Source organism: Micrococcus sp. UYEF5, from assembly GCF_040546065.1.
GTDB lineage: Bacteria > Actinomycetota > Actinomycetes > Actinomycetales > Micrococcaceae > Micrococcus > Micrococcus luteus.
The window spans coordinates 56,582-168,624 of the sequence record NZ_JBEPNB010000003.1; the positions used below are offsets into that span (position 1 = coordinate 56,582).

The 112,043-nt window shown below is 74.3% G+C and carries 101 protein-coding genes, 1 tRNA gene and 2 pseudogenes (2 of these 104 running past the window's edge); 66 read left to right on the forward strand and 38 right to left on the reverse strand.

The genetic code is table 11. The features are described 5' to 3' along the window. The 12 genes from rpsN to ABIB16_RS03970 form a co-directional block, all read left to right on the forward strand. Positions 1–144: the final stretch of a 30S ribosomal protein S14 gene (gene rpsN, locus ABIB16_RS03915; protein ID WP_002858338.1), read on the forward strand. It extends 162 nt beyond the left edge of the window; the window shows 144 of its 306 coding nt (coding positions 163–306); its start codon lies off the left edge, out of view; the stop codon is at positions 142–144. Between the two features lie 229 nt (positions 145–373). Next, entirely contained in the window at positions 374–655 is a 282-nt protein-coding gene (locus tag ABIB16_RS03920) for an HU family DNA-binding protein (protein WP_002858339.1), read from the forward strand. 157 nt (positions 656–812) lie between these two features. Further along, positions 813–1,508 (forward strand): hypothetical protein, encoded by a 696-nt coding sequence (locus ABIB16_RS03925; RefSeq protein ID WP_354436063.1) that lies wholly within the window; start codon positions 813–815, stop codon positions 1,506–1,508. Positions 1,509–1,618: 110 nt separating this feature from the next. Continuing rightward, complete coding sequence (locus tag ABIB16_RS03930) at positions 1,619–2,302, forward strand: copper resistance CopC family protein (protein WP_044658837.1); 684 nt, start codon at positions 1,619–1,621, stop codon at positions 2,300–2,302. A 103-nt stretch (positions 2,303–2,405) separates the two neighbouring features. Further along, positions 2,406–3,035, forward strand: a complete 630-nt coding sequence (locus tag ABIB16_RS03935; protein WP_044658838.1) for a copper chaperone PCu(A)C — start codon at positions 2,406–2,408, stop codon at positions 3,033–3,035. Continuing rightward, positions 3,022–4,434 carry a Dyp-type peroxidase gene (locus tag ABIB16_RS03940; RefSeq protein ID WP_095694942.1) on the forward strand — a complete coding sequence of 471 codons (1,413 nt, stop codon included), beginning with the start codon at positions 3,022–3,024 and terminating at the stop codon, positions 4,432–4,434. The genes ABIB16_RS03935 and ABIB16_RS03940 overlap by 14 nt, the downstream gene beginning before the upstream one ends. Positions 4,435–4,507: 73 nt before the next feature. Beyond that, on the forward strand, positions 4,508–6,766 hold the full coding sequence (locus tag ABIB16_RS03945; protein WP_044658530.1) for a bifunctional copper resistance protein CopD/cytochrome c oxidase assembly protein: 2,259 nt from the start codon (positions 4,508–4,510) through the stop codon (positions 6,764–6,766). Continuing rightward, positions 6,756–7,610, forward strand: coding sequence for a hypothetical protein (locus tag ABIB16_RS03950; RefSeq protein WP_178329097.1), 855 nt, complete (start codon positions 6,756–6,758; stop codon positions 7,608–7,610). Before ABIB16_RS03945 ends, ABIB16_RS03950 begins: the two co-directional genes overlap by 11 nt. A 95-nt stretch (positions 7,611–7,705) precedes the next feature. Then, positions 7,706–9,805, forward strand: a complete 2,100-nt coding sequence (locus ABIB16_RS03955) for an NHL domain-containing thioredoxin family protein (protein ID WP_044658531.1) — start codon at positions 7,706–7,708, stop codon at positions 9,803–9,805. A 40-nt stretch (positions 9,806–9,845) separates the two neighbouring features. Then, complete coding sequence (locus ABIB16_RS03960; protein ID WP_036384268.1) at positions 9,846–10,325, forward strand: flavodoxin domain-containing protein; 480 nt, start codon at positions 9,846–9,848, stop codon at positions 10,323–10,325. A 124-nt stretch (positions 10,326–10,449) separates the two neighbouring features. After that, the gene (locus ABIB16_RS03965) at positions 10,450–11,043 is read left to right on the forward strand and encodes a hypothetical protein (RefSeq protein ID WP_044658532.1); all 594 of its coding nucleotides are present in this window, start codon (positions 10,450–10,452) and stop codon (positions 11,041–11,043) included. Between the two features lie 44 nt (positions 11,044–11,087). Further along, positions 11,088–12,047, forward strand: a complete 960-nt coding sequence (locus ABIB16_RS03970; protein WP_036385002.1) for a diaminopimelate dehydrogenase — start codon at positions 11,088–11,090, stop codon at positions 12,045–12,047. Between the two features lie 55 nt (positions 12,048–12,102). Here the strand turns inward: ABIB16_RS03970 and ABIB16_RS03975 are convergent, their stop codons facing one another. After that, entirely contained in the window at positions 12,103–13,083 is a 981-nt protein-coding gene (locus ABIB16_RS03975; protein WP_036317140.1) for an AEC family transporter, read from the reverse strand. A gap of 260 nt (positions 13,084–13,343) precedes the next feature. Here ABIB16_RS03975 and ABIB16_RS03980 point away from each other — a divergent pair, with 260 nt between their 5' ends. Then, complete coding sequence (locus ABIB16_RS03980; RefSeq protein ID WP_036317141.1) at positions 13,344–13,790, forward strand: DUF2087 domain-containing protein; 447 nt, start codon at positions 13,344–13,346, stop codon at positions 13,788–13,790. Positions 13,791–13,957: 167 nt separating this feature from the next. Here ABIB16_RS03980 and ABIB16_RS03985 read toward each other — a convergent pair. Together ABIB16_RS03985 and ABIB16_RS03990 are read right to left on the reverse strand one after the other, a co-directional pair. Further along, a tRNA-Gly gene (locus ABIB16_RS03985) sits at positions 13,958–14,031 on the reverse strand. A 99-nt stretch (positions 14,032–14,130) separates the two neighbouring features. Next, a pseudogene (locus ABIB16_RS03990) lies at positions 14,131–14,319 on the reverse strand (cation:proton antiporter); the annotation flags it as partial. A 121-nt stretch (positions 14,320–14,440) separates the two neighbouring features. On the opposite strand from ABIB16_RS03990, the gene ABIB16_RS03995 reads away from it, so the two are divergent. The 9 genes and pseudogenes from ABIB16_RS03995 to mnhG all read left to right on the forward strand — a co-directional run bounded on the left by ABIB16_RS03995 (position 14,441) and on the right by mnhG (position 24,572). After that, positions 14,441–15,970: a hypothetical protein gene (locus ABIB16_RS03995; protein ID WP_041104513.1), complete on the forward strand. Its 1,530-nt coding sequence runs from the start codon at positions 14,441–14,443 to the stop codon at positions 15,968–15,970. A 3-nt stretch (positions 15,971–15,973) separates the two neighbouring features. Then, positions 15,974–16,555, forward strand: coding sequence for a dCTP deaminase (gene dcd, locus ABIB16_RS04000; RefSeq protein ID WP_041104515.1), 582 nt, complete (start codon positions 15,974–15,976; stop codon positions 16,553–16,555). Continuing rightward, a pseudogene (locus ABIB16_RS04010) lies at positions 16,507–17,874 on the forward strand (MFS transporter); the annotation flags it as partial. The gene dcd and the pseudogene ABIB16_RS04010, both read left to right, overlap by 49 nt. Before the next feature lie 68 nt (positions 17,875–17,942). Beyond that, complete coding sequence (locus tag ABIB16_RS04015) at positions 17,943–21,041, forward strand: Na+/H+ antiporter subunit A (RefSeq protein WP_354436064.1); 3,099 nt, start codon at positions 17,943–17,945, stop codon at positions 21,039–21,041. After that, the gene (locus ABIB16_RS04020; RefSeq protein WP_002858374.1) at positions 21,038–21,598 is read left to right on the forward strand and encodes an NADH-quinone oxidoreductase subunit K; all 561 of its coding nucleotides are present in this window, start codon (positions 21,038–21,040) and stop codon (positions 21,596–21,598) included. The genes ABIB16_RS04015 and ABIB16_RS04020 overlap by 4 nt, the downstream gene beginning before the upstream one ends. Then, entirely contained in the window at positions 21,595–23,226 is a 1,632-nt protein-coding gene (locus ABIB16_RS04025) for a Na+/H+ antiporter subunit D (RefSeq protein WP_044658842.1), read from the forward strand. The genes ABIB16_RS04020 and ABIB16_RS04025 overlap by 4 nt, the downstream gene beginning before the upstream one ends. Further along, entirely contained in the window at positions 23,213–23,830 is a 618-nt protein-coding gene (locus ABIB16_RS04030) for a Na+/H+ antiporter subunit E (RefSeq protein ID WP_036383643.1), read from the forward strand. Before ABIB16_RS04025 ends, ABIB16_RS04030 begins: the two co-directional genes overlap by 14 nt. Further along, on the forward strand, positions 23,830–24,168 hold the full coding sequence (locus ABIB16_RS04035) for an MrpF/PhaF family protein (protein ID WP_036383645.1): 339 nt from the start codon (positions 23,830–23,832) through the stop codon (positions 24,166–24,168). Before ABIB16_RS04030 ends, ABIB16_RS04035 begins: the two co-directional genes overlap by 1 nt. Then, positions 24,165–24,572, forward strand: coding sequence for a monovalent cation/H(+) antiporter subunit G (mnhG, locus tag ABIB16_RS04040; RefSeq protein WP_036383647.1), 408 nt, complete (start codon positions 24,165–24,167; stop codon positions 24,570–24,572). Before ABIB16_RS04035 ends, mnhG begins: the two co-directional genes overlap by 4 nt. A gap of 78 nt (positions 24,573–24,650) precedes the next feature. Here the strand turns inward: mnhG and ABIB16_RS04045 are convergent, their stop codons facing one another. From ABIB16_RS04045 to ABIB16_RS04065, 5 genes are all read right to left on the reverse strand, one after another. Then, on the reverse strand, positions 24,651–24,929 hold the full coding sequence (locus ABIB16_RS04045) for a DUF4235 domain-containing protein (RefSeq protein ID WP_036383649.1): 279 nt from the start codon (positions 24,927–24,929) through the stop codon (positions 24,651–24,653). Positions 24,930–25,006: 77 nt separating this feature from the next. Continuing rightward, positions 25,007–26,008: an aminotransferase class IV gene (locus tag ABIB16_RS04050; protein ID WP_036383651.1), complete on the reverse strand. Its 1,002-nt coding sequence runs from the start codon at positions 26,006–26,008 to the stop codon at positions 25,007–25,009. Between the two features lie 64 nt (positions 26,009–26,072). Then, on the reverse strand, positions 26,073–29,354 hold the full coding sequence (locus tag ABIB16_RS04055; protein ID WP_061867624.1) for an MMPL family transporter: 3,282 nt from the start codon (positions 29,352–29,354) through the stop codon (positions 26,073–26,075). A gap of 155 nt (positions 29,355–29,509) precedes the next feature. Continuing rightward, entirely contained in the window at positions 29,510–30,022 is a 513-nt protein-coding gene (locus ABIB16_RS04060; RefSeq protein ID WP_044658845.1) for a nucleoside/nucleotide kinase family protein, read from the reverse strand. Further along, the gene (locus tag ABIB16_RS04065; protein ID WP_044658846.1) at positions 30,019–30,495 is read right to left on the reverse strand and encodes a MarR family winged helix-turn-helix transcriptional regulator; all 477 of its coding nucleotides are present in this window, start codon (positions 30,493–30,495) and stop codon (positions 30,019–30,021) included. Before ABIB16_RS04065 ends, ABIB16_RS04060 begins: the two co-directional genes overlap by 4 nt. Positions 30,496–30,559: 64 nt before the next feature. Here ABIB16_RS04065 and ABIB16_RS04070 point away from each other — a divergent pair, with 64 nt between their 5' ends. Beyond that, positions 30,560–32,854, forward strand: a complete 2,295-nt coding sequence (locus tag ABIB16_RS04070) for an MMPL family transporter (RefSeq protein ID WP_354436065.1) — start codon at positions 30,560–30,562, stop codon at positions 32,852–32,854. Between the two features lie 76 nt (positions 32,855–32,930). Here the strand turns inward: ABIB16_RS04070 and ABIB16_RS04075 are convergent, their stop codons facing one another. Then, positions 32,931–33,557 carry a Dps family protein gene (locus ABIB16_RS04075; protein WP_044658848.1) on the reverse strand — a complete coding sequence of 209 codons (627 nt, stop codon included), beginning with the start codon at positions 33,555–33,557 and terminating at the stop codon, positions 32,931–32,933. Between the two features lie 325 nt (positions 33,558–33,882). Between ABIB16_RS04075 and dnaK the strand changes: the two genes are divergently transcribed. The 5 genes from dnaK (at position 33,883) to ABIB16_RS04100 (ending at position 39,224) form a co-directional block, all read left to right on the forward strand. Beyond that, positions 33,883–35,742, forward strand: coding sequence for a molecular chaperone DnaK (gene dnaK / locus ABIB16_RS04080; protein WP_123244405.1), 1,860 nt, complete (start codon positions 33,883–33,885; stop codon positions 35,740–35,742). Positions 35,743–35,905: 163 nt separating this feature from the next. Further along, positions 35,906–36,568, forward strand: a complete 663-nt coding sequence (locus ABIB16_RS04085; RefSeq protein WP_078026124.1) for a nucleotide exchange factor GrpE — start codon at positions 35,906–35,908, stop codon at positions 36,566–36,568. Between the two features lie 69 nt (positions 36,569–36,637). Continuing rightward, positions 36,638–37,630: a DnaJ C-terminal domain-containing protein gene (locus ABIB16_RS04090; RefSeq protein ID WP_078026125.1), complete on the forward strand. Its 993-nt coding sequence runs from the start codon at positions 36,638–36,640 to the stop codon at positions 37,628–37,630. After that, on the forward strand, positions 37,627–38,178 hold the full coding sequence (locus ABIB16_RS04095; protein ID WP_020626477.1) for a heat shock protein transcriptional repressor HspR: 552 nt from the start codon (positions 37,627–37,629) through the stop codon (positions 38,176–38,178). Before ABIB16_RS04090 ends, ABIB16_RS04095 begins: the two co-directional genes overlap by 4 nt. Then, positions 38,157–39,224: an alpha/beta hydrolase gene (locus ABIB16_RS04100; RefSeq protein WP_230259732.1), complete on the forward strand. Its 1,068-nt coding sequence runs from the start codon at positions 38,157–38,159 to the stop codon at positions 39,222–39,224. The genes ABIB16_RS04095 and ABIB16_RS04100 overlap by 22 nt, the downstream gene beginning before the upstream one ends. Positions 39,225–39,246: 22 nt before the next feature. Here the strand turns inward: ABIB16_RS04100 and trmB are convergent, their stop codons facing one another. From trmB to ABIB16_RS04115, 3 genes are all read right to left on the reverse strand, one after another. After that, complete coding sequence (trmB, locus tag ABIB16_RS04105; protein WP_020626479.1) at positions 39,247–40,242, reverse strand: tRNA (guanosine(46)-N7)-methyltransferase TrmB; 996 nt, start codon at positions 40,240–40,242, stop codon at positions 39,247–39,249. A gap of 70 nt (positions 40,243–40,312) precedes the next feature. Next, the gene (locus ABIB16_RS04110) at positions 40,313–41,656 is read right to left on the reverse strand and encodes a hypothetical protein (protein WP_043280891.1); all 1,344 of its coding nucleotides are present in this window, start codon (positions 41,654–41,656) and stop codon (positions 40,313–40,315) included. 5 nt (positions 41,657–41,661) lie between these two features. After that, positions 41,662–42,408 (reverse strand): DedA family protein, encoded by a 747-nt coding sequence (locus ABIB16_RS04115; RefSeq protein ID WP_036382290.1) that lies wholly within the window; start codon positions 42,406–42,408, stop codon positions 41,662–41,664. A gap of 200 nt (positions 42,409–42,608) precedes the next feature. Here ABIB16_RS04115 and ABIB16_RS04120 point away from each other — a divergent pair, with 200 nt between their 5' ends. Next, on the forward strand, positions 42,609–43,202 hold the full coding sequence (locus tag ABIB16_RS04120) for a hypothetical protein (RefSeq protein ID WP_113913835.1): 594 nt from the start codon (positions 42,609–42,611) through the stop codon (positions 43,200–43,202). Between the two features lie 89 nt (positions 43,203–43,291). Here ABIB16_RS04120 and ABIB16_RS04125 read toward each other — a convergent pair whose 3' ends face one another. From ABIB16_RS04125 to ABIB16_RS04135, 3 genes are read right to left on the reverse strand one after another with little or no spacing between them, the layout of a single operon-like run. Further along, positions 43,292–44,095, reverse strand: coding sequence for an amino acid ABC transporter ATP-binding protein (locus ABIB16_RS04125; protein ID WP_036339321.1), 804 nt, complete (start codon positions 44,093–44,095; stop codon positions 43,292–43,294). A gap of 1 nt (position 44,096) precedes the next feature. Next, a complete protein-coding gene (locus ABIB16_RS04130) occupies positions 44,097–44,927 on the reverse strand; it encodes an amino acid ABC transporter permease (protein WP_052006995.1) in 831 nt (276 codons plus the stop codon). Next, the gene (locus ABIB16_RS04135) at positions 44,924–45,745 is read right to left on the reverse strand and encodes an ABC transporter substrate-binding protein (protein WP_036382225.1); all 822 of its coding nucleotides are present in this window, start codon (positions 45,743–45,745) and stop codon (positions 44,924–44,926) included. Before ABIB16_RS04135 ends, ABIB16_RS04130 begins: the two co-directional genes overlap by 4 nt. 260 nt (positions 45,746–46,005) lie before the next feature. Between ABIB16_RS04135 and ABIB16_RS04140 the strand changes: the two genes are divergently transcribed. After that, on the forward strand, positions 46,006–46,758 hold the full coding sequence (locus tag ABIB16_RS04140) for a hypothetical protein (RefSeq protein WP_228062970.1): 753 nt from the start codon (positions 46,006–46,008) through the stop codon (positions 46,756–46,758). 4 nt (positions 46,759–46,762) lie between these two features. Here ABIB16_RS04140 and ABIB16_RS04145 read toward each other — a convergent pair whose 3' ends face one another. Then, complete coding sequence (locus ABIB16_RS04145) at positions 46,763–47,944, reverse strand: YihY/virulence factor BrkB family protein (protein WP_036382227.1); 1,182 nt, start codon at positions 47,942–47,944, stop codon at positions 46,763–46,765. Positions 47,945–48,090: 146 nt separating this feature from the next. Between ABIB16_RS04145 and clpB the strand changes: the two genes are divergently transcribed. Then, the gene (gene clpB, locus ABIB16_RS04150; RefSeq protein WP_052006996.1) at positions 48,091–50,685 is read left to right on the forward strand and encodes an ATP-dependent chaperone ClpB; all 2,595 of its coding nucleotides are present in this window, start codon (positions 48,091–48,093) and stop codon (positions 50,683–50,685) included. A 127-nt stretch (positions 50,686–50,812) separates the two neighbouring features. On the opposite strand, the gene ABIB16_RS04155 is transcribed toward clpB, so the two are convergent. Further along, complete coding sequence (locus ABIB16_RS04155; RefSeq protein WP_230259731.1) at positions 50,813–51,181, reverse strand: M28 family peptidase; 369 nt, start codon at positions 51,179–51,181, stop codon at positions 50,813–50,815. Between the two features lie 85 nt (positions 51,182–51,266). On the opposite strand from ABIB16_RS04155, the gene ABIB16_RS04160 reads away from it, so the two are divergent. From ABIB16_RS04160 to ABIB16_RS04170, 3 genes are all read left to right on the forward strand, one after another. Next, on the forward strand, positions 51,267–51,473 hold the full coding sequence (locus ABIB16_RS04160; RefSeq protein WP_036314242.1) for a DUF3073 domain-containing protein: 207 nt from the start codon (positions 51,267–51,269) through the stop codon (positions 51,471–51,473). After that, entirely contained in the window at positions 51,470–52,414 is a 945-nt protein-coding gene (locus ABIB16_RS04165; RefSeq protein WP_036382232.1) for a Sir2 family NAD-dependent protein deacetylase, read from the forward strand. Before ABIB16_RS04160 ends, ABIB16_RS04165 begins: the two co-directional genes overlap by 4 nt. Positions 52,415–52,612: 198 nt before the next feature. Beyond that, positions 52,613–53,602 (forward strand): hypothetical protein, encoded by a 990-nt coding sequence (locus tag ABIB16_RS04170; protein WP_041103965.1) that lies wholly within the window; start codon positions 52,613–52,615, stop codon positions 53,600–53,602. Between the two features lie 67 nt (positions 53,603–53,669). On the opposite strand, the gene purM is transcribed toward ABIB16_RS04170, so the two are convergent. The 5 genes from purM to ABIB16_RS04195 form a co-directional block, all read right to left on the reverse strand. After that, a complete protein-coding gene (gene purM / locus ABIB16_RS04175; protein ID WP_036382236.1) occupies positions 53,670–54,827 on the reverse strand; it encodes a phosphoribosylformylglycinamidine cyclo-ligase in 1,158 nt (385 codons plus the stop codon). Next, entirely contained in the window at positions 54,824–56,437 is a 1,614-nt protein-coding gene (purF, locus tag ABIB16_RS04180) for an amidophosphoribosyltransferase (RefSeq protein WP_036382238.1), read from the reverse strand. The genes purM and purF overlap by 4 nt, the downstream gene beginning before the upstream one ends. Then, positions 56,434–56,841, reverse strand: coding sequence for a hypothetical protein (locus tag ABIB16_RS04185; protein WP_036382241.1), 408 nt, complete (start codon positions 56,839–56,841; stop codon positions 56,434–56,436). The genes purF and ABIB16_RS04185 overlap by 4 nt, the downstream gene beginning before the upstream one ends. Positions 56,842–56,982: 141 nt before the next feature. Further along, a complete protein-coding gene (locus ABIB16_RS04190; RefSeq protein WP_041103967.1) occupies positions 56,983–57,384 on the reverse strand; it encodes a sterol carrier family protein in 402 nt (133 codons plus the stop codon). Beyond that, positions 57,381–58,451, reverse strand: a complete 1,071-nt coding sequence (locus ABIB16_RS04195; RefSeq protein WP_182488331.1) for an asparaginase — start codon at positions 58,449–58,451, stop codon at positions 57,381–57,383. The genes ABIB16_RS04190 and ABIB16_RS04195 overlap by 4 nt, the downstream gene beginning before the upstream one ends. A gap of 122 nt (positions 58,452–58,573) precedes the next feature. Here ABIB16_RS04195 and ABIB16_RS04200 point away from each other — a divergent pair, with 122 nt between their 5' ends. After that, entirely contained in the window at positions 58,574–60,292 is a 1,719-nt protein-coding gene (locus ABIB16_RS04200; protein ID WP_182488332.1) for a DUF262 domain-containing protein, read from the forward strand. Then, positions 60,289–62,655, forward strand: a complete 2,367-nt coding sequence (locus ABIB16_RS04205; protein ID WP_182488333.1) for a DUF262 domain-containing protein — start codon at positions 60,289–60,291, stop codon at positions 62,653–62,655. The genes ABIB16_RS04200 and ABIB16_RS04205 overlap by 4 nt, the downstream gene beginning before the upstream one ends. Before the next feature lie 20 nt (positions 62,656–62,675). On the opposite strand, the gene ABIB16_RS04210 is transcribed toward ABIB16_RS04205, so the two are convergent. Both ABIB16_RS04210 and ABIB16_RS04215 read right to left on the reverse strand, forming a co-directional pair. Further along, on the reverse strand, positions 62,676–63,473 hold the full coding sequence (locus ABIB16_RS04210; RefSeq protein WP_354436066.1) for an ABC transporter ATP-binding protein: 798 nt from the start codon (positions 63,471–63,473) through the stop codon (positions 62,676–62,678). A 79-nt stretch (positions 63,474–63,552) separates the two neighbouring features. Beyond that, positions 63,553–64,704: an ABC transporter permease gene (locus tag ABIB16_RS04215; protein WP_354403152.1), complete on the reverse strand. Its 1,152-nt coding sequence runs from the start codon at positions 64,702–64,704 to the stop codon at positions 63,553–63,555. Between the two features lie 186 nt (positions 64,705–64,890). Between ABIB16_RS04215 and ABIB16_RS04220 the strand changes: the two genes are divergently transcribed. Beyond that, positions 64,891–66,258: a sensor histidine kinase gene (locus ABIB16_RS04220; protein WP_354436067.1), complete on the forward strand. Its 1,368-nt coding sequence runs from the start codon at positions 64,891–64,893 to the stop codon at positions 66,256–66,258. Beyond that, on the forward strand, positions 66,255–66,884 hold the full coding sequence (locus ABIB16_RS04225) for a response regulator (RefSeq protein ID WP_020624423.1): 630 nt from the start codon (positions 66,255–66,257) through the stop codon (positions 66,882–66,884). The genes ABIB16_RS04220 and ABIB16_RS04225 overlap by 4 nt, the downstream gene beginning before the upstream one ends. A gap of 42 nt (positions 66,885–66,926) precedes the next feature. Here the strand turns inward: ABIB16_RS04225 and ABIB16_RS04230 are convergent, their stop codons facing one another. After that, the gene (locus tag ABIB16_RS04230; protein ID WP_095353865.1) at positions 66,927–67,196 is read right to left on the reverse strand and encodes a hypothetical protein; all 270 of its coding nucleotides are present in this window, start codon (positions 67,194–67,196) and stop codon (positions 66,927–66,929) included. A gap of 62 nt (positions 67,197–67,258) precedes the next feature. Between ABIB16_RS04230 and purD the strand changes: the two genes are divergently transcribed. From purD to ABIB16_RS04245, 3 genes are all read left to right on the forward strand, one after another. Continuing rightward, positions 67,259–68,548: a phosphoribosylamine--glycine ligase gene (purD, locus tag ABIB16_RS04235; protein ID WP_095353863.1), complete on the forward strand. Its 1,290-nt coding sequence runs from the start codon at positions 67,259–67,261 to the stop codon at positions 68,546–68,548. Continuing rightward, entirely contained in the window at positions 68,545–69,492 is a 948-nt protein-coding gene (locus ABIB16_RS04240; RefSeq protein ID WP_095353862.1) for a phosphoribosylaminoimidazolesuccinocarboxamide synthase, read from the forward strand. Before purD ends, ABIB16_RS04240 begins: the two co-directional genes overlap by 4 nt. 178 nt (positions 69,493–69,670) lie before the next feature. Next, complete coding sequence (locus ABIB16_RS04245; RefSeq protein ID WP_095353861.1) at positions 69,671–70,678, forward strand: hypothetical protein; 1,008 nt, start codon at positions 69,671–69,673, stop codon at positions 70,676–70,678. 76 nt (positions 70,679–70,754) lie between these two features. On the opposite strand, the gene ABIB16_RS04250 is transcribed toward ABIB16_RS04245, so the two are convergent. The 4 genes from ABIB16_RS04250 to ABIB16_RS04265 are packed head-to-tail and all read right to left on the reverse strand — an operon-like array spanning position 70,755 to position 77,654. Further along, positions 70,755–72,620 carry an ABC transporter ATP-binding protein gene (locus ABIB16_RS04250; protein ID WP_036314267.1) on the reverse strand — a complete coding sequence of 622 codons (1,866 nt, stop codon included), beginning with the start codon at positions 72,618–72,620 and terminating at the stop codon, positions 70,755–70,757. Next, positions 72,617–74,455: an ABC transporter ATP-binding protein gene (locus ABIB16_RS04255; protein ID WP_036314269.1), complete on the reverse strand. Its 1,839-nt coding sequence runs from the start codon at positions 74,453–74,455 to the stop codon at positions 72,617–72,619. The genes ABIB16_RS04250 and ABIB16_RS04255 overlap by 4 nt, the downstream gene beginning before the upstream one ends. Positions 74,456–74,496: 41 nt before the next feature. Further along, positions 74,497–75,465, reverse strand: coding sequence for a metallophosphoesterase (locus ABIB16_RS04260; protein WP_095353860.1), 969 nt, complete (start codon positions 75,463–75,465; stop codon positions 74,497–74,499). Positions 75,466–75,470: 5 nt separating this feature from the next. After that, positions 75,471–77,654: a transglycosylase domain-containing protein gene (locus ABIB16_RS04265; protein WP_020628328.1), complete on the reverse strand. Its 2,184-nt coding sequence runs from the start codon at positions 77,652–77,654 to the stop codon at positions 75,471–75,473. A gap of 68 nt (positions 77,655–77,722) precedes the next feature. On the opposite strand from ABIB16_RS04265, the gene sp36 reads away from it, so the two are divergent. The 3 genes from sp36 to ABIB16_RS04280 are packed head-to-tail and all read left to right on the forward strand — an operon-like array spanning position 77,723 to position 79,279. Next, positions 77,723–77,890: a Sp36 family protein gene (gene sp36 / locus ABIB16_RS04270; protein WP_020628329.1), complete on the forward strand. Its 168-nt coding sequence runs from the start codon at positions 77,723–77,725 to the stop codon at positions 77,888–77,890. After that, on the forward strand, positions 77,887–78,387 hold the full coding sequence (locus ABIB16_RS04275; protein ID WP_020628330.1) for a RidA family protein: 501 nt from the start codon (positions 77,887–77,889) through the stop codon (positions 78,385–78,387). Before sp36 ends, ABIB16_RS04275 begins: the two co-directional genes overlap by 4 nt. Beyond that, entirely contained in the window at positions 78,377–79,279 is a 903-nt protein-coding gene (locus ABIB16_RS04280; protein ID WP_095353858.1) for an NUDIX hydrolase, read from the forward strand. The genes ABIB16_RS04275 and ABIB16_RS04280 overlap by 11 nt, the downstream gene beginning before the upstream one ends. Before the next feature lie 34 nt (positions 79,280–79,313). On the opposite strand, the gene ABIB16_RS04285 is transcribed toward ABIB16_RS04280, so the two are convergent. Further along, positions 79,314–79,991, reverse strand: a complete 678-nt coding sequence (locus tag ABIB16_RS04285; RefSeq protein ID WP_002854021.1) for a Crp/Fnr family transcriptional regulator — start codon at positions 79,989–79,991, stop codon at positions 79,314–79,316. 174 nt (positions 79,992–80,165) lie between these two features. Here ABIB16_RS04285 and ABIB16_RS04290 point away from each other — a divergent pair, with 174 nt between their 5' ends. The 4 genes from ABIB16_RS04290 to ABIB16_RS04305 all read left to right on the forward strand — a co-directional run bounded on the left by ABIB16_RS04290 (position 80,166) and on the right by ABIB16_RS04305 (position 83,951). After that, entirely contained in the window at positions 80,166–81,545 is a 1,380-nt protein-coding gene (locus tag ABIB16_RS04290) for a CvpA family protein (protein WP_095353857.1), read from the forward strand. Positions 81,546–81,664: 119 nt separating this feature from the next. After that, entirely contained in the window at positions 81,665–83,308 is a 1,644-nt protein-coding gene (locus ABIB16_RS04295) for a sodium-dependent transporter (RefSeq protein WP_095353856.1), read from the forward strand. A 3-nt stretch (positions 83,309–83,311) separates the two neighbouring features. Beyond that, on the forward strand, positions 83,312–83,497 hold the full coding sequence (locus ABIB16_RS04300; protein WP_036338231.1) for a methionine/alanine import family NSS transporter small subunit: 186 nt from the start codon (positions 83,312–83,314) through the stop codon (positions 83,495–83,497). Beyond that, positions 83,469–83,951, forward strand: coding sequence for a GntR family transcriptional regulator (locus ABIB16_RS04305; protein ID WP_095353855.1), 483 nt, complete (start codon positions 83,469–83,471; stop codon positions 83,949–83,951). The genes ABIB16_RS04300 and ABIB16_RS04305 overlap by 29 nt, the downstream gene beginning before the upstream one ends. A gap of 75 nt (positions 83,952–84,026) precedes the next feature. Here ABIB16_RS04305 and acs read toward each other — a convergent pair whose 3' ends face one another. Next, the gene (gene acs, locus ABIB16_RS04310; RefSeq protein WP_095353854.1) at positions 84,027–85,967 is read right to left on the reverse strand and encodes an acetate--CoA ligase; all 1,941 of its coding nucleotides are present in this window, start codon (positions 85,965–85,967) and stop codon (positions 84,027–84,029) included. A 234-nt stretch (positions 85,968–86,201) separates the two neighbouring features. Between acs and nth the strand changes: the two genes are divergently transcribed. Next, a complete protein-coding gene (gene nth, locus ABIB16_RS04315; protein WP_095353853.1) occupies positions 86,202–87,008 on the forward strand; it encodes an endonuclease III in 807 nt (268 codons plus the stop codon). Between the two features lie 21 nt (positions 87,009–87,029). Here the strand turns inward: nth and ABIB16_RS04320 are convergent, their stop codons facing one another. Then, a complete protein-coding gene (locus ABIB16_RS04320; RefSeq protein ID WP_230259719.1) occupies positions 87,030–88,235 on the reverse strand; it encodes an NAD(P)-binding domain-containing protein in 1,206 nt (401 codons plus the stop codon). A gap of 36 nt (positions 88,236–88,271) precedes the next feature. Here ABIB16_RS04320 and ABIB16_RS04325 point away from each other — a divergent pair, with 36 nt between their 5' ends. The 6 genes from ABIB16_RS04325 to ABIB16_RS04350 all read left to right on the forward strand — a co-directional run bounded on the left by ABIB16_RS04325 (position 88,272) and on the right by ABIB16_RS04350 (position 92,984). Further along, positions 88,272–89,081 carry an NUDIX hydrolase gene (locus tag ABIB16_RS04325; protein ID WP_354436068.1) on the forward strand — a complete coding sequence of 270 codons (810 nt, stop codon included), beginning with the start codon at positions 88,272–88,274 and terminating at the stop codon, positions 89,079–89,081. A gap of 161 nt (positions 89,082–89,242) precedes the next feature. Beyond that, entirely contained in the window at positions 89,243–90,568 is a 1,326-nt protein-coding gene (locus tag ABIB16_RS04330) for a TadA family conjugal transfer-associated ATPase (protein WP_134377252.1), read from the forward strand. Then, the gene (locus ABIB16_RS04335; protein WP_230956258.1) at positions 90,565–91,692 is read left to right on the forward strand and encodes a type II secretion system F family protein; all 1,128 of its coding nucleotides are present in this window, start codon (positions 90,565–90,567) and stop codon (positions 91,690–91,692) included. The genes ABIB16_RS04330 and ABIB16_RS04335 overlap by 4 nt, the downstream gene beginning before the upstream one ends. Positions 91,693–91,868: 176 nt before the next feature. Next, a complete protein-coding gene (locus ABIB16_RS04340) occupies positions 91,869–92,102 on the forward strand; it encodes a DUF4244 domain-containing protein (protein WP_049161531.1) in 234 nt (77 codons plus the stop codon). After that, a complete protein-coding gene (locus ABIB16_RS04345; RefSeq protein ID WP_060973650.1) occupies positions 92,095–92,547 on the forward strand; it encodes a TadE family type IV pilus minor pilin in 453 nt (150 codons plus the stop codon). Before ABIB16_RS04340 ends, ABIB16_RS04345 begins: the two co-directional genes overlap by 8 nt. Beyond that, positions 92,544–92,984 (forward strand): Rv3654c family TadE-like protein, encoded by a 441-nt coding sequence (locus tag ABIB16_RS04350; protein ID WP_060973649.1) that lies wholly within the window; start codon positions 92,544–92,546, stop codon positions 92,982–92,984. Before ABIB16_RS04345 ends, ABIB16_RS04350 begins: the two co-directional genes overlap by 4 nt. Here ABIB16_RS04350 and ABIB16_RS04355 read toward each other — a convergent pair. Together ABIB16_RS04355 and ABIB16_RS04360 are read right to left on the reverse strand one after the other, a co-directional pair. Further along, entirely contained in the window at positions 92,903–95,500 is a 2,598-nt protein-coding gene (locus tag ABIB16_RS04355; protein WP_060973648.1) for a DEAD/DEAH box helicase, read from the reverse strand. The two genes, ABIB16_RS04350 and ABIB16_RS04355, sit on opposite strands and share 82 nt — an antisense overlap. Next, positions 95,497–96,270 carry a GNAT family N-acetyltransferase gene (locus ABIB16_RS04360; RefSeq protein WP_060973651.1) on the reverse strand — a complete coding sequence of 258 codons (774 nt, stop codon included), beginning with the start codon at positions 96,268–96,270 and terminating at the stop codon, positions 95,497–95,499. The genes ABIB16_RS04355 and ABIB16_RS04360 overlap by 4 nt, the downstream gene beginning before the upstream one ends. 93 nt (positions 96,271–96,363) lie before the next feature. Between ABIB16_RS04360 and trhO the strand changes: the two genes are divergently transcribed. After that, positions 96,364–97,293: an oxygen-dependent tRNA uridine(34) hydroxylase TrhO gene (gene trhO / locus ABIB16_RS04365; RefSeq protein ID WP_123244261.1), complete on the forward strand. Its 930-nt coding sequence runs from the start codon at positions 96,364–96,366 to the stop codon at positions 97,291–97,293. After that, positions 97,290–98,966: a DUF7059 domain-containing protein gene (locus ABIB16_RS04370; protein ID WP_060973652.1), complete on the forward strand. Its 1,677-nt coding sequence runs from the start codon at positions 97,290–97,292 to the stop codon at positions 98,964–98,966. Before trhO ends, ABIB16_RS04370 begins: the two co-directional genes overlap by 4 nt. Before the next feature lie 21 nt (positions 98,967–98,987). Here ABIB16_RS04370 and ABIB16_RS04375 read toward each other — a convergent pair whose 3' ends face one another. Continuing rightward, positions 98,988–99,635 (reverse strand): hypothetical protein, encoded by a 648-nt coding sequence (locus tag ABIB16_RS04375; RefSeq protein WP_230594486.1) that lies wholly within the window; start codon positions 99,633–99,635, stop codon positions 98,988–98,990. A 401-nt stretch (positions 99,636–100,036) separates the two neighbouring features. On the opposite strand from ABIB16_RS04375, the gene topA reads away from it, so the two are divergent. The 4 genes from topA to proC are packed head-to-tail and all read left to right on the forward strand — an operon-like array spanning position 100,037 to position 105,613. Beyond that, positions 100,037–102,871, forward strand: coding sequence for a type I DNA topoisomerase (topA, locus tag ABIB16_RS04380; RefSeq protein WP_250161710.1), 2,835 nt, complete (start codon positions 100,037–100,039; stop codon positions 102,869–102,871). Positions 102,872–102,876: 5 nt separating this feature from the next. Then, positions 102,877–103,899, forward strand: coding sequence for a Ppx/GppA family phosphatase (locus tag ABIB16_RS04385; RefSeq protein ID WP_036341216.1), 1,023 nt, complete (start codon positions 102,877–102,879; stop codon positions 103,897–103,899). Positions 103,900–103,901: 2 nt separating this feature from the next. Then, the gene (locus ABIB16_RS04390; RefSeq protein WP_144786256.1) at positions 103,902–104,786 is read left to right on the forward strand and encodes a sugar phosphate isomerase/epimerase family protein; all 885 of its coding nucleotides are present in this window, start codon (positions 103,902–103,904) and stop codon (positions 104,784–104,786) included. Continuing rightward, positions 104,783–105,613 (forward strand): pyrroline-5-carboxylate reductase, encoded by an 831-nt coding sequence (gene proC / locus ABIB16_RS04395; RefSeq protein ID WP_206496526.1) that lies wholly within the window; start codon positions 104,783–104,785, stop codon positions 105,611–105,613. Before ABIB16_RS04390 ends, proC begins: the two co-directional genes overlap by 4 nt. Before the next feature lie 15 nt (positions 105,614–105,628). On the opposite strand, the gene ABIB16_RS04400 is transcribed toward proC, so the two are convergent. Both ABIB16_RS04400 and ABIB16_RS04405 read right to left on the reverse strand, forming a co-directional pair. Next, positions 105,629–106,306 carry a potassium channel family protein gene (locus tag ABIB16_RS04400; protein ID WP_065572451.1) on the reverse strand — a complete coding sequence of 226 codons (678 nt, stop codon included), beginning with the start codon at positions 106,304–106,306 and terminating at the stop codon, positions 105,629–105,631. Further along, positions 106,299–107,774, reverse strand: a complete 1,476-nt coding sequence (locus tag ABIB16_RS04405) for a TrkH family potassium uptake protein (RefSeq protein WP_098470739.1) — start codon at positions 107,772–107,774, stop codon at positions 106,299–106,301. Before ABIB16_RS04405 ends, ABIB16_RS04400 begins: the two co-directional genes overlap by 8 nt. A gap of 136 nt (positions 107,775–107,910) precedes the next feature. On the opposite strand from ABIB16_RS04405, the gene ABIB16_RS04410 reads away from it, so the two are divergent. The 3 genes from ABIB16_RS04410 to ABIB16_RS04420 all read left to right on the forward strand — a co-directional run bounded on the left by ABIB16_RS04410 (position 107,911) and on the right by ABIB16_RS04420 (position 109,791). Next, entirely contained in the window at positions 107,911–109,164 is a 1,254-nt protein-coding gene (locus ABIB16_RS04410; protein ID WP_206496527.1) for an acetoin utilization protein AcuC, read from the forward strand. Positions 109,165–109,327: 163 nt separating this feature from the next. Then, a complete protein-coding gene (locus ABIB16_RS04415) occupies positions 109,328–109,426 on the forward strand; it encodes a 30S ribosomal protein bS22 (RefSeq protein ID WP_005504750.1) in 99 nt (32 codons plus the stop codon). 95 nt (positions 109,427–109,521) lie between these two features. Beyond that, positions 109,522–109,791, forward strand: coding sequence for a glutaredoxin family protein (locus tag ABIB16_RS04420; RefSeq protein WP_063189784.1), 270 nt, complete (start codon positions 109,522–109,524; stop codon positions 109,789–109,791). A gap of 6 nt (positions 109,792–109,797) precedes the next feature. Here ABIB16_RS04420 and ABIB16_RS04425 read toward each other — a convergent pair whose 3' ends face one another. Then, on the reverse strand, positions 109,798–110,538 hold the full coding sequence (locus ABIB16_RS04425) for a Bax inhibitor 1 family protein (protein WP_095353669.1): 741 nt from the start codon (positions 110,536–110,538) through the stop codon (positions 109,798–109,800). Positions 110,539–110,663: 125 nt separating this feature from the next. Here ABIB16_RS04425 and ABIB16_RS04430 point away from each other — a divergent pair, with 125 nt between their 5' ends. Together ABIB16_RS04430 and ABIB16_RS04435 are read left to right on the forward strand one after the other, a co-directional pair. After that, positions 110,664–111,338, forward strand: a complete 675-nt coding sequence (locus tag ABIB16_RS04430; RefSeq protein ID WP_036336891.1) for a histidine phosphatase family protein — start codon at positions 110,664–110,666, stop codon at positions 111,336–111,338. A gap of 144 nt (positions 111,339–111,482) precedes the next feature. Next, a protein-coding gene (locus ABIB16_RS04435) for a TlpA family protein disulfide reductase (protein ID WP_095353668.1) crosses the window boundary here: on the forward strand, positions 111,483–112,043 show its 5' portion. Its footprint extends 54 nt past the window's final position; the window shows 561 of its 615 coding nt (coding positions 1–561); the start codon lies at positions 111,483–111,485; its stop codon lies beyond the right edge, outside the window.

Below are 112,043 nucleotides of genomic sequence, written 5' to 3' on the forward strand. Positions count from 1 at the left end.
GCCTCCCCGGTCCGCGTGCGCAACCGCGACGCCATCGACGGTCGCCCCCGCGGCACCTTCCAGCGCTTCGGCATCTCCCGCGTGCGCTTCCGCGACATGGCGCACCGTGGCGAGCTGCCCGGCGTGACCAAGTCCTCCTGGTGACCTGAGGCCCGGTCTCCGGGCGCTCGGCACCACCGCGACGGCGGCGTCCCTCCTCAGGAGGGGCGCCGCCGTCGTCGTGCCCCGGGGATGAGGGCCACCCGGGTCACGGGAAATCGCGGATTCTCGCGGTTCAGGGGGCGATTCGCCCGCGGAGAGGTGGTACGTTCACAACTGGCAGCCCGGTCCGAACGGCCCGGGAACCGTAACCGACGTCCCATAGGGAGGACCCATGGCCATGAACCGCAAGGAACTCGTCGCCGCCGTCGCCGAGCGCTCCGGCAACACCCAGGCCGCCGTCAGCGATGTGCTGGACGCCCTCTTCGAGGTGTTCACCGCCCAGGTCAAGAAGGGCGAGAAGGTCTCGATCCCGGGCTGGCTGGCCGTGGAGCGCACCGAGCGCAAGGAGCGCACCGGCCGCAACCCGCGCACCGGCGAGGAGATCACCATCCCGGCCGGCCACTCCGTGAAGGTGACCGCCGGCTCCAAGCTCAAGGCCGCCGCCTCCGAGTGATCCCGGTCGCGGTGCGCGTCCCCGGACCCACGCCGCAGGCCGCAGGACGGGCGTCCCACCCTCGGGTGGGGCGCCCGTCGTCGTCTCCGGCCGCGTAGGATGGGCGGACGATCGTCCGGCCGACGTGGGCCGGGGCCGTCAGGAGAGGAGTCGTGGCATGCGCAGCGCCGTCGCCGCCGCTCCGTGGGCCCCGTCCGGCCTCGAGGACGCCCCTCCGCGCGTCGTGCGTGGGCCGGCCCGTCTGGCCCGGGGCTGGGCCGGGGCCCTGGCGATGACCGCCCTGGCCGCGCTGTTCCACACCGCCGCCGAGCCCGGTCACGGGTTCCCCGAGGTCGGCGTGGTCGCCTTCGCGGCCGTCCTCGCCGCCCCGCTCTGCACCGCCCTGGCGGGCCGCGCCCTCTCGCTGTGGCGCACCGCCGCGGCCGTCGCGATCGCCCAGGGGCTGTTCCACGTGCTCTACGGGCTCGCCGCCGGCGGGCACGCCGTGGCGCCGGCCGCCGGCGTCGACCCGGCCCACCTCGGCCACGCCCGTCCCGGCACCGGGGCCCTCCTGGCGTCGGGGGAGGCCCTGTCCGGCGCCCCCACCGGCCACCTGACCGACCTGCGCATGCTCGCGGCCCACGTGATCGCCGCGGTCCTCACCGTGCTGGCGCTGCGGCGCGGCGAGGCCCTCGTGCTCACCATCGCCGAACGCGTGGTGGCCGCCGTCTGCCCGCCGCCGGCCGCGCACGGCCCCCTGCCGACGCCGGCCCGCGTCCGTGTACCCGTCCCGCCGGCGCTCCGGCCGGCGACGTCCCTCGCCCTCCTCAGCTCTCCGGGGCGGCGCGGCCCGCCGTTCGCCCTCGCGGCCTGAGGACGCCGGCTCCGTCCGCGTCTCGAGGCCCGACCGCGCCCGACGACCCTTCGGAACGGTCCGCCCGCGACTCCCGTCCGGGACCGCGGCAGACCCGTGAGGACACCACCATGCATCACCAGACCACCCCTGTCCGCCGCGCCGCTCGCGCCGCCGCCGGACTCGCCCTGCTGCCCGCCCTCGTCGTCGCCGGGGCCGCCCCCGCGGCCGCACACGACGAGCTCATCCGCACCGCCCCCGCGGTCGACGAGACCGTCACGACGGCGCCGTCGGAGGTCTCGCTGACCTTCAGCGGCGACCTGATCGACGGCGAGGGCATCCAGAACCTCCTGCAGGTCCGCGACGCCGACCGCAACCAGTGGCAGTCCGCCGCCGGCACCGTGGACGGCCCCACCTTCTCCGCGCCGCTGTGCGAGGGGCTGCCCAACGGCGACTACGAGGTCGCCTACCGCGTCGTCTACTCGGACGGGCACTCCGAGGAGCGCTCGTTCGACTTCGCGGTGGACGACCCGGCCGCACCGGCCGCCGGCACCGCGCCCCAGGGCTGCGGCTCCGCCGTCTCCGGGGCCTCGATCGCCGCCTCCCCGGAGGCCGCGGCAGGCCAGGGCGACGCCGTCTCGGCCGAGGCGACCGCGCAGGCGGACGCCTCCGACGCCGCGCAGCCCGCGGACTCCGACGCGCTGCCCGCCTGGGTGTGGGTCGCCGGCATCGCCGGCCTGGCCGTGCTCGTGGTGGCCTTCCTCCTTATGGGCCGCCGCGCCCGCGCGCTCGGCCACCTCGACGACGGCCGCTGACCTCTGACCCCCGGCCGGCCCCACGAGGGGACCGGCCCCGCCCTCGCGCGCCCGCACGCCCCGCGCGTCGTCGCGCGCCCGCCTGACAAGGAACCCCACAGACATGACCACCTCCTCCCCCCGCGCCCCTCGCCGCCTCGGCGCCGCCGCCGTGCTCGCCGTTGCCGCCCTCGGCCTGACGGCCTGCGCCGGAGACGAGGCCGGCTCCGCCCCGAGCGCGTCGGATGCCTCGAGCGTCGCGCCGGCCACGGGCGCCGCCCCGGCCTCGGATTCCTCGTCGGCCGCGTCCACCGCGGACGGCCAGGCCGCCGGCCTCACGATCACCGACCCCTGGACGAAGGCCACCGAGGAGGGCATGACCGGCTCCTTCGGCATGCTCGAGAACTCCTCGGACCAGGACCTGCACGTCGTCGGCGTCCGCTCGGAGCTGGGTGAGACGGTCGAGCTCCACGAGATGGTCTCCGGCGAGGACGGCCAGATGGTGATGCAGCGGAGCCCCGACGGCTTCACCGTGCCCGCCGGAGGGAGCTTCGAGCTCGCCCCGGGCGGCAACCACGTGATGTTCCTGGGCCTGACCGACCCGATCGAGCCGGGTGAGGACGTGACCTACGACCTCGAGCTGGAGGACGGCTCCACCCTCGAGGTCACCTCCGTGGTCCGGCCCTTCACCGGCGCCAACGAGTCGTACCACGGTGGCGAGTCCCACGAATCGGAGGACCATGCCGACCACTGACCCCGCCGGCCGGCCGGACGACCACCACGGGTCGGGCGGGCGCGAGGGCGCCCGCCCGGCCCCGGGGGGCCCCTCCCGCCGCGGCCTGCTCCTCGGGGCGGGCGCGGTGGGCGGCGGCCTGCTGGGCACGGCACTCGGCTATGGCGCCGGCCACGCGTCGGCCTCGACCGCCCCGGGCGCGTCTACCGCGCCCGGGGCGGGGGCCTCGCCGTCCGAGGTCATGGGCGACACCGGCATCGAGGGCGACGTCGGCCGGGCCGGCTGGGCCGAGCCCGGCGGCCAGGCCGCCCGGGTGGCCGTCAGCTCGCCCGTGGGCACGGACACCGTGCCGTTCCACGGGCCGCGCCAGGCCGGCGTCGACACCCCCGCCCAGGCCCACGCCGTCTTCCTCGCCCTCGACCTGCGCGAGGACGCGGACCGGGTGCGCATCGAGCGGATGCTGCGCCTGCTCACCGACGACGCGGCGCGCCTGACCCAGGGCCGCGCCACGATCGCCGACACCGAGCCGGAGCTCGCCGCCGCCCCCGCGCGGCTCACCGTGACGTTCGGCTTCGGCCCGGAGCTCGTCCGCCGCGTGGCCCCGGACCGGGCCCCGGCCTGGCTGCGCCCGCTGCCGGCGTTCGAGCAGATCGACCGCCTGGACCCCGCGTTCAGCGACGGCGACCTCCTGCTGCAGATCTGCGGCGACGACCGGATGTCCGTGGCCCACGCCCGGCGCATGCTCCTCAAGGCGGCCCGGCCGTTCGCCACCGAGCGCTGGGTGCAGGAGGGCTTCCGCTCCGCCCGCGGCGCCCACCCCACCGGCACCACCATGCGCAACCTCTTCGGGCAGGTGGACGGCACCGGCAACCCGGCCGCGGACACCCCGCACCTCGATCGCGTGGTGTGGGGCGTGGGCGCCGAGCAGGTGGGCGTCACCCCGTGGATCGCGGACGGCACGTCCGTGGTGATCCGGCGCATCGAGATGCTCATGGACACGTGGGACGAGCTCGACCGCCCGGCCAAGGAGAAGGTCATCGGCCGTCGCCTCGGCACCGGCGCCCCCCTCACGGGGGAGCAGGAGCACGACGAGCCGGACTTCGACGCCGTCGGCCCCACGGGCTTCCCGGTCATCTCGGACATCGCGCACCTGCGGCGGGCCCGCGGGGAGGAGCCCGAGTACGGGATGCTGCGTCGCAGCTACAACTACGACGACCCGCGCGGGGCGCTGGAGGCGGGCTCCGGCCTGATCTTCGCCGCCTACCAGGCGGACGTGGACCGACAGTTCGTCCCCGTCCAGGCCCGGCTCGCCGAGTCGGACCACCTGAACCTGTGGACCGTGCCCGTCGGCTCGGCGGTCTTCGCGATCCCGCCCGGCTGCGCCGAGGGCGGGTTCGTGGGCGACGCCCTGTTCGCCTGACCCAGGGGCCCGACGACGGCGGGGCCGCTCCCGTCGTCGCCGGGCGTCCGCACGCTTTGAGAGGATGGACCCCATGTCCGCCGCCACCGCCCCCGCCCGGGGCAGCCACCCCGCCGAGAACGACGACGCCGCCCGCCCCGGTCCGTCGGGGCCGGTCGGTGTGCCCCGGTGGATCTGGGTGCTCGTGGCCGCCGCGGGAGCCGCCGGCCTCGCCGCCGCCGGCTGGCTGACCGGGGTCACCGCCGCACGCCAGCTCTCCGACCCGGGGTGGATCACCCGCTGGGGCGTGCCCGTGGGGGAGCTCGTCTCCAACCTGGCGATGTCCCTGACCATCGCGGCGCTGATCTTCGCGGCCGGGGTCCTGCCGCCGCACGCGGCGGGCACGGAACGGTGGCACCGCTCCGCCCGGCAGCGGCGCGAGGACGCGGACGCCGCACCGCTGCCCGAGCACCCCGCGTTCACCCGCGTGATGCGGATCGCCGCCGTCAGCGCCGGCGTGTGGACGGTGGCCGCGCTGGCCGTCGGCGTGCTGTCCTACTCGGATCTCGCCGGCATCCCCGTCACTGCGGGGCAGGGCTTCACGGACGGCCTGGCGGCCTACGTGGTCGGCATCTCGGTGGGCCAGGCGTGGTTCTGGGTCACCGTGATCGCCGCCGTCGTGACCACGTTGGCGATCGCCGTCCGCTCCCACAACGGCCTGTTCTGGACCGGCATCCTGGCGATGCTCGCCCTCGTGCCCCTGGCCCTGATCGGGCACGCGGCGGGCGGTGACGACCACACCGGCGCCGTGAACTCGATCGGCCTGCACCTGCTCGGCGTCGTCGTGTGGGTGGGCGGACTGCTCGTGCTCGTCGCGATCTCGGACACCCTCGTGGGGCCCAACGGGGCGCAGGGGCGGGGCCGCAGCCTGCGCCGGCAGGGCCCGGCGCCCCTGCTGCACACGGTCCTGACCCGCTACTCCGTGCTCGCCGGGCTGGGCCTGGTCACGGTGGCGCTGTCCGGCGTGGTCAACGCGTCGATCCGCATGGACGATCCGGCCCAGCTGCTGAGCCCCTACGGCATCCTCGTGTCGGCCAAGTTCCTGGCGGCCCTGGGCCTCGGCCTGATCGGCCTGCTGCACCGCCGGTGGGTGATCCCCCGCCTCGACGCCGGCCCGGACCGTCCCAGCCCCGCCCCCGCGCGTCGCCTGCTGTGGCAGCTCATCGCCGTGGAGGCCGTGATCATGGGCGCCGTCATGGGCGTCTCCTCCGTGCTCTCCCGGACGGCCCCGCCCGTGCCGGAGGAGCTCGCGCCGGACGCCTCCCCGGCCCGCATCCTCACCGGCTACGAGCTGCCGCCGGCCCTCGAGGGCGCCCGGTGGATCACGATGTGGCGGTTCGACTGGCTGTGGGTCGCGATCATCGCGTTCCTGACCCTCTGGTACCTGCGCTCCGTGTGGCAGCTGCGCCGCCGCGGCGACCGCTGGCCCGTGCTGCGCACCGTCGCGTGGCTCGCGGGCCTGGCCGTGCTGCTGTGGGCGACCTCCGGGTCCCCGGCCGTGTACGGCCGCGTCCTGTTCAGCGCGCACATGGTGGGCCACATGACGCTGACGATGCTCAGCCCCGTCTTCCTCGTCCTGGGCGCGCCGATCACCCTGGCGCTGCGGGCCCTGCCGTCCCGCACGGACGGGACGCGCGGCCCGCGCGAGTGGATCCTGTGGATCGTGCACTCCCCGTGGGGGCGGTTCATCACGAACCCGATCGTGGCGGGGGTCAACTTCGCCGGCTCGATCCTGGTGTTCTACTACACGGACTTCTTCCGGTTCTCGCTGGAGACCCACGTGGGCCACGAGTTCATGAACGTCCACTTCCTGCTGACCGGGTTCCTGTTCGCCCTGGTCATGATCGGCTCGGATCCGCTGCCGCGCCGGCCCCCGTACGCCCTGCGGCTCGTGCTGCTGATGGCCACGATGATCTTCCACGCCTTCATCGGCGTCGCCATGACCTCCTCCACCGGCCTGATGCAGGCGTCCTGGTTCGGCAACATGGGCCGCGACTGGGGCCCCACCGCCCTCGAGGACCAGCGCATCGGCGGCGCGGTGATGTGGGGCATCGGCGAGTTCCCCACCGTGATGATGGCGGTGATGGTGGCCGTGCTCTGGTATCGCAGCGACCGCAAGAACGCGGTCCGGCTGGACCGGCAGGCCGACCGCGACGGCGACGCGGAGCTGCGCCGCTGGAACGAGATGTACGCCCGCATGCACGGCACCCCGGTCACCGACGCCCCGAGCGGCGCCGAGCCCGTGGCCCGTGACTCCTCCACCGGCCCCGAGGAGGCCCGTGATGTCCGCTGACCTCCTCCCTCCCCTCGGCCGCCCGGCCGCGCCCCGGCGTGGTCGGCTGCGCCTCGCGGCCGCCGTCGCCGCCGGCCTGCTGGCCCTGACGGGCTGCAGGGCCGGGGACGGCGATCCGGCCGCCGCGTCCGCGCCCGCGGACGGAGTCCACGGCGACGCCGGCACCGCGGCGCCCACGGAGTCGGCGGCCCCGGAGGGGCTCGGCCTGGGCGACCGTCAGGACGAGCGCATGGCGCAGGCCGCGGCCGAGCGTGCGGCCACGTTCGGCTTCGTCCGGCAGCGGGCCGCCACGGCGGAGGAGATCGACGCGGCCCGCGAGGACTCCCGGGACCGGCGCGCGGACGCGGACCGGACCACCGTGCAGCCGGCGCAGTGCAAGGCGCCGCTGACCGCCCTGGACTTCTCCCCGATCGCCCTCGACGAGGCCGAGGCCACGCGCGTGGACGTCGGCGCCGACACCTTCACGGGCACGGGCACCGTGGAGGTCGCCCGGCTCACGGGCCAGGGCCGCCAGGACGTCGAGCGCCACATCCAGACCGTCAACGCCCTGCGCGCCGACTGCCGCGAGATGACCATGACCGTGCAGGAGGGGGACGCGACCGTCGACTACCGCCTCGAGGTCTCCGACGCGCCGCTGTCCGACGGCACGCCGGCGCAGTCCGCCCTCGTGTGGGAGCGGACCGTGGCCTCGGAGTCCGAGCCCCAGCTCACGGCCCAGGTGCTCACCGCCGTCACCTCCGACGCCGTGGTGATGGTCTCCTTCGTGGGCCGGCCCGAGGCCGGGCGCAAGGAGTTCACCCTCATCGCCGAGGAGATGCTGGCCGCCGCCCTGGCCGCCGACTGAGCCGGACCCGCCCGGCGGCGTCGTCTTTCCCCCTGTGACGCCGCCGGCGTCCGCTCACGGCTGACGCGTCCGGGGCGTGCGTCATGATGGTGGACATGACCGCACCGCAGACCCCGAACCCCGCCCCGACCGCTGACGCCCCCGCCGCCGTGCCGCGCGCGGCCACCCGGGTGCGCGCGTCCGAGCTCGTGGGCCGCGGCTGGCTGAACACCGGCGGCGAGCAGGTGAGCCTCGAGGACCTGCGCGGCAAGGTCGTCCTCCTCGACTTCTGGACGTTCTGCTGCATCAACTGCCTGCACGTCCTGGACGAGCTGCGCCCGCTCGAGGAGGAGTTCGCGGACGTGCTCGTCACGGTGGGCGTGCACTCGCCCAAGTTCGAGCACGAGGCGGACCCGGACGCGCTCGCGGCCGCCGTCGAGCGCTACGCCATCGAGCACCCCGTGCTGGACGACCCCGAGCTGACCACGTGGCAGGCGTACTCGGCGCGCGCGTGGCCCACCCTCGTGGTGGTGGACCCGGAGGGCTACATCGCCGCGCACCTGTCCGGAGAGGGGCACGTGGCCGGGCTCTACGGGCTCGTGCGCGAGCTCGTGGCCGAGCACGAGGCCAAGGGCACGCTGCACCGCGGCTCGGGCCCCTACGTCCCGCCCGCCCCCGTGGCCCGGGACCTGTCGTTCCCCGGCAAGGCCGTGTCGCTCGGCGGCCGCGGCTCCCGCCCGGGCACGTTCCTCGTCTCGGACACCGGCCACCACCGCCTCCTGGAGGTCGCCGAGGACCTGACCACGGTGCTCCGCGCGTTCGGCGGCGGGGACCCCGCCACGGCGGACGCGGGCCAGGCCGAGCTCGCATTCCCCACGCCCGGGGAGAAGGGCCACGCGGACGGCGGGCCGGACCAGGCGCTGTTCAACGAGCCGCAGGGCCTGGCGCTGCTGCCCGAGGACGTCGCCCAGCGCGTCGGCTACGACGTCGTCGTGGCGGACTCCGTCAACCACCGGCTGCGGGGCCTGCGCCTGTCGGACGGGCACGTCAGCACCCTCGCCGGCAACGGCGTGCAGAAGCTCATCGACTCCGAGCGCGCCAAGGAGGCCGCCGCCGTCGACGACGAGGGGGACGTCGCCGTCGACCTCGCGGACCTGCCCGGGGAGCCGACCGCGATCTCGCTGTCCTCCCCGTGGGACGTCGTGTGGCACCCCGCCCTGGGGCGTGTGGTGATCGCGATGGCCGGCACGCACCAGCTCTTCGACTTCGACCCCGTCACAGACGCGCTCGCGGTGCACGCGGGCACGGCGCTCGAGGGCCTGCTGGACGGCGACGCCGGACGGGCCTGGTTTGCGCAGCCCTCGGGGCTGTCCGTGGGCGCGGACGGCACGCTGTGGGTCGCGGACTCGGAGACCTCCGCGGTGCGCTGGGTGCGGACCGGGGAGGACGGGCGCCGCGAGGTCGGGACCGCCGTCGGGGCGGGCCTGTTCGACTTCGGCCACGTGGACGGGGAGGCGGACCGCGCGCGCCTGCAGCACGCGCTGGGCGTCACGGCCCTGCCGGACGGCTCCGTGCTGATCGCCGACACGTACAACGGCGCGATCCGCCGGTACGCGCCGGCCGGCGAGGACGCCGCGGGCCGGGCGGTCCCGGCCACGGTGACCACGGTGGCGCGCGGGCTGCTCGAGCCCTCGGACGTGCTCGTGGAGCACGACGCGGACGGGAACGACACCGCGATCGTGGTGGTCGAGTCCAACGCCCACCGGCTCACGCGGCTGGCGGTGCCGGAGGAGTTCCTCACCGTGGACGAGGGCGCGCGGCAGACGCAGCGTCCCCGCACCCCGGTGGTGGCCGGCGACCTGGACCTGACGATCGGCTTCGCCGCGCCCACGGGGCAGAAGCTGGACGACCGCTGGGGCGATCCCACGCAGCTGAAGGTCTCCTCGTCCCCGGAGGAGCTGCTGCTCGAGGGCGCCGGCACGTCCACGGGGCTGCACCGGACGCTGCGGCTGAACCCCGAGGTCGAGGAGGGCGTCCTGCACATCACCGCCCGGGCCGCCGCGTGTGACGGGGAGAAGGGGCAGCCCATCCCGGACCACGCCGCCTGCCACCTGTACCAGCAGGACTGGGGCATCCCGGTCACGGTGCACACCCCGGACCGGGCCCCGGAGGGCGCCGAGACCCGCCTGGACCTGGACCTGCGCGGGATACACTGAGCGCGTCGTCCGCCCCCGACCCCGAAGGCTGCGCCCCACCATGACCACGCTCATCGTCACCTCGTCCGCCCACGGATCCACGCGAGAGATCGCCGAGCGGGTCGCGGAGGTGCTGCGCACGTCGCAGGCCGTCCCGACCGTGGTGGAGGACGTCAAGGGCGCCGCTGCGTGGCTGGCCACGGCGGACGCGGTGATCGTCGCGGCCCCGGTCTACACGGGCTCGCTCGCCGCCGACGCCCGGGCGTTCCTCGACACCCGTCGGGCCGAGCTGGCGGACCTGCCGCTCGTGATCCTGGCCTCCGGCGGCGCGCCCGAGCTGGCCCGGCCGGTGCGGGAGAAGCTCGAGTCCTACGGCCCGCGCGAGGTGGCGTACTTCCGCGGGGCGCTCGTCGAGGAGCGCCTGGGCCGGCTGGAGAAGCTCAAGCTCAAGCTCTCCCGCAACGAGCACTACGGCGACTTCCGCGACTGGGACGCCATCGAGGCCTGGGCCAAGACCCTCTCCGGCGCCGGCGTGCGCTGACCTCACCCGCCGCGCTCGTCGACGAGACGGCGGGGGCGCAGGAGCCTCCACAGCCGCTGTCGTTGACGAAATGGCGCCGGAGGCTCTCGTGTCTGCAGCGGAGGCGAGCGGTTAGCCTGGCCGCATGTCCCCTTCCGCCCGTCGCCCCGCCGCGTCCTCCCGCCCCGCCCGGCCCCGCCCGACGACGGCGCCCTTCGCCCTGCCCGACCGGCCCGGCTGGGTGCGGCTCGCCGCGGGCGCGGTGGTCCCGGGCGTCATCGCCGCCGCCGCGGCGCTCGCGGCCCTGCAGGTGTTCGTCCTCAACCCGTTGGCCGCCGCGCCCGGCGACCGCGGCCTCGGGAGGATCTACGCGGACCTGAGCGCGGCGGGCCAGCTCGGCGTCCCCTTCGTCCTCCCGGCCGTGATCCTGGCGGCCGGGCTCGGTGTGGCCGCGATCCTGTGGTTCCTCACGTGGCGTCGCGAGGAGGTCGACCCGCTGGCGGTCCTCGCCCTGGGCCTCGCCTCGCTCGTCGCCGCGTCTCCGGCCTACTTCATGGCCTCGTTCGGGCCGGGCATGGCGCTCGCGGACACCTACGGCATCGGCGGGGGCGACCACAGCCCGTGGGCCTGGCCGATCTACGTGGTCAGCATGCTGGCGTTGGCGGGGCTGGTCGCCGTCGTCGTGCTCCTGCTGCGCGGTCCGGCGGGCGGACTCGGCGCCCCGCGGCGCCGGGCCTAGGCTGGCGGGACCGACCTGACCACGACCCCACCAGGAGGACGCACATGACCATCCGCGCCGGCATCGTCGGATACGGGAACCTCGGCCGCAGTGTGGAGAAGCTCGTGAAGCTCCAGCCGGACATGGAGCTGGTGGGCATCTTCTCGCGCCGCACCGGCCTGGACACGGACACGCCCGTGCTCCCGGCGGAGCGGGCCGCCGAGCACGCCGGGGAGATCGACGTGCTGTTCCTCTGCCTCGGCAGCGCCACGGACATCCCCGAGCAGGCGGCCGGCTACGCGCGGCACTTCACCACCGTGGACACCTACGACAACCACCAGCTCATCCCGCGGCACCGCGCCGAGATGGACGCCGCGGCCCGGGAGGGCGGGCACGTGGCGATGATCTCCACCGGCTGGGACCCGGGCCTGTTCTCGGTGAACCGGGTGCTGGGCGCGGCGCTGTTCCCGCAGCCGCAGCAGAACACGTTCTGGGGCAAGGGCCTCTCGCAGGGCCATTCCGACGCCGTCCGGCGGGTCCCCGGCGTCCGGCGCGGCGTGCAGTACACGATCCCCAGCGAGGAGGCGATCGCCGAGGCCCGCGCCGGACGGGGCGCCGAGATCACCGGCGCCTCCGCGCACGTGCGTGAGTGCTACGTGGTGGCCGACGAGGCCGACCACGCGGCCATCACCGAGGCCATCACCACGATGCCCGACTACTTCGCCCCGTACGAGACCACCGTGCACTTCATCTCCGAGGAGGAGTTCGAGCGCGACCACCAGGGCATGCCGCACGGCGGCCACGTCGTCACCTCGGGCGACCTCGGCGGCTCGCGCAGCGCTGTCGAGTTCGTGCTGGAGCTGGAGTCCAACCCCGACTTCACCGCCGCCGCGCAGGTCGCCTACGGCCGTGCCGCCGCGCGTCTGAAGGCCCAGGGGGAGACGGGGGCGCGCACCGTGCTCGAGGTCGCCCCGTACCTGCTCTCGCCCACGGGGCTGGACGAGCTGATCCGCCGGGACGTCTGAGCCGCGGCGAGGCGTCCGGCGCGTGACACCGGGCCGGGCGCCGCCGTCGTCGGCCTCAGGCCAGCAGCAGGGCGACGGCGATCATCGCCGGGATCGCGACGATCGTGGTGACCAGGATCGTGTCCTTCGAGACGCGCAGCCCCGCGTCGTAGCGCACGGCGGTGACGAACACGTTCTGTGCGGTCGGCAGGGAGGCCAGGACGACGGCGACGAACACGTGCCGCGCATCCAGGCCGAACACGAACTGCGCGAGCAGCCAGGCCAGCAGCGGATGCACCACCAGCTTCACCGCCGAGGCGAGCAGCACGTCCGCGCGTCGCCCGCCGGCCCGCTCGAGCGGCCGCGAGCCGACCAGCGACATGCCGAACGCCAGGAGCATCGCCGGGATGGACAGCCCGCCGATGAGCTCCACGGACTCCATGAGGGGGCCCGGCAACGACCAGCCGGTGAGGGAGAAGACCAGGCCGGCCACCGAGCCCAGGATCAGGGGGTTGGTGACCGTGTGGCGGACCTGGTCGGCCACGGCGCGCCCGGGGGAGCGGCGCACCGCCCGGCGCCGGCCCGCCGTCGTGCGTCGCCGGACCTCGCGCGCGGTGGCGGCGTCCATCGCGGCCACGTAGAGCGGCGTGTAGATCGCCAGCTGGAAGATGAGCGCCGGGGCGGCCAGGGCGGCGTCGCCGAGGACGTAGGCCGCGATGGGGATGCCGAGGTTCGCCGAGTTCACGAGCGAGGCGCTGAGCGCGGACATGATCCGCTCCGAGGCCGACCTGCCCTTCAGCAGCGGGACCGTCACCGCGAGGTACAGTGCGGCCGCGGTGAACGCGGACAGCGTGGCCACCCACAGCTGGGGGCCCAGCACGGCGCCCACGTCCGCGCGGGAGAGCGTGACGAACAGCAGCGCCGGGTTGCCGATGAAGAACGCCGCGCGGGAGAGCACGGTGCGGCCGTGCTCGCCGAGCACCCCCGTGCGCCCCACCAGGACGCCCACGAGGATGATCACCCACACGACCGCGAAGCCGGAGAGCACCTGGGTCACGGACGGGCCTCCACAGGTCGGGGTGGGGCGGTCCGCGGCGGGGTCAGGGGCATGGCGCGATCCTACGTCGCGGGCGTCGGCTAGCCTGGATCACGACGGCGGCGCCCACCGCCGAGCGCGCCACGCGGCCCGGTCCCGCGCGGCAGGGCCCTGCAGCCCGGCGCGAAGGGGAGCGGATCCTCGGGCCCACCCGCACGCGACGGACGTCGTCCCCGACCCGCGGCGCGGCATGGCCGGGAGCGCGCCGGCGAGGATGCACCATGACCCGTCAGTCCGACCTCAAGACCCTGATCCGTGCCCGCATGGCCGTCACCGGTGAGCGGTACACCGCCGCGGCGGCGGCCCTCGCTGACGAGTGGCAGTCCGCCGAGCGCTACCACGCGACCGTGCTTGCCCGCTTCTTCGACGGGGACCGGCTGCGCTCCATCCCTGCGCGTCGCAAGCCGCGGGTGGCCGTCCTTCTCGAGCTGTTGCGTCGCTTCAGAGCGGGCCGCGCCTACGCGGAGGCCGAGGTCAACGACCTGCTGCGCCCCGCCCACGAGGACGTGGCCACGCTGCGTCGCGAACTCGTGGACTACGGGTTCCTCGCCCGCGCCGACGGCGTCTACCGACTGGCGGACGCCGGGCCCGACCTCGACCCGCGCTTCGCCGCGGACCTGCCGGTCGACCTGGAACGCCGGCTGCGCGAGATCCGCGCGGGCCGTTGAGGGGAGCGGGACCCCGCACGTCGACCTGGAACGCCAGCGGTCGCCATGACGCCGGAATGTGGCCGTATTCCGACGTCTTGCGTTCCCGGTGCGGCCGTGGCGGGGCGACGTGGACCGACACGGCCCCGGGTCCCTCGCGTGAGGGGCCCGGGGCCGTCGTCGTGGTGTGGAGCGGGCGACGGGAATCGAACCCGCGTATCTTGCTTGGGAAGCAAGCGCTCTACCATTGAGCTACGCCCGCGCAACCGCTCAGCTTCCGCCTGCGGCGCGGGCACCACCATACACCAGCCCGGCCGGTGCACCGGCCCCGCGTCGTCATCGAGCCCCGCGGACCCGTACGTCAGTGCACCGGGTCCGCTGCGGCGACCTCGCGCGCCCGCACCCGCCGCGTCGCCGCCCGGGCGCGCGAGCGACCGAACGCGTCCGCGTACCGCGTGAGCACCGGCCCGGCGATCACGATGGAGAACTCCCCGCGGATGGTCAGGGCCGCACCCGCGCGCCAGCGGCCGGCCACGCCGTTTCCCGAACGAAAGCGCACCAGGGGCCGCCGTTTCCCGAACGAAAGCGCGCCGGGGGCCGCTGGTAGAGTCCGAACCGCGCCCGGCCGCGGCCGGACGCGTCCGGCAGCCCCTGTCCCGGAAGGACGTCCCATGCGCGACACCACGGCCGACGCGGCCCAGGTCCCCGCCCGCCCCGACGACGCGGCGGTGTACCGCTACCTCGCGTTCGGGGAGGCGGACCGCCCCTTCCTCGTCGGCGGTCCCCGGCCCGCACCGCTGGCCCCCGCCGCGACGCCGTCCCCGGTCGCCGACCTCGAGTCGGTCCGCGCCGCGATCCGCGCCCACGGCGGCCCCCTGGCCTCGACCGCGCACGTGTGCGGCCGCCCCGCCCCGACGCCTTCGGCCGCCGACGCGCCCCGCGGCCTGCGCGGTGCCGCGCGCACCCTGACCGCGACCCGCCGCGACGTCGCCGCACGCCTGGCCGACTCCCGCGAGCGCGCCGACGTGCCCGTCGAGGCGCTGCTGAACTCGGCCTTCGTCGACGCCCACGCGGACGAGCGCCCCGCCGATCGCGGCGTGCCGCGCGGGCGGCTCGCCGGCCTGGTGGACGCCGTCCTCCCGCCGGCCCGCCACGCGGACGACGACGCCGCGGCCGGCCTGCTGCTCGCCCTGCGCGAGCCGGTCCGCGAGGTGTTCGCCTCCGACTCGTTCGCCGCCCGCCCGTACGCCGACGCGCCCACCGTCCGCGCGCTCTTCGAGGACTTCCTCGCCCACCCGCGCCGGCACGACCCCGAGCGCTTCTGGCGCCTGCTCAACCTCGAGCTCTGGCTGCGCGACGCGGTGGACGCGGACGCCGCCCCGGCCGGCCCCGCCACCGCGGTCGACGAGGCCCCCACCGCCCCGGCACCGGCCAAACCGGACCACGAGCCGAACCCGGGCAAGGAGCTCGACCTGGTCTCCGCCGAGGACGGCCGCCGCTACCGCCGCTTCCCGGTGCAGACCGGCCTGGTGGACCGGGACACGGACCTGCAGGCCTACCTGCGCGGCGAGATCGAGGACTTCTTCCGCGACCTGCCCGCGGACGCGATGCCGCAGGACGCCCCGTGGCACTTCTCCGTGTCCGAGAAGATCGTGGCCATCACCCAGGGTCGCTCCTACTACACGTGGGAGGTCCGCCCCTCCGTGGCCGCCCGCGTCCTCTCCCGCCTGGTCACCCGCACGCCCGCGGGCATCGGCCTGGGCGATCCCACCACCATGCAGCTGGCCATCCAGGAGGCGGGCCTGCCGCGCATCGTGCTCTCCGCGGCGGCCGGCGCCGCCGGCAAGGTCGCCGGCAAGCGCGGTGTGTTCTACAACGTGGTGGGCGGCAACGTCCGCGCGATCGACGGGCCCACCACCTACTCCACGTTCCCGGCCAACGTCTCGGCCAAGCTGCCGCCGGCCGAGCCGGACCGGGTGGCCGCCGAGGTCTCGGCGATGATCCGGGCGGCGGACATCCCGGCCTGGGCGAAGGCCTCCTTCGCCGGCACCGTCGTGATGGACGCCAACGACATCGGCCGCAACGCCCTCGGCAAGGACACCGCCGCGTCGGCCGCCGTCCTCGAAGCCGCCTTCGCGGACAACCCGCTGGGCCAGGGCCGCGAGCGCACCCCGCTGGCCGTCGTCGTGCGAATGGACTGAGCCGTGCTGCTCTCCGACCGCGACATCCGCGCCGAGCTCGACTCCGGGCGCGTCGGCCTGGACCCCCTCGACCCGGCGATGGTCCAGCCCGCGTCCGTGGACGTGCGCCTGGACCGGTTCTTCCGGCTCTTCGACAACCACCGGTACGCGCACATCGACCCGCGCCAGAAGCAGGACGAGCTGACCCGGCTGGTGGAGGTGGACCCGGACGAGGCGTTCATCCTGCACCCGGGGGAGTTCGTGCTCGGCTCCACCTATGAGCAGGTCACCCTGCCGGACGACCTCGCCGCCCGCCTCGAGGGCAAGTCCTCGCTGGGGCGGCTGGGCCTGCTGACGCACTCGACCGCCGGGTTCATCGACCCCGGGTTCTCCGGGCACGTCACGCTCGAGCTGTCCAACGTGGCCACGCTGCCCATCACGCTGTGGCCGGGGATGAAGATCGGCCAGCTGTGCTTCTTCCGGCTCTCCTCGTCGGCCCAGTCGCCGTACGGCACCGGGGCCAACCAGAACCGGTACCAGGGTCAGCGCGGGCCCACGGCCTCCCGGGCGCACCGGGACTTCCACCTCACCCGCATCGAGCGATGACCGACGTCGCGCTCCCGCCGGTCGCCTCCGCCGCCCCGCGCCGCCAGGTGGCCGCGTGGGCGCTGTGGGACTGGGGCTCGGCCGCGTTCAACGCGGTCATGGTCACCTTCGTGTTCGGCACCTACCTGGCCTCGGACGCGTTCGGGCCGGACGAGCGGGGCACGGCCTGGCTCTCGACGGCGATGGCGGTGGCCGGCGTCGTCATCGCGGTCACCGCGCCCGTGCTGGGGCGTCGGGTGGACGGCGCGGGACGGCGCCGCCTCTGGCTGGCGCTGACCACGGGCGCCGTGATCGCGTGCACCGCAGCTTGCTTCTGGGTCACCCCGGAGGAGTCCTCCCTGCTGCTGGGCGTCACCCTGATCGCCCTGGGCACGGTGTTCTTCGAGTTCGCGGAGGTGCAGGTCAACGCGATCCTCGTGCACATCTCGACGCCGGCCACGATCGGCCGGATCTCGGGCATCGGCTGGGGCGCGGGGTATCTCGGCGGCATCCTGCTGCTGCTGATCGTGTTCGTGGGCTTCGTCTCGGGGGACGCGCACTGGTTCGGCGTCACGGAGGACGCGGCGCTGAACATCCGGGTGGTCGCGCTCGTGGCCGCCGCGTGGTTCCTCGTGTTCGCGATCCCCGTGCTGGTGGCCGTGCCGGACCCGGCCCCCGCCCCGGCGGCGGACGGCGGGCCGCGCCGTGAGTCGGTGCTGGGCTCCTACCGCGAGCTGGGGGCCACGCTGGCCCGGATGTGGCGCGAGGACCGGAACACGCTGTGGTTCCTCGTGGCCTCGGCGGTGTTCCGCGACGGCGTGGGCGCGGTGTTCGTCTACGGCGCCATCCTGGGCACCACGGTCTACGGGCTGGCGGCCTCGGACGTGATCCTGTTCGCGATCGCGGCCAACGTGGTGGCCGCCCTGGGCGCCTTCGTGGGCGGGCGGCTCGACGACGCGGTCGGTCCGCGCCGGGTGATCCTCGGTTCGCTGGCCGCCATGGTCCTCGTGGCCGGGGCGCTCTTCTTCGCCTCGGGCACCCTCGCGTTCTGGGTCGGCGGGCTGGCGCTGTGCCTGTTCGTGGGCCCGGTGCAGTCGGCCTCGCGCGCGTTCCTGGGCCGGCTCACCACGCCGCGGACGGCTGGCGAGGTGTTCGGGCTGTACGCCACCACGGGCCGCGCGGTCGGGTTCATCACGCCCGCGCTCGTCACGCTCGCGCTCGCCCTGCACCCGGACAACCGGGTGGTCATCCCCGTGATCGCCGTCGTGCTCGTGGCCGGTGGGCTGCTGTTCGCCCGGGTCACGGAGCCGATCACGCGGAGCGCGGAATCGGTCCGCTGACCCCGGGTGGGGCGCATCCCTCCGTTAGGCTGGACCGGACCCTCGCCCGTGCCTGACGAAGGGACCGCATGCTCGTCATCCTGACCGCGCTCTTCGTCGTCGCGCTCGCCGCCCCGGTGCTCTTCCGGTGGACGGGACGTCAGGGGTTCTATCTGCTCGCCGCCGCTCCCGCGGCGGGCTTCGTTTGGCTGCTCACTCAGCTGCCGCACGTGTTCGCGCTGCAGGAGGCGCTCGACGCCGGCCGGCCGGTCCCGGCCTCGGCGGCGCGCCTGGACCGCGCCGTGCCGTGGGTGCCGTACCTCGAGACCGAGCTCGCGTTCCGCATGGACGTGCTGGCCGCGTTCATGTCCCTGATCGTGCTGGGAGTCGGCGCGCTGGTCCTGGCCTACTGCGCCCGCTACTTCCGGGAGCACGAGCCGCGCAACGCGGTGTTCGGCGGGCAGCTGCTGGCGTTCGCCGGCGCGATGTTCGGGCTCGTCACCACGGACGACCTGATGGTGCTCTACACCTTCTGGGAGATCACGTCCGTCCTGTCCTTCCTGCTGATCGGCTACTCGGGCCACCGCATCTTCGCCCGCCGCTCCGCCATCACCGCCCTGATCGTCACCACGTTCGGCGGCCTGGCCATGCTCGCGGGCCTGATCATGCTGGCCCACTTCGCCGGGTCCTGGCGGATCTCCGGGGTCCTCGAGGCCGCCCCCGCCCTCATGGCCGACGCCGGGCTGCGCGGGCTGCTCGAGGTCGCCGTCGCCCTGGTGCTGATCGGCGCCCTCACGAAGTCCGCCCAGGCCCCCTTCCACTTCTGGCTGCCGGCCGCCATGGCCGCGCCCACCCCCGTGTCCGCGTACCTGCACGCGGCGGCCATGGTGAAGGCCGGCGTGTTCCTCGTGGCCCGCCTGGCCCCGGAGTTCCACGACCTCACGTCCTGGCAGGTCCTGGTGCTCGGCGTCGGCCTGTGGACCCTGGTGCTCGGCGGCTGGCGCGCCCTGCGGCAGACGGACGTCAAGCTCGTGCTCGCCTACGGCACGGTCTCCCAGCTCGGCTTCCTCATGGTGGCCAACGGCCTGGGCACCCGGGACGCGGCGATGGCCGGGCTCGCCATGCTCCTGGCCCACGCGGTGTTCAAGGCGCCGCTGTTCATGATCGTCGGCATCATCGACCATGAGACCGGCACCCGCGACCTGCGCCAGCTCTCCGGCATCGGGCGCCGCCATCCGGTCCTGGCCGCCGTCGCCGTGGCGGCGGGGCTGTCCATGGCCGGGCTGCCCCCGCTGTTCGGCTTCGTGGCCAAGGAGTCCGTGCTCGAGTCGCTGGCCGCCCACGGGGCCGCCCACGGCGGCGTGTGGGGCTGGACGCCGCTCGTGCTCATGACCGTGGGCTCGGTGCTCACCTTCGCCTACACGTGGCGGTTCCTGTGGGGCTCGTTCGCCGCCAAGCGGGACGAGGAGGGGGCCGCGGTCCCCGTCACGCGCTTCCACACCCGCGTCACCACCCTCGAGCTGGCCCCGGCCGCGCTGCTCGCGCTCGCCGGCCTGGTGCTCGCCTTCCTGCCCGGCCCGGTGGAGGGGATCATCACCGCCCACACGGGCTCCCTGCCGCCGCTGGACCCGGAGGAGGCGCCGGCCTACCTGGCCCTGTGGCACGGCTGGACGCCCATCCTCGCCCTCTCCGCGGGGGTCTGGGTGCTCGGCGCGCTGCTCGCCCTCGGCCGGCCGGGAGTCGAGGCGTTCCAGCGCCGCGTCGAGTTCCCGGTCGACGCCCTGCGCACGTACCGGAAGATCACCGGCGCCCTCGACGAGGTCGCCATCTGGGTCACGGGGCGCACCCAGACCGGCTCCCTGCGCCGCTACCTGGGCATCATCCTGGCCACCGCGTTCCTGCTGCCGGCCGCGTTCCTGCTCTTCCCCGTGGGGCGCAGCGAGCGCACGCTGGCCACCTCGTTCCTCTCCGCGGACGTCGCCTGGTTCCAGACCCCGGCGCAGCTGGTCGTGGTGCTGATGATCGCCGTCGCCACCGTGTTCGCCGTCCGCGCGCGCCGCCGCTTCAAGGCGATCATGCTGGTGTCCGTGACCGGCTACGGCGCCGCCGCCCTGTTCGCGATGCGCGGCGCCCCGGACCTCGCGATCACCCAGGTGCTCGTGGAGACCATCATCCTGGTCACCCTCATCCTGGGCCTGCGCGTGCTGCCGCCGGACTGGTACGACCGCCGCACCGGCTCGCGGCGGCTGGGCCGCCTGGCCGTGGCCGTCGGGTTCGCGCTGACCATGATGTGGATCGCCGCCACCGCGCTGGCCGCCCGCACGGCGGAGCGGATCTCGCTGCCCATGCCGGAGCTCGCCTACACGGACGGCTACGGCACGAACGCCGTGAACGTCACCCTCGTGGACATCCGCGCGTGGGACACGTGGGGCGAGATCACGGTGCTGGCCGCCGCGGCCACCGGCGTGGCCTCCCTGATCTTCCTGCAGCACCGCGACGGGCGCACCCGCAGCATCGACGACGTCGCCCCCGGCTCCGTCGGCGACTTCGGCGCCGACTCCTCGCTCGGGGCCCGCGAGCTGTCCGTCGTGCGCAGCTTCGCTGTGGACGATCGCAAGGGCCAGTGGCTCGTGGCCGGCCACACGATGGCCCCCGAGCGGCGCTCGATCATCCTCGAGGTCGTCACCCGCTTCATGTTCCCGATCATGATGCTGCTCTCCGTCTACCTGCTGCTGGCCGGGCACAACACCCCCGGCGGCGGCTTCGCCGGCGGCCTGCTCGCAGGCCTGGCCCTCACGCTGCGCTTCCTCGCCGGCGGCCGGTACGAGCTGCAGGAGGCCTCCGTGATCCCGGCCGGGCCCATGATCGGCCTGGGCCTGGCGATCGCCACGCTCACCGGGATCGCCCCGCTCTTCTTCGGCGGGCAGATCCTGCAGTCCTATGTGGTGGAGTTCACCGACCTGCCGCTGTTCGGCGACGCCCTCAAGCTGGTCTCGGCCACGGCGTTCGACATCGGCGTGTACCTCGTGGTGGTCGGGCTCGTGATCGACGTGCTGCGCTCGCTCGGCGGTGAGGTGGACCGCCGGGGCGAGGAGGCCCGCCGCGCCCGCCTGCGCGCCGCGGCCCGCCGTCGTCATCCGCGCATGCCCACCCCGTCCACCCCCGACGCCCCGGAGGCCGCCCGATGATGACCGTCGACCTGGCCCTGCTCCTGGCGATGGGCGTGATGTTCGCCGGGGGGATCTACCTGGTGCTCGAGCGCAGCCTGACGCGCATCCTGCTCGGCATCGTGCTGATCAACAACGGCGCCATCATGCTGCTGTTCCTCTCCTCGGGCGGCACGGGCCTGGCCCCGCTGTTCGTGCGCGGACGGGACCCGCACGAGTACGCGGACACGCTGCCGCAGGCGCTGATCCTCACCGCGATCGTGATCGGCTTCGCCGTGGTCGCGTTCCTGACCGCCATGATCTACCGCTCGTGGCTGCTCGTCCGCGAGGACGAGGTCGAGGTGGACGCGGAGGACGTCAAGATCGCCCGGATGCCCGCCTGGGACGCGGAGGACGACGCGGAGCTCGTGGAGGAGTCCTCCGAGTTCCTGGACGACGCCGCGGACCCCAACGCCCACTACGAGCACGCGACGGAGGCACGGCCCCAGGTGCAGCACGCCACGCCCGCCCCCCAGGCGCCCACCGGATCCGGGGCAGCGTCCCGCGGCCGCCGTCCCGAGGGCGGGGAGCGCGCATGAGCATCGGTTCCGTCCCCCTGACCGACCTGGCCCCGCTGGCCGTCATGCTGCCCGTGCTGGGCGCGGCCGTGACCTTCATGCTCGTGCGCCGCCCCCGCGCGCAGATCACCGTCACGGTCTCCGCGCTCGTGCTCACCCTCGTGCTGGACGCGCTGCTGCTGGCCGCGGTCTGGGACACCGGGGTCGCGGCCGTCCACCTCGGCGGCTGGCCGGCCCCGCTGGGCATCAGCCTCGTGGTGGATCGGCTCTCGGCCCTCATGCTCGTGGTGTCGGCGCTGATCACCCTGGCGGTGCTGCTGTACGCCTCGGCGCAGGGGCTGATCAACCGGGACGAGGGTGGGCCGGTCTCGATCTTCCACCCCACGTTCCTGATCCTCGTGGCGGGCGTGTCCAACGCGTTCCTCGCCGGCGACCTGTTCAACCTCTACGTGGGCTTCGAGATCCTCCTGACGTCCTCCTACGTGCTGCTGACCATGGGGGGCACCGCCCAGCGCATCCGCGCGGGCGTCACCTACGTGGTGGTCTCCGTGCTCTCCTCGGTGGTGTTCCTGATCGCGATCGCGATGATCTACGCGGCCACCGGCACCGTGAACATGGCGGACCTGGCCGTGAAGCTGGGCGAGCTGCCCACCGACGTGCAGATGGTCCTGCACGTGCTGCTCCTGGTGGGCTTCGGCATCAAGGCGGCCGTGTTCCCGCTGTCCTTCTGGCTGCCGGACTCGTACCCCACCGCGCCCGCCCCGGTGACCGCGGTGTTCGCGGGCCTGCTCACCAAGGTGGGCGTGTACGCGATGATCCGCACCGAGACGCTGCTCTTCCCGGGGGAGCACGTCAACGCGCTCCTGCTCGTGGTGGCCGCGCTGACCATGGTGGTGGGCATCCTCGGCGCGCTGGCCCAGACGGACATCAAGCGCATCCTGTCCTTCATCCTCGTCTCCCACATCGGCTACATGATCTTCGGCCTGGGCCTGGCCACGGAGGCGGGGCTGGCGGCCACCGTGTACTACGTGGCCCATCACATCACCGTGCAGACCGCGCTCTTCCTCGTCACGGGCCTGATCGAGAACCGCGCCGGCACCGCGAACATCGACCGCCTCGGGTCCCTGGCGAAGGTCTCCCCGTTCGTGAGCGTCCTGTTCCTCGTGCCCGCGCTCAACCTCGGCGGCATCCCGCCGTTCTCCGGCTTCCTCGGCAAGGTCGGCCTGCTGCGCGGCGGCGTCGAGCAGGCCACGCCCCTGGCCTACACGCTGGTGGGCGTGTCCCTGCTCGTGTCCCTGCTGACCCTGCTCGTGGTGGTGCGCGTGTGGACCCGCGCGTTCTGGCGCCGCGTCGAGGACGTGGAGCACCCGCCCGCCCAGCTCGTGGCCGCCTACGAGCGGGCCGTCGCCCGTGGCGAGCGCCCCCGCCCGCTCGAGCCGGGCCTCGTGCTGCCCACCACGGCGCTCGTGGGCCTGACGCTGGTGTTCACGGTGGCCGCCGGTCCGCTGTTCGCGCTGGCCGACGAGGCCGCCACGGACATGCTCGACCGCTCGCCCTACATCGCGGCGGTGCTCGACGACGCCGCGGCCGAGCGGGCCGCGGCCACCCTCAGCGTCGACCCGACGGAGGTGCACGATGCCCGGAAGTGACTCCGCCCGCCGCGGCGTGGTGCGCCCCGACCGGATCCGGGGCATCGTGGCCCAGTGGCCGCTGATCCTCGTGATGGTGGCCGTGTGGTGCGCCCTGTGGCAGGACTTCGCTCCGCACGTGGCCCTGACCGGCCTCGCCTTCGCGCTGCTGATCATCGGGCTCTTCCCGATGCCGAGCATCCCGTTCAGCGGCCGTCTGAACCCCTGGTGGTCCCTCGTGTTCACGGTGCGGTTCCTCGTCGACGTCGTGCGCGCCTCAGTCAACGTGGCCGGGACGGTGCTGCTGCGTGGCCGCCGCGCCCGCGGCTCGATCGTGGGCGTCCCGCTGCGCAGCCACGACGACCTCATCATCACGCTCGTCAGCCACGCCCTGGCCCTGGTGCCGGGCTCGATCGTGCTGGACGTGGACCGGGTCCGCTCCGTCCTGTACCTGCACGTGCTCGACGCGACCACGGACGAGGACGTGGCGGGCTTCCGCGCCAAGGCCCTCGACGTGGAGGCGGGCATCATCCGCGCCGTCGGCACGCGTGAGGACCTCGAGCTGGTCCGCCGCTTCCCGAGTTCGGCGCCCCCCGCCGCCCGCCCCCCGAAGGAGGAGGCCTGATGGACCCCATGGACCTGGCCACGTGGGCCGGCGGGGCGCTGCTCGTGGTCGGCGCCGTCGGTGCGCTCTACCGGATCGTGCGCGGCCCCTCGCTGCTGGACCGGGCGGTCGCCACGGACGTGCTGCTCGTGGTGTTCTCCGGGATGCTCGTCCTGGAGATGGCCGTGCACCGCCACACCCACCACGTGGTCCTCGTGGTGCTGGCCGCCACCGTCGGCTTCGTCGGCTCGGTGACGGTGGCGCGCTTCGCGGAGGACCGGCGCCCGGACCACTCGCTCGAGGACCAGGCGCGCGTGCCCGGCACCACGGACGTGCCGGGCGGGGAGGAGGGCCGATGACCGACACCGCCACGCTCCTGGACTGGCTGGCCGCGTTCCTGCTCGTCAGCGGTGCCTTCTTCTCCCTGGTGGCCGGCGTGGGCCTGTTCGTGCTCCCGGACCTGCTGGCCCGCATGCACGCCGCCGCCAAGCCGCAGGTCCTCGGCCTGCTGCTCATGCTCGCCGGGCTGGCGATCGAGTGGCGGTCGTGGGTGTGGCTGCCCGTGCTGTTGCTGGCGTGGGTCACCCAGATGGTCACGGCCCCGGTGGCCTCCCACCTGGTGGGCCGTACGGGCTACCGCACCAAGCACGCCCGCCGTGAGCTGTTGCACCGGGACGAGCTGGCCGCCGTCGTCCGTCGCGCCGAGCCCCCGGCGGACCCCGGGCCGCGCCGCGCCGGCGCCCGGCCGCGCGGGCGCCGCTGACACCACCCCGCATAGCACGACGGCCGCCGTCCGGATCCCTCCGGGCGGCGGCCGTCGTCGTGGTGGTGGCGGGGCGGCTCAGACCTCGTGGTCCACGCGGTGCGCGGTGGACTCGGACACCTTGCGGATCGCGGCGCCGGCGCCGCGCTGGCCGGCGACCTTCAGCAGCGCCGCGACGCCCGCGGAGATGAACGCGAAGGACAGGGCCTCGATGAGGGGCAGCGTCTCGTCGGCCGCGTCGTTCGGGGCGCTGTGGCCGGTGACGAGCCGCCAGCCGCCCGCCACCACGCGGGAGCCGACGATGCCGCCGACCAGCGTGATGCCGGCGGACAGGGCCTTCTGGGCGAGCGTGTTCATGGTGCGCCTTCCGTGGTCGGGGATCTCACGTGCGGTTGCGGCCGCGGCCGACGACGCCGGACGGGCCGGTCCCCAGCCTAGCCCGCGGTGGGCACCGGGTCGCCGCTGACGTGCCGGCCGGGGTCGCCGTCGGCGTCCAGATGGGCCTGCAGCATGCCGGTGAGCTCGTGGTCCACGGGGATCTCGACGCCGTCGACGGCGCGCACCGGCAGGACGCCGCGCACCGAGGAGACGAGCCAGACGCCCTCGGCGCCCTGGAGGTCCGCCGGGACGAGCGGGCCGTAGCCGAGCTCCCAGCCGTCCGCGTGGGCGGCCGCGAAGATCACGGCCTGCGACGTGCCGGCGAGGATGCCCTTCTGGCGCAGCGGGGTGAGGAGGCGGCGGACGCCGTCCTCCCCGGTGCGCACGATCAGCACCGTGGAGGTGGGGCCCTCGAGCAGGTAGCCGTCCGCGCTGGTGAAGACGACGTCGTCGGCGCCGTGCGCGCGGGCGTAGCGCAGGGCGGCCATGTTCACGGCGTAGGAGAGGGTCTTCGCGCCGGTGAGCAGCCACGGGGAGCGCTCGGGGGCCTGCGAGTCGATGCCGCGGTCCAGCAGCAGCACCCGCAGCCCCCGCTGCCGCTCCTCGTCCTGGATCGCCGGGGCCGGGCTCAGCAGCGCCCACGCGGTGGGCGTGGGCACCGCGCCGGGAGCCGCGTCCGGGCCGCGGGTGACGGTCAGGCGCACGGCGAGACGGTCCCCGGGCGCGACGTCGTTGGCCTCGGTGAACGCCCGCAGGCCGAGCGCGACGGCGGCCTCCCACGCCGCCGCCTCGGGGGCGGCCAGCTGCAGGGCGGCGGCGGACGCGGCCAGCCGGCCGAGGTGGGCTCCGAGCTTGCGCATGCGCAGGGTCCCGAGCCCGTCGGCGACGGCGAGCGCCGTCTCGAAGATGCCGTCGCCGCGCGTGACCCCCTGGTCCGTGACGCTCAGGTGCGGGACGGCCGGGTCCGCGAGCCGCGGGGCGGGGGCGCCGTCCGCGTCCGTCTCGAGCAGGACGAGGACGGGCGAGCCGGCGGCGGGGGAGAAGGCGGTGGGACGCATCCGCCCAGGATAGACGCCCGCCCCCGGCCGATCGGGGCCGGGGGCGGGCATCAGTCGGGGGCGGTCAGGCCCGGTGGGCGCCGCCGTCCGGGGCGGGGACGGAGGGCTGCGCCGGGGCGTGGGCGCGCTCGAGCTGGGCGCCCTCCACGTCCACGTCCGGCATGATCCGGTCGAGCCAGCGCGGCAGCCACCACGCCTTCTCGCCGAGCAGGTGCATCAGCGCCGGCATCAGGAGCAGGCGCACCACGAACGCGTCCAGCAGCACGCCGAAGGCCAGGCCGAAGCCCATCGGGCGGATCATCGCGTCGTGGGCGAAGATGAACCCGCCGAACACGGAGATCATGATGATCGCCGCGGCGATCACGACGGCCCGGCCCGAGCGCAGGCCGGTCAGCACGGCCTGGCGGGCGGGCAGGCCGTGGGCGTAGGCCTCGCGCATGCCGGAGGCGATGAACAGCTGGTAGTCCATGGCCAGGCCGAACAGCACGCCGATCATGATGGTCGGCAGGAAGCTGAGCACGGGGCCGGGGTTGTGGACCCCGAACACCGAGCCGAGCCAGCCCCACTGGTAGATGGCCACCACGCCGCCCATGGCGGCGAACATGGAGAGCACGAACCCGCCGGTGGCGATCAGCGGCACCAGGATCGAGCGGAACACCAGCACCATGATCAGCAGGGACAGGCCCACCACCACGCCCAGGTAGAGGGGCAGGGCGTCGGAGAGCTTCTCCGAGACGTCGATGAACCCGCTGGTCATGCCGGCCACGCCGAGGTTGGAGGCCTCGCCGGCCGGCTCGGTGGCGCGCAGGTCGCGCACCAGCTCCTCGGTGGAGACGGCGTTCGGGCCCTCCTCGGGCAGCACCTGGAACATGGTGACGGTGCGGTCCTCGTTGAAGCCCGCGGGCACCACGGCGTGCGCGTGCTCGAGGCCGGCGAGCTGCTCGCCCACCGCCAGGCGGGCGTCCTCGGCCGCGTCCTCGTCCAGGCCGGCGGGCAGGTCCACGGTCACCACGAGCGGGCCGTTGTAGCCCTCGCCGAACTTCTCGGCGGTGAGCTCGTACGCAACCTGCGAGTCGGAGCCCTCCGGCTCGGACCCGCCGTCCGGCAGGCCCAGGCGCATCGAGCCGACCGGCAGGGCCACGAGCACCAGCAGGGCGACGGCCGCCAGGGCCGAGGCGATCGCGGCCGGGGTGGACATGGTCGAGCGGCGCCCGGCGCGGCGCACGGCGGCGGAGCCCTCGGCGACGGAGGCGGGACCCTCGTCGGCGAGGCGGGCCCGCTCCTTCTTCGAGAGGATCCGCATCCCGGCCAGGGAGAGCAGGGCCGGGGTCAGGGTGACGGCCACCAGCACGGCCACGGCCACGCAGACCGCGCCCACGGTGCCCATCAGGCCCAGGAACGGGATGCCGGTGACGTTCAGGCCCACGAGGGCGACGATCACGGTGATGCCGGCAAACACCACGGCGTTGCCGGAGGTGCCGTTGGCCAGCGCGATCGACTCGTGCAGGCCCGTGCCGCGACGCAGCTCCTGGCGGTGCCGGTTGACGATGAACAGCGCGTAGTCGATGCCCACGGCCAGGCCCAGCATCACCCCGAGCACCGGGGTCACGGAGATCATCTCCACGGCGGAGGAGAACGCGAGCGCCCCGGCGGCGCCCACGCCCACGCCCACCAGCGCGTTGACCAGCGGCAGACCCGCGCCCACGAGGGTGCCGAGCATGACCACCAGCACGATCGCGGCGACCACGAGGCCCACGACCTCGCCCGGGCCGAGCAGGGAGGACACGGTGGCGTTGAGCTCCTGGGAGGGATGCACGGCGACGCCGTCGATGTCCGCGCCGGTGAGGGCGCCGGTGACCGCCTCCTTGTCCTCGGCGGTGACGTCCGGGGTCGGCGTGGTGAAGGTGACGATCCCGACGGCGGTGCTGCCGTCCTCGGACACGGTGCGGAAGTCCTCCGCGAGGGCCAGGGTGCGCTCGCCGCGCTCGGCCTCGACGCGGCCGTCGTCCAGCTCGGCGCGGCCGTCGGCGAGGTCGGCCTCGGCCTGGTCCAGGCGCTCCGCGCCGGCGGCCAGCTGGGCCCGGCCGTCCTCGAGCTCGGCGACGCCGCGCTCGTACTCGGCCCGGCCCTCGTCGATCTTCTGCTGCTGCGCGTCGAGCTCGGCCTCGGCCGCGTCCAGGGCCTGCTGCCGTCCCGCGGCCACCTGCTCGCGGCCGGCCTCGAGCTCGGCCTCGGACTCCTGCAGCTGCTGCCGGCCGGCGGCGAGTCGGGCGGCGCCGTCGTCGGCCTCCGCCTGGGCGGCCGCGAGCTGTTCGGCGCCCGCGTCGGCCTCGGCCTGGGCGGCCTCCAGCTGCGCGCGGGCGGCGTCGGCCTGGTCCTGACCGGCCGCCAGCTGTGCCTCGCCGGCGGCGAGCTGCGCCTCCTGGTCGGCGAACTGCGCGGCGACCTGCTCCGCCGGGATGCCGGCGGCCTCGGCCTCGGCCAGCGCGGCGTCCCGGGCCTGCTCGAGCTCGGCGCGGCCCGCGGCCAGCTGCTCGGCCTGGGCGTCGAGCTCGGCCTGCCCGGCCTCGAGCTCGGTCCACCGGTCGCCGAGCTCGGCCTGCCCGGCCTCGAGCTCCTGCCGCTGTGCGTCGATCTCGGCCTGGCCGGCCTCGAGACGCTCCGCCTGCTCCTCGAGCTCGGCGCGGCCGGCGTCGAGTTGCTCCTGGCCGTCGGCCACCTTCTGCTCGGCCTCCCGGAGCGGGGCCAGGGCGTCGGCCGGCAGGGCCTCCAGGCCACGCTCCTCGAGGTCGGCGCGCGCGGCGTCGAGCGCGGCCTGCCCCTCGTCCAGCTGGGCGGCGGCCTCGGCGAGGCGCTGCTCGCCCGCGTCGGCCTCGGCCGTGCGCCGCTCGAGCTCGGCCCGGCCGTCCTCGATCTCCTGGCGTCCGTCCGCGAGGCGCTGCTCGCCGTCGGCCAGCTCGGCGCGGCCCTCGTCGAGCCGGGTGCGGGCGTCGTCCCGCTGGGCCTGGGCCTCGAACGGGTCCACGACGCCCTCCACGGCCGGCTGCTCGGCGACGTCGTCCAGCAGGGCGGTGATCTGCTCGCGCTGGGCGTCGGTCAGGGGGGAGCCGTCCTCGGTGGTGAACACGACCTGGCCCCTACCGCGGGAGGCCTCCGGGAACTCCTCCTTGAGGCGGTCCGTGACCTGGGCGGTGGGCGTGCCGGGGATGGTGACGGTGGAGGAGAGCGTGCCGCCGAAGGCGAGGAACCCGCCGACGGCGAGGGCCAGGGCGAGCACCCAGGCGAGGATCACGAGGAGGGGGCGGCGGGCGGCGCCGAGGCCGAGACGGTAGAGCAGTGTCGCCATGGGAAGGGGAGGTCTCCTTGCGCTGGGGTGGGACGCGGCCGGACGCGGCACGCCGCCTCCGATGCTACACCTAAGCGGAGCGTACCGCTCCGGTCCCGGCGCCCGGCCGGCCCGCACGCAGACCCCCGACGCCCCGACCCCGGGCGGCGCCCCCGTCAGGCGGAGGGCAGGCGCAGGACCAGGTCCGCCGCGGCGCGCGGGGCGTGCCGGGCCAGGTAGTCCTCCTCCTGTGCGGCCCAGCGGTCCCAGTGCGGGGCGAAGGTCTCACCGTCCCGGGCCAGCGCCCGCGTGCGCCGCGCGGGGGTCTCGAGCTCGAGCCACACCGCCAGGTCGAGCAGCGGTCGGGCGGCGGTGCTGAGCGCACCCACGCCCTCGCACACCACGACGTCGGCCGGCGCGGTCCGCCGCGGCGGACCGGGGGCGGCGCGGTGCCAGTCCCACGTGGTCCAGGTCGCCGTGCCCCGCTCCCGCAGCGCGCGCACGACGGCCGGGTAGGGGCCGTCGTCGCCCACCGCGGCGGCCAGCCCGTCCCAGCCCTGGTACATGGACTCGATCTCGATCACCTCGACGCGCGCGAACGGCGCGATCCGGGCCGCGAGCGCGGCGGCGAGGACGGTCTTGCCCGACCCCGAGCGGCCGTCCAGGCCGATGAGCGCCGGTCGGGTCACGGGTCCTCCGGGGTGGGGTCCGTCAGCGCGGCGGTGGCCGCCTCGAGCACCCGCACCGCGGCCCGCAGCTCCGCGACGGAGAACCCCTCGAGGGCGGCGCTCAGCCGCTGGGACATCGGTTGGAACGCGCGCTGCCCGTCGCGGCGGGCCGTGTCCGTGTGCTCCACCAGCACGCGCCGCCGGTCGCCCTCGTCCCGGCGGCGGCGGACGTGGCCCGCGGCGGCCAGGCGGTCCACGAGGGCGGTGGCCGAGGCCCGGGTGAGGTGCAGGTGGGCGCCGAGGTCCGAGGCGGTGACGGGCTCACCGGCCGCCGCGCGGGCCATCAGGTACGCGAGGGCTCTGAGGTCCGTGCGATGCAGGCCGACGCCGCGGCCGGCCTCGTCGACGGCGTGCTCCGCGCTCTCGCTGAAGACGCGCAGCGCGTGGACCACGGCGAGATGCTCCGCGGGGGCGGAGGGGGGCTGCGTGGTCATGGCCGGGAGTCTAGCCAGCCCCCATGGTTGTTTGATCATCGAACCATCCCCTACGCTCGGGGGCATGCCCACCGCGCCCGACCTGTCCGCCTTCCGCACCCCCGCCGCGCCGGGGCGTCCCCCTCGGGGGCTGCGGCTGGGCCTGGCCGCGGCGCTCGCCGTGGTCTGGTTCGCCGTGCTCGGCCTGGGCGGCCCCGTGTTCGGCGCGATCGGCGACGTCTCCTCGAACGACCAGGCCACCTTCCTGCCGGCGTCGGCCGAGTCCACCCGCGCGGGGGAGGAGGCGGCGGCGTTCCAGGACGGTGAGGCCGTGCCCGCCGTCGTCGTGGGCCCGGCGAGCACCGCGGACCCCGCGGCCGCCTTCCCCGCGCTCGCGGACCTCGCGGGCCTGTTGGGCGAGGTGCCGGGCGTGGTCGACGTCGCCGGTCCGATCCCCTCCGAAGACGGTGCGGCGGTGCAGTTCCTGGCCTTCGTCGACTCCTCGGCCGGGGCTGAGCGACCCGTGGCCGACGTGGTGGCCGACCTGCGGGAGGTCGTGGCGGACCCGGCGGCCGCCGCCCCCGCCCTCGCCGGGACCGTGGCCGCGGACACCGAGTGGCACGTGGGCGGTCCGGCGGGCCTGGTCGCGGAGCTGGGCGGCGCGTTCGCGGGGATCGACGGGCTGCTGCTGCTCGTGGCGCTCGCGGTGGTGTTCGTGATCCTCGTGGCGGTCTACCGCTCCGTCCTGCTGCCGGTCCTCGTGCTCCTGACGGCCGTGGCCGCGCTCTGCGGCGCGATCGTGGCCGTCTACGGGATGGCCCTGGCGGGCTGGATCCAGCTCAACGGCCAGGCCCAGGGCATCCTCTCGATCCTCGTGATCGGCGCGGCCACGGACTACTGCCTCCTGCTCGTGGCCCGGCACCGCGAGGAGCTGCTGGTCCGCGCGGAGGTCGGGGAGGCGCTGCGGGCCGCCGTGCGCGGGTCCTTCGGCGCGATCACCGCGTCCGCCTCCACCGTGGCCCTCGCCCTGCTGATCCTGATGGCCTCGGACCTCAACTCGACGCGCTCCCTCGGCCCCGTGGCCGCCACGGGTGTGGCCTTCGCGTGGCTCGCCGCCCTGACCCTGCTGCCGGCGCTGCTGCGGCTGACCGGGCGTGCCGCCTTCTGGCCCACGATCCCGTCCCCCGAGCGCGCGCGCCGTCGCACGGAGCGCCGCGCCGCCCGGGGCCGGGCCTTCACCCCGCCGCGCGACGGCGCGGGCCGGCCCATCGCCGGCCTCGAGGAGGACCACGGGGTGTGGACGCGGGTGGGCACCGTTGTCGCGCGCCGGCCCCGCCCCGTCTGGGTCGCCACGACAGTCGGGCTCCTCGCCCTCTGCGGCGGCCTGCTGCAGCTGCGCGCGGACGGCGTCGCCCAGGAGGACGTGCTGCTCGGCGACTCCGACGCCCGGCAGGCCCAGGCCCTGCTGAGCGAGCACTTCGACGCCGGCGCGGGCGCTCCCGCCCAGATCCTCGCGCCGGCCGGGGACGCCGAGGCGGTGCTCGCCGCCGTCGCGGAGGACCCCGGCGTGGCCGAGGCGGAGGTCACCGCGGACGCCCCCGGGACCGCCGCGGTCCCGCCCCCGAGCGCGCTCGAGGCGGAGGGCGGGACGGGCGCCGCGTCCGCGCCGGAGCCGCAGCCTCGCGTGGTGGACGGCCGCGTGCTGGTCTCGGCCACCCTGGCGGACCCGGGCGAGTCCCTCGCCGCGCAGCAGACCGTGGCCCGCCTGCGCGACCGGCTCGCGGATCTCCCCACCTCGGGCGAGATCCTCGTGGGCGGCCCGGCGGCCCAGGCGTTGGACACGAACGTCACCACGCAGCGCGACCTGCGGGTCGTCATCCCGCTGATCCTCGCGATGCTGCTGGTCATCCTCGCGGTGCTGCTGCGCTCGCTCCTGGCGCCCGTGCTGCTCGTGGCGGCCACCGTGGTCAGCTTCGGTGCGGCCCTGGGCGTCTCGGCCCTCGTGTTCCGGCACGTGTTCGGCTTCGAGGACGCCGACCCCACCGTGCCGCTGTACGGCTTCGTCTTCCTCGTGGCGCTCGGGATCGACTACACGATCTTCCTGATGACCCGGGCGCGGGAGGAGACCCCGCGGCACGGCACGCGGGCGGGCGTGCTGCGCGCCCTCACCGTCACGGGCGGGGTCATCACCTCGGCCGGCGTCGTGCTGGCGGCCACCTTCGCCGCGCTCGCGGTGATCCCGCTGATGTTCATGGTGCAGTTGGCGTTCATCGTGGCCTTCGGCGTGCTGCTGGACACGCTGATCGTGCGCTCCCTGCTGATCCCGGCGCTCGTGCGGGACATCGGCCCGAAGGTGTGGTGGCCGGCGAAGGTCGACTGAACCGCGCAGGAGGGAGGGGCCCGACCGTCAGTGCGGTCGGGCCCCTCCGGTGCACGGGCGCCTCAGGGGCGCGCGGTCACTTCTTCTTGGCCTTCTTCGCGTCCGACTTCTTCGTGCGCCCGGCCTTCGGGGCGGGCGCGGACTGGGCGCCCTTCACGCGGCCCGCGGCGGCGGCCTCGGTGGTGGTGCCTGCGCTGCTCAGCCGGCCGTCGTCGGTGGTCAGGAACGAGCGCATGAACCACTGGAACAGCTCGAGCTGGGCCACCTGGTCGATGAGGATGTCCTGCGTGACCGGGTCGAGGTCCTCGGTGGCGTCGATCGCGGCGCGGTGGTCCGTCACGACGCCGTCGTAGACGAGGTCCAGGGCGGCCAGGTGCTCCAGGGTCGACGCGCGGCCCAGCGTGTAGTCGTCCCACGTGCGGGCGGCCACGAGCGCGCCCGGGGTGCCCGCGGGGGAGACGCCCAGGGTGGCGATGCGCTCCGCGACGACGTCGACCATGCCGCGGACCAGCTCGATCTGGGGGTCGAGCATCTCGTGCACGCCGATGAAGCCGGGGCCCACCACGTTCCAGTGGGCGTGCTTCAGGGTGAGCTGCAGGTCGTTGAGGGCGTGCAGGCGGCCCTGGAGGATCTCGGCGGTGCGGCGGCCCGTGCTCAGGGACAGGCCCGGGACGGTGTACTCGGCGGCGTTCTTCTCGGCCATGGTGGCGCTCCTTCTCCGTCGGGACGGGCGCGCCGTCGGCGACGCCCCGTGATCCGCCATCCAACCGCGCGAGACCCCCGCGCTTCCAGGGCCGGGCGCCTGCACCGGAACGGAGCGCAGACGAATCCGGGGCCTCGGGAATGGATCGTGGACGGCCCGCGTTGACCCTCGCAGAAGCAGAAGTGAGTGAAGTCGACTCAGGTTCACTTGACAGTCCACCGCCCCGGTGGCAACCTGAGTCATGAAGGCTCAAGTCCCTGCGGCGCCGGTGCCCCGGCCCGCCGGTCCGGCCCCCGCTTCACCGTCAGACAGGAAGGACCCCATCATGTCCCGTGCAGTCGGCATCGACCTCGGCACCACCAACTCCGTCGTCGCCGCCCTCGAGGGTGGCGACCCGGTCGTCATCGCGAACGCCGAGGGCGCCCGCACCACCCCGTCCGTCGTCGCGTTCTCCAAGGGCGGGGACGTCCTGGTCGGCGAGGTCGCCAAGCGCCAGGCCGTCAACAACCCCGAGCGCACCTTCGCGTCCGTCAAGCGCCACATGGGCACCGACTGGACCGCCGAGGTGGACGGCAAGAAGTACACCCCGCAGGAGATCTCGGCCCGCACGCTGATGAAGCTCAAGCACGACGCCGAGGAGTACCTGGGTGAGAAGGTCACCGACGCGGTGATCACCGTGCCCGCCTACTTCAACGACGCCGAGCGCCAGGCCACCAAGGAGGCCGGCGAGATCGCGGGCCTGAACGTCACCCGTATCATCAACGAGCCCACCGCGGCCGCCCTGGCCTACGGCCTGGAGAAGGGCAAGGAGGACGAGCTCATCCTGGTCTTCGACCTGGGCGGCGGCACCTTCGACGTGTCCCTGCTCGAGGTCGCCAAGGACGAGGACGACTTCGCCACCATCCAGGTGCGCGCCACCGCCGGCGACAACCGCCTCGGCGGCGACGACTGGGACCAGCGGATCGTGGACTGGCTGCTCCAGCAGGCCAAGTCCAAGGGCGCGGACCTGTCCAAGGACAAGATCGCCCTGCAGCGTCTGAAGGAGGCAGCGGAGCAGGCCAAGAAGGAGCTCTCCTCGGCCACCTCCACCAACATCTCGCTGCAGTACCTGTCCGTGACCCCCGAGGGCCCGGTGCACCTGGACGAGCACCTCTCCCGCGCCAAGTTCCAGGACCTCACCAAGGACCTGCTCGAGCGCACCCGCAAGCCGTTCGAGGACGTCATCAAGGAGGCCGGCGTCAAGGTCTCCGACATCGACCACGTGATCCTCGTCGGCGGCTCCACCCGCATGCCCGCCGTCTCCGACCTGGTGAAGGAGCTGACCGGCGGCAAGGAGCCCAACAAGGGCGTGAACCCGGACGAGGTCGTCGCCATCGGCGCCGCGGTGCAGGCCGGCGTGCTCGCCGGCGAGCGCAAGGACGTGCTCCTGATCGACGTGACCCCGCTGTCGCTGGGCATCGAGACCAAGGGCGGCGTGATGGCCAAGCTCATCGAGCGCAACACGGCCATCCCGACCAAGCGCTCCGAGACGTTCACCACGGCCGAGGACAACCAGCCCTCCGTGTCCATCCAGGTCTTCCAGGGCGAGCGCGAGTTCACCCGGGACAACAAGGCGCTGGGCACCTTCGAGCTGACCGGCATCGCCCCGGCCCCGCGCGGCATGCCCCAGATCGAGGTCACCTTCGACATCGACGCGAACGGCATCGTGCACGTCTCCGCGAAGGACAAGGGCACCGGCACCGAGCAGTCGATGACCATCACGGGCGGCTCCTCGCTGTCCAAGGAGGACATCGACCGCATGGTCAAGGACGCCGAGGCCCACGCGGACGAGGACAGGAAGCGCCGCGAGGCCGCCGACCGCCGCAACCAGGCGGAGCAGTCCGCGTACTCCGTGGACAAGCTCCTGCAGGACAACGCGGACAAGCTGCCCGAGGACGTCAAGACCGAGGTGCAGGCCGACGTCGACGCCCTGAAGGCCGCCCTGGAGAAGCAGGACAACGACGACGAGGTCGCCGCCGCGTTCGAGAAGCTCCAGGCCTCCCAGGTCAAGATCGGCGAGGCCCTCTACGCCCAGCAGGGCGCGGAGTCGGCCGACGCCGGCGCCGAGTCCGCCGCCCCGCAGGGCGACGACGAGGACATCGTCGACGCCGAGGTGGTCGACGAGGACGACGAGAAGAAGGCCTGACACCCCGGGGCCGGGGCGGGCGTCCACGCCCGCCCCGTCCCGAGACCCACGACGCCGGCGGGCCGGCCCGGCAGCGCCCCTGCCGGGCCGGCCCGCCGGCCTTCCCGCACCACCCCCCGCGCGGCGGACCCGCCGCGCCCACCCAGCTTCGAAAGGACACACCATGAGCGCCGACCAGCAGCGTCCGCACGGCTCCTCCGACGCCGAGCGTGGCTCCGAGGAGGAGCCCATCGTGTTCAACGACCGTCGCCGCATCGACCCCGAGACCGGTGAGCCCCGGGTCTCGGCGGAGAGCGCGGCAGAGCAGGCCGAGGACGGCGACGCCCTCGCCCAGGCCGAGCGCATCCTCGACGAGGCCGGCGCGCAGGCCGGGACCGAGGCGCCGCAGCCCGAGGCCTCGGACCGCGAGGCCGAGCTCGAGGCCGACCTGCGCCGGCTGCAGGCCGAGTATGTGAACTACAAGCGCCGCGTGGACCGCGACCGCGACCTGGCCAGGGACGCCGGCGTGCTCAAGGCCGTCACCGCGCTGCTGCCGGTGCTCGACGACATCGACGCCGCCCGCGCCGCCGGCGACCTGACGGACGGTCCGTTCGCCGCCATCGCGACCAAGCTCGACACCGCCCTGGCCGGCCTGGGCCTCGAGCGCCATGACCAGGAGGCGCTGGCCGGCGTCGAGTTCGACCCGGCCGTGCACGAGGCCGTGATGCGCCAGCCGCACGCGGAGGTGCCCGCGGACCACGTGGTCCAGGTCTTCCGCAACGGCTACGTCCGGGACGGCCGCGTGCTGCGCGCCGCCCAGGTGATGGTCTCCGCCGGAGACGAGTGACCCCGTCGGCCGGCGGCCCACCCCGCCGCCGGCCGACCCCCCTGACCGATGCACACGAGAGGAGGCACCATGGCCTCGCAGGATTGGATGGACAAGGACTTCTACGCGACCCTGGGGGTGTCCAAGGACGCCTCCGACGCGGACGTGAAGAAGGCCTACCGCAAGCTCGCCCGCATGTACCACCCGGACCAGAACCCCGGGGACGAGGCGGCCGAGAAGAAGTTCAAGGAGATCTCGGAGGCGTACGCCGTCCTGAGCGACCCCCAGGAGCGGCAGGAATACGACGCGATCCGCGCGATGGGCGGCGGGGCCCGGTTCTCCGCCCCGGGCGGTGCCGGCGGCGGAGGCTTCGAGGACGTCTTCGGCGGCATGTTCGGCGGCGGGGGCGGCCCCCGCGCCACGCAGTCCGAGCCCGACCTGTCCGACCTGTTCAGCGGGATGTTCAGTGGCGCCGCCGGCCAGCCCGGCGGCTTCGGCCCCGGCGGCTTCGGCGACGCCGGCTACGCACGGCCGCGCCCCACGAAGGGCGCGGACCGCACCGCCACCACCACGATCTCCTTCCGCGGCTCGATCCAGGGCACCACGGTGTCCCTGCGCGGCCCGGACGGCGAGACGATCGAGGTGAAGATCCCGAAGGGCATCCGCGACGGCCAGAAGGTCCGTGCCCGCGGCAAGGGCTCGCCCGGCCCGGCCGGCCGCGGCGACCTGCTGGTCACCGTGCACGTGCGCGAGCACGAGTTCTTCCGCCGGGACGGGGACGACCTGCGGATCACCGTGCCGATCACCTTCCCCGAGGCCGCCCTCGGCGCCACGATCGAGGTGCCGACGCTGGAGCGCCCCGTGAAGGTGAAGGTGCCGGCGGGCTCCCAGTGTGGCCGCGTGCTGCGCCTGAAGGGCCGCGGTGTCGAGCGCGGGAAGACGACGGGTGACCTGCTCGTGGAGCTGCGCGTCACCGTGCCCACCACGCTCAACGACGACGCCCGCGCCGCCGTCGAGGCCCTGCAGTCCGCCACTGCCGGCGACGATCCGCGGCGGGAGCTGGCCCGGAAGGCAGCCTGGTGAGCGCCCGCGACGGCGCCGCCCGTGCGGACCGGGGCCGCGAGGGGGGTCCCGACCGGCACGCCCCGGTCTTCGTGATCTCCGTGGCCGCCGAGATGGCGGACATGCATCCGCAGACCCTGCGCCAGTACGACCGGCTCGGCCTCGTGGTCCCCGCCCGCCAGGACGGACGGCACCGCCGCTACTCCCTCGCCGACGTCGAGCGGCTGCAGACCGTGCAGACCCTGAGCCGTGAAGGCATCTCGCTGGAGGGCATCCGCCGCGTGATCGCGCTGCAGCGCGAGGTCGAGCAGCTGCAGGACACCGTGGTCGAGCTGGCTGCCCAGGTGGACCGCCTCCACCACGCCTCCCGCCTGGCCCGCGTCTTCACCGTGGGCTCCGGCGGTGACGTCTCGGCCCGCTACGCCGACCGGATGGCCGTCCGCCGTCACGCCGCGGCACGGGCCGGGGCGGACACCGCGGGCGAGGCCTGCCCGAGCGGCCTGCGGAGGCTGCCCTCCGGCGTCGCAGGCCTCCGACGGGTGCCCACGTGGCAGTCCGAGCAGGACTGAGCCGGGCGTCGTTCGGGGCAGCCGCGCGGTCCCGCGTGCAGGAGCGGCTGCGCGCCGACATGGCCCGGCGCGACGGCCTCGGCCGGCAGGCCCGGAGCGCCCTGGACGGGATCGTCCACGCCCTCAAGCCGGAGGGCATGGACCCGCACCTGCCCGCCCGGCATCTGCTGGACTACGTCCTCGAGGGCCCGGACGGGCCGCGCGCGGTGGTCGCCGCGGGGGACCCCGCGACCGCCACCCACCTGACCTGGCTCGTCTCCGGCATGGGCATCCGCCCCCAGACGGCCTTGTGGGGGACGGCCCGGGAGGCCGCCCACCTCGCCGCCGCCCAGCGCGCCGCCGGCGCACCCCGCCCCGTCGTCATCGGGTGGCTCGGCTACCCCGCACCCACGCCCTGGCGGGTGGTGCTCGACGGCCCCGGCCGGCGCGGCGGCGCGATGCTCGCCGCGGATGTGCGGGCCTGGTGGGAGTTCCTGCGCCACGGGCCGGGGGAGGACGACGATGTCGCCCCGGCCCTGCGCGCCCGCGGGACCGCCGTGCACGGGGCCGTGGAGGCCCACTCGTACGGCTCGCTCGTGGCCGCGCACGCCCTGCGCCTGCTCGCGGACCGGGGCCTGCAGCCCGACGACGCGGAGGCCCCGTGGCCGGCCGAGCGTCCCGTCGAGGCCCTCGTGGTCTCGGGCACGGTCGGCCTGCCCGCCGCCCTGGCGGCCCGTTCCGCGCACCTCGGCCTGCGGTCCGGGCGGACGTTCCGCGCCCTGGCCCCGGGCGATCTCCTCGCCCGGGTCGGCCGCGCGGTCGGCCGTCGTCGGGACTGGACGGACGCCGCCGTGCTGCCGGTGGCCCCGCGGCCCGGCCTGGCGGGGGCCGCCGTCCGCGGCCACCGCACGGCCCGCTGGTCGCCGACGGCCCCCGAGGACGCCCCGAGGGGCTACCGGGACGCCGGGTCCGTGACGCTCGCGGCGACCGCGCGGGTGACCGCCGGCCTGCCGCTGTCGCCCGTTCCGGACGGCGCCGACCCGGCCGGGCCGGTCGCCCCGGCCTGAGCGACCCCGTCGGGCCCCGTGCTCAGCGGCGGCGGTACGCCAGGTCGAACACGAGCCGCCCGGCCCGCTGGGACTTCGCCTCGAAGCTCGTGATCGGTCGGCCCTCGAACCGGGGCGCCCAGCCGCCGTCGTGGTCCACGGGGTCCGCGGCCGCCGCGCCGGCCCGCGCCTCGCCCAGGCCGGCGCGCAGGGGGCGCTCCTCCTCGGCCGCGCTCTCCCATCCCGCGGGCAGCGGCTGGGCACCCACCTCGGTCTCCCTGCCCTCGCGGCGCACCCGCGTGAGCGGGGAGTCCTCGCCCGCGGCGCGCCCGGGGAAGAGGTTCTCGAACTCCGGGTGCGCCTCGAGCACCTCGCGCATCTGCACGGCGTAGCCCGACCAGTCCGTCGCCAGCCGCAGCACCCCGCCGGGGGTGAGCACCCGCGCCACGCGGTCCGCGAAGGCGGGGGAGACCAGGCGGCGCTTGTGGTGCCGCTTCTTGTGCCACGGGTCCGGGAAGAACACCCACACCTCGGAGACGGAGCCGGGCGTGAGCAGGGCGTCCAGCAGCTCGGGGGCGTTGGCCTCCACGGCGCGGACGTTCTCCAGGCCCTGCTGCTCCACGCGCGTCATGAGCGCGGCCAGGCCGGGCACGTAGACCTCGACGGCGAGCACGTTCCAGTCCGGCCGGTCGGCGGCGGCCTGCGCCGTTGACTCGCCCAGCCCGGAGCCGATGTCGACCAGCAGGGGGGCCTCGCGCCCGAACACCCCCGCCCAGTCCAGTCGGGCCTGGCCGTCCACCGAGGTGGCGCCGCGGCCGCGAGGCACGTCCACGAGGACCCGCTCCGCCTGGCGGTCCCACACGGCCTGCCGCCCCGCGTTCAGGCGCGCACCACGTCGGACGAAGGAGACCGGCTCCCGTCGGACGAGGGCGGGGTCCTTGTCCCGATTGTGGTCGTGCGCGTGGACGCGCTCGGCGGGCGGCGGCACGGCGTCGGGGCCGGGTGCGTCCGGGCAGGGGCGGGGCAGGTGCTCAGTCATCGCCCCGATCCTGCCACGGCCGCGCGTCGACGGTGCAGACCGCGGCCGACGACGGCGCCCGGCGCCGGGGTCAGGGGGTGCTGCTGGAGCGGTCCCCCGACGTGGGCGACGCGGACGCGGAGGCCGTGGTGGCGGTCGGCTCGGGTGCGGACTCGGTCGGGTCCGGCGCAGGGTCCGTGGCCGGCGCGCTCGTGGACGGACCGGACGCGCTCGTGGACGGACCGGACGGGCTCGGGGACGTCGGGGTCGGGGACGTCGGGGTCGGCGTCGCGGAGGTCGGCGTCGGGTCGGGGGTGCTCGGCGTCGGACTGCCGGATCCCGTGCCCGACGGCGAGGACGAGGTGGGGGGAGACGACGGGGAGGACGGCGTGGCCGAGCGGGTGGGCGCGGGGGCCGAGGAGGACGGGGCCGTGCTGCTCGGCACCGGGGTGGTCACGCTGGGCGTCGGGGCCGCCGTGTCGGCGGGCGCGGACGGGGGCGGCACGGGTGCGCCGGTGGCCTCCTCCGTCCACGAGGACGTCTCGGGCTCCGGCTCGGGGGCGGGCTCCGGCTGCTGCTCCTCGGGGGTCGGGGTGGAGCGGTCCGGCAGACGCAGGTCGGCGGGGGCGGAGGCGGCGTCCGCGGCGACGTGGCCCAGGTCGGACAGCCAGGCGGTCGCCGTGTCCCGAGGGATCCGCACCGTCAGCACGCCCGCGGCGGCCGGCGCCATGGACGCCTGGTCCGCCTCGAGCATCAGGCTGCCGTCCGGCAGGAAGACCACCGCGTCCCAGACGCGACGGTTCTCCACCTGCTCCGGGGCGTCGACCGCCGAGTCCAGGCGCGAGCCGATCACGTCCGGGTCGTTGGCCATGCGCTGGCGCACCTCGGCGCGGAACGCGTCCCAGCCGTCGGGGGTGAAGAGATCGGCGGTCTCGAGCACGCGGTCCTCGCGGGCCGAGTACCAGATCACGTGCGAGGTGGACACGGAGTCCGTGCCGCGCCGCTCCGTGGCGAGCAGGCGGGCCGCGGCGATGTCCTCGGCCACGACGGCGAGCTGCGGCTGGATCTCCAGGCGCGGGTCCGCGCTCGGGTCGGTGTCCCGGCGGTACTGGTCGATCTGGTCGCGCACGGCCCCGGCCATGGCGTCCGTCCAGGCCGGCGCCCCGGACACCTGCAGCCACGCCCCGTGGTGGTCCGGGTCCTCGCCCTCGAGCACGGCGACGCTCGCCTCCGGCACCCGCTCGAGGTCGTGTGAGGGGACCTCGACCGTGAACGGGGCCATGTCCATGGACGGCAGGGCGGAGGCCGCCGTCGTGGCGGGCGCAGGCTCGGGCTGCGGCTCGGTGCGAGCACAGGCGCTCAGCGCCACCAGGGCGACGGCGGCCAGGCCGAGGGCCGCGCGGCCACGGCGGGGGGAGGGCAGGACGGGGTGCATGCGATTCACTTCCGGTGGTCGGAGGACTCCAGGATGGCCTCGACGCGGGCGGCCATCTCATCCGCGGTCGGCGGGCGCCAGTCCGGGTCGTTCCGGCGGCGGGCGTCACGGCGCAGGCGCAGGACCACCCAGATCGCGAGGAAGGCCAGGATCAGGACCAGGACGATGTTGGAGAAGACGTCCGCGTACTCGGAGACGACGTGGAACCGCTCCCCGAGCGCGTAGCCGCCGTAGACGAAGATCGCGTTCCAGATCAGGGAGCCCAGCGCCGTGAACAGGGTGAACTTCGCGAGGTTCATCCGCTCGATGCCCGCGGGGATGGAGATCAGGGAGCGGAACACGGGGACCATGCGGCCCAGGAACACGGTCCAGTAGCCGTATCGGATGAACCAGCGCTCGGTCTTGGCCACGTCCTCCATGTCCACCAGCGGCATGCGGTCCGCGAGGCGGTACATGCGGTGGCGGCCGAGCCACGCGCCGAGGCCGTAGAGGGCCAGCGCTCCGACGATCGAGCCGACCGTCGCCCAGACCAGCGCGGCATGCGGGCTGAAGGCGCCGCCGGCCGCGGTGAAGCCTGCCAGGGGCAGGATCACCTCGGACGGGATGGGCGGGAAGATGTTCTCCGCGAAGACGGCCAGGCCGACGCCGATCGGGCCGACCGCCTCCATGATGTCCACGACGATGTTGCCGAGCCAGCCGTAGTCGGTGGGCGCGGCGGCGGCCACGGTCAGGGGTGCGACGAGGGGGAGCATGCGCCCCATTGTCCATCATCGACCGCCTCCGCGACGTGGTGGAGGCGCCGACGTCGTCCGCTCTGCGCGCACAGCCGCGCCTCCGGGCGGGCGGGAGCGGGCTGCCGTTGGTACTGTCGGAGGTGCAGACCGCTCACCGACCGTTCGCGCCACACCCCACTCCACGTGCGTGCCGCGGGCCCTACTGGAAGGAAGACTCCATGAGCATCGTCCAGATTCCGCTGCGCCTGGCCTCCGGCGCGTTCATCCTGAACTCCGGCCTGAACAAGCGCGGCATCTCCGCGGAGCAGGCCCAGGGCCTGCGCGACATGGGCGCCCGCGGCCTGCCCGCGCTGGCCAACCTGTCGCCGGAGCAGTTCAAGAAGTTCCTCGTGACCACGGAGATCGGCGTGGGCTCGGCCCTGCTGGCCCCGTTCGTCCCGGGCTGGCTCGCCGGCTCCGCCCTGACCGCGTTCTCCGGCGGCCTGTTCTCGATGTACCTGAACACCCCGGAGATGACCGAGGCCGACGGTGTGCGTCCGTCCCAGGAGGGCACCGGCGTCGCCAAGGACATCTTCCTGGTCGGCTCCGGCCTGGCCATCACCGCCGACTCCGTGGCCAACCGCCCCGGCAAACGCCGCAAGGCCGCCAAGAAGCGCGCCGCCCGCATCGAGGGCGCCCGCGACGCCAAGGTGCAGGCCATCCGCGACGCCCAGGACGAGAAGGTCGCCGCGATCCACGCCGCCCGTGAGGAGCAGGTCGCCGCGCTGCGCGAGGCCCGTGACGAGCTGAAGAAGCTGCGCAAGAAGGCCTGACGCCTCCGCCGCACGCGTGAGGGGCCCCGCCCGGACCATGGTCCGGGCGGGGCCCCTCACGCATGTGCCCGCCCACCGGGCGGGCAGGCTCAGAGGTCGATCTCGGTGGGGTGCAGCACGCGGCGCAGGAAGTCCTGGGTGCGCGGCTGCTGGGGGTCGGAGATCACCGCGGCGGCCGGGCCGGCCTCCACCACGACGCCGCCGTCCATGAACACGACCCGGTCGGCCACCTCACGGGCGAAGCCCATCTCGTGGGTGACCACGAGCATGGTCATGCCGTCGCGGGCCAGCTGACGCATGATCGCCAGGACGTCGCCGACGGTCTCGGGGTCGAGGGCCGAGGTGGGCTCGTCGAAGAGCATCAGCTGCGGGTCCATGGCCAGCGCACGGGCGATCGCCACGCGCTGCTGCTGGCCGCCGGAGAGCTGGTCCGGGTAGCGGTCCTCGAGCTCGGCCAGGCCCACGCGGGCCAGCTGCCGACGGGCGATGTCCGCCGCCTCGGCCTTGCCCCGCTTGAGCACCTTGAGCTGGGCCACGGTGCAGTTCTCCAGCACGGACAGGTGCGGGAACAGGTTGAACTGCTGGAACACCATGCCCACGTGGCGGCGCAGCACGTCCAGGTCCACGTCCTCGTCCGTGACCGTGAACTCACCGACCGTGACGACGCCCGAGTCGGGCTTCTCCAGCAGGTTCACGCAGCGCAGGAGGGTGGACTTGCCCGAGCCGGACGGGCCGATCAGGCACACGACCTCGCCAGGGGCGACCTCGAGGTCGATGCCGCGCAGCACGTGGTTGGCGCCGAAGGACTTGTTGAGGCCGGCCACATGCACGCCGGCGGCGTCCGCGGCGGCCACCGCGCCGAAGGATCCGGTGATGGGGTTCTGCTGGGCCATCTCAGTGCCCCTTCTTGGTCGAACGGGCCTCGAACCGGCGGGCCAGCAGGGACAGCGGCACGGTGATCACGAGGTAGAACAGGCCGGCCACGAGGATCGGCGTCATGCCGGCGTCGAGGGCGGAGATGCCGTCGCGGCCGAACTTGGTGAGCTCGTACTCGTGCGCGGCCAGGCCGAGCACGTAGACCAGCGAGGAATCCTTGGTCAGGAGGATGACCTCATTGGTGAGCGGCGGCAGCACGATGCGGAACGCCTGGGGGATCACGATGGTGACCATGGCCCGCCACGTCGGCATGCCGAGGGACCGGGCCGCCTCCATCTGGCCGCGGGGCACGGCCTGCAGGCCGGCACGCAGGGTCTCGGCGATGTAGGCGGCCGAGACCATGCCCAGGGCCGCCATCACGACGACGGGGATCGGCCAGGACACCCCGAACGCGAAGGGCACCCCGTAGCCGAAGGCGAGGAACACCAGCAGCGCGGGGACGCCGCGGAAGAACTCCACGTAGGCGGTGGCCAGCCACCGGTACGGGCCGAACGAGCTCAAACGCATGAGCGCGAGCACGATGCCGCCCAGCAGGCCGACGACGAACGAGGTGACCGTGTAGAACAGCGTGTTGCCCAGCCCCACGAGGATCACGTTGGGGAACATCGGGGCCACGGCGGGGAAGTTCAGGACGTTCTCGGCGAGCGCGCCCCAGTCGATGAGGACGGCCAGGACGACGAGGGCGAGGACGAAGACGGCCGCCTGGATGATCAGGGACAGCCGACGACGGCGGCGCGCGCGGCCGGGCTTCAGGGCCGGTGCCGGCGAGACGGGGGCCTGCGTGCTCATCGGTAGTCCTCCTGTGCCTGACCGAACCAGCGCTCCTGGAGCTCGGCCACGGTGCCGTCGTTGCGCAGCTCCTGCAGCGCGCGGTTCACGGCGGAGCCGAGCTGCGCCTTCTGCGGGCCGACCGCCATGCCGAGCTGCTCGCCCGTGGGCAGCGACTCGACCACCTCGAAGCGATCGTCGTCCTTGAGGGAGTAGAGCAGCACGGACTGGTTGCCCAGGGCGGCGTCCACGGTGCCGGCCTGGAGGGCCTGGATCTGCATGCCGCCGTCCTCGAACTGCACGGGGCTCAGGCCGTTCTGCTGGGCGTACTCGTCGCCGGTGGTCGCGGCCTGCACGCCGATCCGACGGCCCTTCGCGGAGTCGACGTCGGTGATGCCGGAGCCCTTCTTCGCGACCAGGACGAGGTCGTCGTCGAGGTAGGGGAGGGTGAAGGCCATGACGCGCTGGCGGGCCTCGGTGATGGAGATCGACGAGGCGTTCACGTCGCAGCCGGTGAGCGAGGCACCCGACTCGATGGCCTCGAAGGAGGAGTCGATCACGTTCACCCCGAGACCCAGCTCCTCCGCCACCGCCTCGACCAGCTGGATGTCGTAGCCGGTCAGCTCACCGTTCTCCTCGAACTCGAAGGGCGGGTAGGGGATGTCGGAGCAGACCGTCAGGACGCCGGGCTGGACGAGGCCGTACGAGGTGCTCAGGTCGTCGTCGGACACGATGCCGGCGGATCCGGCGTCGCCGCCGAGGACGGCGCAGCCGGTGAGCAGCGCCGCCGACGCGGTGAGCCCCACGGCGCCGAGGAGGCGGGAGTGGATGCGGGTCATGGAGTGCCTTCTGGGCCGCCGTCGGGAGGACGGGCGTGCGGGTCGGAGGGAGCCGGCAGAGTGACGTGTTCCGCCGTGATTGGTGGTCATCGTAGTGCGTCGGGGGCCGTCGCGGGCGCCGGGAGACGACTCGTCCCCGCGGAGCGAGCCGATCGACCGGTGGCCCTGCCGCGGCCCGCCTCGGCAGACGAAGACTGGCCTTGCGCTGTGGAGATTGTCAGGCTGGTCACATCGTCGTCACCCGGTCTGAGAGGTCTCTCATGCTCCGCACCGCCGCCCCCGCTCGCCCCGCTGCCCCCCTGTCCCTGCTCGCCGTGGGCGCCCTCGCGCTCGTCGGCTGCGGTGGGGGAGGCGGCGAGGCCTCGTCCTCCTCGGCCGACGCGTCCGAGTCCGCCCCGACGGGGGCCGGCTCGGGCCTCACGGCCGAGCAGGAGGAGCGCGTGGAGGCGCTCGAGGACGTCCTGCTCACCCCCGAGACCGCGCCCGACGGCGTGTTCACGGACATGGAGACCCAGGCCGGCGGCGGCGGGGAGCCGATCAGCACCAGCCTGAGCCTGACGGGCGTCACCCCCACGGGCGCCTGCGCGGACCTCATCGAGCAGATCAACACGCAGCAGGCGCCCGGGCTCGGCGGTGCGCTGGCCCAGTACGAGGTGGACCCGGACGCCGTCACCGGCCTGGCCGGCTCCCAGGCCGGGGCGTTCGGCATGGTCGCGGTCACCGACGACGGCACCGATCTGCTGGCGCCCTTCGGCGAGCTGGCCGACACGTGCGGCACGTTCGGCGACCCGGACGGCGTCGAGGCGGCCTTCACGAAGGTGCCCGGCGTGCCGGACGCGGTCCACATCGCCCTGGGGAACTCGGGCATGGACACGGCCGTGTTCACCATGACCGTCGGCGGCGTCACGGACGGGGACGAGCTCGTGTACCTCGGCATGGTGGGCCTCGACGAGGAGATCGCGGCCGAGACGCTGCGTGCCCAGGTCGAGGCGTTCGAGAAGCGGGAGCGCTGACCTCTCAGTCGTCGGGCCGGGGCGTCGGCTCGAGGCGGGCGCCGTCGTCGGACACCGGGTCCGCGTGGAACGGGCTGCCCGAGCTGACGTCCTCCGGGCCTCGCCGTCCCGACTCGACCGCGAGGAGGCGCCCCTCCTCGGAGAGCAGGGGTGTGGCCTCGATCGTGAGGTCCTCGCCGGCGCGCACGGCGTCGGCTACGAGCCGGGCCAGGCGGCGGTTGCGGGCCTCGTACCGTTCGGAGTCCTCGAGCACCGCGGTGTGCCGCGTCGCCAGCTGGATCTCGACGGAGGCGTCGATGCCGACGGCCAGCTGGCGGGCACGCAGCACCTCCGCGTCGAAGGCGGCCCCGGCCAACAGCACGATGCACGCCACCCACGCGAGGGCGAGCACGCCGATCGCGGAGTTGATCCGCCCGACCACGGCGAACTGGCCGAACCGGTCCGTGATCCAGCCCAGGGCCACGGTGGCGCCGAAGAGCAGGACCACCACGGCCACGGCGCCGAGCGAGAGCGGGCGGTAGCGGGGCTGCCGGACGTTGGGACCCAGGCGGTAGGCGAGGGTCACGATCAGGGCGATCACCACGAGGATGACCGGCCACTTCACCACGTTCCACGTCTGGACCGTCTCCTCCGGCAGGCCGACGGCCTGGCCGAGGCGCTGGGAGAGGTCCCCGCCGACGACCACCAGGATCGTGATCAGCACGGCGCCGAGCATGAGGGCGAGGGTCTCGACGAAGACCACGAGGCGGAAGTGGAGGAAGGGCCGGCCCTCGCGGGTGTCGTGGATGCGGTGCATGGCCCGGTGGAACGCGGCGACGGCGCCCGAGGCGGACACCACGGTGCCGACGGCCCCCAGGACGACGGCGCCGGTGCCGGGCCCGGCCGAGCCGAGGGTCAGGATCCACTCGCGGACGACGTCGGGCGTCAGCGACGGCCAGATCTCGGCGGCCAGGTGCGCCGCGGCGTCCACGGTCTCCTCCTCGACGCCCAGCAGCGAGACCACGGAGAGCAGGGCGACCACGGTGGGCAGCAGGGACAGCGCCCCGAAGAAGGTCATGGCGGCGGCCACGTCCCAGACCTGCAGCTCGAGGAGCCGGTGCAGGGTGCGGCGCAGGACGTACAGCAGGGACACCCGCGGTCGGGTGTACGTGCGGAGGCGCCGGGGCGCCGCTCGGGAGCCGGCCATGGCACCAACGTACCGGCGCGAGGGGGAATAGCCCTGGTGCGTGGAGGGTTGAGCTATATAGACTCAACTTCGTCTGCGGCGGGAACGGCCCGCGGTCGACGGTTGTCCGACACCCCGGGACACGGGAGAGAAGGAGCCAGTAGCCCATGGATGCCAAGTTCACCACCAAGAGCCAGGAGGCGCTCTCGGCCGCGGCCATGAACGCCTCCACCGCCGGCAACCCCCAGGTCGAGCCGGCCCACCTGCTGAAGGCCCTGATGGACCAGCGGGAGTCCGTCGCCGTGGCCGTCCTCAAGGCCGCCGGGGCCGACCCCGACGCCGTCTCCACGGCGGCCTCCTCGGCCATCCGACGCCTGCCCTCCACCCAGGGCAGCACGGTGGCCCAGCCCCAGTTCTCGCGCGCCGCCCTGCAGGTCGTGCAGAACGCGCGCACCCAGGCCGAGCAGCGCTCGGACGAGTTCGTCTCCACCGAGCACCTGCTGCTCGGCGTGGCAGCGGACTCCGGCGAGGCCGGTGAGGCACTGCGCTCGAACGGGGCGAGCCTCGAGGCGCTCGCCGCCGCCCTGACCCAGGTGCGCGGCGACTCCCGCGTCACCACTCAGGACCCGGAGAACACCTTCCAGTCCCTGGAGAAGTACGGCACGGACCTCACCGAGCTCGCCCGCTCCGGCAAGCTCGACCCGGTGATCGGCCGCGACGCCGAGATCCGCCGCGTGGTCCAGGTGCTCTCGCGCCGCACCAAGAACAACCCCGTGCTCATCGGCGAGCCCGGCGTCGGCAAGACCGCCGTCGTCGAGGGCCTGGCCCAGCGGATGGTGGCCGGGGACGTCCCCGAGTCCCTGCGCGGCAAGACGCTGATCAGCCTGGACCTGGGCGCCATGGTCGCCGGCGCCAAGTACCGCGGCGAGTTCGAGGAGCGCCTGAAGGCCGTCCTCGAGGAGATCAAGGCCGCCGAGGGTCAGGTCGTCACGTTCATCGACGAGATCCACACCGTCGTGGGCGCGGGCGCGTCCGAGGGCGCCATGGACGCGGGCAACATGCTCAAGCCCATGCTGGCCCGCGGCGAGCTGCGCCTGATCGGCGCGACCACCCTGGACGAGTACCGCGAGAACATCGAGAAGGACCCCGCCCTGGAGCGCCGCTTCCAGCAGGTCTACGTGGGCGAGCCCAGCGTGGACGACACGATCGCCATCCTGCGCGGGCTCAAGGAGCGCTACGAGGCCCACCACAAGGTGGCCATCGCCGACTCCGCGCTCGTGGCCGCGGCCGCGCTGTCCGACCGGTACATCACCGGCCGCCAGCTGCCCGACAAGGCCATCGACCTCGTGGACGAGGCCGCCTCGCGCCTGCGCATGGAGATCGACTCCGCCCCCGAGGAGATCGACGTCCTGCGCCGCCAGGTGGACCGCCTGACCATGGAGGAGCTCGCCCTCGAGGGCGAGACGGACCCGGCATCCGTCGAGCGGCTCGAGGCCCTGCGTGCCGAGAAGGCGGACCGCGAGGAGGAGCTCACCGCCCTCACCGCCCGCTGGGACGCGGAGAAGGCCACCCTGAACGAGGCCGGTGACCTGCGCGCCAAGGTGGACGAGCTGCGCTCGCTGGCCGAGAAGGCCCAGCGCGACGGCGACCTCGCCGAGGCCTCCCGCCTGCTGTACGGCGAGATCCCCGCGCTGGAGAAGCAGCTCGAGGAGGCGGACCGCGCCGCCCGCGAGGCCGACCGCTCGGCCACCGAGCCGATGGTCTCCGAGGAGGTCACGGCGGACGACATCGCCGAAGTGGTCTCCGCGTGGACCGGCATCCCCGCGGGTCGCATGCTCACCGCCGAGTCCGAGAAGCTGCTCACCATGGAGGAGCACCTCGGCGAGCGGCTGATCGGGCAGCGGGACGCCGTCGTCGCCGTCGCGGACGCGGTGCGCCGCTCGCGGGCCGGCATCGCGGACCCGAATCGGCCCACCGGCTCGTTCCTGTTCCTGGGCCCCACGGGCGTGGGCAAGACCGAGCTCGCCAAGGCGCTCGCGGAGTTCCTCTTCGACGACGAGCGCGCCATGGTGCGGATCGACATGTCCGAGTACGCGGAGAAGCACTCCGTCTCCCGCCTGGTCGGCGCCCCTCCGGGCTACGTCGGCTACGACGAGGGCGGCCAGCTCACGGAGGCCGTGCGGCGCCGGCCGTACTCGGTGGTGCTGCTGGACGAGGTGGAGAAGGCCCATCCCGAGGTCTTCGACATCCTGCTCCAGGTGCTCGACGACGGCCGCCTCACCGACGGCCAGGGCCGCACCGTGGACTTCCGCAACGTGATCCTGATCCTCACCTCGAACCTGGGCTCGCAGTTCCTCGTGGACCCGACCCTGGATGAGGCCGCCAAGCGCGAGTCCGTGATGTCCGTGGTGCGCGGGGCGTTCAAGCCCGAGTTCCTCAACCGCCTGGACGAGATCGTGCTGTTCGACGCGCTCACCGTGGCCGAGCTGACGCGGATCGTGGACCTGCAGGTCGCCTCCCTGCAGGCGCGCCTGACGGACCGCCGCCTCACCCTCGAGGTGTCCGACGCCGCCAAGGCGTGGCTCGCCGAGACCGGGTTCGACCCGGCCTACGGCGCCCGCCCGCTGCGCCGCCTGGTGCAGCGCGAGATCGGCGACCAGCTGGCCCGCGCCCTGCTGGCCGGCGAGATCACGGAGGGGGACACCGTCGTCGTGGACCGCGCCGAGGGCGAGAACGGCCTCACCGTGGCCCGGAAGGGCTGACGCCGGGACCGACGGGCCGTGTTCCTCCTCCCTCTGGCACGTCGGGGCGGTTTCGGGTGGTATCCGGCCTGGATACCACCCGAAACCGCCCCCGACGGCATCTGTGAGACGGACGGAGCCGCTCGGGTCAGCGGGTGCCGAGGGCGTCGGCGTCCTGCTGGAGGGTGCCGATCAGGTTCGCCACCGCGCGGGCCGTGTGGGTCAGCGTGGTGATGGAGACGTTGTCGATGTCGTCCTGGGGCGTGTGGTAGTTGTCGTCGCGGATCGAGAGCAGGCCCGTCGAGGCGATGCCCGCGTCCACGAACGGCGCGTAGTCCGAGCGGCCGTTGCTGCCCTCGGGCTGGTGCGCGTGGCCGTCGCGGTCGAGCTGTGCGCCGAGCAGGGACTCAGCACCGATCGACCCGCGCCGCACCCGGCGCCACTGCACGCCCCGCCGGACCGGGCCGGCCGTCGTCGTCCACAGGCCGTCCAGCGGGTCATGTATCCTTGTCCGCACGAACCGTATTGACCAGTGAAGACCTCGGCGGGCCCCTGTGCGCCACAGATCCGAGGCGGCGAGAGATGCGAAGGGGGTCACGCTCATGGGGCGCGGCCGTCAGAAGGCGAAGGCCACGAAGCAGGCACGGGAGATGAAGTACTTCTCTCCCGGAACAGACCTCTCGGCACTGGAGCGAGAGCTCACGGGCGGACGCACGCGCGGCCCGGAGCAGGACCAGGAGCCCGAGTACGAGGATCCGTACGCGGACCTCTACGCGGAGGACGAGGACGACGACGCGCGGGCGCGATGACGCCCGCACGGCATCCGGCCCTGGACGGGCATCAGGCCGCCCTGCGGTCGATCGCCAGGGTGGTGGATGAGACAGCACCGCTGCAGGACCCCGAGACGGCGTCTCGGGGTCTGCTGCGTCTGATGGAGGAGTCCCGCCCGCTCGTGATCACCGGGGCCGGCGTGTCCACGGACTCCGGCATCCCGGACTACCGGGGGCCGAACGGGTCCCTGCACCGCCACCGGCCGATGACGTACCAGGAGTTCCGGGACGACCCGGCCGCCCGCCACCGCTACTGGGCGCGCTCGTTCGTGGGCTGGCGTCGCATGGACCAGGCCCGGCCGAACGAGGCGCACCGCATCCTCGCGCGCTGGGCGGACGAGGGGCGCATCGCCGGCGTCCTGACCCAGAACGTGGACGGGCTGCACGCCGAGGCTGGACGCGCGGCGGGCATGGCGGAGGACCGGCTGATCGAGCTCCACGGGGACCTGGCGCGCGTGGCCTGCCTGAACTGCGGGGCCACCGAATCCCGCCGTGACCTGGACCTGCGGCTCGAGGCCGCCAATCCGGGTTACCTCGAGCGCGTGGCGATCGACCCGGACGCCGTGAACCCCGACGGGGACGTCTCCCTCGACCAGCACTGGGTGGATGAGTTCACGATGGTCGGCTGCCGGGTGTGCGGGTCCGTGAAGCTCAAGCCGGACGTCGTGTACTTCGGCGAGTCCGTGCCCGCGGCGCGACGCGCGGCCGCGGAGGCGATGGCCGACGACGGCGGCACGGTGCTCGCCGTCGGCACCTCGCTGGCCGTGATGAGCGGCTACCGGTTCGTGCTGCGGGCCGAGCGGGCCGGGCATGCGACGGGGCTGATCAACCTCGGCCCCACCCGCGCCGACCCCAAGGCCCGCTGGCGCTGGCGCGCCCCGGTCGCCGACGCGCTGGCCTGGCTCGACGCCCGCCTCTGACCCCCGCCGGCGTTTTCGTTCGGGAAACGGCGGGCGCCGGGGTGCTTTCGTTCGGGAAATGGCGGGCGCCGGGGGTGTGGACACCGGGTGGCCCGGGGCCACGCACGACTCCTGCACAGGTGGCGCCGCCGACGTCGTCGTCCACGGTGGGTGCTCCTGAGCGGGCGGGGTCGGCCGGGTTGAGCCATCGTCACGGGCATGGCCACGTCATCTCAGCCTTTGTCGGACATCGTCGAGACCGGCCGGCCGTTCACCCGTGGCGACCTGCGCGCGGCCGGGGTCTCGGAGCGACTGGTCCGCGGCGGTGATGTGCGGCGCGTGACGCATGGGGTCCATCGGCTCCGGTCTGACCACCTCGGCTCGTGGGCGGAGCTCGGCTACGCCGAGGCCCCCGCTCCCTTCGCGCCGGAGGAGACGGCCGCGATCGTGGAGGCGAGCGGGGGAGTGGCCTCCCACCTCACGGCGCTGCTCCTGCACCGCGTGCCGCTGCCGCCGTTCCTGGCGGAGGACGGCACGGTGCACGTGTCACGGCCGCACCCGCGCGGGGCGAGCGTCCGACCGGAGATCACCTCGCATGCCCGCCTCGTCCCGGCCGCGGACGTCACCGTCCTTCACGGGATCCGCCTGACGAGCCTGGAGCGATCCTGGGCGGATCTGGCCGCACTGCTCCGTCCAGGCATGCTCGAGCCCGTCGTGGTGGCCGGGGACGCCCTCGTCCACCGGCCCTGGTCGCCGGAGGGGCGCCGCTCACCACGGACCACGACGGCGGCCCTGCGGTCCGCGCTCCTGCGTGCCGGGCGGTTCAAGGGAGTGCGCACCGCCCGTGCCGCCCTCGAGCTGGTGCGGGTGGGCGCGGACTCCCCGCAGGAGACAGCCCTGCGACTGGCCCTGCTCCACGCCGGCCTGCCCGAGCCGGAGCTCCAGCTGGTGCTGCACCCGGGCCGGGCCCGGTCGCCGGACGCGGATCTGGGGTGGCGGCAGTGGCGCTTGCTGGTCCACTACGACGGCGGCCACCACCTCGACCCGGCGCAGCTCGCCGTGGACGCGTGGAGGGACGAGGGGTGGGCGCGCGCGGGCTGGACGCAGGTCTGGGCCACGGTGGACGACGCGCGGGACGACTTCCGGCGCGTCGTCGCCGAGGTGCAGGCGCACCGGGCCCGGCTCGGCGGGCGGATCTTCGCGTCGTGAACCGCCGTTTCCCAAACGAAAACGCTCCGGAGGCCGCCGTTTCCCGAACGAAAACGCCCCGTGGGGGTCAGGCGGCGTACTGGCCGCGCATCAGCACGGCGCCGCCGTCGACGCCCTTGGCGCCCTGCACGAAGTCCAGGCCTGCGGCCGCCGCGTCGTCGGTGAGGGCGCCGATGGTGCCCATCTCCCACGCGTCGATGCCGGCGTCCACGAGCACGGAGGTCGACTTCGCGGCCACCTCCGGGTCCACCACGGCCACCATGCCCACGCCGAGGTTGAGGGTGCGCTCGAGGTCGGACTGCGGGACGCGGCCGAGCTCGCCCACCAGACGGAACACGGGCGGCAGGGACCAGGTGTCGCGCTCGACGGTCGCCATGAGGCCCTGCGGGAGCACGCGCGCCAGGTTCGCGGCCAGGCCGCCGCCGGTCACGTGGCTGAACGCGCGCACCGGCAGGTCCGAGCCGCCGTCGTGGCCGTTGAGGCGCTGCACCAGGTCGAGGCAGGCGCGGGAGTAGATGCGGGTCGGCTCGAGCAGCTCCTCGCCGAGGGTGCGGCCGAGCTCGGTGACCTCGCGGTCGAGGGACCAGCCCGCGGTGTTCACCACGCGGCGCACGAGCGAGTAGCCGTTCGAGTGGATGCCGGAGGAGGCCATGCCGATCACGACGTCGCCGGACTGCACCCGCTCCGCGCCCAGGACCATGTCCGCCTCGACCACGCCGGTGGCCGCGCCCGCCACGTCGTACTCGTCCGCGGCCAGCAGGCCCGGGTGCTCGGCGGTCTCGCCGCCCACGAGCGCGGTGTCGGCCAGGCGGCAGCCCTCGGCCACGCCGCGCACGATGTCCGCGATGCGCTCGGGCACGACCCTGCCGCATGCGATGTAGTCGGTCATGAACAGGGGCTGGGCGCCGACCACCACGATGTCGTCCACGACCATGCCCACGAGGTCCTGGCCGATGGTGTCGTGCTTGTCCATCGCCTGCGCGATCGCCACCTTCGTGCCGACGCCGTCCGTGGACGTGGTCAGCAGCGGCTTGCGGTACTGCAGCAGCGCGGAGGCGTCCCACATGCCGGCGAAGCCGCCGATGCCGCCCATGACCTCGGGGGTGTGGGTGGCCTTCACGGCGTCCTTCATCAGCTCGACGGCGCGGTCGCCGGCCTCCACGTCGACGCCGGCCGAGGCGTAGGTGATCGGGGCGGCGGAGGAGGGGGTCTGGTTCGGGGTCACAGCGGGATCCTGTCCGTCTCGGTGAGCAGCTTCTCGTCGTCGGCGTCCGGGCCGGGCTCGCAGCCCGTGGCGGTCACGGTGGTGGTCTCGCCGTCCTCGTCCAGCATCACGGTGGACGCGGGCGACACGGCGACCGGCTCCAGCAGGCCCTTGCCGCGTTCGCCCTCGTCGGCCAGTGGGATCGGGTAGTCGCCGGTGAAGCAGGCGGTGCACAGGCGCTCGCGCGGCTGCCCGGTGGCCTCGATCATGCCCTCCTCGCTGATGTAGGCCAGCGAGTCGGCGCCGATGGACGCGGCGATCTGGTCCACCGCGGCGCCGTTGGCGATGAGTTCGGCGCGGGTGGCGAAGTCGATGCCGTAGAAGCAGGGCCACTTCACGGGAGGGGAGGAGATCTTCACGTGCACCTCGGCGGCGCCGGCCTCTCTGAGCATCCGCACGACGGCGCGCTGGGTGTTGCCGCGCACGATCGAGTCGTCCACCACCACGACGCGCTTGCCGGCCACCACGGTGGACTGGACGTTGAGCTTGAGGCGGATGCCGAGCTGGCGCAGCGTCTGGGACGGCTGGATGAAGGTGCGGCCCACGTAGGCGTTCTTCACGAAGCCCTGGCGGAACGGCAGGCCCGAGGCGTCCGCGTAGCCCACGGCGGCGGGCGTGCCGGACTCGGGCACGGGGATCACGACGTCGGCCTCGACCGGCTGCTCGAGCGCGAGGCGGCGGCCCATCTCCACGCGGGACTCGTACACGGAGCGCCCGGCGATCGTGGCGTCCGGCCGGGCGAGGTAGACGTACTCGAACACGCAGCCGGCCGGCTTCGACTCGGCGAAGCGGGTGGAGCGGATGCCCTCGTCGTCGATCGCGATCATCTCACCGGGCTCGACCTCCCGGATGAACGAGGCGCCGACGGTGGCAAGGGCCGACTGCTCGGAGGCCACCACCCAGCCGCGCTCGAGGCGGCCGAGCACGAGCGGGCGCACGCCCTGCGGGTCGCGGGCGGCGTAGAGGGTGCGCTCGTCCATGAACACGAAGCAGTAGGCGCCGCGGATCTTCGGCAGCAGCTCGAGGGCGGTCTCCTCGAGGCGGTGCCCGGGGGCGCCGTGCAACAGGGCCGTGACCAGGGCGGTGTCCGTGGTGTTGCCCTGCTTCATCTCACCGTGGGTGTGGCGGCCCTCCTCGGCGTGCACCATGCGCAGCAGCTCGGCGGAGTTCACGAGGTTGCCGTTGTGCGCCAGGGCGACCGTGCCGTCGTCGGCGGTGGCGCCCAGGGTGGGCTGGGCGTTGGCCCACTTGTTCACGCCGGTGGTGGAGTAGCGGCAGTGGCCGACGGCGATGTGGCCGCTCAGCGCGGTGAGCGTGGCCTCGTCGAACACCTGGGAGACCAGGCCGATGTCCTTGTAGACGGCGATGCGCCCGCCGTCCGAGACGGCGATGCCCGCGGACTCCTGGCCGCGGTGCTGGAGCGCGTAGAGGCCGTAATAGGCCAGCTTCGCGACCTCCTCGCCCGGCGCCCACACGCCGAACACGCCGCATTCGTCCTGCGGCCCCTGGTCCTGGGGGTCGAGGGCGGCGGTCAGGCGGCCGTCGCCTCGTCGGGTGCGCGGTGCGATCACTGCTCGGGGGTCCTTTCGGTGGGCGTGGTGCGGGCGGGCGGGGTGCCCGCGTCCACGCGGTCCAGGCGGACGTCCGCCATGGCCGGGTCGTCGGTGCGCTCGAGGACCACGGTGCGCGCGGTCGACCGGGAGCGGCGGTCCAGCAGCAGCCACACGACCAGTCCGAGCACGCCGGTGCCCAGCATGCTCAGCAGGGCCGCGAAGCCGAACGTCTCCGAGAAGGAGAGCGGGATGCCGGAGTACGGGTCCGCGGGCGGGGTGGGGGAGGCATGGACCGCGGTGGTGATCACGAGGGCGATCAGCAGGCCGAGCGCGAGCGCCACCGCAAGCACCGCGGTCAGCCGGGGGGCGCGACGGACGGTGTAGGCGCGCTGATCGGGGGTCGGCTCGGGGGCGGAGGTCATGCGCGCCAGTCTATCGAGTCGGCCGCTGGGGCCAGTCGCGCGTGCCCGCGGCGGGATCGGCACAGCGGCATACCGCGACGAAGAACGGTGCCGCCGTTCGAACGGTCGGTGCCGCCGAGAGGACTGCCGGACACCCCTCGCTCACGGCCGCACGAGCGGCAGGTGCGCGCCGAGGTCGGCCCGCACGCCCGAGGCGCGCACGCCCCCGGACGCCGTCGCATCCTCCCAGGTCGTCAGCCCCGTCGCCAGGGACAGCCATGTCACGGCGTCCATCTCCACGACGTTGGGCGGGGTGCCGCGTGTGTGCCGGGGCCCGGGGAGGCACTGGGCGACGCCGAAGGGCGGCACGCGCACCTCCACCGAGTTCCCGGGCACGCGGGTCGCGAGCTCCTCGAGCGCGAAGCGCACCGCCATGGCCCGCGTGGGGCGCGGCAGCGCGGCGGCCGCCGCGGGGTCCTCCGCGTGGGCGCGCGCCCACGACAGCAGCGCCGCATGACCCTCGACGACGGGCACCCGGCGGCGGGGCACGGAACCGGTGGTCACGCCCGCGCCTCGAAGGCCGGCAGGACGTCCCCCACGAGGTCCCGCACCGGCGCGGCCAGGCGGATCTCGCCGACCGGCTCCCCCCGACCGAGCACCGGGGGCACGACGGCGGCCAGCACGTCCGGCAGCGTCGCCCGGTCCACGTGGTCCGGGGCGAACCGGGCCAGCAGCGCGAGCGCGACCAGGTCGCCGGCCCGCGTGCCGCCGTCGAGCGCCTTGACGGCCACGGCCGTGCCGTCCGGCGCGGCCATGACGAGCACGCCGTCCGCGCCCGCCTTGGCGAGCAGGCCGAGCTCGCGCATCACCACGGTGTTGGAGCTCGTCTCCCCGTGGACGGCCCACGGGTGCTCGAGCATCGCCGTGGCGACGGCGGCCGCGTGCGGGTCCGCGTCGGCGCGGCCGGGCGCCGCGGCGACCCGCCCGATGCCGCGGGCCAGGCCCGCCAGCGAGACGACGGCGGCGGGGGCGCCGCAGCCGTCCACACCGGTGTGGGCCACCGGCTCGCCGCAGTACTCGGCGATCACCGCGTCCACCTCGCGCTGCAGCGGGTGCGCCGGGTCGAGGTACGTGGCGACGTCGTGCCCGGACGCCGCGCACGCCGCGAGGAAGCCGGCGTGCTTGCCGGAGCAGTTGAAGGCCAGCGGGGTGGCGGCGGCCTCGCCGTCGCGGCGGACCTGGGCGACCACCTCGGAGGTGTCCGCGGGCCAGGCCGGCGGGCACCGCAGGGCGGACGCGTCGAGGCCGGCGTCCGCGAGCATGCGCTCGGCCAGCGCCTGGTGCCGGAGCGTGCCCCGGTGCGAGCCGCACGCGATGGACAGGGCCTCACCCTCCAGCGCCGCCCCGTGGCGCAGCGACGCGACGGCCTGGAACGGCTTCAGCGTGGAGCGCGGGTAGATCAGCGCGTCCGCGGGGCCGAGCCCGGCCAGCACCCGCCCGTCGGGGCCGGTCACGACGGCGGCGCCCGCCGTCCGGGACTCGACGAAGCCGTTGCGGACGGTCTCCACGAGCTCGACGGCGTCGGACAGGGCGAAGGTCTCACCCGCGGGGGCGACGGTGGCGTGGGTCATGCCGTCCAGGGTAGCGAGGACCCCGGACGCGCCGGGCGTCCGGGGCCGGCGCGGTCTTGTCATCGGGGGTCGCGGGGGCTGGTCGCGTGGAGGGTGAGAGGAGGCGACGGTAGCCTCGCCCTATGGCTCTCACCCCTCCCGGCGTCGTGTTCGAGTCGCGCACCATCACACAGATTTCGGGCGCATTCACGATCCCGGCCTATCAGCGCGGCTACCGGTGGACGGAGGTCGAAGTGAACCAACTCCTGTTCGACGTCAGCGGTTTCGACGGGCCGGCCTACTACCTCCAGCCCATCGTCGTCCGACGGAGTGAGGACGATCGTTTCGAGGTCGTCGACGGTCAGCAACGGCTGACGACGCTCTTCCTTCTGCTGCAGCACATCGCCCGGAAGTTCCTCCCCGCGGCGGACGACGTGCCCTACACCCTCTCCTATGAGACACGTCCCGGGAGCGCAGAGTTCCTTCGGGACCCTGCGCTGACAGAGGCAGGCCGGAACATCGACTTCTTCCACATGGCTCGGGCCGAGCAGGCGATCAGGAAATGGTTCGAGAACCGGCCGAACCCGTTGCTCAGCGCCATCGACGTCTATCAGCGTCTGGGCGAGCGGGTGAAGGTGATCTGGTACGAGATCCCCCCAGAAGAGGACGCCCTGGAGCTCTTCCGTCGACTCAACATGGGTCGGATACCGCTGACCAGTGCGGAGCTCGTGAAGGCGGCGGTCCTGACCGGGCTCCGGGGAATGGACGAGACGACGGCGTCTTCCCCAGCCGGCGGTCGGGCGGCGGTGGCGGCTCGACAGTGGGACGCGATCGAAGTTGATCTCCGGGACCCAGCGCGCTGGGCCTTCGTGAGCGGTGGGCGTCCGACCCAGGCGGCGCACCTCGAATTGCTGCTGGACGCAATGGCAGTCATGGACAGTGCCGTGACCGACGATGCGGACCCGGTGACCGCCCGGTTCACGACGTTCGAGCGATTGCGGCACCGCATCGCGGCGACACCTGACGGATTCTGGGATGAGGTCCTGGATCTTCACAGTCGAGTTGTCGACTGGTTCGAGGACCGCGACTTCTACCACCAGATCGGGTTCCTGACGACGACGGGAACCTCCCTCGCCGAGCTGGTCGCGACCATGGCGGGACGCCCTCGATCTGAGGTGCGACGCCTCGTCGAGGCGATGATCAGGCAACGCATCGGTGTGACGACGGACGGGCTGGCGGATCTCAAATACGGCGGTAGGGGCACCTCGGTGGAGCGGGTGCTGTTGCTCTTCAACATCGAGACCGTGCGGCGTGCGGCGGACGAGACGGCGCGTTACCCGTTCGCCGCCCATGCCAGGACGGCCTGGTCGGTGGAGCACATCGACGCGCAGAACGCCGAGGGGCTGGTCCGACAGGAACAGTGGCGCCAATGGCTTCTCGAGCACGCCGATGAAGTCGCGCGTCGTCGAGACGAGTTGGGCCACGCGGCCGCCGCCAGGCTGGTGGAAGACATCGGTGTCGCTCTGGACAGCGCGGAACTCCGCAGACGCGAGTTCGAACAGCTGGAGGACCGAGTGGTGGAGCTCTTGGGCGCGACCGACGTCCACACGCTCGAGAACCTCGCACTGCTCAGCCAGTCCGCGAACAGCGCCTTGAGCAATGCGCTCTTCGGCGTCAAGCGCCATCGCCTGCTCACCCTCGAGCGGGAAGGCGCGTTCATCCCGCCCGCGACTCGGAACGTCTTCCTGAAGGCGTACAGCTCTGACGCGAGGCCCCACCTGTGGGGTCCGAACGACCGCCAAGAGTACCTCGCGACCATCCGGACCACGTTGCGCCCGTATCTCGCGGAGGAGGCCTCATGACCCATCCCGCCACCGCGCCCCTGAGCTACCTGGCCCTCTTCGACGCTGTCACCGATGGGGGTGCCGGCCTCCGGGCCGTCGTCATCCCTCAGATCCAGCGCGACTACGCGCAGGGGCGGCGGGACCCCGTGGCGACACGGATCCGTCAGGACTTCCTCGATTCGGTCTGTGGTGCAGCGACCGGTCTGACGGGCCCCGTCTCGCTGGATTTCGTCTACGGCTCGGTCCGTGACGGCGTCCTGTCCCCTCTTGACGGTCAACAACGGCTGACGGCCCTGTTCCTCCTGCACTGGGTGGCGGCCGTCCGCGCCGGCGAATTGACACAGGAGTCTGCGTGGGCGGACTTCGGCTATGACACCCGCGACTCGGCTCGCATGTTCACTCATCGAATCGCCCGGCACGGAGCCGACCTCGAATGGGGAGGGGGCCCGGGACTTCGACAGTGGATCGAGGACCAGCCCTGGCATCTCCATGCCTGGCGTCACGACGCCACCGTCCAGTCGATGCTCGTGGTCCTCGAGGAGATCGAGGCCCGGCTGCTGGGGCTGCCTGCCGCGGACGTCTGGCGACGCCTGGCACGGCGGGACTCTCCCGCTGTCTCGTTCCGGCTCCTCCAGATCGGGAGAGAAGGGGACGCGGGCCATGAACTCGGCGATCTGCAGGGCGACGAGTTGTACATCAAGATGAACTCACGGGGGAAGCCGCTCACGGAGTTCGAGAACGTCAAGGCCGTCCTTCAACGAATGCTCGAGCCGTCCGGTCGGGCCGGGGAGTTCGCCGACAAGTCCGATGGGGCCTGGAGCGACCTCCTGTGGGTCTACCGGGGCGACGACGAGCTGATCGACGACGAGTTCGTCCGGCTCCTCGAGTTCGTCCATGACATCTGCCGTTGGCGCGATGCCGTGAGCGGCTACCCGACGGGCCGCGAGACCGCCGCCGTCGGCACACGGCTGGACGACCGCCTGCGTCAGGTCCTGGTCGACAGTCCTGATGCGGAACGGCACCGTGAGTACCTCTTCCACCTCTTCGACACCTGGTCGGATGAGGACCCCGGTTCCTTCTTCAGGCGGATGTTCACGACATCGGACGACGTCGACGACCGCGTCAGACTCTTCGTGACAGACGGCGACGAGGACCTCTTCCACACGGTCTGTCGCCGCTATCGAAGCTGGGAGACCCGAGCCCGAGGTGATCGGGCGGTGTCCATCGCGGACACGCTCATGCTCCACGCAGTCCTCGTACACCGGGGGGAGAAGACCGGGTCATTCCCGGACCGCATACGAGTCCTACGGAACCTGCTGGGCCAGCGAGAGAACCGTGCCGAGGAGTTCCCTCAGCTCCTCCGAGAGGTGGAGGAGTTCGTCCGCTCCGGCGACCTGTCCGAAGCCACGATGCTCGGATGGGATGCGGACCGGCAGGACGAGCTGGCGAAACGGCGTCTGCTCAGGGAGTGCCCTCACATCGAGCCGACCGTGGTGCGGCTTGAGAACCATCCGCTCCTCCGTGGCTCACTTACGGCGTTCGACCTGGACCCGAGCACCCTTCCGCGGCGTGCCGAGGCGTTCATTCGATGCTTCGATCCCGATGCCGTCGAAGAATTCCACGGTGCTCTCTTGGCCGTCGGCTTCGAGACGATGGACCTGTGGCGCCGCGGATCACGCCGTCGAGGCGGGACCTCCGCTCAGGGGCGGGCCGCAGTGTGGCGCGAACTGTTCCAATATGCATCGCGGGACGACACTGCGAACCTGCGTGAGGCCATGGGGGAGGTCCTCGACGAGATCGACGCGGCCAACGGCGACGATATCGGGAAGAGACTCATGTCCGTTGCCGAGGCGAGGTGGGAGCGGGCTGTGGCCGACGGCCGACTGCGACTCCATGACTATCTGGCGCGCTATCCCGCGATGCGAAGGGGCGAGTCCGGCCTGTTCGAGCTCGAGGACGGCAGCGAGTATCAGGTCTGCGCCCTGAGGCGTACTCAGCTCAACAGCAACTATCGCGACGCATACCTCAGCGCTGCGCTGGCCTCGGTCCCGGACTGGCCCTTCCCGGAGGGTGAACCGTGGTTCACAGGCTATGCGTCGGGCCCCAGGTGGCTGGAGGTTCCCGGAGCCGGCCGAATCCGGGTCCGGGACGCGGGGCTCCAGATTGATTTGGACGAGCCGTCCCGGCTCAGGCCGGAGTCCGTCGTCCAGCTCCAGCGGCCGCTCACCAGACGAGGGGAGAACCCCGCCCCGGACGAGGGAGCCCTGGGTGTCCCTGTGCCCTTCCAGGTCCTGCCAGGAGGTCGAGTCGTGGACTCGGTGGACCGCGTCGCCCTCATCGTCGACGTGATCTCCCGCCTCTCGGCCATGGGCGGTGACTGACAGGATTCTCCTTCACCGGCTCACTCCGCGGAGAGCCGCCCGTCCACCATGGTCAGGGTGCGGTCCGTGGCGGAGAGGAACTCGTGGTCGTGCGTGACCATGAGCGTCGCCACCTGCTCCTCGCGGGTCAGCGTGCCCAGCAGGTCTACGACGGCGGCCGAGCGCTCACGGTCCAGCGCGGAGGTGGGCTCGTCCACGAGCAGCAGCGTCGGGGAGACCATGAGCGCGCGCACGATGTTCACGCGCTGCCGCTGGCCGCCCGAGAGCTGGTGCGGGCGCTTGCCGGCCTGGTCGGCCAGATCCACACGCTCGAGCAGCTCCAGGGCCCGGGCCTTGGCGGCCCTGCGGTCGGCGCGGGTGGCGTCGCGGTCCAGGTGCACGGTCAGCTCGAGCTGCTCGGCCGCGGTGAGGGACGGGATGAGGTTCGGCTGCTGGAAGATCATGCCGATCTCCTGGCCGCGCAGCGCGGTGCGCTCCTTCCGGGACAGCCCGGCCATCTCGCGACCGGCCACGGACACGCTGCCGGAGGTGGGCGTCACGAGGCCCGCGGCCACCGCCAGCAGGGAGGACTTGCCCGAGCCGGACGGGCCGACCATCGCGGTGAACGTGCCGGGGAGCAGGTCCAGGCTCACCTCGTCCAGGGCGCGCAGCACGCCGCGCTCGCCGTCCGGGTACTCCAGCACGAGGTCGCGCACGGACAGCGCGGGGGTGGCGTCGGCCGCGGCGGCGGGGCGCTCGCCGGCGACGCGGTGGGCGGCCGCGGCGGCCGGGGTGCGGAGGGCGTCGAGGTCGGCCTGCGGGGCGGTGAGGGTGGTCATGGGGAGGTCCTTTCTCCAGGCGGGGGCGAGGCGGAGCCGAGGGGGACGACGGCGCCGGGCGGCGCCGTCGTCGGGGCGGTCAGTTGCCGCCGAGGGCGACCAGCGGGTCGATCCGGGTGACGCGGTAGACCGCGACGACGGCGGCGAGCATGCCGAGCACGAGGACCCCGGCGGCGGGCACCGCGGTGGTGGCCCACGAGAGCTCGAACGGGACGGCCCGCCCCGCGAACGCGCCGACCACGGCGGCCAGCCCGGTGCCCACGGCCACGCCGCCGACGAGCACGAACGCGGCCTGCGCGAGCGAGTCCTTCAGCACCCAGCCGTTCGAGCCGCCGAGGGCCTTGAGCACCGCGATGTCGCGGGTGCGCTGCACCGTCCAGATGGACAGGAACGCGATCACCACGAGCGCCGAGATGCCGTACAGGAAGCCCTGCATGGTCATCAGGGAGCCGTTCTCGGACCGGTAGCTGGGCAGGGCGGCGTAGGAGCCCTTCACGGTCTCCGCGACGGTGCCCGCGGCGTCGTCGCCGGCGGCGGCCACGGCGTCGACGTCGGCGCCCGCGTCGAAGCGCACGAGGCCGGCGGTGCCGAGCACCGCGTCGTCGGCGGTGTGCGAGATGGCGTTCCAGTCCTCGAGCGCCAGCCACGTCACGGGGGAGTGGGAGTAGTACTCGGTCGGCACGACGTCGGCCACGGTGTAGACGAAGCCGGAGACCGCGACGGCGTCACCCGCCTGGGCGTGGAGGGAGTCGGCCACGTCCTGGCTGAGCACGATCTGCCCGGGCTCGACGCCGGCCGGCGCGTCGGAGCCGCCCGGGGTGAGACCGATGAACGCGGTGGTGGCCACGCCGGTGGTGGGCTCGCCGGACACGTCCGCGCGGCCCTGCGGGTCCGTGTCCACGGGGTGCTCGAGGCCGATGGCCCGGCCCTGGCTCACACCGAGCGGCTCGACGGAGGCCACGCCGTCCGTGGCCGCCCACGCGTCGCGCTGGGCCACGGTGAACTCGGACTGGGTGAACGACGCGGTGGGCTCCTGGCCCGCCGCACCGCCGAAGACCAGACGCTGCACGCCCTGCTCGCCGAGGCGGTCGATCGCGGCCGTGTTCTGCCCGCCCAGGCCGGCCGTGAGGCCGGAGAGCATGACGAGCAGCAGGCTGATGAGGGCCACCACGGAGCCCATGAGGGCGAACCGTCCGGTGGCGAAGCGGAGGTCGCGGAGTGCGAGGAACACGGGGCGCGTCCTTTCCTGACGAGGTCTGTCCTGAGGTTGCCTCCACGGTCTCGCGCGGGGAGGGGCCGCCACATCGCCCGCGGCGGCTGGACCCGGTCAACCGAATGGTTGATCCCGGCGGCGCAGCGGCGCGGCCCCGGGGCCGCGGGCCGTTGTCGCGTCCGGGGCGCGCCCTAGGGTGGAGCCATGTCCGCCGCCCCCCGCGCCGCCGCGCCCACCGAGACCGGCACCACCGCCGTGCTCGCCGGCCTGCGCGTGGCCCTGCACGTCACGTTCGCCGCGCTGCTCACCGTGGGGCTGGCGCGCGCGCTCGCGGACCGGTCCCCGGACGCGTCCGGTCCGTTCCCGGCCACCACCCTGGTGCTGCTGACCGCCGCGCTGGCAGGCGTCTACCTGGCCGGGACCGTGCTGGAGCGGCGCCGGTGGGCCCGGGGCGACGACGTCGACCGCGGCCCGGCGGTCGCCTGGCTGGCCCTGGTGCTGCTGCTGTGGGGCCTGCTCGTGGCCCACCACGGCGACTTCGCGTGGGTCGCCTTCCCCCTCTTCTTCGTCGTCCTGCACGTGGTCGACCGGGTGGCCCGGCAGGCGTGGGTGCGCCACGTGGTCGGGCCCGCGCTGGTGGTGGCGATGGCCGTCGTCGTGGTGGCCGGGATGGCGGCGGGCGCCGGCGGCGTGCGGGTGCCGGCCGTCATCGGTCCGCTGGTGGGCGCCGCCGTGGCCGTGGTGCTCTTCGGGGCGTACCGCGCCCTGCACGCCGAGTCCGAGCGCCAGCGTGCCGTGGCCGAGCAGCTGCGCGCCGCGCAGGCCGAGCTCGCGCGCACGGAGCACCGGGCGGGGGTGAGCGCCGAGCGCGAGCGACTCGCCCGCGAGATCCACGACACCCTCACCCAGGGGCTGGCCTCGATCGTGCTGGTCTCGCGCGCGGCCCAGGACGCGCTCGACGCCGCCGACCCCGCCCTCGCCCGGCAGCGCATGGAGACCGTACGCGCCACGGCCGCCGAGAACCTCGCCGAGTCCCGCCGCTTCGTCCGCGACCTGCGCGGCACCGGGGCACCGTCCCTCATCGAGGCGCTCGAACGCGCGGTCGCCGGGTTCGCCGACCGGCAGGCCGCCGCCGGGACGCCCGTGGCTGCGGACGTCGAGGTCGTGGGGGAGCCGGTCGCGGTCGCCGAGGCCGTGGAGACCGCGGTGCTGCGAGCCGTGCAGGCCTCCCTGGCGAACGTGGGCGCGCACGCGGGCGCTCGGCGCGCCCGGGTCACGCTGGGCTACCTCGGTGATGAGCTGACGGTGGACGTGGCCGACGACGGCGCGGGGTTCGACCCGGCCGTCGTCGCGGCCCGCCCCCGGGCCGGAGCCGCCGGTGCCGACCCGGGGGCGGGGACCGGCGTGGGGCTGGCGAGCGTGCGCGAGCGTCTCGCTGCGGTGGGCGGCGAGGCCACCGTCGAGTCGGCCCCCGGCGAGGGCACCGTGGTGGCGCTGCGGGTGCCGCTGGCCGCCGCCGGGGCCGGCCGGAGCGCTGATCCCGAGCAGACCGAGAGCGAGGAGACCGCATGAGCGTGCGCGTGATGCTGGTGGACGACCACCCCGTGGTGCGGGCGGGGGTGCGGGCCGTCGTCGAGGCACACCCGGACCTGAGCGTGGTGGCCGAGGCCGCCGACGGGGCGGAGGCGATCGGCGTCCTGGAGGCGGGCGAGCCCGCGGTGGACGTCGTGCTGATGGACCTGCAGATGGGTGCGGGCATGGACGGCGTGACCGCCACCCGCGCGGTGCGGGAGCGGTGGCCGGGGGTGCAGGTGCTGATCCTGACGACCTTCGACACCGAGGCGGACATCCTGGCGGCCGTGAACGCGGGCGCCGCCGGCTACCTGCTCAAGGACGCCCCGAGCGAGGAGATCGCCTCGGCGGTGCGGCAGGCGGCGGCGGGACGCAAGGCGCTGGCCCCGCAGGTCGCGGCCACGCTGATGGGGCGCATGTCCGGCGGCTCCGAGGTGCTGTCCGAGCGGGAGATCCAGCTGCTCGAGCTGATCGCGCGGGGCGCCACGAACAAGGTGGCCGCGAAGGAGCTGTTCATCTCCGAGGCCACCGTGAAGACGCACCTGGTGCACATCTTCCAGAAGCTCGGCGTGGACAACCGCACCCGCGCCGTCGACGAGGCCCGGCGACGGCGCATCATCCGCTGACGGACAGGCCGGGGCGGCCGACCCTGGAGGGCCCAGCCCCGCTCAGCGGCGCCGCACGTACCGGGTGATCACCGCCGCGGCGACGGCCGCCAGCGCCAGCACGCCGAGCGCGGCGGGCAGGCTGAGGTCGCCGCGCTGGACGCCGAACCCCCGCAGCGTCCAGAAGACGATTAGGGCGCACGTGAACATCACGCCGACGAACGTCCAGACCGACCGCAGCCCGGGTCCCAGCCCCGCACCGGGCCGGTGGCGGGGATCACGGGGGTCACCGTCGTCGCCGGGCTGACCGTGGTGGAGGGGAGGCATCGTCATGCGCTCCACCGTAGGGGCCACGGGCCGGGCCGGGCCAGGGCCACCGCGTAGGCTTGAGGCTCGTGAAGACCCTTGTGCTCGGCAACGGCGGCCGCGAACACGCGCTGCTCACCGCCCTCTCCCGTGATCCGCAGGTCGGCGCCCTCCACGCGGCGCCCGGCAACGCCGGCATGGCCGACCTGGCCACCCTCCACGCCGTCGAGGCCACCGACCCGGCCGCCGTCGTGGAGCTCGCGCGCGAGCTGGGGGCCGACCTCGTCGTCGTCGGTCCCGAGGCCCCGCTGGCCGCCGGCGTCTCCGACGCCCTGCGCGAGGCCGGGTTCGCCGTGTTCGGCCCCTCGCAGGCCGCCGCGCAGCTCGAGGCGTCCAAGGCCTTCGCCAAGGAGGTCATGGCCGCCGCGGGCGTGCCCACCGCCGGCTCCCGCGTGTGCACCACCGCCGCGGAGGCCGCCGCCGCCCTCGACGAGTTCGGCGCCCCCCACGTCGTCAAGGACGACGGCCTGGCCGCGGGCAAGGGCGTCGTGGTCACCTCCGACCGCGCCGAGGCCCTCGCCCACGCCGAGGCCTGCTTCGCCGTCGGCGGCACCGTGGTGGTCGAGGACTTCCTGGACGGTCCCGAGGTCTCCCTCTTCGTGATCTGCGACGGCGAGGACGCCGTCGCCCTCACCCCCGCGCAGGACTTCAAGCGCATCCACGACGGCGACGCCGGCCCCAACACCGGCGGCATGGGCGCGTACACGCCGCTGCCGTGGCTGCCCGAGGGCTTCACGGACGAGGTCATGGACCGCGTGGCCCGCCCCGTGCTCGCCGAGATGGCCCGCCGCGGCACCCCGTTCACGGGCGTCCTGTTCTGCGGCCTGGCCGTGACCGCCAAGGGCGTGGAGGTCATCGAGTTCAACGTGCGCTTCGGCGACCCCGAGACCCAGGCCGTGCTCGCCCGCCTCGAGACGCCCCTGGGCGGGCTGCTCGCCGACGCCGCGGCCGGCCGGCTCGGCGCGGACCGCCGGCTCGAGTGGAGCGACGACGTCGCCGTGGACGTGGTCATGGCCTCGGCCGGCTACCCGGCCTCCTCCTCGCGGGGCGACGTGATCACCGGGCTGGCCGACGCGGCCGCCCTCGAGGGCGTGCACGTGATCCACGCCGGCACCGCGGCGCAGGGCGAGGACGTGGTGACGGCGGGCGGCCGGGTGCTGGCCGTCGTCGGGCGCGGGGCGGACCTGGCGCAGGCGCGGCAGCGGGCCTACGCGGGCGTCGAGCGGATCCGGTTCGACGGCGCCCAGTGGCGCACGGACATCGGACTCAAGGCCGAGCGCGGCGAGATCACCGTGCCCGGGACGGAGGGAGCGAAGTGAGCGGGGAGCGCGTGGGGTTCACGGGGGCCGAGGCCCTCGAGCTGCCGGGCTGGCGGCACGTCTACTCGGGCAAGGTGCGGGACCTGTACGAGCCCGCCGACGCCGAGCCGGGACGGTCCGCGACGCTGCTCGTGGTGGCCTCCGACCGGATCAGCGCCTACGACCACGTGCTGGAGCCGCCGATCCCGGACAAGGGCGCCATCCTCACCCGGCTGACCCTGTGGTGGTTCGAGAAGCTGGCCGAGGGCTACAACGGGGCCCACGCCGAGCCGGTCGAGCACCACGTGGTGAGCACGGACGTGCCCGCGGCCGTGGCCGGGCGGGCGATGATCGTCAAGCGCCTGGACATGTTCCCCGTGGAGTGCATCGCCCGCGGCTACCTGACCGGCTCCGGCCTGGCCGAGTACCGCGCGTCGGGCACGGTGGCCGGCCTGCCGCTGCCCGCCGGGCTCGTGGACGGCTCGCGGGTCGACCCGCCGATCTTCACGCCGTCCGCGAAGGCCGAGGTCGGCGAGCACGACGAGAACATCACGTTCGAGCAGATGGTCGAGCGCGTAGGCACCGAGGCCGCCGAGCGCCTGCGGTTCCTCACCCTGGACCTGTACGCCCGCGCCGAGGCGATCGCCCGCGAGGCCGGCATCATCCTGGCGGACACGAAGGTCGAGTTCGGTGTGGACCCGGCCACCGGCCAGGTGGTGCTGGGCGACGAGGTCCTCACCCCGGACTCCTCCCGGTTCTGGGACGCCGAGGACTACGAGCCCGGCCGCCCCCAGGCGAGCTTCGACAAGCAGTTCGTCCGCGACTGGCTCACGGGCCCCGACTCCGGCTGGGACAAGACCAGCGGGGAGGCCCCGCCGGAGCTGCCCGCCGACGTCGTGGCCAAGACCCGCGACCGCTACGTGGAGGCGTACGAGCGACTGACGGGCCGCCCCTTCGACGCCTGACCCGGACTTTCGAACGTGGGATAGGCCCTCTGTCACGTTCGAAAGTCCACATTCGCCCGATTTCACGTTCGAAAGTCCGGGGTGGGGCGGGGTGGGGCGGGTCCTGCACAGGTGTTCGGCCCCGCACAGGAGGGGGCCGGACGCCCGCCCACGACGACGGCGCCCGCATCCTGGCCGCATGCCCCGCCGCCCCGCACCCCTTCCGCCGGCCCTCGCCGGCCGCGTCTTCACCCGGCGCGAAGCCCTGGACCGCCTCTCCTCCGACCGGCTGCGCAGCCTCGACCTGCGCCAGGTCACCCACGGGGCACACCGCGCGGTCGTCGACGTGCCGGGGTCGTGGGGCGCGCTCGGATACCCCCGCCCCGTGGCGGCCCTGCCGCCGGAGGAGGCCGCCGTCGTGGTGGCTCTGACCCGTGGGGTCACCTCGCATCTGACGGCGGCGCGGCTGCACGGGCTCATCCTGCCGTGGTGGGCCGAGGAGGACATGCGGGTGCACGTGAGCCGGCCGCACCGCACGGGTCGGACAGGGCGCGCGGGCGTCGCCTGCCACGGACGCACGGTGCCGGCCGAGGACCGCGTGGAGGTGCACGGGGTCCCGGTCACCTCGCTCGAGCGGACGTGGGTGGACCTCTGCTCCCTGCTGCGGCCGGATCAGGTGGCGGACGCCGTCGTCGCGGGGGACGCGCTGGTGAACCGTCCGTGGGCCGACGGGACCCGACTCCCGCCGCGCACGACGGCGTCGCGGCTCTCCGCGGCGCTGGAGCGGGCGGGCCGGTTCAAGGGCGTGCGGGTGGCCCGGGCTGCGCTGGCGCTGATCCGGGTGGGGGCGGACTCGCCTCCGGAGACGCGGCTGCGGCTGGCGCTCCTCGACGCCGGGCTCCCCGAGCCGCGCCTCCAGGCGCAGCTGGTCTCACCGGCAGGGGAGCGGACCGACGCGGACATGGTGGTCGAACGGTCCCGCGTGGCCCTCCACTACGACGGCGGCCACCACCGCACGCCGGAGCAGCAGCGACGCGACGCACGGCGGGACCGTCTCTGGCAGGAGGCCGGCCACCTGTCCATCACGGTGATGGGCGCCGACCTGGCCGAGGACTTCCGAACCGTGGTGGCCGCCGTCGTCCGCCACGACCGGGCCGTGCGGGCGGCCTCCACCTCCGGCCCCGCCCCGCAGAACTTTCGAACGTGAAATCGGGCGAATGGGCACTTTCGAACGTGGGATAGGCCCTCTCTCACGTTCGAAAGCGCGTCGGGCGCGCCACCCATCAGGCGAGCGAGTCCTCCCAGGCCCGGTGCAGCGCCGCGAACCGCCCGTCGGCCGCCACCAGCTCGGCGGGGCTGCCGTCCTCGACGATCCGGCCGTCGTGCATCACGAGCACCCGGTCGGCGGTCTCGACGGTGCTGAGCCGGTGGGCGATGATCAGTGCCGTCCGGTTCCCCAACAGCCGCTCCAGCCCGGCCTGCACGAGTCGCTCGCTCGGCAGGTCCAGCGACGACGTCGCCTCGTCCAGGATCAGCACGGCGGGGTCCGCGAGGAACGCCCGCGCGAACGACACGAGCTGCCGCTGTCCCGCGCTCAGCCGCCCGCCGCGCTTGGCGACGTCGGTCGCGTAGCCCTCGGGCAGCCCCAGGATGAAGTCGTGCGCCCCCACCGCCCGGGCGGCCGCCTGGATCTCGGCCTCGGTGGCGTCGGGCCGGCCGAGGGCGATGTTCTCCGCGATCGACCCGGAGAACAGGAACGCCTCCTGGGTCACCATCACCACGTTGCGCCGCAGATCCGCCTGGCTGAGCTCGCGCAGCTCCACCCCGTCCAGCGTCAGCGAGCCGGCAGAGACGTCGTAGAACCGGGCGATGAGCTTGGCCAGCGTCGACTTGCCCGCACCCGTCTGGCCCACCACGGCCACGGTCTGCCCGGCCGGGATCACGAGGTCGAACTCCGGCAGCACCACCCGGTCCGGTCCGTAGCTGAACACCGCGTCCCGGAACTCCACCCGCCCGGACGCCACGCCCGTCCCCGGCGCGTCGGCCCCGGGCAGCGGCGTGGGCTCGGCGGCCTCCACCACGGTGGGCTCCTCCTCGAGCAGGCCGGAGACCTTCTCGAGCGCCGCCGTCGCGGACTGCAGCGACGAGTAGAACATCGCCACCATCTCCATGGGCTGGAACACGCGCCGTCCGGCCAGCAGGAGCGCCACGAGCACCCCCACCTCGAGGTCGCCGTCGAGCACGCGCAGGCCCCCGGTCACGAGCAGCGCCGCCACCGTCAGGTTGCCCGTCGCCACGAGCACCGGCTGCAGGATGCCGAACAGGTTGAGCGTGGCCACCATGTCGTCCCGGTAGGCCGTGGCCAAGTCGCGGTACCGCGCGTCGTTGTCCCGTTCCCGCCGGAAGGCCTGGACCGCGCGGATGCCGGTCATGGTCTCCACGAAGTGCACGATCGACCGCGCCGAGGACACCCGCGACCGCCGGTACGCCTCCTCGGACCGCACCTGGTACCAGCGCGTCACGATCGCCACCGGCACGGCCGCACCCAGCAGCACGAGGAACGACGGCGGGTCCAGCAGCAGGATGGACGCCGCGGTGAACGACATGAACATCAGCCCGGACACGAGCGAGGACACGCCCTGGTCCAGCAGCTCCCGCAGCGCCTCCAGGTCCGAGGTCTGCCGCGAGATCACCCGCCCGGACGTGTACCGCTCGTGGAAGCCGAGGCTCAGCCGCTGCGTGTGCCGGAACACGCGCAGCCGCAGGCTCAGCAGCATGGCCTGGCTCGCCCGCGCGGTGAGCCACGTGTACGCCCCCAGGAGGCCGCCGGAGATGAGGGCCGCCGCCACGTACGCCCCGCCCACGGGGACGAGGATGGGCCAGACGGATTCGTCGGCCCGCACGGCCTCGACGACGCGCGGCAGCTCCGCGTCGATCGCCCAGGCGATGATCAGCGGCCCGGCCGCCCGCGCCGCGTTGGACACGAGCACGAAGACCACGGTGAGCAGCAGCGTCCCCCGGACCGGCCGCGCGAGCTCGCCGAGCAGCCGGAAGGACCGGCGCCGGATGTGGCGGCGCTCCGCGCGGGTGTAGTCGAGGTCCTCTTCGGCCCCCACGCCGCGCACGCGGCTCACGTCGGCGGCGCTCATGCCTGCTCCTCCGGTCGGCTCGAGATGATGTGCCGGTACACGGCGCTGCGGGCCAGCAGTTCGGGGTGCGTCCCCACGTCCTCGATCCGCCCGTCCGCCAGCACCGCGACCCGGTCCGCCAGGGCCACGGTGGAGGGACGATGCGCCACGATCAGGGTGGTCGTCCCGTCGAGGACCTCGCGCAGGCGCGCGGTCACGGCCTCCTCGGTGCGCACGTCGAGGGCGGAGAGGGGGTCGTCCAGCACGAGCACGTCCGGGCGCGCCGCGATCGCGCGGGCGAGGGCGATCCGCTGGCGCTGTCCGCCGGAGAGGCTGAGGCCCTCCTCGCCGATCTCGGTCTCGACGCCGTCCGCCAGGTCCGCCACGAAGCCCGCCTGCGCGGTCTCGAGCGCGAGGTCGAGCAGGGCGTCCGCCGCGGGGGAGTGGAGGCCGTCCGCGAGCACGTCCGCCGGGGCGCCGAGCAGCACGTTCTGCCGGATGGTCGCGGAGAACAGCGTGGCGTCCTCGAACGCCACGGACACCCGCCGGCGCAGCTCCTCGAGCGGCATCCGGCGCACGTCCACCCCGTCCACGCAGACGGAGCCCGCCGTGACGTCGAGCAGCCGGGGGACCAGCTGCAGCAGCGTCGACTTGCCGGCGCCGGTCGCGCCGACCAGGGCCATCGTCTCGCCGGGCACCAGCTCGAGGTCGACGCCGTCGAGCAGGTCGCGCTCCCCGCGCCCCGGGTCCGCGTCCGGCCAGCGGAAGCGCACCCCGCGGAACGCGAGCGCGCCGGTGGCCGGGGGCACGACGGCGGCCTCCCCGGTGGGCGAGGCGATGTCCACGGGCGTGGCGAGGACGTCCACGTGGCGGTCGATCGCCGTGCGGGCCGAGAGCGTCATGCCCATCAGCTGGCCCACCGACTCGACCGGCCCGGCCAGCACGGCCGCGGTGGCGAAGTAGGCGGCGAGCGCGCCCACCGTCAGCTCCCCGGTCGCCACGAGCCACAGGCCCAGGGCGAGGCCCAGGCCCAGCACCGTCTCCGGCAGGGCCACGATGAGCGCGATGAACCGGGCCAGCACCGAGGCCTTGTGCACCTCGGTGCCCTGCAGCGTGCGGGCGCGCCCGCGGAAGCCGTCGAGGGCGTGCGCGCCGCGGCCGAACGCCTTGAGGACGCGGATGCCGTGCACCGACTCCTCGACGGACGTGGCGAGGTCCCCGGCCTGGTCCTGGGAGAGCCGGGACGCGGCGCGGAAGTCGTTGCGGAACCCGAACGACGCCCACATGATCGGCACGGCCGCGGCGAGGTAGAGCAGGGCCAGCTGCCAGGACAGCAGGAACAGCAGGACGAGGCCGACGGCGATGGTCACCACGTCCACCACGAGCATGACCGAGCCGAACGCGATCCACCGCCGCAGCAGCGAGAGGTCGCCCTGGGCCCGGGAGAGCAGCTGCCCCGAGGGCCACGCGTCGTGGAACGCCACCGGCAGGCGCTGGAGCCGTTCGAACAGGGCGATGCGCGCCCGGTTCTCCACCCCGGCGGCCGGCGGGAGGATGAAGTACCGGCGCAGGCCGATGAACGCGGCCTCGGCGAGGCCGAGCACGGTGAGCAGGCCGGCGGCCCGCCACACGTCCGCGCGGGAGTCGGGGGAGGAGGGCCCGGCGAGCACAGTCTGCGTGAACACGGTGTCCACGAGCAGGTGGATGACCTGCGGGATGGCCAGGGCCACGAGGCCCGCCGCCGTGGCCGAGGCGAGCCCGAGCACCCAGCGCGCCCGCACGCCCTCGAGGTACGGTGCGATCCCGCCCAGGGCGTCACGCAGGGACGAGGCGGCGGGAGAGGTGGCGCGGGTCACGGGGCTCCACTGTACCCGCGGCCGCGGACGGGACAGGCGGCTCAGCCCCGCGGGACCAGGTCCAGCACCACGGCCTCGGGCCGGCACGCGAACCGCACGGGCGCGGACGGCGCGGTCCCCAGGCCGGCTGACACCTCGAGGGGGACGGTCCGCCCCGCGGCCGTCCACGTCGAGACCCCGGAGGCCTGTCGGCGGGGCAGGTCGCAGTTGGTGACGAGCGCGCCGAGGAACGGCACGCACACCTGCCCGCCGTGGGTGTGGCCGGCGAGCAGCAGGTCGGCGCCGTCGGCGGTCATGGCGTCCAGCACGCGGCGGTACGGGGCGTGGGTGACGCCCAGCCGGAACCGCCCGTCGTCGCCGGGCCGCCCGGCGCCGTCGTCGGGCGCGGAGCCGGGGAAGCCGGCCCAGGCGTCCAGACCGAGGTGCGGGTCGTCGGTGCCGGCGGCGAGGACCTCGAGCGTGGTCCCGGCGCGGGTCGGCACGGCCAGAGCGGCGCCCCGGTTCGTCAGGTCGGCCCAGCCGGCGGCGCGGAACGCGCCGAACAGGACGTCGGAGGGAAGCCGGGGCCGGTCCGCGTCCATGCGCGAGGGGCCCGCGAAGTACCGGAGGGGGTTGGCCGCCTTGGGCGCGTAGTAGTCGTTGGAGCCGGGCACGAACACGCCGGGCCGCGCCAGCAGCGGCCCGAGCGCGTCGAGCACGAGCGGCACCGACGCCGCGGCGGACACGTTGTCACCCGTGTTGACCACGAGGTCCGGCTCGAGTGCATCCAATCCGCGCAGCCACGCCCGCTTGGCCCGGTGCCGGGGCAGCAGGTGGATGTCCGAGAGGTGCAGCACCCGCAGCGGCGCCGACCCGGCCGGCAGCACGGCCAGTCGGTGCGTGCGCACCGTCCGGGCCTCGGCCTCGGCGAGGCCCCAGGCCAGGCCGAGGCCCGCCGTCGCGGCCAGCCCGGCGGCGGCAGGCGCTGCGGCGCAGAACATGCGCCGGGCGGGGGAGGCGGCGGGGCGCATCGCGGTCAGAAGCCCGGGACCGCCTGGGGCTGCGGCCCGCCCCGGTCCAGGTCGTCGATGGTGAACTGGCGTCCGTCCGGGTGCTCGCCGGCCTCGCCCGGGTCCTCCGACTGCGGGCCGTCCCACTCGGGCAGTTCACCCGGCGGGAACTTCTCCTTGGCCAACTGGTTGTACTCGAGCCAGGACGGGCCGTTGATGGAGGTCGAGTAGAACGGGTTGCGGACCTCGCCATTGACGGTCTCGCCCGTCATGGACTTCAGGTTGTTGTAGCGGCCGGTCCACACGGCGGTGGCCAGCTTGCTGGTGAATCCGACGAACCACGTGGAGGACACGTTGTCGTTCGTGCCCGTCTTGCCGCCGAACTCGTAGCCGGCGCCCTCCTCGGCGATGTTGAAGCCGCCGATGTGGCGCAGGACCGGCATCAGCTCCCGGACGTGGTCCGGGTCGATGACCTGGTCGCACTGCGGGTCGGCGACGTCGTACTGGTTGCCGGCGGTGTCCGTGACCTCCAGGATGGCGCGCGGCTCGCAGTACAGGCCGTTCGCGGCGATGGCGGCGTACGCGCCGGCCAGGGAGAGCGGTGCCACCGAGTCCTTGCCGAGCAGGAAGGACGGGTCGTCCGGCTGCAGCGGGGAGCTGTCCAGGGCGCGGGTGATGCCCAGCTGGGTGGTGAGGCTCGTGATGTCGCACAGGTCCAGCTGGTACGCGGTGGCGACGGTCGGGGTGTTCACGGACCAGAAGAGGCCCTCGTCCACGCGCACCTGCCGCAGCATGTCGGGGATCACGTTCTTGAACTGCCAGGTGCCGCCGATCGTGGTGTAGCCGCCCGGGCGGCACGAGGCCGCGAAGCGCGTGCCCGTGGGGTAGACGTTCCGGGAGGCGTCCACGGAGTCGACCAGGCGGTTGCCGTTGCGCAGCCACGTCAGGGCCACGAAGGGCTTGAGCGTGGAGCCGGCCTGGAAGCCCTGGCCGCCGCCCCACTGCTTGTCCACGTTGAAGTTCAGCGAGGTGTGGCCGAGCTCGTCCTGGATGGCGTACTCGGTGTTCTGGGCCATGGTGCGGATGTTGCCGGTGCCGGCCTCCACCGAGGTGAGCGCGTGGCCGGCGCCCAGCGACTCGTTGTTGGGCACGGAGGCGCGCAGGTTCTTCTCGGTCTCCTTCTGGAGCGTCGAGTCGATCGTCGTGCGGATGGTGAGTCCGCCGCGGTCCAGCAGGGCCTGGCGGGACTGGACGTCCGGGCCGAACGTGGGGTCGGCGAGGATCTGCCGCTCCACGTAGTCGCAGAAGTAGGCGCCGAACTTGGCGTAGAGGCAGCCCGAGGGGCGGGACTCCATCACCACCTCCATCGGCTGGGCGACGGCGTGGTCGTACTCCTCCTGGGAGAGGTAGCCGTTGTCCTTCATCGCGTTCAGCACGAGGTTGCGCCGCTCCGTGGCCTCCTCCGGATTGCGGGCCGGGTTGAACCGGGTGGGGGACTGGACCATGCCGGCCAGCGTGGCGGCCTCCCAGCTCTCCAGGTCGGCGGCGGACTTGCCGAACACGTACTGCGAGGCGGCCTCGACGCCGTAGGCGCGGCCGGAGAACAGCACGATGTTGAGGTAGCCCTCGAGGATCTCGTCCTTCGACATCTGCTTCTCGACGGCGACGGCGAGCTTGATCTCCTTGACCTTGTCCGCGATGTTCTTGGAGCCGGAGAGGGTGAGGCGGGAGTCGCCGCGGATCTGCTGCACGTTCACCAGCATGTTGTTCACGAACTGCTGGGTGAGGGTGGAGGCGCCCTGCGTGGAGTCGGAGGTGGCGTTGTTCACGGTCGCGCGGATGAGGCCGCGCGCGTCCACGCCGTCGTGATCGTAGAAGCGCTCGTCCTCGATGGCCACGATCGCGTGCTGCATGTGCTCCGAGATCTCGTCCAGCGGGACCGGGGTGCGGTTCTCCTCGTAGAAGACGGCGATCTCCTCACCGTCCTCCGAGAGGATGCGCGACGGCACGGAGACCGGCTCCGTGGGCAGCTCGTCCGGCAGCTCGTCCAGCATCTCCCGGCCCGACGCGGCGGCGACACCGGCCAGGCCCGCGACGGGCAGCAGGAGGGCCGCCACGAGCAGGCCGGCCACCGCCGAGAGGCCCACGAAGGCGAGGAGGCGGCCGAGGGCGCTCGAGGGCGCGGGGAAGCGGGTCGTGCGGGAGGCCATGGGCGCGAGTGTAGCGCGGGCGCCTGGGACCTCTTCCGGGGTCCGCACCGGTGGCTAGGGTGGGTCCCATGACTCAGCAGACGCAGTGGGAGTACGCCACGATCCCCCTCCTCATCCACGCGACCAAGCAGATCCTCGACCAGTGGGGCGAGGACGGCTGGGAGCTCGTCACGGTGATCCCGGGCCCCGAGGGGAGCAACCCCGTGGCCTACCTCAAGCGTCCGAAGGCGGCGTGAACGTGACGGAGCAGTCCTCGGCCCCCACCTGGGGCGACGGCGCCGTCGCGGCCCGCCTCGCGGAGCTCGGCATCGACCGACCCGCCGTCGCGGCGCCGGTCGGCTCCTACGTCCCGGCCCTGCGGGACGGCGACCTCGTGCTGACCTCCGGCCAGCTCCCCTTCGTGGCCGGCGCCCTGCCCGCCACCGGCAAGGTGGGCGCGGAGGTCACCCCCGAACGCGCCCAGGAGCTCGCGCGGGCGTGCGCCGTGAACGCGGTGGCCGCGGTGCACGAGCTGGTGGGCGACCTGGACCGGGTCGCCCAGGTCGTCAAGGTCGTCGGCTTCGTGGCCTCCGACCCCGCGTTCACCGGTCAGCCCGGCGTGGTGAACGGCGCCTCGGACGTGCTGGCCGAGATCTTCGGCGAGGCCGGCCGCCACGCGCGCTCCGCCGTCGGCGTGGCCGTGCTGCCCATGGACGCTCCCGTCGAGGTGGAGATCACCGTCCGTGTCCGCTGATCCGGCCGGCCTGCTGCTGCCGGTCCGGGGGCAGGAGGAGGACCTCACCCGCCAGTGGCTGGACCGGCGCTTCCGCCAGGTCCGCCCCGCCCGGCCCGGGTCGTCCGTCGTGCTCGTGCGCGACGGCGACGACGGCCCGGAGGTCTTCCTCCGTCACCGCGCGGGACGCACCCCGCTCGGCCGCGTGGGTCTGCCCGGCGGCGCGCTCATCGAGTCCGACGCCGACTCGTGCCCGTGGTACGGGCCCGAGCCCTCCCAGTGGGCCCGCACGTTCGGGACCACGGACCGGCGGCGTGCGCGGCAGCACGTGGTGGCCGCCGTCCGTGAGCTCCACGACGAGGCCGGAGTGCTCCTCGCCGGTCGCTCCGACACGGACGTCGTGTCCACGGCGCGCATCGAGACCTGGGGCGGGGGCCGCAGCTCCCTCGAGGAGGGCTCGGAGAGCCTGCCCCATCTGCTGGCCGCGCGTGGCCTCGGGGTGCGCGCCGACCTGCTGCGCCCCGTCATGCGCTGGCATTCCGCGCCCCACGTCCACCGACGCTTCGACACGGCCGTGTTCGCCACGATGACCCCACCGCTGCAGTCCGCGCCGGCATCCGAGGAACCCGGTCCCGAACTCCGGGCGTGGGTGCCCGCGCGTCGCGCGCTCGCCGGCCCGCTGCGGCTGCCCGGACCCGCCGGGGCGGAGGGCACGGCACCCTTCGACCAGGTGGCGACCCCGCTGACGCAGGTCATCGTGCGTCGGGTCGCGGCGCACCGGACGGCCGCCGCCTTCCTGCTCTCCGTCACGCCCTGTGCCCGGCGCGGCCCCGTGCCGGAATACCACCTGGTCACCGAGGCCGGCGACGGCGGCACACCCCGGATGCGCGTGGAGCGGGCCACCCGGGACTGACCGGGGTGGCCCGCTCCACAGCGGCGGGGGGGCGTCAGCGCGAACGCTGGCGCAGACGCTGCAGGTCCAGGATGACCACGGCGCGGTTCTCCAGGCGGATCCAGCCGCGCTGGACGAACTCGGCCAGGGCCTTGTTCACGGTCTCGCGGGACGCGCCCACCAGCTGGGCGAGCTCCTCCTGCGTGAGGTCGTGCGCCACCAGCAGGCCGTCCGCGGCCGGGCGGCCGAAGCGGTCCGCGAGGTCCAGGAGCGCCTTGGCCACGCGGCCCGGCACATCCGAGAACACCAGGTCCGCCAGGGACTCGTTGGTCTTGGACAGGCGCTGGGCCAGGGCCTGGAGCAGCTGGACCGACACGTCCGGCGACGACGCGATGGCGCGGCGCAGGTTCTCGTGGCGCAGACCGGCCAGGCGCGTGGCGGACACCGCGGTGGCGGTGGCGTTGCGCGGGGCGGGGTTGAACAGGGCCATCTCGCCGAAGATCTCACCGGGGCCGAGCACGGCCACGAGGTTCTCGCGGCCGTCCGAGGCGGTGCGGCCGAGCTTGATCTTGCCGGACATGATCACGTACAGCTGATCGCCCTGGTCGCCCTCGTGGAACGCGGACGCGCCGCGGGAGAGCTCCACCTCGGTCAGCTCCGAGGTGAGGATGGCGAACACCTCGTCGTCCAGGTTGGTGAACAGCGGAGCCTTCCGCAGAACCTCGAGATCCATGTGTGCGTGTCCTCTCTGTGGGCAGTTCCTCGCACCGCGGCGGAGGAGCCGCCCGGTTCACTGGCGTCCATTGTGCCCCATACCCCAGGGCGGGCCGATACCCTGGATCCTCCACCGGGCGCGCGGGCGGTCCCCGTGCGTGGCCGGCGCCGTCGCATCCGAAGGAGGTCGCCCATGCCGCTGGGTCTGACGTGGCTGGACGTCCTGCTCATCGTCGCGCTCGCGATGCTCCTGGTCCAGGGTCACCGTCGTGGCCTGTGGGTGGTGCTGGGCAACCTCGTCGGCCTGGTCGGCGGCGCCGCGATCGCGTTCTACGCCCTGCCGGAGGTGGCGGAGTTCGTCACCGCGCCGCAGTGGCGGTGGGCCGCGCTGATCGCCACCCTCGTCCTGCTCGTGGCGGCGGGCCAGTACGTGGGCGCCGCCATCGGCGAGGCGATCCGGCTGCGCGTGAACCTGCCGGCCCTGCGACTCGTCGACCGCCTGCTCGGCGCGCTCGCCGCCGGTCTCGCGGGCGCCCTCGTCCTCTGGCTCGTGGCGTTCTCCATCGCGGCCTCCGGCTCCACCGCGGTCACCCGTGAGGTGAACCGCTCGCAGGTGATCACGGCGCTGGACACCGTGATGCCCGACTCGCTCCTGGCCTGGGCCGCCCGCTCGCGCTCCGCCGTCGCCGACCTGGACGTGCTGCCGGAGCTCGAGCTGCCCGCCCCCGTCCCGGAGTCCGACGACGGCGTCCGCGCCGCCCCGGCCCCGGCCGCGACGCCGGGTCTGCCCTCGGCCGCCTCCTCCCCGTCCGACACCGCGACGTCCGCCCCGTCCGCCTCGGCGACCCCCGAGGAGCCCGACGACGCCGCCGCGGCGTCGTCGTCCACGGCCGCCGCGCCGTCGGCCACGACGACCGCCCCCGCCTCGTCGACGTCGACGGCCGCCCCCTCGACTCCCGCCGCCTCCTCGGCGTCGGCCGCCGTCGTCCGGCTGACCGGGACGGCCGCGCAGTGCAACCAGGTGCAGAGCGGCTCGGGCGTGGCCGTGGCCCCGGACCGCGTGCTCACGAACGCGCACGTGGTCCTCGGCGTGGACGCCCCCACCGTGACGGACCGCGCCCGCGGCGTGCACGCGGCGCGGATCGTCCACCTGGACACGGCGCACGACCTCGCCGTCCTGGCGGTCGACGACGCGAACCTGCCCGTCATGACGGTCGGCGCCGAGCTGACGGGCGGCGCGTCGGCCTCCGTCCTGGGCTATCCCGACGGCGGCCCGTTCGCCTCCACCCCCGCGACCGTGCAGGCCGTCGGCGAGGTGCCGCTCGGCGACGTCCTGACCGGGGCCGCGAGCATGGTGGACGTCTACACCCTCGCGGCGGACATCCGCCACGGCTACTCGGGCGGCCCGGTGGTGGACACGGCCGGGAACCTGGCCGGTCTGGTGTTCGCCCGGGCCCCGGGCTCGGACGCCGTCGGCTACGCCCTGACGGCGGACACCATCGCCCCCGTCGTCGCCGCGGCCCCGGGGATGACGGCCACGGTCCCCTCGGGGGACTGCGTCCCGGGCGGCTGAGCCGGCGCCGCGCCATACGCCTGATGCCCGCATTCCGGACCGGACTGTCCGGCAACGGCCCGCATCGACTATTGTGGCCCCCGTCACACTCGAGTTTTCCCGACCCTCGGAGGTCCTGCATGTCCAGCACCGTCTCCGCGCCCGCGCCGACGCCGAAGCGCACCCGGGAGGAGTTCGCCGGCCGGTGGGCCTTCATCCTGGCGGCCATCGGCTCCGCCGTGGGCCTCGGCAACATCTGGCGCTTCCCCTACGTCGCCTATGAGAACGGCGGCGGCGCGTTCGTCATCCCCTACCTGATCGCGCTGCTCACCGCGGGCATCCCGCTCCTGTTCTTCGACTACGCGATCGGCCACCGCTTCCGCGGCTCCGCGCCGCTGGCGTTCCGGCGCCTGTCCCGGTGGACCGAGACCGTCGGCTGGTGGCAGGTGCTCATCTGCGTCGTCATCGGGATCTACTACGCCGCGATCATCGGCTGGGCGATCATGTACACCTGGTTCTCCGTGGACCAGCGGTGGGGCGAGGACCCGGAGACCTTCCTCATGGGCGACTACCTGCAGGTCGCCGACGACCCGTCCCCGTCCTTCGACTTCGTCTCGGGCGTCTTCTGGCCCATGCTCGCCGTCTGGGTGATCACGCTGCTCATCATGGGCTTCGGCGTGCGCCGGGGCGTGGCCCTGGCCTCGATGGTCGGCATCCCGCTGCTCATCGTGATGTTCCTGGTCCTCGTCGGCATCGCCCTCACCCTGCCGGGCGCCGCCCAGGGCCTGGACGCGCTGTTCACGCCGAACTGGGCCGCGCTCGCGGACCCGGGCGTCTGGATCGCCGCCTACGGTCAGATCTTCTTCTCGCTGTCCGTCGGCTTCGGCATCATGATCACCTACGCCTCCTACCTCAACCGCCGCACGAACCTCACCGGCTCCGGCCTGGTGGTCGGCTTCTCCAACTCGGGCTTCGAGATCCTGGCCGGCATCGGCGTGTTCTCCGCCCTGGGCTTCATGGCGCAGGCCTCCGGCGTGTCCGTGGCCGAGGTGGCGGGCAGCGGCATCGGCCTGGCGTTCATCGCCTTCCCCACCCTGATCTCGCAGGCCCCGCTCGGCGCCCTCATCGGCGTGCTGTTCTTCGGCTCGCTCGTAGTCGCCGGCTTCACCTCGCTGATCTCGATCCTCGAGGTCGTCATCTCCGCCGTGAAGGACAAGCTCGGCTGGGGCCGCTGGACGGCCACGATCGTGGTGATCGGCCTGTCCGGGGTGGTCTCCCTCACCCTGTTCTCCACCACCACGGGCCTGCAGATGCTGGACACCATGGACGCGTTCGCCAACAACTTCGGCATCGTGGGCGCGGCGCTCCTGTCGGTGCTCCTGGTCACCGGCGCGCTGGGCTCGGCCCGTCGCATCACGGCGCACCTCAACGCCGTCTCCTCCTTCAAGGTCGGCCGCGGGTACGTGCTGCTGATCGGCGTGCTCATGCCGATCGTGCTCGCCTACATCTGGCTCTCCTGGATCATGAAGGTGATCGCGGAGGGCTATGAGGGCTACCCGGGCGACTTCCTCGGCGTCTTCGGCTGGGGCATCGCGCTCGGCTCCGTCGCCCTGGCGATCCTGCTCTCCCTGATCCCGTGGTCCCGCAAGTCCAACCTCTACGCGGAGGACCTGGACAGCGAGATCCACGGCGACCTCATCCCGCACAACGCCGTGCCCGAGGGCACCGTCCCCACCGGCGCCCTGCCGGTGGTGCCCGCGGCCGCCACCCGGAAGGAGCTCTGACCGATGAGCACCGCAGCGATCGTCATGATGTCCCTGGCCATCCTCCTGGTGTGGGGCGGCCTCGCGGTCTCCGCCGTCCACCTGCTCCGCCACCCGGACGACTCCTCGGGCGATCTCGCCATCGAGGACGAACTGGCCCCCGCCGTGTGGGAGCGCGAGGATGGCCGTCTCGACGCACGGCACCGGTGAGTCGATGAGGGCCACCGGTCCGTCCCCAGCGGCCCCGTCCGCGGTCTCGATCGCCGACGGGGCCGCGGGCGTGGTCTCCGCCTCCCTGCCGGTCGTGGCGGTGGACGGGAGCCTGCCGGCCCCGCCCTACCGGCAGATCGTGGACGCGGTCCTGGCCGGCGTCGCCTCCGGATCCCTCGCCCGCGGGGACCGACTGCCGCCCGTGCGCGCGCTCGCCGCCGAGCTCGGCGTGGCACCGGGCACCGTGGCCCGGGCCTACAAGGAGCTCGAGGCGCACGGCACCATCCGCACCCGGGGGCGCGCGGGCACGTTCGTGGCCGCCTCGGCGGACGCCCGCGCGGACGCCGCGCACCAGGCCGTGCGCCGCTGTCTCGACACCCTGCTCGAACGCCTCGGCTACACGCCCGACGAGGCCGTGGAGCTGGTCCGGCGGGACGCGGCCGCCCGCGCCTGAGCCGGGCCCGCCCACCGACGACGCCGCCCCGGACCGCACACAGCGTGCGGACCGGGGCGGCGTCGTCGTGCCGGCTCAGGCCTTCGGGGCGAGCGTCTCCACGATGCGCTGCATGACCGTGGGGTCGGCCAGCGTGGTGGAGTCGCCCGGGTCGCGGCCCTCGGCCACGTCCTTGAGGAGGCGGCGCATGATCTTGCCGGAGCGCGTCTTGGGCAGCTCGGGGACCACGAGCACGCGCTTGGGCTTGGCGATGGGTCCGATGTCCTTGCCCACGTGCTGCCGCAGCTCCTCCTCGACCTCGGCGACGTCGCGGTCGGCCGCGACGGCGTCCTCGGTGAGCAGGACGAACGCCACGACCGCCTCGCCCGTGGTCTCATCCTTCGCGCCGACCACCGCGGACTCGGCCACGGACGGGTGCGCCACGAGGGAGGACTCGATCTCGGTGGTGGACAGGCGGTGGCCGGAGACGTTCATGACGTCGTCCACGCGGCCCAGCAGCCAGATGTCGCCGTCCTCGTCGTGGCGGGCGCCGTCGCCGGCGAAGTACATGCCGGGGAAGCGGGACCAGTAGGTCTCCTTGAAGCGCTCCCGGTCGCCCCAGATGCCGCGCAGCATGGACGGCCACGGCTCGCGCACCACGAGGAAGCCCGCGCTCGTGTCCGTCATGGGCTCGCCGAGCTCGTCCACGACCTCCAGCACGACGCCGGGCACCGGCCTCTGGGCGGAACCGGGCTTGAGGGTGGTCACGCCGGGCAGCGGGGTGAGCATGTGGGCGCCCGTCTCGGTCTGCCACCAGGTGTCCACGATGGGGCAGCGGCCGGCGCCGATGACCTCGTGGTACCAGCGCCAGGCCTCCGGGTTGATGGCCTCGCCCACGGAGCCGAGCACGCGCAGGCTGGAGAGGTCGTACTCGTCCGGGATGTGCCGGCCCCACTTCATGAACGTGCGGATCGCCGTCGGCGCCGTGTAGAGGATGCTCACGCCGTACTTCTGCACGATCTCCCACCAGCGGCCCTGGTGCGGGGAGTCCGGGGTGCCCTCGTAGATCACCTGGGTGGCGCCGTTGACCAGGGGCGCATAGGCGACGTAGGAGTGCCCGGTGACCCAGCCGACGTCGGCGGTGCACCAGAAGACGTCCGACTCCGGGTGCAGGTCGAAGGTGTCGTGGTGGGTGGCCGCGGCCTGCACGAGGTAGCCGCCGGTGGTGTGCAGGATGCCCTTCGGCTTCCCGGTGGTGCCGGAGGTGTACAGGATGTAGAGCGGGTGCTCGGCGTCGTGCCACACGAGCTCGTGCTCGTCGGACTGGCCGTCCACGACGTCGTGCCACCACAGGTCGCGGCCCTCGGTCATCTCGACCTCGGCCTCGTTGCGGCGGACCACGAGCACGTGCTCGGCGGTGTGGCCGGGCGCGGAGAGGGCCTGGTCCACAGCGGGCTTGAGCATGGAGGGCTTGCCGCGGCGGAAGGAGCCGTCGGCCGTGACCACGAGCTTGGCCTCGGCGTCGTCCACGCGGGAGCGCAGGGCGTCGGAGGAGAAGCCGCCGAACACCACGGAGTGGACCGCGCCGATGCGCGCGCACGCGAGCATCGTGATGACGGCCTCGGGGATCATCGGCAGGTAGACGGCCACGCGGTCGCCCTTGGTCACGCCGAGGGACTCGAACGCGTTGGCGGCGCGCCGGACCTCGGCGGCCAGGTCGGCGTAGGTGTAGGTCCGGGTGTCGCCGGGCTCGCCCTCGAAGTGGATCGCCACGCGGTCGCCGTGGCCGGCCTCGACGTGGCGGTCCAGGGCGTTGTACGCGGCGTTGGTGGTGCCGCCGACGAACCACTTCGCGAAGGGTGCGTCGGACCAGTCCAGGACGTCGGTGAAGTCCTGCTCCCAGTGCAGGACCTCGCGGGCGCGGCGGGCCCAGTAGGCCAGGCGGTCCTCGGCGGCCTCCTCGTAGAGGTCGGCTCCGGCCACCGCCTGGGCGGCGAACTCGGTCGGGGGCGGGAACGTGGGGATCTGCTCGTCCATCGACGGGGTCCTTTCGGGGTGGTGCGGTCGGTGCGCGGCACGGATGTGACGCGTCCCACACTAGTCTCCCGCCTCAGCATGCCGCGCGCGGCGTCGTCGCCACAAATCCTCAGGTCCTGTGTGTCGCATCGCACCCAGAAGCGGGGGCCGGACGCGGTGCGGACGTCGGCATGTGCCCCGCTCCCTAGGATGGTCGGACCTGAGCGGATCGCACGAGGGCGGGAGGACGCGCGGATGGAGACGGAGTCGACGGGCACGCCGACCGGGGAGACCCGGCTGGCCCTGGTGCGCCGGGCGCGGCGGATCGACCGGATCCTGGCCGAGACGTACCCGTACGCCGTCGGCGAGCTGGACTTCGAGACGCCGTTCGAGCTGCTCGTGGCCACGGTGCTGTCCGCCCAGACCACCGACGTGCGCGTCAACGCGGCCACGCCGGCGCTGTTCGCCCGCTTCCCGGATGCCCACGCGATGGCGGCGGCCACCGAGCCCGAGCTGCAGGAGCTCGTGCGCTCCACGGGGTTCTACCGGAACAAGGCCTCCGCGATCCTGCGGCTGTCCCAGGAGCTCGTGGCCCGGCACGACGGCGAGGTCCCCGCCCGTCTCGAGGACCTCGTGGCGCTGCCCGGGGTGGGGCGCAAGACCGCGTTCGTGGTGCTCGGCAACGCCTTCGGCCAGCCCGGGATCACGGTGGACACGCACGTCGGCCGGCTGGCCCGACGCCTGGGGTTCACGGACGAGACCGACCCGGTGAAGGTCGAGCACGCCGTGGGCGCCCTGTTCCCGCGCCGGGACTGGACGATGCTCTCCCACCGGCTGATCTTCCACGGCCGCCGCGTGTGCCACGCGCGCCGCCCGGCGTGCGGGGCGTGCCCGATCGCCCGTTGGTGCCCGTCCTACGGCGAGGGGGAGACCGACCCCGAGAGGGCGCGCGCCCTGCTCGCCTACGAGCTCAAGCCCGGCCGGGAGGAGCTGCTCGAGCTCCTGCGCGCGGGGCGGACGCGCCGGGAGCTGCGCGCCCTCGGCCACGGACTGGAGGCCTGAGCGCCCGGCCTGCCCGCCCGCTCAGCCTGCGGTGAGGCCCGTGAGGATCGCGTCGACGGCCCGGCGCGCGTGCACCCCCACGCCCGCGAGCGTGGCCGAGGCGGCCCCGCACCAGTCGTCGTAGCCGAGCAGGTGCAGTCCCGGCACGTCCACCGAGGCGGTCGGCAGGGCACGCTCCGTCGCCGGCGCCCCGGAGGGGCGGCGGGTCAGCTCGAGGCCCCGCAGATGGCGCAGGTCCGCCCGGAAGCCCGTGCACCAGACGACGTCGTCCACCGGGTGCTCGGCGCCGCGCACCCGGGCCGCGGCGCGGCTGGCGGCGGGCCAGCCGTGGCTTGCGCCGGCGTCGTGGTCCCAGCGGACGCCGTCCGGCGTGAGCGCGGTGGGCGCGGGGACCGCGTGGAGCCCGGCCTCGTCGCGGGCGCGGATCACCGAGGGCACCATGACGATGTCCCCGAGGTCGCCCACGCGCGCCTCAGAGCGGCCCAGCACGCGCGCCGAGGCCCGATCGAAGAGCACCCGCCCGTCCACGTCGTCCGGCATGAACCGGGGCGGCCGCCGGGTGGCCCACGTGGTGGCGACACCCGCCAGCAGCAGGTCCGCCGCGATCTGGGCGCCCGAGTTGCCGCCGCCCACCACGAGGACGCGCCGCCCGGTGAACGCGTCGGGGGAGCGGTACGCGGCGGAGTGCCGCTGCGTGCCGCCGAAGCGGTCGGCGCCCGGGAGGGCCGGCACGAACGGGCGGGTGAACGAGCCGGTCGCGGAGACCACCGCGCGGGCGGTCAGGGCCGAGCCGTCCTCGAGCCGCACGGTGAACGGCGGGGACGCGGCGGCGTCGTGCGTCACCTCCGCCACGCGCACGCCCCGGCGCACCGGCAGCCCGTAGCGGTCCTCGTAGTCGGCCAGGTACGCGACGACGTGCCCGGCGTCCGGGGTGGCGGGGCCGGGCGACGGCGGCATGGGTCGGCCCGGCAGGGAGGAATGCTCGGCGGGGGAGAACAGGCGCAGAGAGTCCCAGTGGTGCGGCCACGCACCGCCGGGCTGGGCGGACGCGTCGAGCAGGACGAACGACGGCGGCGGGCCCGGCCGGCGTCCGCCGGCGACGTCCCGCGCGGCCCGCGCCAGGAAGTAGCCGACCGCCAGTCCGGCCTGGCCGGCGCCGATCACCGCGACGTCCACCGGATCCGGGGACGCGGTGGCCGCCGGGGGCGAGGTCAGGGGAGCCGTCATGCCCCGAGGCTACGACCGGCGGCTAGCGTGGGGGCCATGCCTGAGACCCCCGCGAGCCCCCGCCCGACCTCCCGCGACGCCGTCGGGACGTCCGAGGCGTCGCTGACGGGTGCGCGGGACCAGCTGGCGGACCTCGTGGCCCGGTGGGGCACGGCCCCTGCGGACGCGCCCGGTCACCACGACCCGGCCTCGCTCACCACCATCCCGCCCGAGGCCGTGCCGATGTGGGGCTTCGAGTGGCCCCGGTCCGGCGATCCGCGCCCCTCCGCCGTGCTGATCCTGTTCGGCGCCCTCGACGACGTCCCCGCCCGTCACGACGCCGAGCGCGTGCACCCGCACGTGGACGTGCTGCTGACCCAGCGCGCCGCCACCCTGCGCCAGCACGCCGGGCAGATCGCGTTCCCCGGCGGTCGCGTCGACCCCGAGGACGCCGACGTCGTGGCCACGGCCCTGCGCGAGGCGCAGGAGGAGACCGGCTTGGACCCGGCCGGCGTGGAGGTCCTGGGCGTGCTGCCGGCGGTGCCGGTGGTGGTCTCCGGGCACGTGGTGCACCCGGTGCTCGGGTGGTGGCGGGACCCCAGTCGCGTGGCGGTGGTCGACCAGGCCGAGGCCGCGGCCGTGTTCCGGATGCCGGTCGCGGACCTGGTGGACCCCGCGAACCGGTGCCGCGTGGCCCGGCCCGGCGGCCGCCGCGGCGAGACGCCGGGCTTCCTCGTGGGCGAGCGCCTGGTGTGGGGGTTCACGGCGGCGCTGCTGGACCGTGTGCTGGCGCTGCTGGGCTGGGACGTGCCGTGGGACGACTCCCGCGTGCGCGACGCGCGGACCCACGAGATCCTGCGCGGTTGACGGCTGCGCGGCGCCGTCCGCTCCTGCACAGGCGCCGGGGGGTGGGCACGTGTCCCCAGCCGGACGACCGGGGCAGGCGGGCGCGCGGGCGAGGCGGTGGACTGGACGGGCCGGCGGCCGCGGACCGCGGCGGCCGCCCCCCATCCCGCAGGAGGTCCGCCATGCGCCCGTTCGTCCCCGCCGCCCCGGCCCGCCCGCCCCGGGGCCGACGGTCCCGCCTCGCCCCGCCCGAGGTCGGCCGACGGTTCCCGTGGCCCCGCACTGACCCGGCCGAGCCGGAACGCACGCAGGTCGCCGCGCCGCCGCTGGCCACACCCGCAGCGGGCCCCGGCGGGCTGGACGCCGCCGTCGTGCGCCGGCGCGTGGCCGAGGCCCGTGCGTCGGCCGCCGACGGGGCGGAGCCGCCGCTGGCCCCGCTGATCGCCGAGGCCCTCGATGCGCCGATCGACGACCCGCGCGTGGCGGCGCTGGTCGATGAGCTCGACGGCTTCGGCCCGCTCGCACCCTGGGTGCGCACCCCGGGCGTGACCGACGTGCTCGTGGACGGCGCGGGCGCGGTGTGGACCGACGGGGACGAAGGCCTCGTCCGCCGCCCCGGTCGGCTCGACCCCGAGACCGCCCGGGAGCTCGCGGTGCGGCTGCTGCACCGGGCCGGCCGCCGCCTCGACGCGGCGGTGCCGCTGGCCGACGCCCGCGTGGGCGGCGTGCGCGTCCACGCGGTCCTGCCCCCGGTCAGTGGCGGCGGCACCCTGCTGAGCCTGCGGATCCCGGCCGCGACGACGCCGTCGCTGGCCGCGCTGGCCGACGGCTGGCCGGACGGCGCCCTCTGGGCCGACGCCCTCGAGGCGCTCGTGCGCGACCGTGCCACCGTCCTGGTCAGCGGCGCGACCGGGGCAGGCAAGACCACGCTGCTCTCCGCAGCCCTCGGCCGGGTGCCGGGGGACGAACGGATCGTCGTCGTGGAGGACACGGCCGAGGCCGCGCCCGATCACCCGCACGTGGTCGCACTGCAGTGCCGCGCCGCCAACGCGGAGGGCGCCGGCGAGGTCGGACTGGCCGAGCTCGTCCGCCACGCGCTGCGGATGCGGCCGGACCGGCTCGTGGTCGGCGAGTGCCGCGGCGCCGAGGTGGCCGACGTCCTCACCGCCCTGAACACGGGACACCAGGGCGCGTGGGGCACCCTGCACGCCAACGCCGCCGCCGAGGTGCCCGCCCGGCTGACGGCCATGGCCTCCCTGGCCGGCTGGCGGCCCGAGACGGTGGCCGCGCAGGCCCGCGCCGGCGTGGACGCCGTGCTGCACGTCGCCCGGGACGGCCACGGGCGGCACCCCGTCGAGCTCGCCGTCCCGGACCCGCGCGCCGACGGGTTCGCCCTGCTGCCCGCCCTCACGTGGCGGCCCGGGACGGAGGCGACGGGCGGGCGGACCGTCGAGGGACCCGGCGTGCCCGCGCTCGCGGCGCGGCTGGCGGGGCGGGGCGGCCGGTGAGCCCGACGACGGCCACCGGGCCGGCGCGGCGGTCCCGCGCCGGGCGTGCCGTGGCGCTGCTGCCCTGGCGGGCCGGGCGGGCGAGGCCGGAGGAGGAGACGGAGGTGCTCGTCGGCGTGCTGCGCCGCTGGGCCGCCCTCGTCGCGGCCGGTCTGACCGAGGAGCAGGCCTGGCGGGAGACCGCGTGCACCCTGCCCGCCTGCGGGTCGGGCCCGGGCGAGGCGGGTGCCGCATGCTGCGCCCATCACCACGCCCGACGCCGGGCCGAGGCGCTGGCCTGGGATGTGCCGGCGTCGCCTGCGCCGACCGGGGAGGCGGCGCGCCGCGGTGGGACCCCGCCCTGGCGGACCCCCGCACGGGACCCGGGCTGGGCGTTGGTCGATGCGGCGCTCGCGGCCGGGGCCCGGGCGGGTGCCGCTCCCGCAGCCGTGGCCCGGCGGCTGGCCCACAGCCTCGAGGCGGACGTGGACGCGGCCCGGGCCCGCCGCTCGGCCGCGGCGGGGCCGGGCGCGACGTCCCGACTGCTGCAGTGGCTGCCCCTGGGCGGCCTCGGCCTCGCGTGGCTGCTCGGCACCTCCCCGTGGGACCTGGTCCGCTCGCCCTTCGGTGCCGTGGTCGCCGCGGTGGGGCTGCTGTTCTGGCTGGCCGGGCGGTCCTGGACGCGCCTGCTGCTGCGTGCGGCCGCGCGCGAGCCGGCGGCGGTGGGCGCCGCCGTCGTGCTGGACGTGCTGGCGGCGCTGCTCAGCGCCGGCCGATCCCTGCCCGCCGCGCTGGACGACCTCGGCCGGACCCTGCCGGGCGCCCGCGGCCTGCGGGCCACGGCGGCGCTGCTGCTCTGGGGCCGGGACTGGGACGAGGCGTGGGTGGGCCTCGACACGGACCCGGTGTGGGCCGAGACCGCCGCCCGACTGCGTCCGCTGCACCGGTCCGGGATGGCCGGCGCCCGCACGCTGGCCGAGACCGCCGCCGCCGTCCGTCAGCAGACCCGGCGGACCGATGAACGGGCGGCCGAGGAGCTGGCCGTGCGCCTGGTGATGCCGCTGGGGCTGTGCCTGCTGCCCGCCTTCGTGTGCTGGGGCGTTGTGCCCGTCGTCATGGCCCTGCTCGGGGCGGGACCGGGCTGAGGCGGCGGCGACACCGGGGCGTCCGGTCCTGCACAGGGCCCCGTTCGCCCCGCCCCATCCCCGGATCCGCACCGCCCCCGGCGCGCGGGGCCCGCACCGGGCCAGCCTGGGACCAGCGGCCCGGCCGGGCCGTCACCACCGCCCCGCACCGCGGGGCCCACTCCAGGAGGACCACCATGACCCACCGCTCCCACTCCGCCCAGCCCGCCGTCACTCGCCCGAGCGAGCGCGACCGCCTCGCCCGCGTCGTCGACGCCGCGAGCGAGGAGACCGGCGCGATCACGGCCGAGTACGGCATCCTCACGCTCGCCGCCGTGGGCTTCGCGGGCGTGCTGGCCGTCGTGCTCACCAGCCCGGACGTGCAGTCGCTGCTCGTGGACCTCGTCTCCGGGGCGCTCCAGCGTGACTGAGCACCCGATCTCCGCCCCGCCGTCCGGGCGCCGCACGGGCGCCCGGACGGCGGGGTGGCCCCGGGCGCTCCGGGGCGGCGAGACCGGGGCCGTCACGGCCGAGTACGCGGTGCTGCTGCCCGTGATCGCGTTCGTGCTCGTGTCCGTCCTGCTGGCCGGCGCCGCCGCGGTGCAGCAGGTGCGGGGTCAGGACGCCGCGGCGTCGGCCGCCCGCATCCTCGCCCGGGGCGACGACGAGGCGGCGGCCCGGGACGCGGTGGCGCGCATGGCCGGCGACGACGCCTCGCTCTCGCACACCGTCGAGGGCGGGTGGGTGACCGTCGAGGTCGTCCAGCCCGGCCCCGGGCCGCTCGCCTGGGCCGAGGTGCTCACCCTCACCGCCCACGCCGCCGCCCCCGACCAGCGGCCCGGAACGCCCGCCGCCTCACCGGAGGACCGGTCATGACCCGCGGGAGGGCGCCCGCGCGGGGCGAACGCGGCTCGGGCACCGTGTCCGTCCTGGGCACGGCCGCCCTGGGGGCGGGTCTGCTGCTGGCGGTCGCGGCGCTCGGGCAGGCCTCGGTCACCGGCTCCCGGGCGGCCGGGGCCGCCGACCTGGCGGCGCTCGCCGCCTCCGACGCCCGGCGCGGGCTCTCCGACCACGAGCCGTGCGTGCTGGCCGGGCGGACCGCCGAACGCAACGGGGCCGTCGTCGTGGCGTGCGAGGTGCGCGAGGACGGGACCGTGCGCGTCGCGGTCGAGCTCGCCCGCGCCCCGCTGCCGGCGGCCACGGCCGACGCCGTCGCGGGTCCGCCGCGGTCTCAGGCCCCGGGCGCCGCGTCCGCGGCCCCGCCGGGGGCGCCGCCCGAGCCGTCGGCCGAGGCGTCCGCCGGGACGAGGTGATCGGCGTGGTCCATCAGGAACCGCAGGACGGTCAGCGCGCCGGCCTTGTCCAGGGGGCTGTTGCGGTTGCCGCACTTGGGGGACTGCACGCAGGACGGGCAGCCCTCCGCGCACTCGCAGGCCGCGATGGCCCCCGCCGTCGCCTCGACCCAGCGTCGCGCCTGCTCGAAGCCGCGTTCGGCGAAGCCCGCCCCGCCGGGCCGGCCGTCGTAGACGAACACGGCGGGGGAGCCCGTGTCCGGGTGCAGGACCATCGAGACGCCGCCGATGTCCCAGCGGTCGTTCGAGGCGACGAGCGGCATCATGCCGATCATCGCGTGTTCCGCCGCGTGGAGGGCGCCGGGCAGGCGATCCGTGGTCAGACCCGCGGCGATGAGCTCGTCCGAGGCCGCCTGGAACCACACCGCCGAGGTGAACAGGTCCCGCGCCGGCAGGTCGAGGGGCTCCTCGCCGAGCACCTCCCCGGAGGCCAGGGCCTTGCGCTGGAAGGACACCACCTGGGTGCGGACCTGCACCTCCCCGAGGCACCAGCGCAGGGTGCTCTCGCGCGCGTCCAGGCGACGGTGCACCGCGACGATCTCGATCTCCGTGACGTCCCGGGCCTGCGTGGTGAAGTCCGGCCAGGCCCGCGTGACCACCACGGCGTGCGCGTCCTCGTCCAGCTCCGCCACGAGGTACGTGCGGTCCTGGTGCACGTACACCGCGCCGGGATGCGCCTGGTAGTGGGTCTGGGGCGAGTCCATCGTGCCCAGCAGGGCACCGGACTCGGCGTCGATGATGTCCATGGGCCCGCCGCCGTCGTCCCGCAGGGAGACCATGCCGGCGGCGTGCTCGGGGTGCGTCCAGAACCAGCCGGCCGGCCGACGGCGCAGCAGCCCCTGCTCGACCAGCACGTCCAGCAGGGCGCGCACCCGCCCCGGTTCCCCGAACCAGCCGAACGCCTCGGGCGTGATCGGCAGTTCCGCGGCGGCCGCGCACAGCTGCGGGCCGAGCAGGTGCGGGTTCTCCGGGTCCACCACGGTGTCCTCCACGCCCAGGTCGAACACGGCCTCCGGGTGGTCCACCACGAACGTGTCCAGGGGGTCGTCCGAGGCCACGAAGAACGCGAGCGCATCCTGGCCACCGCGCCCGGCGCGGCCGATCTGCTGGAAGAACGACGCGCGGGTGCCCGGCCAGCCGGCCACCACCACCGCGTCCAGCCCCGCGACGTCGATGCCCATCTCCAGCGCCGGCGTCGAGGCCATGCCCAGCAGCCGACCCGAGCGCAGGTCCGCCTCCAGCTCCCGCCGCTCCTCGGGCAGGTAGCCCGAGCGGTAGGCCGCGATCCGCGTGCCGAGCCCCGGCTCGACCTCCTCGAGCTGCCGCTTGGCCGCGCTGGCGATGGCCTCGGCCCCGCGCCGCGAGCGGATGAACGCCAGCGTGCGCACCTGCTGCAGGGCCAGGTCCGTGACCAGGTCGGCGGCGGCGGCCATCGCCGAGCGGCGGACGGGCGCGCCGTTCTCGCCCCGACGGTCCGTCAGCTCCGGCTCCCAGAACGCCACCGTGACCGCCCCGTGCGGGGACGCGTCCTCGGTGACGGCCGTGGCCGGCGCCCCGATCAGTCGGGCGAAGTGCCCGGCCGGATCCGCCGACGTCGCGGACGCTCCGATGAACACGGTCTCCGGACGGTCCCCGCGGTAGTGGGCGGCGATGCGCCGCAGCCGGCGCAGCAGGATGCCCACCTGCGAGCCGAAGACGCCCCGGTACGTGTGCGACTCGTCCACCACCACGAACGCCAGGTTCCGGAAGAACGCGGCCCACCGCTCGTGGTGCGGCAGGATCCCCACGTGGAGCATGTCCGGGTTGGTCATGAGAACGGTGGCGTGCTCGCGAGCCCAGATCCGGTCCTGCGGTGCGGTGTCGCCGTCGTAGGGGGCCGCGCGCAGCCCCGGGGCGCCGTCCCGCTCGAGGGCGCGCCAAGAGGTCAGCTGGTCCGCCGCGAGGGCCTTGGTGGGGGCGAGGTAGAGCGCGGTGGCCCGGGGGTCGGCGGCCAGCCGGGTGCCGACCGCCAGCTGGTAGCCCAGCGACTTGCCCGACGCCGTGCCCGTGGCGAGCACGGTGTGCGTCCCCGCGCCGGCCAGGGCCGCGGCGCGCACCTGGTGCAGCCACGGCCGCTCGACGCCGCGTGCCGCGAACGCCCTGACCAGGCCCTCCGGCGCGTCCGCGGGCCAGTCCGTGTGCCGGGCCTGCCGGGCGGGCAGCTCGGTGACGTGGCGAATCTGCTCGGGCAGCCCGGTCCGGCCCAGCGCCGCACGGAGTCCGGCCCCCGCCGGCGTGTCCGGGCGCAGGTCGCCGGGTGCCGTGACGGACAGCCCGGCCACGACGTCGGCCACCACCTCACCGACGGGCTGCGGCTCCGGTCCGGAGCAGTCCGGGGCGGCGTCGTCCACGCCCGGCGCGGCGTCCGCCGTGCCGGGCGGCCCCCAGCCGCCCGCGGGATCCGCCCAGGGATCGTGCTCCGGGAGGTGGCCGGTCACGCCCCCATGGTGCCGGTGTGCTCGGCGGTGGGGTTGTCCTCGGCCAGGCCGCGACCCCAGATGGACACGGGGCCGAGGTCGGTCCAGGCCAGGTGGCGGTACAGCTTCTGCCCGTCCGGCGAGGCGACGAGCAGGCCGCGGCTGATCTCACCCTCGCTCATGACCTCGGAGGTGAGGTAGCGCATCACGAGGGAGCCGAGGCCGCGGCGACGGTGGTTCGGGGACGTCCAGATCCGGTCGTAGACGGCGGTGCCGTCCTCCTCGGTGACCCAGCCGAGGGCGGCGAGCTCTTCCTCGCCCTCCGGCGCGGTCGAGGCGCCGACGGCCAGGATGCGCAGGCGACGGCTGCCCTCCATCGGCTGGTCCACGCGGGCCTCATAGCCCTCGGGCAGCAGCGGGGGCTCCACGTCCTGCAGCTCGGGGTCCATGTCCATGGTCATGAAGCGCTCCGGCTCGGCCTGGGCCTTCAGACCCATGGCCTTCGGGTCCTCGCCGGCGTCGCCGAACACGGTGAGCAGAATCTGCTCCTGGTCCCGCACCGCCTCGCGCAGGTCCTCGAGCTCCGCGCGGGAGGGGTTCACCACCACGTACTCCCACGTGGCCGGCACGTCCACCGTGGCGCGACCGGAGCCGCCGGGGATCATGCGGGCGGGGCGAGGGGTGCGCAGGGCCGCGCGTCGCCCCGCTTCCTGGCTGATGCGGTAGCCGCGCGATCGCGACCAGGCCGCGAACCAGGTGTCGACCAGTGCCGGATCCAGATGCTCAGTCATGTCTGAAGGGTAAGGCGTGAGGCCGGTGCGGGCCAGGTCCCGCCCGTCCCGCACGGCCGTCACGTCCGGGGTCGCGCACTAGCCTGGACCTCGATGAGCACCGCCCCCCTCTCCCGCATCGCGCTGTACTACCGGTTCACCCCGCTCGCCGACCCCGAGGCGGTGCGGTTGTGGCAGCGCACGCTCGCCGCGTCCCTCGGCCTGACCGGCCGGATCATCGTGTCGTCGCAGGGGATCAACGGGACCGTCGGCGGACCGGTCGACGCGGTCAAGCGCTACGTGCGCGGCACGCGGGAGCATCCGGCGTTCCGGGACCTCGAGGTGAAGTGGTCGGACGGCTCGGCGGCGGACTTCCCCCGCCTCTCCGTCAAGCTCAAGCCCGAGCTCGTCGCGTTCGGGGCCCCCGAGCGCGTCTCCGTGGACGCGGACGGCGTCGTCGGCACGGGGGAGCGGCTCACCCCCGCCCAGGTGGACGCACTCGTCGCCGAGCGCGCCGGCACCGCGAACCCCGTGCGCTTCCTCGACGGCCGCAACACGGTGGAAGCGGCCATCGGCCGATTCGACGGGGCCGTGGTCCCGGACGCGCACACCACCCGCGACCTGCTCGCCGCCGTCGACTCCGGGGCCCTGGACCACCTCAAGGACGCGCCGCTGATCACCTACTGCACGGGCGGCGTGCGCTGCGAGGTCCTCTCCGCCCTGCTCAAGGACCGCGGCTTCGCCGAGGTCTACCAGCTCGACGGCGGCATCGTCCGCTACGGCGAGGCCCGCGGCGACGCCGGACTGTGGCGGGGCGAGCTGGCCGTGTTCGACCGACGCCTGTCCACCCGCTTCACCGCCGACGCCGAGACCATCGGCCGGTGCGTCACGTGCCAGGCCCCGACCTCGGCGCTGCGCAACTGCGCCGACCCGGCCTGCACCACGCTCGAGGTCCGCTGCGCGGCCTGCGCCGTCGACGACCCCGAGCACCGCTGCCCCGTCTGCGCCCACCGCCCCCACCCCGCTGAGAGGACCGAGGCATGAGTCCCGTCCCGACACCTCCGTCGCCCCCCGCCCCGCGGCTGACACCGGCCACGGCCGTGGCCCTCGCCGCGGACCTGGCGGCCCTGCCGTTCACCACCGCCGCCGTCGAGGGGCTGCTCGGACCCGTGGCCACGCTCGCCCTGGACCGCGAGCACGCCGAGGCCGCCCGCCGCGTCGTCGCCGGTCACCTGGCGGGCCCCGACCGGCACGACGACGCAGCCGGCCCCGGCGACCGGCACGGCACGCGGGCCCTCGCCGCCGCCGTCGGGGCCTGGCTGCTCGGCGAGCCCGTCCCCGCCGCCGACCTCGACGCCGCCCTGCCCAGCCTCGGCCTGGCCGGGGCCGTGGCGGCCGGGCTCGTCGTCGAGGGGCCGGACGGACGCGTGCGCGGCGCGGTGGACCTCTCGCCGTATGAGGCGGACGAGCCGGGCCGGATGTGGATCGCCTCGGACCTGACGGCCCTGCAGCGGCGCGGCCCGCTGCCTCCCGAGCACGTGCTCGGCGTCGGTCGGGCCTCCCTCACGCTCGCCGGCGCCACGCAGCGCCGTCCCGTGGCCCGCGCCCTCGACGTGGGGGTGGGCTGCGGGATCCAGACCCTGCACCTGCTCGCCCACGCCGACCACGTCACCGCCACGGACCTGTCCGAGCGCGCCCTGGCCTTCACCCGGTTCAACCTGCTGCTCAACGCGGACGTGCTCGGCCTCGACCGGGAGCGGCTCGAGGACCGGGTCCGGCTGGCGGCCGGCGATCTGCTGGCGCCGGTGGCGGGGGAGCGGTTCGACCTCGTGGTCTCGAACCCGCCGTTCGTGATCACCCCGCGCACGGACCCGGACGCGCCCGTGCTGACCTACCGCGACGGCGGCCGCGAGGGCGACCGGATCGTCGCGGAGCTGATCGCGGCCCTGCCGGACGTGCTCGCCGAGGGCGGCACCGCGCAGCTGCTCGCCAACTGGGAGATCCCGGCGGGAGACACCGCCGACGCCGACACCGCACCCTGGGACGCGCGCCCGCGCTCGTGGCTGGCGTCGGGGATGCAGGCCTGGTTCATCCAGCGCGACCGGCAGGACCCCGCGGGCTACGCGGAGACGTGGCTGCAGGACTCCTCGCTCGAGCTCGACCCGCCCGCCTATGAGGCCGCCTACCGTGGGTACCTGGACGACTTCGCCGCGCGCGGGGTCGCGGGCGTGGGCTTCGGCCACGTGTGGCTGCGTCGGCCCGCCGCGGACGGCTCCCAGGGCCGGGGGTGGGTGGTCGCCGAGGAGCTGACCCAGGCCGTGGACGAGGCCCTCGGCGCCGCGTGGGCCGCCGCCGTCGCCCGCCGGGACCGGCTGGCCGCGGGCGCCGGGACGGGGGTCGACGTCGGGGACCCGGCCCTGGCCGCGCTGCGCGGCCTGCACCTGCGGGTGGCATCCGACGTGACCGAGGAGCGCCACCAGCGGTTCGGGGCGGAGCACCCCGAGGTGATCCTGGCCCGTCAGGGCTCCGGGTTCCGGCGTGTGGCGCGCCTGGACACCGCGACGGCGGGCGTCCTCTCGGCCAGCGACGGCGAGCTGTCCGTGGGGCAGCTGGTGGGCGCGGTCGCCGCGCTGCTGGAGCTGGACGAAGCGGGCCGGGCCGGCCTGCTGGCCGCGCTGCGGGAGCTGCACGAGGACGGTTTCCTCGTGGAGGGCTGAGCGGACGGCCCGGCCCACATCTCAGATCAAGCCGAGCCGCGCAGCGTGGCGCAGATGGCGCACGAACATCTCGTCGTCGGGATCCCCGCGGCGCATCACCGGCACGGCCTCGCCGAAGTCCGGGTCCGGCTCGGGGAAGCCCACGAGTCCCTCGAGGTGCTCGTCCACCATCTGCCCGAGCACGCCCTCCACCGTGAAGCCGGTCACCGCCCCGTCCTCGACCTCGAGGATCGCGGTGACGCGCTGACCCAGTGCGTGCTGGGTGAGGACCAGCCCGTAGGGGTGGTCCTCCTGGGGGACCTGACTCTCCAGCCCTGTCCAGTAGGCGACGTCGGCACGCTCGGCGCCCTCGTCCCACTCGGCTGCCGCGTCCGCGTCCTCCCGCTCCGACTCGAGGTGCAGGAGATACGCATCGAGGGAGCCGAAGGCGTGCCGGGCGAAGTGCAGCAGGGTGACGGTGTCCGTGACCGTCCACAGGAGCTTCTCCGTGTGGTTGCGCAGCTCCTCGTCGTGCTGCAGATGGCCGCCCGAGAGGATCTCGCGTGCCAGAGGTCTCGCGCGGTAGCACTTCTCCAGCAGGGAGCCCACGTCCGTCGCCGTGGGGTTCGGCCGAGCCGCGGACTCCCAGCGGCGGACGAGGTCCGCCGTCGACCCCGGGGCCGTCAACACCTCTCCTGCCCGGCCACGCCGTCGAACGCGTGGACGCCTTCGGGCTTGCGGTTGTCGCCGTGGTGGTGGCAGTACGTGCCCGAGCCCGACGTGTCCTTCTCCGGACCCACAGGCCTGAGGCCGGAGCCTGCGGACCGGGCGACGTGGACAGCACCCTGGACCGTGTGGGACGTGGCGCGGGACCGACGAGGATGCATGGCCTGAGCATAGGCTGAGTGTCCGGAGGCGGGCAGGAGGACCCGAGCCCGTGTCCGGCGGACGGGGCCCGCCCAGGGGCCTGTCAGGCTCCGGGCGTTATCGTGGGCACCGCGCCCCCTACGATGTGGGGACGTCCGCCCGACGCCGGCGTGCACCGCGCACCGGCCCGGAACCACCGCCTTCCCCGTCCGAGGAGGACCCCCTTGTCCACGTCATCCGCTTCCGTGACCGCTCCCGTGCCCGAGGGCAAGAAGCTGGTCATCGTGGAGTCCCCGGCCAAGAGCAAGTCCATCGCGAAGTACCTCAACGCGGTGGGCTCCGGCTGGGTGGTGGACTCCTCCGTGGGGCACATCCGCGACCTGCCCAAGCCCTCGGACCTGCCGGCGGACATGAAGAAGGGCCCGTTCGGGAAGTTCGCCGTGGACACGGAGCACGGCTTCACCCCGTACTACGTGGTGCACCCGGACAAGAAGAAGAAGGTCGCGGAGCTCAAGCGCGAGCTCAAGGACGCCGAGGCCCTCTACCTCGCCACGGATGCGGACCGGGAGGGCGAGGCCATCGCCTGGCACCTGCTGGACACCCTCAAGCCCACGGTGCCGGTGTACCGGATGACCTTCGGGGAGATCACCCAGGAGGGCGTGCGCCGAGGCCTGGAGAACATCCGCGAGCTGGACACGGCCCTCGTGGACGCCCAGGAGACGCGCCGCATCCTCGACCGCCTGTTCGGCTACGAGCTCTCGCCGGTGCTGTGGCGCAAGGTCTCCCGCGGGCTCTCGGCGGGCCGCGTGCAGTCGGTGGCCACCCGCCTCGTCGTCGAGCGCGAGCGGGAGCGCATGGCCTTCGTCTCCGCCCACTACTGGGGCGTGGAGGGCACCTTCACGGTGGCCGAGGGCGCGCAGGCCGCGGACGCCGTGGGCAGCTCGTTCACGGCCCGCCTCAGCACGGTGGACGGCGAGCGCGTGGCCACGGGCCGCGACTTCGACGACGCCGGGCGGCTCAAGGCCTCCGCCGGCAAGAAGGTGACCCACCTGGACGAGGCCGGCGCCCGCTCGCTGGCCGAGGGTCTGCGCGGAGCGGACTTCACGGTCGACTCGGTGGAGGACAAGCCGTACACCCGCCGCCCGGCCGCCCCCTTCACCACCTCCACGCTGCAGCAGGAGGCCGCCCGCAAGCTCCGCATGAGCTCCCGCGTCTCCATGCAGGTGGCCCAGCGCCTGTACGAGAACGGCTACATCACGTACATGCGCACGGACTCGGTGAACCTCTCGCAGGAGGCCGTGCAGGCCGCCCGGCGCCAGGCCACCGAGCTCTACGGGGCGGACGCCGTGCCGGCCCAGCCGCGCGTCTACGCCAAGCGCAACGAGACCGCGCAGGAGGCCCACGAGGCCATCCGGCCCGCGGGGGACTCCTTCCGGACCCCGGCCCAGGTCAAGGCCGAGCTGCGCCCGGACGAGTTCCGCCTGTACGAGCTGATCTGGAAGCGCACCGTGGCCTCGCAGATGGCCGACGCCAAGGGCTACACCGCCACGCTGCGGCTCTCGGCCACCGCGCAGGACGGCCGCCTCGCGCAGTTCAGCGCCTCGGGCACGGTCATCACGTTCAAGGGCTTCCTCGACGCGTACGAGGAGGGTCGGGACGCCGAGGTCGACGGCGAGAACGCGGAGGCCAAGGACCGCCGACTGCCGCAGGTGGCCCAGGGCGAGCGCCTCACCGGTGACCCGATCGAGGCCACCGGGCACGAGACCTCCCCGCCGGCCCGCTACACCGAGGCGTCGATCGTCGCCGAGCTGGAGCGCCGCGAGATCGGGCGTCCCTCCACGTACGCCCCGACGATCTCCACGATCATGGACCGCGGCTACGTGTCCAAGCGCGGCACCGCGCTCGTCCCGTCGTGGACCGCGTTCGCGGTGATCGGCCTGCTCGAGGACTACTTCGCGAAGTACGTGGACTACGACTTCACGGCCCGCATGGAGGACGACCTCGACCGGATCGCCGCGGGCGAACTCGGCCGCGAGGCCTGGCTGCAGACCTTCTACTTCGGGGCCCCCGCCGCGGAGACGGAGAAGGGCGTCGAGGGCCTCAAGCACGTGGTGGACAACCTCGGCGAGATCGACGCGCGGGCCGTGAACTCGCTGCCGATCACCGAGGACATCACCCTGCGGGTGGGCCAGTACGGTCCGTACCTGGAGCGGTCGCTGCCGGCCGACGCGGAGGCGGGCGCCACCCCGCCGCGCGCCAACGTCCCCGAGGACCTGGCCCCGGACGAGCTCACCCCGGCCAAGGCCGAGGAGCTGTTCGCCACCGCCCAGCCCTCCGAGCGCGAGCTCGGCACGGACCCGGAGACGGGCCGGACCATCGTCGCCAAGGACGGGCGCTACGGGCCCTACGTCACCGAGGTCATCCCGGAGATGACCGAGGAGGAGCTGCAGGCCTGGCTCGACGCCCAGCCCACCGAGTACTACAAGAACGGCAAGCCCAAGCCGAAGAAGAAGCCGGCCAAGGAGAAGCCCCGCACCGGCTCCCTCTTCACGAGCATGTCCGTGGACACCGTGACCCTCGAGCAGGCGCTGCAGCTGATGTCCCTGCCGCGCGTCGTGGGCGCGGACGCCGAGGGCGAGGTCATCACCGCCCAGAACGGCCGCTTCGGGCCCTACCTGAAGAAGGGCTCGGACTCGCGCTCGCTCGAGTCCGAGGACCAGATCTTCAGCATCACGCAGGAGCAGGCCCTCGAGATCTACGCCCAGCCGAAGCAGCGTGGCCGCGGGGCCGCCAAGCCGCCGCTGGCCGAGTTCGGCGAGGACCCGGTCTCCGGCAAGAAGGTCACCGTGAAGGAGGGCCGCTTCGGCCCGTACGTCACGGACGGGGTCACCAACATCACCGTCCCGCGCGGCCGTCAGCCCGAGGAGCTCACGGCGGAGGAGGCCTACCAGCTGCTCGCGGACAAGCGTGCCAAGGGCCCGGCCACCCGCGGCGGTGCCAAGAAGCCGGCGGCCCGCAAGGCCCCGGCCAAGAAGACCACCGCGCGGAAGAAGGCCTGAGCGCCATGCGCCTCGGCGTCCTGGACATCGGGTCCAACACCGTCCACCTGCTGCTCGTGGACGCCCACCCGGGGGCCCGCCCCGTCGCCTACGCGGAGCACAAGCGCTCCCTTCCGCTGATCCGCTACCAGGACGCCGACGGGGCGATCACGGAGGAGGGACAGCGGGAGCTCGTGGACTTCGTCCGTGAGGCCGCCGCGTTCGCGGAGGAGCATCGGGCGGAGGACATGATCTCGTTCTGCACCTCGGCGATCCGCGAGTCCGCGAACGGCGCCGCCGTGCTGGCCCGCGTGCAGGCCGAGACCGGTGTGCACCTCTCCGAGCTCACGGGGGACCAGGAGTCGGCCATGACGTACTTCGCCGTGCGCCGCTGGCAGGGCTGGGGCGCCGGCTCCATCCTGAACTTCGACATCGGCGGCGGCTCCTTCGAGATCGCCTACGGCCAGGACGAGCTGCCCTCGCACGCCCTGTCCCTGCCGCTGGGCGCCGGCCGCCTCACCCGCGACTGGGTGCTCGAGGACCCGCCCAGCCCCAAGGCGGTGAAGAAGCTCCGCAAGCACGTGGAGAAGCGACTCGAGGAGGCGTATACGGCCTTCCCGCGCATCGAGTCGCCCGTGGTGGTCACCGCCACCTCGAAGACGTTCCGCTCCCTCGCCCGGATCACCGGGGCGGCGCCGTCGGCGGCGGGCCCCTTCGTGAAGCGGCACCTGCGCGCGGACGACCTGCACCTGTGGGTGAACCGCCTCGCGGCGATGACCGTCGCGGAGCGGGCGGAGCTGCCCGGCGTCTCGGACGTGCGCGCGCACCAGGTGTTCGCGGGGGCGATCGTCGCGCTGACGGCCATGCGCACGTTCGGCATCGCCCAGCTCGAGATCTGCCCGTGGGCGCTGCGCGAGGGCCTGATCCTCAACCGCCTCGACGCGCTCATGCTCGAGGGCCACCTCACCCGGGACGGCCGGCCCGGCGTCGGCCACGTGAACCTCAACCCGGACACCCTCCTGCCGGGACTGAGCCTGGGGGTGCGCTGACCATGCCGGACTCCACCGCGCACCTGGCCCCCGCGGCGCGCTTCGGAGCGGACATCCCCGTGACCCTGTCCTCCTCGTCCGTGTTCCCCCTGGGCACCCAGGACGTGTTCGCCACCGCCGAGGACCTCGGCTACGACGGCGTGGAGGTCATGGTCACGCACAACGCGTGGAGCCAGGACGCGCGGCGGCTGACGCGGCTGTCCGAGCGGCACGGGATGCCCATCGACTCCATCCACGCGCCCACCCTGCTGTTCACGCAGCAGGTCTGGGGCTCCGCGTGGTCCAAGATCCGCCGCTCCGTGGAGCTGGCGCAGGCCGTGGGCGCGGCCACCGTGGTGGCCCATCCGCCGTTCCGCTGGCAGGGCACGTACGCGGTGCGCTTCGCCGAGGGCATCCACGAGCTCATGGCGGAGACCGGCGTCGTGATCGCCGTGGAGAACATGTACCCGTGGCGGGCCTACGGCCGCGAGGCCAAGATGTACCTGCCGCACTGGAACCCGCTGCCCGAGCCGTACGAGCACATCTGCTGGGACTTCTCCCACGCGGCCATCGCGCGGGCGGACTCCCTGGCGGCCGTCCGCGAGCTCGGCCCGCGGCTGCGGCACGTCCACCTCACCGACGGCAACGACTCCGGCAAGGACGGCCACCTGGCCCCCGGCGAGGGCACGCAGCGCGTGGCCGAGACCCTGCGCCACCTGGCGACCGCGGGCCTGGCCGGCACGGTGTGCGTGGAGGTGGGCACGCGCGGCGTGGAGTACGCGGGCCAGCGGGAGGAGATGCTCGCCGCCTCGCTCGCCTTCGCGCGCGATCACCTGGCCGCCGGCGGGACCGACCACCACCACGACGACGCCCCGCGCCCGACCACGAAGGAGACGGACCGACCATGAAGCTGACCATCCTGGGCCTGGGCACCATGACTGGGGCCATCCTCGCCGGAGCCCTCGACGCCGGCGCCGTGCGCGCCGAGGACGTCACCGCCACCACCCGCTCCGCCGCCTCCGCCGAGAAGGCCGCCGCGCAGCACGGCGTCACCGTGACCTCCCAGGAGCGGGACGAACGCGCCAACCATGCCGCGGTCGCCGAGGCGGACATCGTCCTGGTGGGCGTGAAGCCGAAGGACATGGTCGCCACCCTCACGGACCTGGCGCCGTCGCTGCGCCCCGAGACCGTGGTGGTGTCCGTGGCAGCCGGCGTCACCGCCGCGACCATGGCCGCCGTGCTGCCGGCGGGGCAGCCGATCGTGCGGACCATGCCGAACACGCCCCTGACGGTGGGCTCCGGCGTCGTGGGCGTGGCTCCCGGGCCGGGCGTCACCGAGGAGCAGGCCACCGCCGTGCGCGCTCTCTTCGAGGGCTCCGGCCTGGTGGTGCCGGTGGCCGAGGAGCAGCTCTCCGCCGTGGTGGCCACCGCCGGCTCCGCCCCGGCCTACGTGTTCCTGCTGGCCGAGCTGATCGCCGCCCACGGTGCGGAGATGGGACTGGACGCCGCCTCCGCCGAGGCCATGGCCGCGGCCACCGTCAAGGGCGCCGGCATCATGCTCCAGCAGGAGGGGGCCAGGGCCGAGGCTCTGCGCAAGGCCGTGATGAGCCCGAACGGCACCACCGAGAAGGCCGTGGAGGCGTTCCTGGACGGCGGCATGGGCGACCTCGTGAACCGTGCCATGGACGCGGCCGCGCAGCGCGACAAGGAGATGGCCGAGGAGTTCGGGGCCTGACGGCTCCGGCGTGCCTCAGGGCCGGGCGGCGAACCGGTCGATGAGGTCGGTGTGGCCCGAGACGATGAGGGTGTCGCGCGGGCCCACCCGGGTGTCCGGCTGGGCGTAGGTGAAGTCCTCGCCCGGGGTCTTCACGCCCACCACGGTCACGCCGTACTTGGAGCGCACGTGGGACTCGGCGAGCGTGAAGCCCACGCACTCGGCCGGCGGGTACATCTTCACGATCGCGAAGTCGTCGTCGAACTCGATGAAGTCGAGCATGCGCCCGTTCACGAGGTGGGCGGCGCGCACGCCGGCGTCGTGCTCCGGGAAGATCACATGGTTCGCCCCGATCCGCTTGAGGATCGTGCCGTGCGCCTCGCTGATCGCCTTCACCCAGATGTGCGGGATCTCCAGGTCCACGAGGTTCACGGTGATCAGCACCGATGCCTCGATGGAGGTGCCCACGCCGACCACCGCCGTCGAGAAGTCCTGCGCGCCGAGCTGGCGCAGGGCCTCGGGGTCGGTGGCGTCCGCCTCCACCACGTGGGTCAGCGAGGGGGCGTAGCGCTGCACGAGGACGGGGTCCCGCTCGACGGCGAGCACCTCGCGCCCCTGTGCGACGAGCTCCTCGGCCGTGGCGGCGCCGAAGCGGCCCAGCCCCACGACGAGCACGGGGGCGTTGGGATCGGTGCGCTGCGGGGTGTCAGCCAATGACCGGCCTCTCGACGGGGTAGCGGTAGAGCACGCGCCGCTGGCGCAGGGCCAGGGCGGCGGCGAACGTGATCGTACCAACGCGGCCCGCGAACATCATGGCCGTCAGGACGTACTTGCCGGCCGGTGGGCTCTCCGCGGAGACGCCCACGGAGAGCCCGCACGTGCCGAACGCGGAGATCACCTCGAACAGGGGTCGCTGGAGGGACTCGTCGGTGATGTGCACCAGCGCCAGAGTGGCCACGAGCACGAGGGTGGCCCCGAGTGCGAGCACCGCGATGGCCACGCGCAGGGACTCGGGGGCGATCGTGCGGCCGTGCGCCGTCACCTCGCGGTCGCCGCGCGCCTCCGCCACGATCGCGAGGAACATGATCGCCAGCGTGGTCACCTTGATGCCGCCCGCGGTGGAGGCGGACCCACCGCCCACGAACATCAGCGCGTCCATGAGCAGCAGGGACTCGGGCTGGTGCGCGTTCGTGTCGTCGATCGCGAAGCCTCCGGAGCGGGTCATCACGGAGCCGAACAGGGAGTGCCCGACCCGCTGCCAGAAGCCCATGCCGGCCTGGGTCGCCGGGTTGCCCGCCTCGAAGAAGAAGAGGGCGACGGCGCCGAGCACCAGCAGGGCCAGCGTCACCTCGACCGTGAGCTTGGTGTGCAGGTTCCACTCCCGGAACCGCCACCCCTTCTCCAGCAGCACCATGACCACGGGGAAGCCGAGCGCGCCGAGGAACACGCCGACGCCGAGCACCGTGATGACCACCGGGTCGTGCATGATCTCCGGCAGGCCGTCCACGTGCAGGGTGAACCCCGCGTTGTTGAAGGCGCTGACCGAGTAGAAGACACCGTGCCACAGGCCGGTGAGCCACGAGCCGGAGATGGCCGCGAACCGCGGCACGAGGACGAGCGCCAGCGCGGCCTCGGCGGTCAGCACCGTCACGACGACGACGCGCAGCAGCTGGCCGACCTCGCCGAGACTGCCGGAGGTCATGCCCGCCTGCTGCGTCGCCAGCTTCGACCTCAGGCCCAGATGCCGGGAGACGGCCAACGTGAGCAGCGAGGCCATCGAGAGGATGCCCAGGCCGCCGATCTGGATGGCCACGAGGATGACCACCTGGCCCGCGGGGGACCAGTGCTCGGCCGTGTTGACGGTGGTCAGACCGGTCACGGAGAAGGCGGAGACCGCGGTGAACATGGCGTCGTGCAGGGGGGTGGCGTGGCCGTCCGCCGCGGCCCACGGCAGGGCGAGGAGCCCGGTGAACACCAGGGCCATGAGGGCGAAGGCGGAGAGGGCGGCGCGGGCCGGGGAGCCGCCCACCACCGAGCTGACGGCACGGCCCGAGCGCCGCAGCGCCGTGCGCAGGTCGGTCGAGGACTCCAGCGTGGAGGCCTGGCCGGGCCGGGGGAGTCCGCCGGGCCGGCGCACCCCGCCGTGGCGGCGGGCGTGCGGGGTCGGACGGGGACCTGCCACGGGGCACCTCCTGCACGGGGACGGGGAACGGACCGGCTCCCAGTATCGCGCGCCCCTGAGGCCCGCGCGTCACGCGGGTGAGACATCCGAGGCGCTCGTCGCCACCGTGCCGCCCGGAGCCCTAGGCTGGACCGTGATGAGCACCACGTCCACCCCTCCCGCTCCCACCCCCGCCGCTGTGGTGTGGGACTCCAGCCTGCTCCGCTACCGGTTCAGCGCGGAGCACCCGATGGCGCCCCTGCGGCTGGACCTCACGCACCGGCTCGTGGAGGCGTTCGGCCTGCTGGACGCGCCCCACGTGCGGATCGTGGAGCCGCCCGTGGCCACGGACGAGCAGCTCGCCCTCGTCCACGACCCCGAGTACGTCGCCGCCGTCCGCCGGGCCGCGGCGACGTCGTCGGCCGAGGACGGCCGCTTCGGCCTGGGCACCGAGGACTGTCCCGTGTTCCCGGACCTGCACGAGTCCGCCGCCCGGATCGCGGGCGGCTCCCTCGCGGCGGCCGAGGCCATCTGGTCCGGCGAGGTGGACCGCGCCGTGAACTTCGCCGGCGGCATGCACCACGCCGCCCGGTCCTCGGCGTCCGGGTTCTGCATCTACAACGACTGCGCCGTGGCCATCCAGCGCCTGCTGGACCTCGGCGCGGAGCGCGTGGCCTACGTCGACGTGGACGCGCACCACGGCGACGGCACGCAGTCGGTCTTCTACGACGACCCCCGCGTGCTCACCATCTCCCTGCACGAGACGGGCATCAGCCTGTTCCCGGGCACGGGCTTCGCCAATGAGATCGGCGGCGCGGCCGCCCAGGGCACGGCGGTGAACGTCGCGCTGCCCCCGCGCACCGGCGACGCCGGCTTCCTGCGCGCCGCCCACGCCGTGGTCCCGCCGCTGCTGGAGGCGTTCGCCCCGGACGTGCTGGTCAGCCAGCACGGCTGCGACGGCCACCGCACGGACCCGCTCGCCGACCTGCGGCTGACCGTGGACGGCCAGCGCCAGCTCGCGTTCGACGTCGGCGACTGGGCCGACCGGTTCGCGCACGGCCGGTGGCTGGCCACCGGGGGTGGCGGCTACAACCCGCTGCGGGTGGTGCCGCGCGCGTGGGCCCACCTGACCGCCGCCGTCCTGCAGACCCCGATCCCGGTGAAGAGCGAGATCCCCGCCGCCTGGATCGAGCACGTCCGGGCCCTCACCGCGGACGAGCTGACCGGGGACATGTCCGTGCACGTGGGGGACGACGCCGAGCGGATCCCCACCGTGATGGGCGAGGACGCGGACGTGTGGTGGCGCTCGTGGGAGGTGGGCTACGACCCGGCCGACCCGGTGGACCAGTCGATCATGGCCACGCGCCGCGAGGTGTTCCCGCTGCACGGGCTCGACCCCTGGTTCGACTGAACCGGTCCCCGTCCCGGTTCGACCGGGGCCCGTGCGGCCGGTATTGTGGCCGAGAACGTTTCCAGGCGTTCCACATCCGGTGGAATGCGGGTCGGCGTGTCCGGCGCCCCGGATGCCTGCGGTCCCACGACCGCCGACCCTCGCCCCGATTCAAGGAGTCCCCATGGGATCTGTGATCAAGAAGCGCCGCAAGCGCATGTCGAAGAAGAAGCACCGCAAGCTGCTTCGCAAGACCCGTCACCAGCGTCGCAACAAGAAGTGACGCCCGCGCCCTCCGGGCGCTGACGAGACGAAGCCGCCGTCCCCTTCCGGGGGGACGGCGGCTTCGTCGTGGACGGCGATCCGTAGAGTGGGGCCATGACCGCCGACCTGCCCGCCGCCACCGCCCGCGTCCAGCTGCTCGTGAAGCCCGGCTGTCACCTGTGCGCCGAGGCCGAGGCCACGGTGGTGCAGGTGTGCGACGCGCGGGGCGAGGCCTGGGAGGCCGTGGACGGGGCCGCGCACCCGGACCTGCTCGAGCGCTTCGTGGACGAGGTGCCCGTGCTCTTCGTGGACGGCGTCCAGCGCGACTTCTGGCGCGTGGACCCGGCCCGCCTGGGCCGGCTCCTGGACGCCCCGCGGGCCTGAGCGGGCTCAGCGGCGCGCGAAGCGCTGCCAGGTCTTCAGCCGCATGTACTCCGTGGCGTCCGGGCGGTAGGCGAGCACGATGCCGGCGACGCCGAGGCCCACCCACACGAGGTCCAGCGGGCTGAACGCCCCCATCACGGCGTTGGAGACCAGCACCAGCACGGACAGGGACGCCAGCACCGTTCCGACGATGCGCGCGGCGCGCGAGCCGCCGCGGATCGCGAACGCCACCCACAGGTAGACGAGGAACGCGAGCACGCCGAACACGGCCGCCGTCGTGGCGAGGGCCGGGAGCATCCCGTCCATCATGGTGCGCATCTGCTCCGCCTGGTCGGCGGGCAGATTCATCTGTTCGACGGACCGGTCCAGCTCCTGCTGGATCGCGGCCTGGCCCTCCGGCTGGGTGATGGCGAAGGCCGCCAGCAGGGTCGTCGCCAGCAGCAGGAGGCCGCCCGAGACGATCAGCCAGAACGCGGCCGTCAGGGAGCGCGGCCGCGGGGGCAGCTCGACCGGGCCGGGAGACTGCCAGCCGGCGGGGCCGTGGGGGGAGGGGGCCTGGGGCATCCCCGCCTGGCCCGGGGCGCCGTACGGAGCCGCCGGCGGTGCGCCGTAGGGGTTCTGGCCGTACGGGCTCGCGCCCGCCGGGTCAGGGGAGCCCGGGGTCGGCCCCTGCGGGGCGGCGCCGTAGGGGTCGGTGCCGTACGGGTTCTGGCTGCCGTGGGGATCGGTGGGCGAGGTGCCGGACATGGGGCCTCCTAGCGACGCCGACGCTCGCGGCGTCTCGGTGCGGACGGGGGTGGCGGCGCGGTCGCGCCGAGCTGTGCCCCACGCTACCGCCGGGGCCACCGGCCCGCCTCTGCCAGACTGGCCCCATGCAGACGCTCGCCACCGTCCACCTGGTCCGCCACGGAGAAGTCCACAACCCCGACCGTGTCCTCTACGGCCGCCTGCCGGAGTTCGGGCTCTCGGAGCTCGGCCACGAGATGGCCCGGGGCGTGGCCGCGTGGTTCGCGGAGCGCGCCGCGCAGACCGGCCGGGCGCCCGCCGTCGTCGCCGCCTCCCCGCTGACCCGCGCGCAGCAGACCGCCGCGCCCCTCGCGGCCGCGTTCGACCTGCCGCTGGTCACCGAGCCCGACCTGATCGAGGCGGAGAACGCCTTCGAGGGCATGTCCCAGGTGGCGGCGTCGCTGAAGCGGAACCCGCGGCTGTGGCCCCGGCTGCGCAATCCCCTGCGCCCGTCCTGGGGCGAGCCGTACCGCGCGCAGGCCGCCCGGATGCTGGCCGTCGTCGACCGGCTCCGCGGCGAGGCCGTGGCCGCCGACGGGCCCGGCGCCGAGTCCGTGCTCGTCTCGCACCAGCTGCCGATCTGGGTGACGCGCCTGGCCGTCGAGGGCCGTCCGCTGTGGCACGACCCGCGCCGCCGCGAGTGCTCGCTGACCTCCGTGACCTCGCTCGTGTACGAGGAGGGGCGCGGGGTGCCGCGCGTCGAGTACCACGAGCCGAACCAGGCCCTGCTCAAGGACGCCTCCTCCCTGCCGGGCGCCTGAGACGGCCGGCGTCGACGACGCCGGCCGCAGCCTCCCACGGGGTGGGGGTGTGACGTCCAGGGTTCAGTCAGAATGCGGGGCGGACAGTAGACTCCCCAGGTACCCGGAATCCAGCCCCGCGCGTCCCCTGGAGGGCAGCCCGCCATGCAGACCCCCCGTCCGTCCCGTCGCACCGTGCTGACCGGCCTCGCCCTCGCCAGCCTGGCGCCGGCGCTCGCGGCCTGCTCGGGCGGTGACGACTCGCTCGCGCGGCAGGCGGGCAACGCGGACGGCAAGAACTACATCGCCGGCGACGGCTCCGTCCTGGAGATCGCCCCCGCCGAGCGCGGCGCCCCCGTGGAGTTCGCCGCCGAGCTCTTCGACGGCACCCCCGTGACCGGCGCGAGCCTGCGCGGCACCCCCGCCCTGCTGAACTTCTGGTACGCCGCCTGCGCGCCGTGCCGCGTCGAGGCCCCCCACCTCGTCTCCCTGCACGAGCAGTTCGCCCCGCAGGGGGTGCGGTTCCTCGGCGTGAACGTCCGGGACACCGTCACCACCGCGCAGGCCTTCGAGCGCACCTTCGAGATCCCCTACCCGTCCATCGAGGACGCCCGCGGGGACGTGCTCCTGAACATGACCGACTACGTGCCCCCGCAGGCCGTGCCCTCCACCCTCGTCCTGGACGTCGAGGGCCGCGTGGCCGCCCGCGTGCTCGGCGCCGTGGAG

Coding starts and splice junctions, on each gene's coding strand:
- ABIB16_RS03920 (WP_002858339.1), top strand. CDS start 374: ATGGCCATGAACCGCAAGGAACTCGTCGCCGCCGTCGCCGAGCGCTCC.
- ABIB16_RS03925 (WP_354436063.1), top strand. CDS start 813: ATGCGCAGCGCCGTCGCCGCCGCTCCGTGGGCCCCGTCCGGCCTCGAG.
- ABIB16_RS03930 (WP_044658837.1), top strand. CDS start 1,619: ATGCATCACCAGACCACCCCTGTCCGCCGCGCCGCTCGCGCCGCCGCC.
- ABIB16_RS03935 (WP_044658838.1), top strand. CDS start 2,406: ATGACCACCTCCTCCCCCCGCGCCCCTCGCCGCCTCGGCGCCGCCGCC.
- ABIB16_RS03940 (WP_095694942.1), top strand. CDS start 3,022: ATGCCGACCACTGACCCCGCCGGCCGGCCGGACGACCACCACGGGTCG.
- ABIB16_RS03945 (WP_044658530.1), top strand. CDS start 4,508: ATGTCCGCCGCCACCGCCCCCGCCCGGGGCAGCCACCCCGCCGAGAAC.
- ABIB16_RS03950 (WP_178329097.1), top strand. CDS start 6,756: ATGTCCGCTGACCTCCTCCCTCCCCTCGGCCGCCCGGCCGCGCCCCGG.
- ABIB16_RS03955 (WP_044658531.1), top strand. CDS start 7,706: ATGACCGCACCGCAGACCCCGAACCCCGCCCCGACCGCTGACGCCCCC.
- ABIB16_RS03960 (WP_036384268.1), top strand. CDS start 9,846: ATGACCACGCTCATCGTCACCTCGTCCGCCCACGGATCCACGCGAGAG.
- ABIB16_RS03965 (WP_044658532.1), top strand. CDS start 10,450: ATGTCCCCTTCCGCCCGTCGCCCCGCCGCGTCCTCCCGCCCCGCCCGG.
- ABIB16_RS03970 (WP_036385002.1), top strand. CDS start 11,088: ATGACCATCCGCGCCGGCATCGTCGGATACGGGAACCTCGGCCGCAGT.
- ABIB16_RS03980 (WP_036317141.1), top strand. CDS start 13,344: ATGACCCGTCAGTCCGACCTCAAGACCCTGATCCGTGCCCGCATGGCC.
- ABIB16_RS03995 (WP_041104513.1), top strand. CDS start 14,441: ATGCGCGACACCACGGCCGACGCGGCCCAGGTCCCCGCCCGCCCCGAC.
- ABIB16_RS04015 (WP_354436064.1), top strand. CDS start 17,943: ATGCTCGTCATCCTGACCGCGCTCTTCGTCGTCGCGCTCGCCGCCCCG.
- ABIB16_RS04020 (WP_002858374.1), top strand. CDS start 21,038: ATGATGACCGTCGACCTGGCCCTGCTCCTGGCGATGGGCGTGATGTTC.
- ABIB16_RS04025 (WP_044658842.1), top strand. CDS start 21,595: ATGAGCATCGGTTCCGTCCCCCTGACCGACCTGGCCCCGCTGGCCGTC.
- ABIB16_RS04030 (WP_036383643.1), top strand. CDS start 23,213: ATGCCCGGAAGTGACTCCGCCCGCCGCGGCGTGGTGCGCCCCGACCGG.
- ABIB16_RS04035 (WP_036383645.1), top strand. CDS start 23,830: ATGGACCCCATGGACCTGGCCACGTGGGCCGGCGGGGCGCTGCTCGTG.
- mnhG (WP_036383647.1), top strand. CDS start 24,165: ATGACCGACACCGCCACGCTCCTGGACTGGCTGGCCGCGTTCCTGCTC.
- ABIB16_RS04045 (WP_036383649.1), bottom strand. CDS start 24,929: ATGAACACGCTCGCCCAGAAGGCCCTGTCCGCCGGCATCACGCTGGTC.
- ABIB16_RS04050 (WP_036383651.1), bottom strand. CDS start 26,008: ATGCGTCCCACCGCCTTCTCCCCCGCCGCCGGCTCGCCCGTCCTCGTC.
- ABIB16_RS04055 (WP_061867624.1), bottom strand. CDS start 29,354: ATGGCGACACTGCTCTACCGTCTCGGCCTCGGCGCCGCCCGCCGCCCC.
- ABIB16_RS04065 (WP_044658846.1), bottom strand. CDS start 30,495: ATGACCACGCAGCCCCCCTCCGCCCCCGCGGAGCATCTCGCCGTGGTC.
- ABIB16_RS04070 (WP_354436065.1), top strand. CDS start 30,560: ATGCCCACCGCGCCCGACCTGTCCGCCTTCCGCACCCCCGCCGCGCCG.
- ABIB16_RS04075 (WP_044658848.1), bottom strand. CDS start 33,557: ATGGCCGAGAAGAACGCCGCCGAGTACACCGTCCCGGGCCTGTCCCTG.
- dnaK (WP_123244405.1), top strand. CDS start 33,883: ATGTCCCGTGCAGTCGGCATCGACCTCGGCACCACCAACTCCGTCGTC.
- ABIB16_RS04085 (WP_078026124.1), top strand. CDS start 35,906: ATGAGCGCCGACCAGCAGCGTCCGCACGGCTCCTCCGACGCCGAGCGT.
- ABIB16_RS04090 (WP_078026125.1), top strand. CDS start 36,638: ATGGCCTCGCAGGATTGGATGGACAAGGACTTCTACGCGACCCTGGGG.
- trmB (WP_020626479.1), bottom strand. CDS start 40,242: ATGACTGAGCACCTGCCCCGCCCCTGCCCGGACGCACCCGGCCCCGAC.
- ABIB16_RS04110 (WP_043280891.1), bottom strand. CDS start 41,656: ATGCACCCCGTCCTGCCCTCCCCCCGCCGTGGCCGCGCGGCCCTCGGC.
- ABIB16_RS04115 (WP_036382290.1), bottom strand. CDS start 42,408: ATGCTCCCCCTCGTCGCACCCCTGACCGTGGCCGCCGCCGCGCCCACC.
- ABIB16_RS04120 (WP_113913835.1), top strand. CDS start 42,609: ATGAGCATCGTCCAGATTCCGCTGCGCCTGGCCTCCGGCGCGTTCATC.
- ABIB16_RS04125 (WP_036339321.1), bottom strand. CDS start 44,095: ATGGCCCAGCAGAACCCCATCACCGGATCCTTCGGCGCGGTGGCCGCC.
- ABIB16_RS04130 (WP_052006995.1), bottom strand. CDS start 44,927: ATGAGCACGCAGGCCCCCGTCTCGCCGGCACCGGCCCTGAAGCCCGGC.
- ABIB16_RS04135 (WP_036382225.1), bottom strand. CDS start 45,745: ATGACCCGCATCCACTCCCGCCTCCTCGGCGCCGTGGGGCTCACCGCG.
- ABIB16_RS04140 (WP_228062970.1), top strand. CDS start 46,006: ATGCTCCGCACCGCCGCCCCCGCTCGCCCCGCTGCCCCCCTGTCCCTG.
- ABIB16_RS04145 (WP_036382227.1), bottom strand. CDS start 47,944: ATGGCCGGCTCCCGAGCGGCGCCCCGGCGCCTCCGCACGTACACCCGA.
- clpB (WP_052006996.1), top strand. CDS start 48,091: ATGGATGCCAAGTTCACCACCAAGAGCCAGGAGGCGCTCTCGGCCGCG.
- ABIB16_RS04160 (WP_036314242.1), top strand. CDS start 51,267: ATGGGGCGCGGCCGTCAGAAGGCGAAGGCCACGAAGCAGGCACGGGAG.
- ABIB16_RS04165 (WP_036382232.1), top strand. CDS start 51,470: ATGACGCCCGCACGGCATCCGGCCCTGGACGGGCATCAGGCCGCCCTG.
- ABIB16_RS04170 (WP_041103965.1), top strand. CDS start 52,613: ATGGCCACGTCATCTCAGCCTTTGTCGGACATCGTCGAGACCGGCCGG.
- ABIB16_RS04185 (WP_036382241.1), bottom strand. CDS start 56,841: ATGACCTCCGCCCCCGAGCCGACCCCCGATCAGCGCGCCTACACCGTC.
- ABIB16_RS04195 (WP_182488331.1), bottom strand. CDS start 58,451: ATGACCCACGCCACCGTCGCCCCCGCGGGTGAGACCTTCGCCCTGTCC.
- ABIB16_RS04200 (WP_182488332.1), top strand. CDS start 58,574: ATGGCTCTCACCCCTCCCGGCGTCGTGTTCGAGTCGCGCACCATCACA.
- ABIB16_RS04205 (WP_182488333.1), top strand. CDS start 60,289: ATGACCCATCCCGCCACCGCGCCCCTGAGCTACCTGGCCCTCTTCGAC.
- ABIB16_RS04210 (WP_354436066.1), bottom strand. CDS start 63,473: ATGACCACCCTCACCGCCCCGCAGGCCGACCTCGACGCCCTCCGCACC.
- ABIB16_RS04220 (WP_354436067.1), top strand. CDS start 64,891: ATGTCCGCCGCCCCCCGCGCCGCCGCGCCCACCGAGACCGGCACCACC.
- ABIB16_RS04225 (WP_020624423.1), top strand. CDS start 66,255: ATGAGCGTGCGCGTGATGCTGGTGGACGACCACCCCGTGGTGCGGGCG.
- ABIB16_RS04230 (WP_095353865.1), bottom strand. CDS start 67,196: ATGACGATGCCTCCCCTCCACCACGGTCAGCCCGGCGACGACGGTGAC.
- ABIB16_RS04245 (WP_095353861.1), top strand. CDS start 69,671: ATGCCCCGCCGCCCCGCACCCCTTCCGCCGGCCCTCGCCGGCCGCGTC.
- ABIB16_RS04250 (WP_036314267.1), bottom strand. CDS start 72,620: ATGAGCGCCGCCGACGTGAGCCGCGTGCGCGGCGTGGGGGCCGAAGAG.
- ABIB16_RS04260 (WP_095353860.1), bottom strand. CDS start 75,465: ATGCGCCCCGCCGCCTCCCCCGCCCGGCGCATGTTCTGCGCCGCAGCG.
- ABIB16_RS04265 (WP_020628328.1), bottom strand. CDS start 77,654: ATGGCCTCCCGCACGACCCGCTTCCCCGCGCCCTCGAGCGCCCTCGGC.
- sp36 (WP_020628329.1), top strand. CDS start 77,723: ATGACTCAGCAGACGCAGTGGGAGTACGCCACGATCCCCCTCCTCATC.
- ABIB16_RS04285 (WP_002854021.1), bottom strand. CDS start 79,991: ATGGATCTCGAGGTTCTGCGGAAGGCTCCGCTGTTCACCAACCTGGAC.
- ABIB16_RS04290 (WP_095353857.1), top strand. CDS start 80,166: ATGCCGCTGGGTCTGACGTGGCTGGACGTCCTGCTCATCGTCGCGCTC.
- ABIB16_RS04295 (WP_095353856.1), top strand. CDS start 81,665: ATGTCCAGCACCGTCTCCGCGCCCGCGCCGACGCCGAAGCGCACCCGG.
- ABIB16_RS04300 (WP_036338231.1), top strand. CDS start 83,312: ATGAGCACCGCAGCGATCGTCATGATGTCCCTGGCCATCCTCCTGGTG.
- ABIB16_RS04305 (WP_095353855.1), top strand. CDS start 83,469: ATGGCCGTCTCGACGCACGGCACCGGTGAGTCGATGAGGGCCACCGGT.
- acs (WP_095353854.1), bottom strand. CDS start 85,967: ATGGACGAGCAGATCCCCACGTTCCCGCCCCCGACCGAGTTCGCCGCC.
- nth (WP_095353853.1), top strand. CDS start 86,202: ATGGAGACGGAGTCGACGGGCACGCCGACCGGGGAGACCCGGCTGGCC.
- ABIB16_RS04320 (WP_230259719.1), bottom strand. CDS start 88,235: ATGACGGCTCCCCTGACCTCGCCCCCGGCGGCCACCGCGTCCCCGGAT.
- ABIB16_RS04325 (WP_354436068.1), top strand. CDS start 88,272: ATGCCTGAGACCCCCGCGAGCCCCCGCCCGACCTCCCGCGACGCCGTC.
- ABIB16_RS04330 (WP_134377252.1), top strand. CDS start 89,243: ATGCGCCCGTTCGTCCCCGCCGCCCCGGCCCGCCCGCCCCGGGGCCGA.
- ABIB16_RS04340 (WP_049161531.1), top strand. CDS start 91,869: ATGACCCACCGCTCCCACTCCGCCCAGCCCGCCGTCACTCGCCCGAGC.
- ABIB16_RS04350 (WP_060973649.1), top strand. CDS start 92,544: ATGACCCGCGGGAGGGCGCCCGCGCGGGGCGAACGCGGCTCGGGCACC.
- ABIB16_RS04360 (WP_060973651.1), bottom strand. CDS start 96,270: ATGACTGAGCATCTGGATCCGGCACTGGTCGACACCTGGTTCGCGGCC.
- trhO (WP_123244261.1), top strand. CDS start 96,364: ATGAGCACCGCCCCCCTCTCCCGCATCGCGCTGTACTACCGGTTCACC.
- ABIB16_RS04370 (WP_060973652.1), top strand. CDS start 97,290: ATGAGTCCCGTCCCGACACCTCCGTCGCCCCCCGCCCCGCGGCTGACA.
- ABIB16_RS04385 (WP_036341216.1), top strand. CDS start 102,877: ATGCGCCTCGGCGTCCTGGACATCGGGTCCAACACCGTCCACCTGCTG.
- ABIB16_RS04390 (WP_144786256.1), top strand. CDS start 103,902: ATGCCGGACTCCACCGCGCACCTGGCCCCCGCGGCGCGCTTCGGAGCG.
- proC (WP_206496526.1), top strand. CDS start 104,783: ATGAAGCTGACCATCCTGGGCCTGGGCACCATGACTGGGGCCATCCTC.
- ABIB16_RS04410 (WP_206496527.1), top strand. CDS start 107,911: ATGAGCACCACGTCCACCCCTCCCGCTCCCACCCCCGCCGCTGTGGTG.
- ABIB16_RS04415 (WP_005504750.1), top strand. CDS start 109,328: ATGGGATCTGTGATCAAGAAGCGCCGCAAGCGCATGTCGAAGAAGAAG.
- ABIB16_RS04420 (WP_063189784.1), top strand. CDS start 109,522: ATGACCGCCGACCTGCCCGCCGCCACCGCCCGCGTCCAGCTGCTCGTG.
- ABIB16_RS04425 (WP_095353669.1), bottom strand. CDS start 110,538: ATGTCCGGCACCTCGCCCACCGATCCCCACGGCAGCCAGAACCCGTAC.
- ABIB16_RS04430 (WP_036336891.1), top strand. CDS start 110,664: ATGCAGACGCTCGCCACCGTCCACCTGGTCCGCCACGGAGAAGTCCAC.